Annotated in this window: 104 protein-coding genes, 1 tRNA gene and 3 pseudogenes (1 of these 108 running past the window's edge); 57 read left to right on the forward strand and 51 right to left on the reverse strand. The window is 68.9% G+C overall.

What is annotated here, in order from left to right:
• Positions 1-27 precede the first annotated feature (27 nt).
• Positions 28-103, reverse strand: a tRNA-Phe gene (locus tag C1I89_RS28590).
• A gap of 297 nt (positions 104-400) precedes the next feature.
• Here C1I89_RS28590 and hemA point away from each other — a divergent pair.
• From hemA to C1I89_RS28615, 5 genes are all read left to right on the forward strand, one after another.
• Complete coding sequence (gene hemA, locus C1I89_RS28595; RefSeq protein ID WP_102775665.1) at positions 401-1,675, forward strand: glutamyl-tRNA reductase; 1,275 nt, start codon at positions 401-403, stop codon at positions 1,673-1,675.
• 85 nt (positions 1,676-1,760) lie between these two features.
• A complete protein-coding gene (gene prfA, locus C1I89_RS28600) occupies positions 1,761-2,843 on the forward strand; it encodes a peptide chain release factor 1 (RefSeq protein ID WP_102775666.1) in 1,083 nt (360 codons plus the stop codon).
• A 13-nt stretch (positions 2,844-2,856) separates the two neighbouring features.
• Positions 2,857-3,681, forward strand: a complete 825-nt coding sequence (prmC, locus tag C1I89_RS28605) for a peptide chain release factor N(5)-glutamine methyltransferase (protein ID WP_102775667.1) — start codon at positions 2,857-2,859, stop codon at positions 3,679-3,681.
• Between the two features lie 93 nt (positions 3,682-3,774).
• Positions 3,775-4,101: a Grx4 family monothiol glutaredoxin gene (gene grxD / locus C1I89_RS28610; RefSeq protein ID WP_102775668.1), complete on the forward strand. Its 327-nt coding sequence runs from the start codon at positions 3,775-3,777 to the stop codon at positions 4,099-4,101.
• 8 nt (positions 4,102-4,109) lie between these two features.
• The gene (locus C1I89_RS28615; protein WP_102775669.1) at positions 4,110-4,673 is read left to right on the forward strand and encodes a UbiX family flavin prenyltransferase; all 564 of its coding nucleotides are present in this window, start codon (positions 4,110-4,112) and stop codon (positions 4,671-4,673) included.
• Positions 4,674-4,676: 3 nt separating this feature from the next.
• Here C1I89_RS28615 and C1I89_RS28620 read toward each other — a convergent pair whose 3' ends face one another.
• Positions 4,677-5,750, reverse strand: coding sequence for a DUF6817 domain-containing protein (locus C1I89_RS28620; RefSeq protein WP_102775670.1), 1,074 nt, complete (start codon positions 5,748-5,750; stop codon positions 4,677-4,679).
• Between the two features lie 171 nt (positions 5,751-5,921).
• On the opposite strand from C1I89_RS28620, the gene C1I89_RS28625 reads away from it, so the two are divergent.
• Positions 5,922-6,716 carry a MetQ/NlpA family ABC transporter substrate-binding protein gene (locus tag C1I89_RS28625; protein ID WP_102775671.1) on the forward strand — a complete coding sequence of 265 codons (795 nt, stop codon included), beginning with the start codon at positions 5,922-5,924 and terminating at the stop codon, positions 6,714-6,716.
• A 9-nt stretch (positions 6,717-6,725) separates the two neighbouring features.
• On the opposite strand, the gene C1I89_RS28630 is transcribed toward C1I89_RS28625, so the two are convergent.
• From C1I89_RS28630 to C1I89_RS28645, 4 genes are read right to left on the reverse strand one after another with little or no spacing between them, the layout of a single operon-like run.
• Positions 6,726-7,535, reverse strand: coding sequence for an SDR family NAD(P)-dependent oxidoreductase (locus C1I89_RS28630; RefSeq protein WP_102775672.1), 810 nt, complete (start codon positions 7,533-7,535; stop codon positions 6,726-6,728).
• Complete coding sequence (locus C1I89_RS28635) at positions 7,532-8,320, reverse strand: citryl-CoA lyase (RefSeq protein WP_102775673.1); 789 nt, start codon at positions 8,318-8,320, stop codon at positions 7,532-7,534. Before C1I89_RS28635 ends, C1I89_RS28630 begins: the two co-directional genes overlap by 4 nt.
• Entirely contained in the window at positions 8,317-9,825 is a 1,509-nt protein-coding gene (locus tag C1I89_RS28640; RefSeq protein WP_102775674.1) for a class I adenylate-forming enzyme family protein, read from the reverse strand. The genes C1I89_RS28635 and C1I89_RS28640 overlap by 4 nt, the downstream gene beginning before the upstream one ends.
• A 25-nt stretch (positions 9,826-9,850) precedes the next feature.
• Positions 9,851-10,828: a Bug family tripartite tricarboxylate transporter substrate binding protein gene (locus C1I89_RS28645; protein ID WP_102775675.1), complete on the reverse strand. Its 978-nt coding sequence runs from the start codon at positions 10,826-10,828 to the stop codon at positions 9,851-9,853.
• A 103-nt stretch (positions 10,829-10,931) separates the two neighbouring features.
• Here C1I89_RS28645 and C1I89_RS28650 point away from each other — a divergent pair, with 103 nt between their 5' ends.
• Positions 10,932-11,699: an IclR family transcriptional regulator gene (locus tag C1I89_RS28650; RefSeq protein ID WP_102775676.1), complete on the forward strand. Its 768-nt coding sequence runs from the start codon at positions 10,932-10,934 to the stop codon at positions 11,697-11,699.
• On the opposite strand, the gene C1I89_RS28655 is transcribed toward C1I89_RS28650, so the two are convergent.
• From C1I89_RS28655 to C1I89_RS28665, 3 genes are all read right to left on the reverse strand, one after another.
• On the reverse strand, positions 11,696-12,241 hold the full coding sequence (locus tag C1I89_RS28655; protein ID WP_102775677.1) for a DUF934 domain-containing protein: 546 nt from the start codon (positions 12,239-12,241) through the stop codon (positions 11,696-11,698). The two genes, C1I89_RS28650 and C1I89_RS28655, sit on opposite strands and share 4 nt — an antisense overlap.
• On the reverse strand, positions 12,234-13,976 hold the full coding sequence (locus C1I89_RS28660; RefSeq protein ID WP_102775678.1) for a nitrite/sulfite reductase: 1,743 nt from the start codon (positions 13,974-13,976) through the stop codon (positions 12,234-12,236). The genes C1I89_RS28655 and C1I89_RS28660 overlap by 8 nt, the downstream gene beginning before the upstream one ends.
• A 166-nt stretch (positions 13,977-14,142) precedes the next feature.
• Positions 14,143-15,078, reverse strand: coding sequence for a LysR family transcriptional regulator (locus C1I89_RS28665; RefSeq protein ID WP_102775679.1), 936 nt, complete (start codon positions 15,076-15,078; stop codon positions 14,143-14,145).
• A 246-nt stretch (positions 15,079-15,324) separates the two neighbouring features.
• Here C1I89_RS28665 and C1I89_RS28670 point away from each other — a divergent pair, with 246 nt between their 5' ends.
• Entirely contained in the window at positions 15,325-16,659 is a 1,335-nt protein-coding gene (locus tag C1I89_RS28670; protein ID WP_102775680.1) for a DUF3100 domain-containing protein, read from the forward strand.
• Here C1I89_RS28670 and C1I89_RS28675 read toward each other — a convergent pair.
• The 3 genes from C1I89_RS28675 to C1I89_RS28685 all read right to left on the reverse strand — a co-directional run bounded on the left by C1I89_RS28675 (position 16,656) and on the right by C1I89_RS28685 (position 18,389).
• Complete coding sequence (locus C1I89_RS28675; RefSeq protein WP_102775681.1) at positions 16,656-17,147, reverse strand: hypothetical protein; 492 nt, start codon at positions 17,145-17,147, stop codon at positions 16,656-16,658. The genes C1I89_RS28670 and C1I89_RS28675 overlap by 4 nt on opposite strands.
• Before the next feature lie 97 nt (positions 17,148-17,244).
• Positions 17,245-17,895 carry a carbonic anhydrase gene (locus C1I89_RS28680; protein WP_102775682.1) on the reverse strand — a complete coding sequence of 217 codons (651 nt, stop codon included), beginning with the start codon at positions 17,893-17,895 and terminating at the stop codon, positions 17,245-17,247.
• 155 nt (positions 17,896-18,050) lie between these two features.
• Positions 18,051-18,389: an FxLYD domain-containing protein gene (locus C1I89_RS28685; protein WP_102775683.1), complete on the reverse strand. Its 339-nt coding sequence runs from the start codon at positions 18,387-18,389 to the stop codon at positions 18,051-18,053.
• Positions 18,390-18,617: 228 nt separating this feature from the next.
• On the opposite strand from C1I89_RS28685, the gene C1I89_RS28690 reads away from it, so the two are divergent.
• Positions 18,618-18,950 (forward strand): PsiF family protein, encoded by a 333-nt coding sequence (locus C1I89_RS28690; RefSeq protein WP_102775684.1) that lies wholly within the window; start codon positions 18,618-18,620, stop codon positions 18,948-18,950.
• Between the two features lie 22 nt (positions 18,951-18,972).
• Here the strand turns inward: C1I89_RS28690 and C1I89_RS36040 are convergent.
• From C1I89_RS36040 to C1I89_RS28725, 7 genes and pseudogenes are all read right to left on the reverse strand, one after another.
• Positions 18,973-19,167, reverse strand: a pseudogene (locus tag C1I89_RS36040) (cyclase family protein); the annotation flags it as partial.
• A 136-nt stretch (positions 19,168-19,303) separates the two neighbouring features.
• Positions 19,304-20,149 (reverse strand): annotated as a pseudogene (locus C1I89_RS28700) (cyclase family protein); the annotation flags it as partial.
• 5 nt (positions 20,150-20,154) lie between these two features.
• The gene (pcaD, locus tag C1I89_RS28705) at positions 20,155-20,934 is read right to left on the reverse strand and encodes a 3-oxoadipate enol-lactonase (RefSeq protein WP_102775685.1); all 780 of its coding nucleotides are present in this window, start codon (positions 20,932-20,934) and stop codon (positions 20,155-20,157) included.
• 15 nt (positions 20,935-20,949) lie between these two features.
• Positions 20,950-21,246, reverse strand: a complete 297-nt coding sequence (locus C1I89_RS28710; protein ID WP_102775686.1) for a YciI family protein — start codon at positions 21,244-21,246, stop codon at positions 20,950-20,952.
• A gap of 12 nt (positions 21,247-21,258) precedes the next feature.
• Complete coding sequence (gene catC / locus C1I89_RS28715; RefSeq protein WP_102775687.1) at positions 21,259-21,534, reverse strand: muconolactone Delta-isomerase; 276 nt, start codon at positions 21,532-21,534, stop codon at positions 21,259-21,261.
• A 57-nt stretch (positions 21,535-21,591) separates the two neighbouring features.
• Positions 21,592-22,236, reverse strand: coding sequence for a 3-oxoacid CoA-transferase subunit B (locus tag C1I89_RS28720; protein ID WP_102775688.1), 645 nt, complete (start codon positions 22,234-22,236; stop codon positions 21,592-21,594).
• The gene (locus C1I89_RS28725; RefSeq protein ID WP_102775689.1) at positions 22,233-22,922 is read right to left on the reverse strand and encodes a 3-oxoacid CoA-transferase subunit A; all 690 of its coding nucleotides are present in this window, start codon (positions 22,920-22,922) and stop codon (positions 22,233-22,235) included. Before C1I89_RS28725 ends, C1I89_RS28720 begins: the two co-directional genes overlap by 4 nt.
• A 151-nt stretch (positions 22,923-23,073) precedes the next feature.
• Between C1I89_RS28725 and C1I89_RS28730 the strand changes: the two genes are divergently transcribed.
• Positions 23,074-23,856, forward strand: a complete 783-nt coding sequence (locus C1I89_RS28730) for an IclR family transcriptional regulator (protein WP_102775690.1) — start codon at positions 23,074-23,076, stop codon at positions 23,854-23,856.
• Positions 23,857-23,903: 47 nt separating this feature from the next.
• Here the strand turns inward: C1I89_RS28730 and C1I89_RS28735 are convergent, their stop codons facing one another.
• The 5 genes from C1I89_RS28735 to C1I89_RS28755 all read right to left on the reverse strand — a co-directional run bounded on the left by C1I89_RS28735 (position 23,904) and on the right by C1I89_RS28755 (position 30,633).
• Positions 23,904-24,632, reverse strand: coding sequence for an SDR family NAD(P)-dependent oxidoreductase (locus C1I89_RS28735; protein ID WP_102775691.1), 729 nt, complete (start codon positions 24,630-24,632; stop codon positions 23,904-23,906).
• 165 nt (positions 24,633-24,797) lie between these two features.
• Positions 24,798-26,138 (reverse strand): short-chain fatty acid transporter, encoded by a 1,341-nt coding sequence (locus C1I89_RS28740; protein WP_102775692.1) that lies wholly within the window; start codon positions 26,136-26,138, stop codon positions 24,798-24,800.
• A gap of 130 nt (positions 26,139-26,268) precedes the next feature.
• Positions 26,269-27,204, reverse strand: coding sequence for a 3-hydroxyacyl-CoA dehydrogenase family protein (locus tag C1I89_RS28745; RefSeq protein WP_102775693.1), 936 nt, complete (start codon positions 27,202-27,204; stop codon positions 26,269-26,271).
• 461 nt (positions 27,205-27,665) lie between these two features.
• On the reverse strand, positions 27,666-29,192 hold the full coding sequence (gene glpK, locus C1I89_RS28750; RefSeq protein WP_102775694.1) for a glycerol kinase GlpK: 1,527 nt from the start codon (positions 29,190-29,192) through the stop codon (positions 27,666-27,668).
• Positions 29,179-30,633, reverse strand: a complete 1,455-nt coding sequence (locus tag C1I89_RS28755) for an MFS transporter (protein WP_102775695.1) — start codon at positions 30,631-30,633, stop codon at positions 29,179-29,181. The genes glpK and C1I89_RS28755 overlap by 14 nt, the downstream gene beginning before the upstream one ends.
• 97 nt (positions 30,634-30,730) lie before the next feature.
• On the opposite strand from C1I89_RS28755, the gene C1I89_RS28760 reads away from it, so the two are divergent.
• The 4 genes from C1I89_RS28760 (at position 30,731) to C1I89_RS28775 (ending at position 33,148) form a co-directional block, all read left to right on the forward strand.
• On the forward strand, positions 30,731-30,919 hold the full coding sequence (locus C1I89_RS28760) for a DUF3460 family protein (RefSeq protein ID WP_102775696.1): 189 nt from the start codon (positions 30,731-30,733) through the stop codon (positions 30,917-30,919).
• A gap of 16 nt (positions 30,920-30,935) precedes the next feature.
• Positions 30,936-31,823 (forward strand): segregation and condensation protein A, encoded by an 888-nt coding sequence (locus C1I89_RS28765; protein ID WP_102775697.1) that lies wholly within the window; start codon positions 30,936-30,938, stop codon positions 31,821-31,823.
• Between the two features lie 36 nt (positions 31,824-31,859).
• Positions 31,860-32,714, forward strand: a complete 855-nt coding sequence (gene panC, locus C1I89_RS28770) for a pantoate--beta-alanine ligase (RefSeq protein ID WP_102775698.1) — start codon at positions 31,860-31,862, stop codon at positions 32,712-32,714.
• Between the two features lie 110 nt (positions 32,715-32,824).
• On the forward strand, positions 32,825-33,148 hold the full coding sequence (locus tag C1I89_RS28775; protein WP_102775699.1) for a response regulator transcription factor: 324 nt from the start codon (positions 32,825-32,827) through the stop codon (positions 33,146-33,148).
• 86 nt (positions 33,149-33,234) lie between these two features.
• Here the strand turns inward: C1I89_RS28775 and C1I89_RS28780 are convergent, their stop codons facing one another.
• Positions 33,235-34,017 (reverse strand): copper resistance protein NlpE N-terminal domain-containing protein, encoded by a 783-nt coding sequence (locus C1I89_RS28780; RefSeq protein WP_102775700.1) that lies wholly within the window; start codon positions 34,015-34,017, stop codon positions 33,235-33,237.
• Between the two features lie 193 nt (positions 34,018-34,210).
• On the opposite strand from C1I89_RS28780, the gene C1I89_RS28785 reads away from it, so the two are divergent.
• The 7 genes from C1I89_RS28785 to C1I89_RS36045 all read left to right on the forward strand — a co-directional run bounded on the left by C1I89_RS28785 (position 34,211) and on the right by C1I89_RS36045 (position 46,371).
• Positions 34,211-35,059, forward strand: a complete 849-nt coding sequence (locus tag C1I89_RS28785; protein WP_181391078.1) for a prepilin peptidase — start codon at positions 34,211-34,213, stop codon at positions 35,057-35,059.
• A 25-nt stretch (positions 35,060-35,084) separates the two neighbouring features.
• Positions 35,085-35,732 carry a dephospho-CoA kinase gene (coaE, locus tag C1I89_RS28790; RefSeq protein ID WP_102775702.1) on the forward strand — a complete coding sequence of 216 codons (648 nt, stop codon included), beginning with the start codon at positions 35,085-35,087 and terminating at the stop codon, positions 35,730-35,732.
• 42 nt (positions 35,733-35,774) lie between these two features.
• Positions 35,775-36,527 carry a cell division protein ZapD gene (gene zapD, locus C1I89_RS28795; RefSeq protein ID WP_102775703.1) on the forward strand — a complete coding sequence of 251 codons (753 nt, stop codon included), beginning with the start codon at positions 35,775-35,777 and terminating at the stop codon, positions 36,525-36,527.
• A gap of 335 nt (positions 36,528-36,862) precedes the next feature.
• The gene (locus tag C1I89_RS28800) at positions 36,863-38,113 is read left to right on the forward strand and encodes an MdtA/MuxA family multidrug efflux RND transporter periplasmic adaptor subunit (RefSeq protein WP_102775704.1); all 1,251 of its coding nucleotides are present in this window, start codon (positions 36,863-36,865) and stop codon (positions 38,111-38,113) included.
• A gap of 13 nt (positions 38,114-38,126) precedes the next feature.
• Positions 38,127-41,225 carry an MdtB/MuxB family multidrug efflux RND transporter permease subunit gene (locus tag C1I89_RS28805; RefSeq protein ID WP_102775705.1) on the forward strand — a complete coding sequence of 1,033 codons (3,099 nt, stop codon included), beginning with the start codon at positions 38,127-38,129 and terminating at the stop codon, positions 41,223-41,225.
• The gene (locus C1I89_RS28810) at positions 41,222-44,335 is read left to right on the forward strand and encodes a multidrug efflux RND transporter permease subunit (protein WP_102775706.1); all 3,114 of its coding nucleotides are present in this window, start codon (positions 41,222-41,224) and stop codon (positions 44,333-44,335) included. The genes C1I89_RS28805 and C1I89_RS28810 overlap by 4 nt, the downstream gene beginning before the upstream one ends.
• On the forward strand, positions 44,332-46,371 hold the full coding sequence (locus C1I89_RS36045) for an efflux transporter outer membrane subunit (RefSeq protein ID WP_102775707.1): 2,040 nt from the start codon (positions 44,332-44,334) through the stop codon (positions 46,369-46,371). The genes C1I89_RS28810 and C1I89_RS36045 overlap by 4 nt, the downstream gene beginning before the upstream one ends.
• A 14-nt stretch (positions 46,372-46,385) precedes the next feature.
• Here the strand turns inward: C1I89_RS36045 and C1I89_RS28820 are convergent, their stop codons facing one another.
• A complete protein-coding gene (locus tag C1I89_RS28820) occupies positions 46,386-47,804 on the reverse strand; it encodes an amidase (protein ID WP_102775708.1) in 1,419 nt (472 codons plus the stop codon).
• A gap of 172 nt (positions 47,805-47,976) precedes the next feature.
• On the reverse strand, positions 47,977-49,209 hold the full coding sequence (locus tag C1I89_RS28825; protein ID WP_102775709.1) for an amino acid ABC transporter substrate-binding protein: 1,233 nt from the start codon (positions 49,207-49,209) through the stop codon (positions 47,977-47,979).
• Between the two features lie 119 nt (positions 49,210-49,328).
• Between C1I89_RS28825 and C1I89_RS28830 the strand changes: the two genes are divergently transcribed.
• The 5 genes from C1I89_RS28830 to C1I89_RS28850 all read left to right on the forward strand — a co-directional run bounded on the left by C1I89_RS28830 (position 49,329) and on the right by C1I89_RS28850 (position 53,688).
• Positions 49,329-50,252: a LysR family transcriptional regulator gene (locus tag C1I89_RS28830; protein WP_102775710.1), complete on the forward strand. Its 924-nt coding sequence runs from the start codon at positions 49,329-49,331 to the stop codon at positions 50,250-50,252.
• Positions 50,253-50,340: 88 nt separating this feature from the next.
• Positions 50,341-51,333: a branched-chain amino acid ABC transporter permease gene (locus C1I89_RS28835; RefSeq protein ID WP_102775711.1), complete on the forward strand. Its 993-nt coding sequence runs from the start codon at positions 50,341-50,343 to the stop codon at positions 51,331-51,333.
• Between the two features lie 10 nt (positions 51,334-51,343).
• Complete coding sequence (locus C1I89_RS28840; RefSeq protein ID WP_102775712.1) at positions 51,344-52,225, forward strand: branched-chain amino acid ABC transporter permease; 882 nt, start codon at positions 51,344-51,346, stop codon at positions 52,223-52,225.
• A 13-nt stretch (positions 52,226-52,238) separates the two neighbouring features.
• Positions 52,239-52,946 carry an ABC transporter ATP-binding protein gene (locus C1I89_RS28845; protein ID WP_102775713.1) on the forward strand — a complete coding sequence of 236 codons (708 nt, stop codon included), beginning with the start codon at positions 52,239-52,241 and terminating at the stop codon, positions 52,944-52,946.
• Position 52,947: 1 nt separating this feature from the next.
• Positions 52,948-53,688, forward strand: a complete 741-nt coding sequence (locus tag C1I89_RS28850; protein WP_102775714.1) for a branched-chain amino acid ABC transporter ATP-binding protein — start codon at positions 52,948-52,950, stop codon at positions 53,686-53,688.
• Positions 53,689-53,734: 46 nt separating this feature from the next.
• Here the strand turns inward: C1I89_RS28850 and C1I89_RS28855 are convergent, their stop codons facing one another.
• The 6 genes from C1I89_RS28855 to C1I89_RS28880 form a co-directional block, all read right to left on the reverse strand.
• Positions 53,735-54,697, reverse strand: a complete 963-nt coding sequence (locus tag C1I89_RS28855) for a Nudix family hydrolase (RefSeq protein WP_102775715.1) — start codon at positions 54,695-54,697, stop codon at positions 53,735-53,737.
• A complete protein-coding gene (locus C1I89_RS28860; protein ID WP_102775716.1) occupies positions 54,690-55,556 on the reverse strand; it encodes an ATP-binding protein in 867 nt (288 codons plus the stop codon). Before C1I89_RS28860 ends, C1I89_RS28855 begins: the two co-directional genes overlap by 8 nt.
• Before the next feature lie 25 nt (positions 55,557-55,581).
• Positions 55,582-56,808 (reverse strand): bifunctional glutamate N-acetyltransferase/amino-acid acetyltransferase ArgJ, encoded by a 1,227-nt coding sequence (gene argJ / locus C1I89_RS28865; protein WP_102775717.1) that lies wholly within the window; start codon positions 56,806-56,808, stop codon positions 55,582-55,584.
• Between the two features lie 269 nt (positions 56,809-57,077).
• The gene (locus C1I89_RS28870; protein ID WP_102775718.1) at positions 57,078-58,097 is read right to left on the reverse strand and encodes a hypothetical protein; all 1,020 of its coding nucleotides are present in this window, start codon (positions 58,095-58,097) and stop codon (positions 57,078-57,080) included.
• 38 nt (positions 58,098-58,135) lie between these two features.
• Entirely contained in the window at positions 58,136-58,630 is a 495-nt protein-coding gene (locus C1I89_RS28875) for a MarR family winged helix-turn-helix transcriptional regulator (RefSeq protein WP_102775719.1), read from the reverse strand.
• Positions 58,631-58,636: 6 nt separating this feature from the next.
• On the reverse strand, positions 58,637-59,515 hold the full coding sequence (locus C1I89_RS28880; RefSeq protein ID WP_102775720.1) for an alpha/beta hydrolase: 879 nt from the start codon (positions 59,513-59,515) through the stop codon (positions 58,637-58,639).
• Between the two features lie 224 nt (positions 59,516-59,739).
• Here C1I89_RS28880 and C1I89_RS28885 point away from each other — a divergent pair, with 224 nt between their 5' ends.
• The 18 genes and pseudogenes from C1I89_RS28885 to C1I89_RS28965 all read left to right on the forward strand — a co-directional run bounded on the left by C1I89_RS28885 (position 59,740) and on the right by C1I89_RS28965 (position 79,656).
• Complete coding sequence (locus C1I89_RS28885) at positions 59,740-60,903, forward strand: ABC transporter substrate-binding protein (protein WP_102775721.1); 1,164 nt, start codon at positions 59,740-59,742, stop codon at positions 60,901-60,903.
• 117 nt (positions 60,904-61,020) lie between these two features.
• Positions 61,021-61,941, forward strand: a complete 921-nt coding sequence (locus C1I89_RS28890; protein WP_102775722.1) for a branched-chain amino acid ABC transporter permease — start codon at positions 61,021-61,023, stop codon at positions 61,939-61,941.
• 2 nt (positions 61,942-61,943) lie between these two features.
• The gene (locus tag C1I89_RS28895; protein WP_102775723.1) at positions 61,944-62,906 is read left to right on the forward strand and encodes a branched-chain amino acid ABC transporter permease; all 963 of its coding nucleotides are present in this window, start codon (positions 61,944-61,946) and stop codon (positions 62,904-62,906) included.
• Positions 62,907-62,983: 77 nt separating this feature from the next.
• A pseudogene (locus C1I89_RS36050) lies at positions 62,984-63,433 on the forward strand (ATP-binding cassette domain-containing protein); the annotation flags it as partial.
• Between the two features lie 99 nt (positions 63,434-63,532).
• On the forward strand, positions 63,533-63,670 hold the full coding sequence (locus C1I89_RS36055; RefSeq protein ID WP_440130671.1) for a hypothetical protein: 138 nt from the start codon (positions 63,533-63,535) through the stop codon (positions 63,668-63,670).
• Complete coding sequence (locus tag C1I89_RS28905) at positions 63,670-64,374, forward strand: ABC transporter ATP-binding protein (RefSeq protein ID WP_102775725.1); 705 nt, start codon at positions 63,670-63,672, stop codon at positions 64,372-64,374. Before C1I89_RS36055 ends, C1I89_RS28905 begins: the two co-directional genes overlap by 1 nt.
• A gap of 297 nt (positions 64,375-64,671) precedes the next feature.
• The gene (gene siaA / locus C1I89_RS28910) at positions 64,672-66,660 is read left to right on the forward strand and encodes a biofilm regulation protein phosphatase SiaA (protein WP_219929620.1); all 1,989 of its coding nucleotides are present in this window, start codon (positions 64,672-64,674) and stop codon (positions 66,658-66,660) included.
• A 22-nt stretch (positions 66,661-66,682) separates the two neighbouring features.
• Positions 66,683-67,222 (forward strand): biofilm regulation protein kinase SiaB, encoded by a 540-nt coding sequence (gene siaB / locus C1I89_RS28915; protein ID WP_102775726.1) that lies wholly within the window; start codon positions 66,683-66,685, stop codon positions 67,220-67,222.
• 37 nt (positions 67,223-67,259) lie between these two features.
• Positions 67,260-67,637, forward strand: a complete 378-nt coding sequence (gene siaC, locus C1I89_RS28920; RefSeq protein WP_102775727.1) for a biofilm regulation phosphoprotein SiaC — start codon at positions 67,260-67,262, stop codon at positions 67,635-67,637.
• Entirely contained in the window at positions 67,634-68,431 is a 798-nt protein-coding gene (siaD, locus tag C1I89_RS28925; protein ID WP_102775728.1) for a biofilm regulation diguanylate cyclase SiaD, read from the forward strand. Before siaC ends, siaD begins: the two co-directional genes overlap by 4 nt.
• 39 nt (positions 68,432-68,470) lie before the next feature.
• Positions 68,471-71,047, forward strand: a complete 2,577-nt coding sequence (locus tag C1I89_RS28930) for a sensor domain-containing protein (protein WP_258231550.1) — start codon at positions 68,471-68,473, stop codon at positions 71,045-71,047.
• A gap of 821 nt (positions 71,048-71,868) precedes the next feature.
• A complete protein-coding gene (locus C1I89_RS28935; protein WP_102775730.1) occupies positions 71,869-74,220 on the forward strand; it encodes a bifunctional salicylyl-CoA 5-hydroxylase/oxidoreductase in 2,352 nt (783 codons plus the stop codon).
• Positions 74,217-75,008: an SDR family NAD(P)-dependent oxidoreductase gene (locus tag C1I89_RS28940; protein ID WP_102775731.1), complete on the forward strand. Its 792-nt coding sequence runs from the start codon at positions 74,217-74,219 to the stop codon at positions 75,006-75,008. Before C1I89_RS28935 ends, C1I89_RS28940 begins: the two co-directional genes overlap by 4 nt.
• Before the next feature lie 42 nt (positions 75,009-75,050).
• On the forward strand, positions 75,051-75,908 hold the full coding sequence (locus C1I89_RS28945; protein ID WP_102775732.1) for an enoyl-CoA hydratase family protein: 858 nt from the start codon (positions 75,051-75,053) through the stop codon (positions 75,906-75,908).
• A 2-nt stretch (positions 75,909-75,910) separates the two neighbouring features.
• On the forward strand, positions 75,911-77,080 hold the full coding sequence (locus tag C1I89_RS28950; RefSeq protein ID WP_102775733.1) for an acyl-CoA dehydrogenase family protein: 1,170 nt from the start codon (positions 75,911-75,913) through the stop codon (positions 77,078-77,080).
• Positions 77,081-77,112: 32 nt separating this feature from the next.
• The gene (locus tag C1I89_RS28955; RefSeq protein WP_102775879.1) at positions 77,113-78,756 is read left to right on the forward strand and encodes an AMP-binding protein; all 1,644 of its coding nucleotides are present in this window, start codon (positions 77,113-77,115) and stop codon (positions 78,754-78,756) included.
• 20 nt (positions 78,757-78,776) lie between these two features.
• A complete protein-coding gene (locus C1I89_RS28960; RefSeq protein ID WP_062685296.1) occupies positions 78,777-79,202 on the forward strand; it encodes an acyl-CoA thioesterase in 426 nt (141 codons plus the stop codon).
• A 49-nt stretch (positions 79,203-79,251) separates the two neighbouring features.
• Complete coding sequence (locus C1I89_RS28965) at positions 79,252-79,656, forward strand: RidA family protein (protein ID WP_102775734.1); 405 nt, start codon at positions 79,252-79,254, stop codon at positions 79,654-79,656.
• A 516-nt stretch (positions 79,657-80,172) separates the two neighbouring features.
• Here C1I89_RS28965 and C1I89_RS28970 read toward each other — a convergent pair.
• Positions 80,173-81,153, reverse strand: a complete 981-nt coding sequence (locus tag C1I89_RS28970) for an AraC family transcriptional regulator (protein WP_102775735.1) — start codon at positions 81,151-81,153, stop codon at positions 80,173-80,175.
• A gap of 215 nt (positions 81,154-81,368) precedes the next feature.
• Between C1I89_RS28970 and C1I89_RS28975 the strand changes: the two genes are divergently transcribed.
• Genes C1I89_RS28975 through C1I89_RS29000 form a run of 6 tightly spaced genes read left to right on the forward strand, consistent with a single transcriptional unit; the run spans position 81,369 to position 87,145 of the window.
• Positions 81,369-82,547 carry an ABC transporter substrate-binding protein gene (locus tag C1I89_RS28975; RefSeq protein WP_102775736.1) on the forward strand — a complete coding sequence of 393 codons (1,179 nt, stop codon included), beginning with the start codon at positions 81,369-81,371 and terminating at the stop codon, positions 82,545-82,547.
• Positions 82,548-82,575: 28 nt separating this feature from the next.
• A complete protein-coding gene (locus tag C1I89_RS28980; RefSeq protein WP_102775737.1) occupies positions 82,576-83,820 on the forward strand; it encodes a dienelactone hydrolase family protein in 1,245 nt (414 codons plus the stop codon).
• A 9-nt stretch (positions 83,821-83,829) separates the two neighbouring features.
• The gene (locus C1I89_RS28985) at positions 83,830-85,176 is read left to right on the forward strand and encodes an aromatic ring-hydroxylating dioxygenase subunit alpha (RefSeq protein WP_102775738.1); all 1,347 of its coding nucleotides are present in this window, start codon (positions 83,830-83,832) and stop codon (positions 85,174-85,176) included.
• Entirely contained in the window at positions 85,167-85,700 is a 534-nt protein-coding gene (locus C1I89_RS28990) for an aromatic-ring-hydroxylating dioxygenase subunit beta (RefSeq protein ID WP_102775739.1), read from the forward strand. The genes C1I89_RS28985 and C1I89_RS28990 overlap by 10 nt, the downstream gene beginning before the upstream one ends.
• Entirely contained in the window at positions 85,697-86,311 is a 615-nt protein-coding gene (locus C1I89_RS28995) for a cysteine hydrolase (protein WP_102775740.1), read from the forward strand. The genes C1I89_RS28990 and C1I89_RS28995 overlap by 4 nt, the downstream gene beginning before the upstream one ends.
• Positions 86,312-86,320: 9 nt before the next feature.
• Positions 86,321-87,145 carry an SDR family oxidoreductase gene (locus C1I89_RS29000; RefSeq protein WP_102775741.1) on the forward strand — a complete coding sequence of 275 codons (825 nt, stop codon included), beginning with the start codon at positions 86,321-86,323 and terminating at the stop codon, positions 87,143-87,145.
• On the opposite strand, the gene C1I89_RS29005 is transcribed toward C1I89_RS29000, so the two are convergent.
• Positions 87,135-88,820 carry a DUF342 domain-containing protein gene (locus tag C1I89_RS29005; protein ID WP_102775742.1) on the reverse strand — a complete coding sequence of 562 codons (1,686 nt, stop codon included), beginning with the start codon at positions 88,818-88,820 and terminating at the stop codon, positions 87,135-87,137. The two genes, C1I89_RS29000 and C1I89_RS29005, sit on opposite strands and share 11 nt — an antisense overlap.
• 161 nt (positions 88,821-88,981) lie before the next feature.
• Between C1I89_RS29005 and C1I89_RS29010 the strand changes: the two genes are divergently transcribed.
• Positions 88,982-89,731: a lytic transglycosylase domain-containing protein gene (locus tag C1I89_RS29010; RefSeq protein ID WP_102775743.1), complete on the forward strand. Its 750-nt coding sequence runs from the start codon at positions 88,982-88,984 to the stop codon at positions 89,729-89,731.
• A 13-nt stretch (positions 89,732-89,744) separates the two neighbouring features.
• Here the strand turns inward: C1I89_RS29010 and hemL are convergent, their stop codons facing one another.
• Genes hemL through C1I89_RS29025 form a run of 3 tightly spaced genes read right to left on the reverse strand, consistent with a single transcriptional unit; the run spans position 89,745 to position 92,499 of the window.
• Positions 89,745-91,022, reverse strand: a complete 1,278-nt coding sequence (gene hemL, locus C1I89_RS29015; RefSeq protein ID WP_102775744.1) for a glutamate-1-semialdehyde 2,1-aminomutase — start codon at positions 91,020-91,022, stop codon at positions 89,745-89,747.
• A gap of 5 nt (positions 91,023-91,027) precedes the next feature.
• On the reverse strand, positions 91,028-91,693 hold the full coding sequence (thiE, locus tag C1I89_RS29020) for a thiamine phosphate synthase (protein ID WP_102775745.1): 666 nt from the start codon (positions 91,691-91,693) through the stop codon (positions 91,028-91,030).
• A complete protein-coding gene (locus C1I89_RS29025; protein WP_181391079.1) occupies positions 91,690-92,499 on the reverse strand; it encodes a hydroxymethylpyrimidine/phosphomethylpyrimidine kinase in 810 nt (269 codons plus the stop codon). The genes thiE and C1I89_RS29025 overlap by 4 nt, the downstream gene beginning before the upstream one ends.
• A gap of 155 nt (positions 92,500-92,654) precedes the next feature.
• On the opposite strand from C1I89_RS29025, the gene C1I89_RS29030 reads away from it, so the two are divergent.
• The 6 genes from C1I89_RS29030 (at position 92,655) to C1I89_RS29055 (ending at position 96,877) form a co-directional block, all read left to right on the forward strand.
• Complete coding sequence (locus C1I89_RS29030) at positions 92,655-92,819, forward strand: rubredoxin (protein ID WP_003814980.1); 165 nt, start codon at positions 92,655-92,657, stop codon at positions 92,817-92,819.
• A 135-nt stretch (positions 92,820-92,954) separates the two neighbouring features.
• Positions 92,955-93,542, forward strand: a complete 588-nt coding sequence (locus tag C1I89_RS29035) for a YqgE/AlgH family protein (RefSeq protein ID WP_102775747.1) — start codon at positions 92,955-92,957, stop codon at positions 93,540-93,542.
• A complete protein-coding gene (ruvX, locus tag C1I89_RS29040; protein WP_102775748.1) occupies positions 93,535-93,936 on the forward strand; it encodes a Holliday junction resolvase RuvX in 402 nt (133 codons plus the stop codon). The genes C1I89_RS29035 and ruvX overlap by 8 nt, the downstream gene beginning before the upstream one ends.
• A 21-nt stretch (positions 93,937-93,957) precedes the next feature.
• Positions 93,958-94,854 (forward strand): aspartate carbamoyltransferase, encoded by an 897-nt coding sequence (locus C1I89_RS29045; protein ID WP_102775749.1) that lies wholly within the window; start codon positions 93,958-93,960, stop codon positions 94,852-94,854.
• Complete coding sequence (locus C1I89_RS29050; RefSeq protein ID WP_102775750.1) at positions 94,851-96,140, forward strand: dihydroorotase; 1,290 nt, start codon at positions 94,851-94,853, stop codon at positions 96,138-96,140. Before C1I89_RS29045 ends, C1I89_RS29050 begins: the two co-directional genes overlap by 4 nt.
• A complete protein-coding gene (locus C1I89_RS29055) occupies positions 96,137-96,877 on the forward strand; it encodes a lysophospholipid acyltransferase family protein (protein WP_102775751.1) in 741 nt (246 codons plus the stop codon). The genes C1I89_RS29050 and C1I89_RS29055 overlap by 4 nt, the downstream gene beginning before the upstream one ends.
• Positions 96,878-96,907: 30 nt before the next feature.
• Here the strand turns inward: C1I89_RS29055 and C1I89_RS29060 are convergent, their stop codons facing one another.
• The 13 genes from C1I89_RS29060 to mpl all read right to left on the reverse strand — a co-directional run.
• A complete protein-coding gene (locus C1I89_RS29060) occupies positions 96,908-97,741 on the reverse strand; it encodes a symmetrical bis(5'-nucleosyl)-tetraphosphatase (RefSeq protein WP_102775752.1) in 834 nt (277 codons plus the stop codon).
• On the reverse strand, positions 97,738-98,916 hold the full coding sequence (gene lptG, locus C1I89_RS29065; protein WP_102775753.1) for an LPS export ABC transporter permease LptG: 1,179 nt from the start codon (positions 98,914-98,916) through the stop codon (positions 97,738-97,740). The genes C1I89_RS29060 and lptG overlap by 4 nt, the downstream gene beginning before the upstream one ends.
• Positions 98,917-99,006: 90 nt before the next feature.
• Positions 99,007-99,729, reverse strand: coding sequence for a monofunctional biosynthetic peptidoglycan transglycosylase (gene mtgA / locus C1I89_RS29070; protein ID WP_102775754.1), 723 nt, complete (start codon positions 99,727-99,729; stop codon positions 99,007-99,009).
• A gap of 5 nt (positions 99,730-99,734) precedes the next feature.
• Positions 99,735-100,598 carry a shikimate dehydrogenase gene (aroE, locus tag C1I89_RS29075; RefSeq protein ID WP_102775755.1) on the reverse strand — a complete coding sequence of 288 codons (864 nt, stop codon included), beginning with the start codon at positions 100,596-100,598 and terminating at the stop codon, positions 99,735-99,737.
• The gene (locus C1I89_RS29080; protein WP_102775756.1) at positions 100,595-101,494 is read right to left on the reverse strand and encodes a TonB family protein; all 900 of its coding nucleotides are present in this window, start codon (positions 101,492-101,494) and stop codon (positions 100,595-100,597) included. The genes aroE and C1I89_RS29080 overlap by 4 nt, the downstream gene beginning before the upstream one ends.
• 43 nt (positions 101,495-101,537) lie before the next feature.
• Positions 101,538-102,626: an ABC transporter ATP-binding protein gene (locus tag C1I89_RS29085; protein WP_102775757.1), complete on the reverse strand. Its 1,089-nt coding sequence runs from the start codon at positions 102,624-102,626 to the stop codon at positions 101,538-101,540.
• Positions 102,619-104,397, reverse strand: coding sequence for an ABC transporter permease (locus C1I89_RS29090; protein ID WP_102775758.1), 1,779 nt, complete (start codon positions 104,395-104,397; stop codon positions 102,619-102,621). Before C1I89_RS29090 ends, C1I89_RS29085 begins: the two co-directional genes overlap by 8 nt.
• Before the next feature lie 15 nt (positions 104,398-104,412).
• Positions 104,413-105,516, reverse strand: a complete 1,104-nt coding sequence (locus C1I89_RS29095) for an ABC transporter substrate-binding protein (RefSeq protein ID WP_102775759.1) — start codon at positions 105,514-105,516, stop codon at positions 104,413-104,415.
• Between the two features lie 223 nt (positions 105,517-105,739).
• A complete protein-coding gene (locus C1I89_RS29100; RefSeq protein ID WP_102775760.1) occupies positions 105,740-108,241 on the reverse strand; it encodes a sensor histidine kinase in 2,502 nt (833 codons plus the stop codon).
• A complete protein-coding gene (locus C1I89_RS29105; RefSeq protein WP_102775761.1) occupies positions 108,228-108,899 on the reverse strand; it encodes a response regulator transcription factor in 672 nt (223 codons plus the stop codon). Before C1I89_RS29105 ends, C1I89_RS29100 begins: the two co-directional genes overlap by 14 nt.
• A gap of 129 nt (positions 108,900-109,028) precedes the next feature.
• Complete coding sequence (locus C1I89_RS29110) at positions 109,029-110,933, reverse strand: ribonuclease catalytic domain-containing protein (RefSeq protein ID WP_102775762.1); 1,905 nt, start codon at positions 110,931-110,933, stop codon at positions 109,029-109,031.
• A 77-nt stretch (positions 110,934-111,010) separates the two neighbouring features.
• Positions 111,011-111,613: a YqiA/YcfP family alpha/beta fold hydrolase gene (locus C1I89_RS29115; RefSeq protein ID WP_102775763.1), complete on the reverse strand. Its 603-nt coding sequence runs from the start codon at positions 111,611-111,613 to the stop codon at positions 111,011-111,013.
• A gap of 26 nt (positions 111,614-111,639) precedes the next feature.
• Positions 111,640-111,836: the final stretch of a UDP-N-acetylmuramate:L-alanyl-gamma-D-glutamyl-meso-diaminopimelate ligase gene (mpl, locus tag C1I89_RS29120; RefSeq protein ID WP_102775764.1), read on the reverse strand. Its footprint extends 1,174 nt past the window's final position; 197 of the gene's 1,371 nt are visible here — the last part of the coding sequence; its start codon lies beyond the right edge, outside the window; the stop codon is at positions 111,640-111,642.

Consider the following 111,836-nt stretch of genomic DNA (forward strand, 5'->3'; position numbering starts at 1 on the left):
CAACCGAGAAGGGTTGGGCTTAGAAATTGGTGGCCTGGGGCGGAATCGAACCACCGACACAAGGATTTTCAATCCTCTGCTCTACCGACTGAGCTACCAGGCCAACGAAGTCCGCAACTATACACAATTTTTCGGACTTGTGCCAGCCGGCAGGAAAATCCCTGGATATTGTCCGCCTGGAGGCGCGAATGGCCGGCGGTCCGGGCCGCCGCTGTTGTTTGGCGGAGACGTTGGCCGTTGCTGCGGCCCGCGGAAGCCGCGGGCTGGCCTGGGGATAACCCGCAGGAGTATAATCGCTAGCGGTCTGCCGCAGCGCACGTGCCTGTATCCCCCGCCCGTTGCGACGCTTGCCGGCGGCAGTTCTTAACTTACCCGCGGATGGCCTGGCCGTCCTTCCCTCATGTCGGTAGCAGTCCTTGCCTTCGGTCTGAATCACACGTCCGCGCCGGTTTCGGTCCGCGAACGCGTGTCCATGCCCGTCGATCTGGTGAAGCCCGCGTTGGAAGGGCTGCGTTCGGCGTTCGGCGGTTCGGTGCGCGAAGCCGCGATCCTGTCGACCTGTAACCGGACCGAGATCTATTGCGCGGCCGACGGCCACGTGGCCGATCAACTGCCGGCCTGGCTGGCCGAGCACAACCGCCTGGACGCCGGCACGCTGCGTCCGCACCTGTACCGCCACCACCAGGACGACGCCGTGCGCCATGCTTTCCGCGTGGCCAGCGGGCTGGATTCGATGGTGCTGGGCGAGACCCAGATCGTGGGCCAGATGAAGGACGCGGTGCGCGCCGCCGGCGAGGCCGGCGCCCTGGGCACGCTGCTGCACCAGATGTTCCAGCGCACCTTCTCGGTGGCCAAGGAAGTGCGGTCGCAGACCGCCATCGGCGCGCAGTCGGTGTCCATGGCCGCCGCCGCGGTGCGCCTGGCCGAGCGCGTGTTCGGCAATCTGGACCAGGCCCGCACGCTGTTCATCGGCGCGGGCGAAATGATCGAGCTGTGCGCCACGCACTTCGCCGCGCAGCGTCCGCGCAGCATGGTGGTGGCCAATCGCACCGCCGAGCGCGCCGAAATCCTGGCCAACCGGTTTTCCGCCAGCACGATGAAGCTGTCCGACCTGACGGACCGGCTGTCCGAATTCGACGTCATCGTGTCCTGTACTGCGAGCTCCCTGCCCATCCTCGGCCTGGGGATGGTGGAACGGGCCACCCGGCTGCGCCGCCACCGGCCGATGGTCATGATAGACCTGGCCGTGCCGCGCGATATCGAGCCCGAAGTCGGCCGCCTGGACGACGTCTATCTGTATTCGGTGGATGACCTGGGCCGGCTGGTCCAGACCGGCACGGACGCGCGCCGCGCCGCCGTGGTGCAGGCCGAAGCCATCATCGAAACCCGCGTCCAGGGCTTCATGCACTGGATGCAGTCGCGCGAAGTGGTGCCTGTCATCCGCGACCTGCACCAGGCCGCCGAGGACGTCCGCAGCGCCGAGCTGGAGCGCGCCCGCAAGCTGCTGGCGCGGGGCGAATCGCCCGAGGCCGTGCTCGAGCAGCTGGCCCACGGCCTGACGCAGAAATACCTGCACGGCCCGCTGGCGGCCCTGAACCGCAGCGAAGGCGAGGACCGCAAGCAGCTGCTTGCCTGGATGCCGCGCCTGTTCCCCGGCCGCGACTCGCGCCGTTAGCGACGCTGTCCCACGTCCCGCCCTCTCTGGCGGGCGTTCCGTTTCTGGGCGCCCGCTGTCCTGCTTTTCTTTTTGGTCATTCCCCATGAAATCTTCCATGCGCAGCCGGCTGGAGCATCTGTGCCACCGCCTCATCGAGGTCGACGCCATGCTCGCCGAACCGGAAACCGCCTCCGACATGGAGCGCTTCCGCAAGCTCTCGCGTGAACGCGCCGAACTGGAGCCCGTGGTCGAGGCGTTCACCGCCTTCACGCGCACCGAGGAGGACCTAGCGGCCGCCCAGGAGATGCTGGCGGACCCGGACCTGAAAGCCATGGCCGAGGACGAACTCAAGTCCGGCCGCGCCAGGTTGGAGGAGCTGGAAGCGGCGCTGCAAGTGCTGCTGCTGCCGCGCGACCCCAACGACGGCCGCAGCGTGTTCCTGGAAATCCGCGCGGGCACGGGCGGCGACGAGAGCGCGCTGTTCTCGGGCGACCTGCTGCGCATGTACACGCGCTACGCCGAGCAGCGCGGCTGGCGGGTGGAGCTGATGTCCGAAAGCCCGTCCGAACTGGGCGGCTACAAGGAAGTGATCGCGCGTATCGACGGCGACGGCGCCTACGGCCGCCTGAAGTTCGAATCCGGCGCGCACCGGGTGCAGCGCGTTCCCGCCACGGAGGCGCAAGGCCGCATCCATACGTCGGCCTGCACCGTGGCGATCATGGCGGAAGCCGACGAGATGTCGGACATCGTCATCAACCCGAACGACCTGCGCATCGACACCTTCCGCGCCAGCGGCGCGGGCGGGCAGCACATCAACAAGACCGATTCGGCCGTGCGCATCACCCACCTGCCTACCGGCCTGGTGGTCGAGTGCCAGGACGACCGCTCGCAGCACCGCAACAAGGACAAGGCCATGCAGGTGCTGGCCGCGCGCCTGAAGGACAAGGAAGTCCGCGAGCGGCAGAGCAAGGAGGCGGCCGAGCGCAAGAGCCTGATCGGCTCGGGCGACCGCTCCGAACGCATCCGCACCTATAACTATCCGCAGGGCCGCGTGACCGACCACCGCATCAACCTGACGCTGTACAAGCTGCAGCAGATCATGGAAGGCGATCTGGAGGAACTGACCGGCGCGCTGATCGCCGAACACCAGGCCGAGCAGCTGGCGGCGCTGGGCGACGATCTCTGACCGGAGCCGCGCCATGACGCCGCCGCAGCTCAAGACCCTGCTGCTCGATGCGCGCCTGCCGCGGCTGGAGGTGCGCATGCTGCTCGAGCACGTGCTTGGCAAGCCGCGCGCCTGGCTGCTGGCGCATGACACCGATGCGCTCGCGCCGGAAGTCGCGGCCGCCTACGAGGCGCTGGCGCAACGCCGCCTGGCCGGCGAGCCCATGGCCTATCTGGTGGGTCATCGCGAGTTCATGGGCCACCGCCTGCGGGTCACGCCGGACGTGCTGATTCCGCGCCCGGACACCGAGGTGCTGGTGGAAACCGCGCTGGAATGCCTGGCCGGCCTGTCCGCGCCGGCGGTGCTGGATCTGGGCACGGGCAGCGGCGCGATCGCGATTTCGATCGCGCTGGCGCGCCGCGACGCGCGCGTGATGGCTTCGGACGTCAGCGCGGCCGCGCTGGCGGTGGCGGCGGGCAACGCCTGGGACCTGGCGGCCTCGGTCCGGCTGGTCGAGGGCAGCTGGTACGAGGCGGTGCCGGCGGGCGAGGGTTTCGACCTGATCGTGTCCAACCCGCCGTACGTGGCCAGCAACGATCCGCACCTGGAGCAGGGCGACGTGCGCTTCGAGCCGCGCGGCGCGCTGACCGACGGCGCCGGCGGCCTGCAGGACCTGTCCCGCATCGTGCAGGGCGCGCGGCGCCACCTGAAGCGCGGCGGCTCGCTGTGGCTGGAGCATGGCTGGGACCAGGCGCAGGCGGTGCGCGACATGCTGGCCGCCGCCGGATTCGAGGCCGTGCACAGCCGGCGCGACCTGGCCGGCATCGAGCGCATCTCCGGCGGCCGGCTCCCCGCCTGAACGATACCCCGGGCCGCTCCCGGGGTATCCGGGCGATTTTTCCCGCTGTACCTATAATTGACGTATTCCCCTACGCCTGTCCAAGAGACCACCATGAGCGACGTTCAAGAATTCATCCGCGAAACCGTGACCCAGCACCCCGTCGTGCTGTTCATGAAGGGCACCGCCCAGTTTCCGCAATGCGGCTTTTCCGGCAAGGCCATCCAGATCCTGAAGAGCTGTGGCGTGAAGAAGCTGGTCACGGTCAACGTGCTGGAGGACGAGGAAGTCCGCCAGGGCATCAAGGAATTCTCCAGCTGGCCCACCATTCCGCAGCTGTACGTGGGCGGCGAATTCGTCGGCGGCTCGGACATCATGAATGAGATGAACGAGTCCGGCGAACTGAAGACCCTGCTGGAGCAATCCGGCGCAATGGCCTGAGCAAGCCCGTGCGGCGGCTGGTCATCGGCATCACGGGCGCCACCGGGGCGCTCTACGCGGTGCGCATGCTGCAGGCGCTGCGCGGCGTGGACGACGTGGAGACGCATCTGGTGGTGTCGGCGTCCGGCGTGCTCAACATCAAGCACGAGCTGGACGTCAGCCGCCACGACGTCTACGCCCTGGCCGACCACGTGCACAGCGTGCGCGACGTGGGCGCCACGCTGGCCAGCGGCGCGTTCCAGACCGCCGGCATGGTGATCGTGCCCTGTTCGATGCGCACGCTGGCGGCCGTGGCCCACGGCCTGTCGGACAATCTCATCACGCGCGCCGCCGACGTCACGCTCAAAGAGCGGCGTCGCCTGGTGCTGATGGTGCGTGAAACCCCGTTCAACCTGGCGCACCTGCGCAACATGACGGCCGTCACGGAAATGGGCGGCATCGTCTTTCCGCCGCTGCCGGCCTTCTACCACCGCCCCGCGTCCATCGAGGAAATGGTGGATCACACCGTGGCGCGCGTGCTGGAACTCTTCGATATCGCCGTGCCCGGCCCCCACTGGGAAGGCATGAAGTAGGTCCTACTGGACCAGGCCCAATCCGTTCAGCGCCGCCAGGTTCTCCGGCCATTGCCGGGCCCTGGCATTCTGCAGTTCGATGCGCGCCCAGGCCATCCATCCGGCCCATTCGATGCGCTTGTCCCAGGCCGTGCCCCAGGCCTGCAGGGCCGCGAGGCCGGCGGCGGCATGTGCCTGCGCGGCGTCGAAGTCGCCCGCGGTCAAGGCCAGCTGCGCGAGCAGCAGGCGCGGCTCGCCCACCCAGGGATTGTGGGCCACGGCGGCTTCCAGCAAGTGGCGCGCGCTGTCCATTTCGGTCATCGGGTGCATGCGGGTCACGACCTGCCAGTACAGCGCGCTGGCGGCGGCTTCGTCGCGCGGGCTGAGGGTGGCGCGGCAGCCGTCGAACGCGGGCGGGACCGGAATGCCGGTGTCGGCGGGCATGCGCGACAAGGGCGCCAGCAGGTGCGACAGCATGGACAGGATGTTCGACGGCGGCTTGAGCGGACCGGGCCACATCGAGGCGGTCCAGTTCGTCTTCAGGTCGCGGCGCTGCTGCTGCGGATAGCCGGCGAAGATCTCGTCCTGCCAGCTGTGCCATTGCTCGCCGATGTCGGCGGCCGACACGACGATGAAAGCGGCGACCTGGCGCGGCGTGAGCGCATAGACCTGGCCGTCCGCGCCTTCGAGCTTCAGCCCGTCCGGGCCCGCGCCCTGGCCTTGCAGGATGGCCTGCACGAACTTCGTGCGCGGCATGGCGCAGAACAGGCTCACCCATTCCTCGGCCTCGGCGCCCAGCGCCTCGCGCAGCGTGCTGCGCTCGCGCTCGCGGTCGAACAGGGTGAGGTCCACGTATTCATTGCCGTAGACGCTGTGGAACAGGCCCAGCAGGCGCACTTCGCGCGGCTGGTTCCACAGCGCCAGCGTGCGGTAGACGCCCAGCAGGTGGTGCTTGAAGGTGCCGGCCTTGTGCCAGTCTTCGCCGGCGCTGCGGGCGAACAGCAGGTCCAGCAGGGCGGGCAGGTCGGCGTCCACGGCGGCGTAGTGGTCGGAGAGCAGGGCGCGCGCGTGGGGGTGGAGTTCTGTGGTGGCGGACATGGGATCGCGATGAATGAAAGCAAGCCCGTATTGTGTCCGGATGCCGCCGGCTTGTCATGGCGCGCGGCTTTATATCGTAATTCGCATATCAATATGAATATTCATCGCTTCCGGTTTTGAAGCCCGCTCACTAGAATGCGGGGTCTTTCCTACCGACTTTGCGAGACTCGTATGCGCCTACGCCATTTCCTGGCCGTTTTCACCGCCCTGGCGGGCTTTGCCGGCACCCAGGCCATGGCGCAGGACGCCGAACTGACGGTGGGCGTGACCGTCGGCCCGCACGCGCAGATCGGCGAGGTCGCGCAGCGCGTGGCGGCCAAGGACGGGCTGAAGGTCAAGCTGGTGGAGTTCAGCGATTTCATCCAGCCGAACGCCGCGCTGGACGCCAAGGAGCTGGACCTCAACATCTACCAGCACAAGCCCTTCCTGGATTCGCAGAACAAGGCGCGCGGCTACAAGCTGGTGCCGGTGGCGACCGCCGTGGTGCAGCAGATGGGCATCTATTCCAAGCGCCTGAAGTCGCTGGACGAGCTGCCGCAGGGCGGCAAGGTGGCCATCCCGAACGATCCCACCAACGGCGCGCGCGCCCTGCTGGTGCTGGCCGCCGCCAAGCTGATCACCCTCAAGGACGGCGTGACCGTGACGGCTTCGCTGTTCGACGTGGAGCAGAATCCGAAGAAGCTGAAGTTCATCGAGATCGAGGCCGCGCAACTGCCGCACTCGCTGTCGGACGTGGACGCGGCCGCGGTGAATTCGGCCTACGCGATCCCGGCCGGCCTGTCGCCGGCCAAGGACGCGCTGGCCCTGGAAAGCAAGGACGCGCCCTTCGCCGCGGTGGTGATCGCGGCCCGCGAGGACAACAGGAACGACCCGCGCGTCGCGCGCTTCATCAAGGCCTACCAGTCGGACGAGGTGAAGGCCTTCGTCGCCCGGCAGTTCCCCGGCGCCTATTCGACCTCCTGGTAAGCCCGCCGTTTACGCGTACTTGCCGGTAAGCCCGCCGTCCACGACCAGTTCCGTGCCGGTGATGTAGGACGCTTCATCCGACGCCAGGAACGCGACGGCATTGGCCACTTCCCACGGCGTGCCCATGCGCCCCATCGGGACCTGCTTGTCGCGCGCCGCGCTGGCGGCCTTGGCGTCGGCGTCGAACATGCGCGCCACATTCTTCGCCACGCGCGGCGTGTCGATCAGGCCCGGAATCACGGTGTTCACGCGGATGCGGTCGGCGGCGTATTGCTGCGCGGCCATGCGGGCGAAGTGGATCACGGCCGCCTTGGTCACGCTGTACGCCAGGTGCGGATAGCCCGTGTAGCGGATGCCGGCCACCGACGAGACAGTGACGATGGCGCCGCCGCCTTGCCCGCGCATCAGCGGGGCCAGCAGCCGCGTGGCGATGAGCAGGCTGGTCACGTTGACCTGCTGGATGCGGTCCCAGTCCTGCAGCGAGATGTCCTCGGGGCCGCCGACCTTGCCGATGCCGGCGTTGGCCTGCAGCACGTCGATGCGGCCATAGCGGCGCAGCGCCGCGTCCACCGCGGCCTGCATCGCGTCCGGATCGGCGACGTCGGCCTGCACGGGCAGGGCGCTGCCGCCGGCCAGTTCGACTTCGTGGGCCGCGTCTTCGGCCGCTTCCATGCTGGCGTCCAGCGCGACGATGGAGGCCCCCTGGCGCGCCATGGTCACGCAGCTGGCCTTGCCGATGCTCCAGCCGGCGGCCGAGGCGCCGGCGCCGGCCACCAGCACGATCTTGCCCGCCAGGCGGGTGTCGTTGACGGCGGTCATGACTGTTCCCCGCCCTGCTGGTGCGACTTGCCCGCGCCCACGTACGGAATGGCGTGGTCGATGGTTTCCCAGATATAGCGGCCCGAGGGGCTTTGCTGTTCTTCGGCCACGTGCGACACCAGGCCGGCGGCGCGCGAGATCACGGCGAAGCCGCGCATCAGGTCGGTGGGCACGCCGATCTCGCTCAGCAGCGCGGCCACCGCGCCGGTGGCGTTGATGGTGATGTGCTTGCCGTAGGTGGCGTCGATGGCCGAGGCCAGCAGGCGCAGCGCCTTGAGCGAGTCTCCCGGCAGATCCGGCTCGGCCTCGGCCAGCGCCAGCAGCTTGATCGAGCGCGGATCGTCCGGCTTGTGCAGATGGTGGCCGAAGCCTGGCAGGGGGCGGCGGGATTCGCGGAATTCGCGCGCGATGGCCAGCGCCTCGGCCTCGCCGTCGGCGGCCTGGCGGATGCGGTCCAGCAGGCGCGAGCAGTTCTCCATGGTGCCGACGAACTGGCTGCCCACCGCCATCAGCCCGGAGGCCACGGCGCCCTGCAGGTTTTCCGGCGCGCTCATGTAGATCAGGCGCGTGGTGATGGCGCTGGGCGTCAGGCCGTGTTCCATCAGCGTGACCAGCACCGCGTCGACGATGCGCAGGTCCACCGGGCGCGCCTCGCGGCCCAGGATCTGCATGATCATGACTTCGGTGAAGGTTTTCTTGCCGATCAGGTCCTCGACCAGATCGACGTCGCGGTAGGACATGCCGGTGAGATGATGCGCGCACAGGCGGGTTTCGGGCGTTTTCATGCTGTCTCCTTGAGGGCCGCGTCGCGCACGGCGTTCTTCAATACCTTGCCCACGTTGGAACGCGGCAGGCTGTCATGGATATGGAACTGCTTGGGCGTGGCCACCGGCCCGAGCAGGCCGCGCACGTGCGCCTTGAGCTCGTCGGCGCTGGCCCGCGCCCCGGGATGGAACTGGACGGCGGCGTGCACGGCCTCGCCCCATTTGTCGTCGGGCAGGCCGAAGACCGAGCATTCGTACACGGCGGGATGCGCCGACAGCGCATTCTCGACGTCCACGGGATAGATGTTGAAGCCGCCGGTGATGATCACGTCGCGCAGGCGGTCTTTCAGGAACAGGTAGCCGCGCGCGTCGATCAGGCCGGTGTCGCCGGTATGCAGCCAGCCGTCGACGATGGTCTCGGCGGTCTTTTCCGGCAGGCGCCAGTAGCCGGACATCATCAGGTCGCCCTGCACCACGACTTCGCCGATTTCGCCGCGCGGCAGCAGCGCGCCGTCCGGTCCCATGATGGCCACGTCGCTCAGCCAGGTGACGCGCCCGACCGAGGCGCGGTTCTCCGGCGCTTCGAGGTCGGCGGGGCGCAGCACGGTGACGATCTGCGGCGCTTCGGTCTGGCCGTAGGTGGTGCCCAGCACCGGGCCGAAGAAGGCGCGCGCCTTGTCGATCTTTTCGACGGGCATGGGCGCGCCGCCATAGATCAGGTTGCGCAGGCGCGGAAAGTCCGCGCGCGAGACGCCCGGCTGCGCCATGATCATGTAGATCAGCGTGGGCGGCATGAAGCACAGCGTGCCGCCGCGTTCGCGGAAGGCGGCGGTGATGCTGGCCGGGTTGACGGTGTCGAGCAGCAGATGGGTGCCGCCCTGGGCCAGGACCGGCAGCAGGTAGGTGCCGGTGCCGTGCGTGACGGGGGCGGCCACGACGTAGCGGTCGTCCTCGGTCAGTTCCCAGCTGGCGATCTGGTTGACGATGCCGGCGTTCCAGGCGTGGTACGGCTGCATCACGCCCTTGGGCAGCCCGGTGGTGCCGCCGGTGAACTTGATGGCCTGGGTGGCGTCGCGCGGCAGCGCGTGCCGCACCGGCGTGCGTCCGGCGTTGCTGGCCAGCAGGGCGTCCAGGGCCAGCGGCGCCGAGCCGTCTTCCAGGTGGATGCGATGGCGGCCCTGGGCCTCGGGCGCCAGGGGCGCGCCCACGCCGTCCACGATCACGATGGACGGCTCGGTGGCCTCCAGGATGCGCCCGATCTCGCGCTCGGTGCTGCGGTAGTTCAGCGGCACCCAGACCTTGCCGCTGGCCAGCACGGCCAGCAGCGCCAGAATGTGCCGCGCGGAATTGCCGGCGCAGATCGCCACGCGGGTCTGCGGCGCCGGGTCCAGCTCCTGCAGCGCGGCCGCCAGGGCGCGCACTTCGGCGGCCAGCCGGGCATACGTCGCCTGGCCCTCGGGGCCGTCCAGCGCGATGCGGTCCGGATGGCGTTCGGCGGCGCGGAAGAAGAAATCGATCGGGTACACCTGTGCTCCTTGGTCTTGATGGGGCCTAGTTGGCCTTGATGTCGGCGCTCTTGATGACGGCGCCCCACTTGTCGATTTCGCTGGCGATCTTCTTGCCGAACGATTCGGGCGTATTGGGGGGCTGCGGCGCATAGAAGCCCGACTGCTTGTAAGAGGCCTGCAGCGCCTGGCCGGCCAGCGCCTTGTTCAGCGCCTGGTTGAGGCGGTCGATGACCGGCTTGGGCGTGCCCGCGGGCGCGACCAGGCCGAACCAGGATTCCACGTCGAAGCCGGGCAGGCCGGATTCGGCCAGCGTGGGCGTATCGGGCAGCGAGTCCAGGCGCTGCGGCGACGTCACGCCGATGGGGCGCAGCTTGCCGGCCTGCACGTGGGGCAGCGACGAGGGCAGGTTGTCGAACATGGAGTCCACCTGGCCGCCCAGCAGATCGGCCACCGCCGGGCCGCTGCCGCGGTAGGGCACGTGCAGGATGTCGGCGCCCGTCTTCATCTTGAACAGTTCGCAGGACAGATGGATGGACGAGCCGGTGCCCGAGGACGCGCAGGTCAGCTTGCCGGGATTGGACTTGGCGTAGGCGATGTATTCCTGCACCGTCTTGACCGGCACCTTGGGGTTGACCACCAGGATGTTGGGGATGGTGGCCAACAGGCCGATGGGCTCGAATCCCTTGACGAAATCGTAGTTCAGCTGGCTGTAGAGCGTGCGGTTGATGGTGTTGGCGATGGAGCCCACGTACAGCGTGTAGCCGTCCGGCGCGGCGCGCGAGACGATTTCCGCGCCGATGTTGCTGTTGGCGCCGGTCTTGTTCTCGATCACGAAGGGCTGGCCCAGCTCCTCGGCCAGGGATTTGGCCACCAGGCGCGCGACGATGTCGGTGGCGCCGCCGGCGGCATAGCCGACCACCAGCGTCACCGGGCGTTCGGGATACTGGCCCGCCAGGGCGGGGGCCGCGAACATCGTAGTCAGGGCAGCCGCCGCGGCCCACCGCTTGCTGAAAATCTTCATTGTTGTCTCCGTCCTGTGTTGTCTAGAATTTGGACAGTTCTTTGTCTGTCCCGCCCCATAATGGGCTTTGATAGGGCCCCCATCAACGCAACTTGTCCAAAAATTGAACAAAACGGAACCGGAATCGGAAGGCTCGGGCCCGCGCGTGCTGCGCCGCGGCCTGCGCGTGCTGGGCGTGCTGCGCCAGGCCGGCGCGGCGGGCATGCACGTGGTCGACATCGCGCGCGCCGCCGGCATGCAGCGCTCCACTGTCTATCGCTACCTGGACGTGCTGGTGGAAGAGGGCTATGCGCTGCGCGAATCGGAGGCGCCGCGCTGGCGCGTGGCCGAGCTGGGCGTGATGATGGCGGGCGATCCCCATGCGCAGGCGGTGCGCGGCCTGCGGCCGGTGCTGCGCCAGATCAGCGACGTGAGCGGCGATTCGGTATTCCTGATCTGCCGGGCGGGCAGCGATTCGCTGTGCCTGCACCGCGAGGTCGGGAACTACCCCGTGCAGGTGCTGGCCGTGACGGTGGGGCATCGCCAGCCGCTGGGCGTGGGGGCGGCCGGGCTGGCGCTGCTGGCGGCGCTGCCGCCGGACGAGGCCGAGGAAGTGATGGCGCAGAACGAACGGGCGCTGCGCGCCTACGGTGGCATGACGGTGGCGCAGATGCGCCGCCTGGTGGAGAACACCCGTGGCCGCGGCTGGTCGGTGGTGGGCAACTCGGCGGTGCCCGGCGTGCTGGGCGTGGGCGTGGCGCTATGCGACGCCGGCGGCTATCCGCGCCTGGCGGTCAGCGTGTCCAGCCTCATCGACCGCATGCAGGCGCAGCGCCAGCGCAGCATCGCCGACCTGATCCGCGCGCAGCTGGCGCCCGTGCCGATGTTCTAGGCGAGCGCCGGCTCGGGCACGCGGTAGGTCTTCTGGTAATGCACGGTGAACGTCCGGAAGGCCTCCAGCGCCTTGTGCGGATCGTGGCCGGGCTTGACCAGGAAGCTGTCGAAGCCGACCCGCGCCTGGTAGTGGATGGTGTCGATCATCACGTCGCCGACCGCGCGCAGCTCGCCCTGCCAGCGATAGCGGGTGCGCAGCAATTGCGCCAGCGAATAGCCGCGGCCGTCGGTGTAGACCGGAAAGTCCACCGCAATGAAGGCGATGCCGGCGGGGTCCAGCACGCCGTCGGCATCGGCCAGCTCGCGCAGGTCGGCGTCCGGCTCCAGCAGGATCGCGACCGGGTGGCGGTGGCGGCGCAGCGTGGCGCGCGAGGTCTTCCAGACCGCCAGCGGCACGATCCAGCCCGGCTCGTCGCCGGGCACCTGGCCTTCGGCGGCCACCTCGGGTTCGGGCACGAACGGGCGGGACGTGTCGGCCTCCAGCCGGCCGCCGCGGATCAGGTGCGGGCCGGGAGCGTCGTGGGCGTAGATCTCAGACATGGGCGGGTTGCTCGATGGGCGCGGGTTTGGCGAAGGCGGGGTCCGAATACACGTCCTGCTTGAACGGCTCGATCCCGACGCGGTCGACCACGTCGATGAAGCGTTCCGCCTCGCTGTCGCGCAGGCCCAGGTAGGTGCGGATCAGGCGGTCGACCACGCCGGCGACCTGGTCGCGCGCGAAAGACGGGCCGATGATGCGGCCGATCGCGGCGCCGCCGCCGCGCGTGGATTCGATGTCGGGCAGCGGCTTGGCCGCGCCGTTCTGGCGTCCGCCTATGGTGACCTGGTACCACTCCTCGCCGGCCTTGTCGACGCCGAGGATGCCGATATGCCCCACGTGATGGTGGCCGCAGGAGTTGATGCAGCCCGAAATGTTCAGGTCCACCTCGCCGATCTCGAACAGGTAGTCCAGATCGTCGAAGCGGCGCTGGATCGCTTCGGCCACGGGGATCGACACGGCATTGGCCAGCGCGCAGAAATCCCCGCCCGGACAGGCGATGATGTTGGTCAGCAGGCCGATGTTGGGCGTGGCGAGGTTGAGCGCCTCCAGCGCCTTCCAGAGATCGTGCAGGCGCGCGCGGCGCACGTCGGCCAGGATCAGGTTCTGCTCGTGCGAGACGCGCAGCTCGCCGAAGCCGTAGTCGTCGGCCAGGTCGGCCACCGCGTCCATCTGGTCGGCGGTGACGTCGCCCGGCGGCACGCCGGTGGCCTTCAGCGACACGGTGACGGCGGCGTAGCCGGCCACTTTGTGCGGATGCACGTTGGTGCGCAGCCAGCGGGCGAAGCGCGGGTCGGCGGCCGCCTGCGCGGCGGTGTCGTCGGGTTCCTGCGCGGCCGCGGCGTCGTACTGCGGCCACACGAAACGCGACTTGATGGTGTCGACGAATTCCTGCGTGATGGTGTCCGGCCCGCCCTTGATCAGCTGCCACTGTTCATCGACCTGCTGGGCGTAGACCTCGGGAGTCAGGTCCTTCACCAGGATCTTGATGCGCGCCTTGTACTTGTTGTCGCGGCGGCCGTGCAGGTTGTAGACGCGCAGCGCCGCCTGCAGGTAGGTCAGCAGGTCCTGCCATTCGACGAAGGGATTGATCAGCTTGCCGACGATGGGCGTGCGGCCCAGGCCGCCGCCGATCCAGACGCGAAAGCCCAGCTTGCCGTCGCGCTCGACCGCCTGCAGGCCGATGTCGTGCACGCCGACGGCCGCGCGGTCCTGCACCGCGCCGCTGACCGCGATCTTGAACTTGCGCGGCAGGAAGGCGAATTCGGGATGCAGCGTGGACCACTGGCGGATGATTTCGCACCAGACCAGCGGATCGACCAGCTCGTCGGGCGCGACGCCGGCGAAGTGATCGGTGGTGGTGTTGCGGATGCAGTTGCCGCTGGTCTGGATGGCGTGCATCTGCACCGTGGCCAGTTCGGCCAGGATGTCGGGCACGTGCTCCAGCCTGGGCCAGTTGAACTGGATGTTCTGGCGCGTGCTGAAATGGCCGTAGCCGCGGTCCCACTTGCGCGCGATGTGGGCCAGCGTGCGCAGCTGGCGCGAGGCCAGCATGCCGTACGGGATGGCCACGCGCAGCATGGGCGCGTGGCGCTGGATGTACAGCCCGTTCTGCAGGCGCAGAACGCGGAATTCGTCTTCGGTGAGCTGGCCGTCGAGAAAGCGGCGCGTCTGGTCGGCGAACTGCGCGACGCGCTGCTCGACGAGCTGCTGGTCGACGGGGTCATACACGTACATGTCACTGCCCTTGAAGTCTTCTCGGTCTGGGCCCCTCTGGCCGGTCGGCGCAAAGCGCGAGGGGTTCATAACCGTAGCAGGCAGCCGCCGGGGCCGTCTAAGTCATTGTGGTAATAAGGTAATGTCGCTTGACCCGGCGCAAGAAACCGGATGACGGGGAGCCGGCTTACTCGACCGTATCGGAAGTCGCCGCCGGCGAGGCGCCGATGCCGCGCACGATGTGCTCCAGCAATTCGCGCGCGGCCGGGGAAATGTGGCGGCCGGCGCGGCTCAGCACCTGCAGGCTGCCCTGGTTGAGGATGGGGTTGGCCAGCGGCAGGCTGGCCAGGCGCCGGGCGCGCATGTCGGCCGTGACCGCGATGGGCGGGGTCAGGGCATAGCCGATGCCGGCGGCGGCGAACTGCCACAGCGCCTTGAACGAGGAGGTGGTCAGCACGTTGCGCAGCCGCACCTGCTCGCTGATCTCGGCGGCCTGAATGTGCTGGCGCACGCCGAAGCCTTCCTGCATCGCGGCCCCGGGATACTCGGCCAGGTCGGTCAGCAGCAGGGGGCGGCGCAGGCGGGCCAGCGGATGGTCCTGGCGCACGATGGCGCGGATCGGCTCGGGGCGCGCGTAATGGGCGCGCAGCCGGGCGTCGTTGGGCGGCTGGAACACCAGGCCGATATAGGCGCGGTCGTCGACGATGCGCTGCACGATCTCGGAGGTGCGGGCCACGTCGATGTCCAGCGTGACTTCCGGATGGCTGCGCCAGTAGCCGGGCAGCACTTGGTCGAACATCAGCTCGACGAAGCCTTCGCCCAGCACCAGGTCGATATGGCCGCGCTCGGCGTTGCGCAGGCTGTCGATCTCGGAGAAAAAGCTCTCCTGGATGTTCTGCTGGCGCTTGACGTAGCGCGCCAGGATGTGGCCGGCGTCGGTGGGCACCACGCCGCGGCCGCGGCGTTCGAACAGCGTCATGCCGCAGTCGCGCTCCAGGGCGGCGATGGCGCGGCTGACCGCCGAGGGGTCCATGTCCAGCGCCTCGGCGGCGCCGCGCACGGAACCCCGGCTCATGACCTGCATGAAGTAATGGGTGCGTCGGGCGTCCAGTTTTTCGTCCATGGCGGCGGGAAGTGCGGCGGCAGGTCCACAGGTCGATGCTAGGGTTTACCCTTGCTTTATCCGGGATCATGCAAAATTTTCCCTGGAAAAGCATATGTGTTGCATTTTACGCAACGCTTGGACGCTTGTCCTGTCATGGTTGCATGCCAGCCCCGGGGCGAAAATCGGCCCTGCCGCGCGCAACGCCGGCGCTAGCGGTCCGGCCAACCGTCGCCGCGACCCATTCACGTTCACCAGGGGAATCCGATGTCTCTAGCCAGCGCCAGCCTGGCCGCGCCCACCATGCCGCTTTCCAGCCGCATCCGCATGCTTGCCGCCATCTTGCTAGTGGTGGTGATCGCCGAAGCGATCGGCAGCCTGACGTTCACGGTGGGCCCGGGCAAGATCATCCTGCAGCCGATGCTGTGGGCCATCTTCATCGGCGCGATCGTGGCGGCCCTCGGCCAGCGCCTGCCCGCCGCCGCCGGCGTCGACACCGCCATGCAGACCCGCATCAGCGGCTATCTGCAATATGCGCTGCTGCCGTTCCTGGCCAAGCTGGGCCTGATGGTCGGCGGCGCGCTGCCGCAGGTGCGCGAAGCCGGCTGGGCCCTGGTGTTCCAGGAGTTCGGGCATTTCTTCGGCACCATGGCCGTGGGCCTGCCGCTGGCGCTGCTGCTGGGCATCAAGCGCGAGGCCATCGGCGCCACCTTCTCGGTGGGCCGCGAGCCCAGTCTGGCCATCATCGGCGAGCGCTACGGCATGAACTCGCCCGAAGGGCGCGGCGTGATGGCCGAGTACATCACCGGCACGGTGATCGGCGCGCTGTTCGTGGCGCTGATGGCCGGTTTCATCACCAGCCTGAATATCTTCGACCCGCGTTCGCTCGCCATGGGCGCCGGCGTGGGCTCGGGCAGCATGATGGCCGCGGGCGTGGGCGCGATCGCCTCGCAGCAGACCCCCGAGATGGCGCACCAGGTGGCCGCGCTGGCGGCCGCCGCCAACCTGCTGACCACGGTGGTGGGCGTGTACTTCACGCTGTTCATCTCGCTGCCGACCACCATCTTCCTGTACGGCAAGCTGGAGCCGGTGCTGGGCCGCTTTTCGCGCGGCAAGGCGCCGTCGGCCGTCGAGGACGGCGTGTCCGAAGACGCGCCGGTCCACGGCGCCAAGCTGGGCTTCGGCGACCGCCTGACGGCCTACATCGTGTGCGGCCTGTTCGCGCTGGTGGGCAACCGCCTGGGCTATGGCGTGCCGTTCGCCGACGCCCTGCCGGGCATGGCCATCATCGTGCTGCTGGTCGTCATTACCGACCTGGTGCTGCGCGTGGTGCCCAAGCTGCCGGCCGTGTTCGTGCTGTCGGTGATCGCCATGACGGCGGGCTGTCCCGGCGTGCTGCCGTACTCCGACCAGATCATCGCGATGGTCGGCAAGGTGAATTTCCTGCCCTTCACGACCGTGATCCTGGCGATGGCCGGGCTGTCCATCCTCAAGGACCTGCCGGCCTTCCGCAAGCTGGGCTGGAAGATCGTGGTGGTGTCCCTGGCCGCCAACGCCGGCACCTTCCTGGGCGCGACGATGATCGCCGAGTTCTTCCACTAAGACCAAGGCTGAGGCGCGAAGCCCGGACGGTAGCGCGCCTGGTCGGTGGCGTTTTCCGTGGCGCCGATGCTGGCGACCTTGGGCACGGCCGCGCCCATGGCCTTGGCGGCCGCGGCGGCCTGCCATTCCTGCACTTGCGGGTTGCCCATGGCCAGGCGGTAGGGCTGCAAGGGCGCCAGGCCTTCTATGGTGCCCCAGTCGTTGGCCCGGGCCGCCGCCTCGGCAGGCGCGGCGGCGTAGTCGGCGATGGCGCGGCGCATGCGCGCCTCGGCGTACTGGTCGCGCAGCAGGTCCGGGTCGGGGCGCGGCGCCATGCCGGCGATGGGGGCGGGCGGCGCCTGGTCGCGGCTGCGCGCAGGCAGCGGGGTGGGCGGGCTTTCAGCCGCTCGCGGCGTCGCCCAGGCGGGCCGGGTCTCGTCGATCAGCGGCACGCGCGCCGGGTAGGGCGCGGCGACGCGGGCAATGGCGGGGATCGCTGCAATGTCCATGCGAGGCTCCCTGTCGTGGCCGGTCCGCGGGCGGGCCGGTTCAGCGGGTCACAAGTCCAATGTAGCAGGAAACGCCCCGGCGCTCCGGGGCCGCGGCTTATTCGACGATGCCGGTTTCCAGGCAGGGATTGAATTCGCCCGTCTTGGGATCGCGCAGGAACAGCACGCCGGTGGCCACGCCGAAATAGGTGCCGTGCAGCTCCAGCTCGCCCTTCTGCACGCGGCGGCGGATGGACGGGAACGTCATCAGATTCTCCAGGCTGTGCTCGACCGTGGCCAGCTCCAGGCGCTTGAGGTTGGCCTGGCGGTCGCCGGTGGCCGGGCCGAGGCGTTCGGCCACGGGCTCGATCTGCGACATCCACTTGCCGATGAAATCGCCCTTGGACAGCGGCTTGGCGCCGTCGAAGAAGGAGCGGATGCCGCCACAGGAGGCGTGGCCCAGCACCACGATGTGCTTGACGTTCAGGCCGTTGACGGCGAATTCGATGGCGGCGCTGGTGCCGTGGTAGGAGGATTCGGTGTCGGGGTCGCAGGGCGGCACCAGGTTGGCGACGTTGCGGATCACGAACATTTCGCCGGGGCCGGCGTCGAAGATGACTTCGGGCGAGACGCGGGAGTCGCAACACCCGATGATCAGGATTTCCGGGCTTTGCCCAATTTCGGCCAGTTTCTGGTATCGGCTGCGTTCCGAGTGGAAACGGCCTTTCAGGAATGATTGATAGCCTTCAGAGAGTCTTTTTGGAAACATGATCTTTTCTTCCTCGTTGCGCCGACATACGCGACAAGGGGCTTCGTTGGAAGCCCCTTTTATCGAGTCGACAGCCGTGATTTTCCCACACCTGGACCCGCGCCACGGCCGCTAAACCCTGATGAAATCAGGGTTTTTGGCGGCGGGCTGGCCGGCTAGCGGGCGTCCACGTCCAGCGCCGTGACGCGGGCGAACCGCAGCGGCGTGACCGCCCGGATCGGCTTGATCTGACCGGGCGCAAGCGGCCCCGGCACATCGTTGCGCAGGCGGCCCACTTCGCGGCCCTGCTCGTCGTACAGCACGAAGGTCAGCCAGACGCCGTCGATGGCGCGGTCGGACTGGTTGGCCAGCAGGCCGGTGATGGCCGAGAGGTTCTGGTTGACGTCGCGCACCGCCTGGACGTTGCCCAGCGTGACGCCATAGACGAGATCCTGCGCGCCGGCCGCAAGAGGCAGGCCGGCGAGCAGTGCGCAGGACACGAGTACGGATTTCATGGCGCTCTCCTGTGCGGCCGGGACGGATTGCGCCTATCTCACACCTTTCCGGGCGCGGACACAACAGGGCAAAGGTATGAATCGCCGCCTTGGCGATTCTTGACTTTCCGGGATCTTGCGGCGGCGTCCGGTTTGTTCGATGATGACCGGGCCGGCGATTGGGCCGGCGGATCGAGCGGTCCGCGTCGCGCCTGACCCCGAGGCGTGCGGACGCCCAAGGGAGGAACCATGCTTTCCCGTACCAGCCAGTTTGCTTCTGCCGTCCTGCTGTCGGCCTGTTTCGCCGGCGCGTCCTGGGCCCAGACGCCCGCCGCGACCACGCCCGCCAAGACCCCCACGCCGCAGCAGCAGCGCATGACGGACTGCAACAAGTCCGCCGAAGGCAAGAAGGGCGACGAGCGCAAGGCCTACATGAGCAGCTGCCTGAAGGGCGAGACCGCGCCGGCCAAGCAGCTCACGCCGCAGCAGCAGAAGATGACGGACTGCAATGCGAAAGCCGGCGAGCAGAAGCTCACCGGCGACAAGCGCAAGGCCTTCATGAGCACCTGCCTGAAGGGCTAGCGCCGCGGCTCGGCGCCTCGGCCTACACCGTCGCGACCGGCGTCACCGGCGAACCGATGGCGTGCGGCAGGCGCAGCGGCGGCGCCGTCAGCATGAAGCGGTGGCGGCCGTTGGCGTGCAGCCAGTCGGCCAGCTCCTTCAGGTACCACAGCTCCGCCAGGGGCAGGCCCAGCTTGAACAGGCAGTGGTGGTGCAGCGGCAGCATGGCGCGCGGCCCGCTTTTTTCGCGGGCCGGGTAGGCCTCGACCGCGTAGTTGTCGGCGCAGATGGCGGCGATGCCGCTGTCGGTGATCCATTGCAGCAGCGCCGCGTCGGTGCCGTCCAGCGCGGCGCCGTANCATGGCGCGCGGCCCGCTTTTTTCGCGGGCCGGGTAGGCCTCGACCGCGTAGTTGTCGGCGCAGATGGCGGCGATGCCGCTGTCGGTGATCCATTGCAGCAGCGCCGCGTCGGTGCCGTCCAGCGCGGCGCCGTAGCCGTGCAGCACTTCGGCGTCGGGCTTGCCGTTCATGGCGACGACCGCTTCGGCGTAGCCGGTGCGCAGCACCAGCATGTCGCCGGCCTCGATCTCGATGCCGTCGGCCTCGAGCGCGCGGATCAGTTCCGCGTGGCCGATCAGCGTGCGCCCGGGGCCGTAGTGGCGCAGCAGGTCCACCAGCACGCCGCGGCCCTGCATGCCTTTCTGGGCCAGGTTTTCCACGCCCAGCTTCAGCGCCGCCGAGGGGCCGCCGCTGTTGCAGCCGCAGCCGGTGTGGTCGCCGTCGGCCGGGCCGATCACGTCCACGCCGGCCTGGTAGCCGTTGTAGTAGCGCAGTTCCGGCTTGCCGTCGCCGTCGGCGTCGAACAGCGCGCCGACGTGGGCCAGCGCGTCCCACTGGGTGGAGTACTGCATGGACAGCAGCACCTGGTCGTCGCTCAGCACGTCCACGGCGTCCGGGTTGACGTTGCGCAGCGGAAAATTCAGGTACGGCGTGTCCGCCAGGCGGGTGGGGCTGAGCTGCGGCGGATGGCGCCGCGGGTTGAGCACGTTGCCGCCCGGCAGGTCCAGCGGCAGCGACAGGCAGAAGGTCTTGCCGGCGCGGATTTCGCGCGCGCCCTTGAGGACCTGTTCTTCGGTGATGAGATTCAGGCGGCCGAGTTGGTCGTCGGGCCCGAAGTCGCCCCAGTTGGAGCCTTCGGGCCGCTGTTTCCAGCGCTGCATGCGGGTTACTCCGTCAGGAAGTCGAGCACCGCGCGGGTGAAGGCTTCCGGTTGCTCCCAGTTGGAGATGTGGGAGGTGTTCAATTCGAGATAGCGCGCGCCCGGGATGGCGGCGGCCAGTTCCTGGCCCTGGGCGGGCGTGGCGGCCAGGTCGTGCGTGCTGCTGATGACCAGCGTGGGCGCCGAGATGGAGGCCACCTGTTCGCGGAAGTCCGCGTCGCGCAGGGCGGCGCAGTTGCCGCAATAGCCGGCGTCCGGCGTGCGGCGCAGCATGTCGACCAGCACCTGGGTCAGGCCCGGCTCGGCGGCGCGGTAGCCGTCGGTGAGCCAGCGCTCGACCAGCGTCGGCGCCATGTTCTCCAGCTTCTGTTCGGTGACCGCGGCGATGCGGGCGCTCCAGCCTTCGGCCGAACCGATGCGCGCGGCGGTGTTGCACAGGATCAGCCGGTCCACCAGTTCGGGGCGCGCCAGCGCCAGCCACAGGCCGGTGGGGCCGCCCATCGACAGGCCGCAGAAGTGCGCGCGCTTGATGCCCAGGTGCGCCAGCAGTTCGGCGACGTCGTTGCCCAGTTGCTCGAAGCTGTATTCGCCTTCGGGGACCGAGGATTTGCCGTGGCCGCGGGTGTCGTAGCGCAGCACGCGGAAATGCTTGCTCAGTTCGGGGATCTGGCGGGCCCACATGTCGGCGCAGGTGCCCAGCGAATTGGAGAGCACGAGCACCGGCGCGTCGGCGGGGCCATCGATGACGTAGTACAGCCGGGCCTGGCTGAGATCGGCGTAAGACATGTGGGTTTCCTTCAATTACAGATAGCAGGCGCCGTCGACGTAGGCCTTGCGCCAGCGCGTGATGGTCACGCGTTCGAACAGGTCGGCCTTGGAGAACGGATCGGCGTCGATGAATTGCTGCGCGGCTTCGCGGCTGTCCAGGTCGACCACGTACAGGCCGCCGCCGGCGTCCGTGCCGTCGTCATGCAGCTTGGCGCCGCAGGCCAGCAGCAGCCGCTTGTTGGCGTCCAGGAATTCCAGGTGGGCGGCGCGGTGCTGCTTGCGCACCTCCAGGTGGCCGGGCTTGTCGAAGGTTTCGATGATGTACGGCATGGACGCCTCCGTTCAGATCGCCGAGGGATGGCGCGCCAGCGCCGTCACCTGGATGTCCATGTAGGGGAACAGCGGCAGCGACGACAGCAGCGTGTGCAGCTCGTCATTGCTTTCGACGTCGAAGATGCTGACGTTGGCGTAGCGGCCGGCCACGCGCCAGAGGTTCTTCCACTTGCCGTCGCGCTGCAGCTGTTGCGCCAGCGCCTTTTCGTCGGCCTTGAGCTTGTCGGCGCGCTCGGCCGGCATGTCGACGGGAAGATTGACCTGCATTTGGACCATGAACAGCATGATGATTCTCTCCGTAAAAAAATCCGCCCCGGCGGGACCGAGGCGGCGCTTCGAAACTCAGTTGGAAAACTTCAGCGGCAGGCCGGTCAGGCGCAGCAGCTCGTCGGCGGTGGTGCCGCCGAACATGTCGGTGACGGTCACGCCGTCGGCGCCGATGTCGAACACCGCCACGTCGGTGTAGACGCGCGACACGCAGCGCACGCCGGTCAGCGGATAGGTGCAGGCTTCGACCAGCTTGCTCTGGCCGTCGCGGGTCTGCAGCTCCATCATCACGAACACGTCCTTGGCGCCGATGGCCAGGTCCATCGCGCCGCCCACGGCGGGGATGGCGTCGGGCGCGCCGGTGTGCCAGTTGGCCAGGTCGCCGTGCTGCGACACCTGGAAGGCGCCCAGCACGCAGATGTCCAGGTGGCCGCCGCGCATCATCGCGAACGAGTCGGCGTGGTGGAAGAAGGAGCAGCCGGGCAGCTCGGTCACGGGCTGCTTGCCGGCGTTGATCAGGTCATAGTCTTCCTCGCCCTTGGCCGGCGCGGGGCCCATGCCCAGCATGCCGTTCTCGGTGTGCAGGATGACTTCGCGGTCGGCCGGCAGGTGGTTGGCCACCAGCGTGGGCAGGCCGATGCCGAGGTTGACGTAGGCGCCTTCGGGGATGTCCCGGGCGACGCGGGCGGCGATCTGGTCGCGGGTCAGTTTGGTGCTCATTGCTGCTCCTTGGGGGCGGGGCGGGCATCGATCTGCACGACGCGCTTGACGAAGATGCCGGGGGTCACGACGGTTTCGGGGTCCAGTTCGCCCAGTTCCACCACTTCGCGCACCTGGGCCACGGCCACGCGCGCGGCGCTGGCCATGATGGGGCCGAAGTTGCGGGCCGTCTTGCGGTACACCAGGTTGCCCCAGCGGTCGCCGCGCTCGGCCTTGATGAGCGCGTAGTCGGCATGCAGCGGATATTCCAGCACATACTGGCGGCCGTTGATTTCCCGGGTTTCCTTGCCGTCGGCCAGCGGGGTGCCGTAGCCGGTGGGCGAGAAGAACGCGCCGATGCCGGCGCCGGCGGCGCGGATGCGCTCGGCCAGGTTGCCCTGCGGCACCAGTTCCAGCTCGATCTTGCCGCTGCGGTACAGGCCGTCGAAGATCTGCGAGTCCACCTGGCGCGGGAACGAGCAGATGATTTTGCGCACGCGGTTCGCGCCCAGGAGGGCGGCCAGGCCGGTGGTGCCGTTGCCCGCGTTGTTGTTGATGATGACCAGATCCTTGGCGCCCTGTTCGAGCAGCGCGTCGATCAGTTCCATGGGCTGGCCGGCGGTGCCGAAGCCGCCGATCATGACGGTGGCGCCGTCGGGGACGTCGGCGAGGGCGTCCGCAGCGCTTGCAACGAGTTTAGAGATCATGGTGTTCGCTCATAAGGTGGCGTGTCATAATTTGTTCTCAATTAGAACTTTCGTTCTTCAGAAGAACATTGATTTCGTGGGGGATGGCAATGCTGCGCCGCCCCGGTACAGGGTTGCCGACCAGGGCAACGTTTCTCTTCGCGGTGGACGGATGGCCGAGCAAATCACCCAGCAACCCAGCGACAGCTACGTTCAATCCTTTGCGCGCGGCCTGTCCGTGATCCGGGCCTTCGGCCCCGAGCGTTCGCAGATGACGCTGTCCGAGGTGGCGGCGGTGACCGGCCTGACGCGCGCCGGCGCGCGCCGCATCCTGCTGACGCTGGAGCACCTGGGCTACGTGACCGTGGACGACCGCAAGTTCTCGCTCACCCCGCGCATCCTGGAGCTGGGCTACGCCTACCTGTCCGGCACGCCGCTGTGGAACCTGGCGCTGCCCTACATGGAAGAGGTGGCCGAAGAGACCCGCGAATCCTGCTCCGTGTCGGTGCTGGAGGGCGCGGACATCGTCTATATCCTGCGCCTGTCCACCCACAAGGTGATGACCATCAACCTGGCGGTGGGCAGCCGCCTGCCCGCCTGGGTCACGTCCATGGGCCGCGTGCTGCTGGCCGGCCTGACGGAACCGGAGCTGGACCGGGTGCTGGCGATGAGCCAGATCCGGACCTATACGCCGCACACCATCACCGGCATCGACGCGCTCAAGCGCGTGCTGGCCGGCGTGCGCGCCGACGGCTACGCCTGCGTGGCGCAGGAACTGGAGCCGGGCCTGCAATCGGTGGCCGTGCCCATCATGGACCGCAGCGGCCGCGTGATCGCCGCGATGAACGTCAGCGGCCATGCCAACCGCTATTCGCGCCAGGAAATGCTGGCGGCGTTCCTGCCGCCGCTGCGCCGCGCCGCCGACCAGATCAACCACGCCCTGCTGCGCCGCTAGGCGGCGCAGGCAGGACGGGAGGAAGGACGGCGTGCGCATGGCGGGCCTCAGACGGGCGCGACGCCCAGCGTCGTGCCGCCGCAGACGTACAGCGTCTGGCCGGTGACGAAGCCGTTGTCCGGCGACAGGAAGAACATCGCCGCGCGCGCCACGTCTTCGGGCGTGCCCAGGCGCTTGACCACGATGCTCTTGATGATGCGCTCGGTCTGCGGGGCGCCGACGGGATTGCTCTTGGTGAACAGTTCGGTGGCGATGGGGCCGGGGCCGATGGCGTTGACCGTGATGCCGTCGCCGCCCAGCTCCATGGCCAGCGTGCGCGTCAGGCCCAGCAGGCCCGCCTTGGTGGCCGAATAGACCACGCGGTCGGGCTTGCCCAGCGCCGCGCGCGAGGCCATGTTGACGATGCGCCCGAAGCCGGCCGCGCGCATGGCCGGCAGCACCGCCTGCACCAGGATCAGCGCCGTGCGCAGGTGCAGGTTGACCACATAGTCCAGGTCCGCCAGCGTGGCGGTGTCGGCCGAGCCCGGGCGCGTCGCGCCCGCGTTGTTCACCAGCCCGACGATGTCGTAGGCGTCGGTCACTTCCTTGGCCACCGCCTTGGTGCGCGCTTCGTCGGTCAGGTCGGCCTGGTACGACACCAGCCCGGCGGGCGGATTCTCGGGCAGCTTGTAGTCGATGTTGACGACCTTGTGGCCGGCATCGAGCAGCATGCGGATGATGGCCGCCCCGATCCCGGCGCTGCCGCCGGTCACGAGATACGCGGTAGGTTTGCTCATATCGTTTCCCTATGCCAACTTTAAAACTTCGCTGGAACGTCGTCGTTCCGATGCATTGCAACCTCCCCCGATCGGGGACACCGCCAGATCCGGCTCCGCCGGTCTGCAGGTGTCGCCCCCTGGGGGGCGCGCGTCAGCGCGTACGGGGGGGCTCATCCAGGTGGCTCAATGGGTCAGATAGCCCCAGAGGAGGACGGCGGTGATGTGGATCACGCCGACCCACAGCATCATGATGACGGTATAGCCCATAACATCGCGCAGTTTCAGCTTGGACAGCGCCAGCGCCGGCAGAATCCAGAAGGGCTGCACCAGGTCGTTCCAGGCGTTGCCCAGCATGACGGCCATGGTGGTCTGGTTCAGGGCGCTGCCGATTTCCTTGGCGGCGTCGATCATGAACGGACCCTGGATGACCCAGTGGCCGCCGGCCGACGGCGCGAAGAAGTTGATGACGAAAGAACTGATCAGGCCCCAGAACGGCAGCGTCTCGGGCGTGGCCACGTCGACGAAGACCGCGGAAATCGTGGTGACCAGCCCCGAGGCGGCCATGATGGCCATGATGCCGGCGTAGAACGGGTATTGCAGGATGATGCCGGAAATCGTCTTGATGCCTTCGGTCAGCTTGGCCACGTAGGCGGCCGGCGTGCCCAGCAGGATGATGCCCAGGAACAGGATGATGAAGTTGATCAGGTTCAGGTCCAGCGAGCCGCCGTCCATGAAGTGGAACACCACGTAGGCCACGCCCAGCGCGCCGATCAGCAGGCTCAGCAGGCGGCTGTTGTTCAGGCGCGAGGCCAGCGTGCCCTTTTCCAGCAGGTCTTCGGCGGCGTTGGCGGCGGCGGTGTCGCGGTCGATCGCGGGATCGACCTCGATGACCTTCTCGCCCTTTTTCGGATGCAGCCAGGCGTTGAGCAGCGGCAGCGTGACGATGATGACCAGGCTGGTGATCAGCATGGGCATCGAGAAAATCGTTTCCGACAGCGGGATGGTGCCCATCTGCTTGGCGGTGGGATGGTTGGGCGTGGCCACCAGCACCGGGATGCTGGCCGACAGGCCCAGGCCGTACATGGTGAAGCCGCTGTACGCGGCGGCGATGATCAGCGGGTAGTGCACGCCCTTGACCTTCAAGGCCAGCTTCTTGGCGACGATGCCGCCGATGACCAGGCCGAAGCCCCAGTTCAGGTAGCTGCCGATGCCGCCGACCAGCGTCGCCACGATGATGGCGGTGTGCGGCTTGTGCACGTGGCTGACGATGCGGTTGAGCATGCGGTCGGTCAGCGGGGCGGTGGCCAGCACATAGCCCATCGCCAGGATCACCGCCATCTGGGTGGTGAAGGCCAGCAGGCTCCAGAAGCCGTTGCCCCAGGCGCGGGTGATGTCGCCCAGGCCCTTGCCTTCGACCCCCATGGCCAGCAGTACGGTAAGCAGGGTCAGCGCGATGGCGAAGACAAAGGGATCGGGCAGATACTTGCGCATCAGCTCCGTGAAAAATGAAGCCAGTTTATTCATGGTGCCTCCAACGAACTCCGGTAAGGCTGGTTTTCTGTGATCGGTTTTCTTTGTGTGGCGGGGCCTTGGGGCCCGACGGCGCGGTAGCGGCAGGCTCCGCGCCTTATGTAGTAATGGGTATGCGCCGGCCTCAGGCGTCGTCGGCCCGGGCGTTGAGCCAGGCGGCCAGTTCTCCGAGCGCCGCGCTCTTCTCGCGCAGCACGCGTTCGCGGCGCTCCGGGCTCCAGGTGTAGAAACCCTGGCCGCTCTTGGCGCCGATCTGCCCGCTTTCGACCTTGCTCTTCAAAAGCGCCGAGGGCTCGGTGCGGTTGTCGAGATCCTTGTAGAGGTAGCTGGCGATGGCGTAATGCACGTCGATGCCGTTCATGTCGCGCTGCTCCAGCGGGCCGGACAGCGCAAGCCGGATGCCCAGGCTCCACTTGACCACTTCGTCGATGTCCTCCGCGCTGGCGACGCCTTTTTCCAGCAGCGAAATGGCTTCGCGCGCCAGCGCGTGCTGGATGCGGTTGGCGATGAAGCCGGGAATGTCCTGGCGCACCAGCACCGGCCGCTTGCCGGCGTGGCGCAGCGTGGCCATGACGCGCGCCACCGTCTCGTCGGACGTGGCGTCGTTGCGCACCACCTCCACCAGCGGAATCACGTCGGCGGGGGTGAAGAAGTGCGTGCCCACGAAGCGGTCGCGCCGCAGCACGGCGGTGGCGATGGCGTTGATGGACAGGCCGGAGGTATTGGTGGCGAAAAGGGTGTGCGCCGGGCACAGCGCGTCGAGCCGGGCGAACAGGTCGCGCTTGAGCTCGAGGTTTTCGGGTACGGCCTCGATCACCAGGTCGCTGTTGCAGGCCGCTTCCAGGCCGGGCGACAACTGGATGCGCTGCATGGTTTCCTGGACCCGGCCGGGCGCGTAGACGTTCAGTTGGCGGTCTATCGTCTTGAGCGCGCGCTCCAGCGCGCCTTCGACCGGGTCGATGAGGACGATGTTCGGTCCCTTCGAGGCGAACAGGGCCGCGATGCCGCTGCCCATGGCGCCTGCGCCGACGATGGCGAGATTTTTGAGGGGAGTATCCATGATGGTTCGCTCGGGCTGACTCGCCGGGCTTGCGGCGGGCACGCGCGGAACCAGGGATTGCCGTCTCTTCCGGGTGTGCCTTCCTGTGCGCCTGGCCAGAAAAATCGTTATGTTCTAGATACGAACATTTGTGCGTATATAGAATTAATGAAAACGATAGTACTAAATGTCGCGGGGGGCGGACAAATCAGGGATTTTGGGTGTCCGACTGGTGGACAGGGGGCGTGGGGACGTAGGATGGGTGCAGCGCGGCACCTGCGGGGTAAGAAGCCGGACGCCGAACGCGCGTAACCCATCGGCCGGCGCAAGCCGGCTTTGTCTCTTGCCACGAAGCGAGAGCCGGCTTTGTCTCTTGCCACGAAAAGCGGCGGCTGGCGCCGCCTGATGGGTTACGCGCGTTCGGTATTTGAGTTCTTGCTTAAGGGCTCTCGCGCTGCACCCATCCTACGCCCCGTCCACGATCAGCCTGGCCCGGCGCTGTTGGACCAGCCCTTGGACAGCTCCACCGCCTGCCGCCAGCGCGCCATCCGCGCTTCGCGCACGGACGCGGGCCAGCTCGGTTCGAACGTGCGTTCGGCCTGCCACTTGGACGCGAATTCGTCCTGGCCGGACCAGAAGCCCACGGCCAGGCCGGCCAGGCCGGCCGCGCCCAGCGCGGTGGATTCGGGCACGCGGGGGCGCACGACCGGCACGCCCAGCAGGTCGGCCTGCATCTGCATCAGCAGGTCGTTGCGGGCCGCGCCGCCGTCGACGCGCAGCTCGGTCAGGGCGATGCCGCTGTCGGCGTTCATGCAGGTCAGCAGTTCGGCGCTTTGCAGGGCGATGGATTCGAGGGTGGCGCGCGCGATGTGGGCGCGGGTGGTGCCGCGGGTCAGGCCCACCAGGGTGCCGCGCGCGTAGGGGTCCCAATGCGGCGCGCCCAGGCCGGCGAAGGCCGGCACCATGAAGACGTCGTCCGTGCTGGACACGCTGGCGGCCAGCGCCTCGATCTCCTCGGAGCGCTGGATGATGCCCAGGCCGTCGCGCAGCCACTGCACCGCCGCGCCGGCCACGAACACCCCGCCTTCGAGCATGTAGGTGGGCTGCCAGCCGCCGCCGTCGCGCGGCAGGCCCCAGCCCACGGTCGACAGCAGGTTGTTGCGCGACTGCACGGGCTGCCCGCCCACGTTCATCAGCATGAAGCAGCCGGTGCCGTAGGTGTTCTTGGCCATGCCCGGCCTGTAGCAGGCCTGGCCGAAGGTGGCGGCCTGCTGGTCGCCCGCCACGCCGGCGATGGGGATGGCGCCGCCCAGCCATTCGGGCAGGGTGTCGCCCACCACGGCGCTGCTGGGGGCGATCCGTGGCAGCACGCTGCGCGGGATCTTGAGCAGCGCCAGGATGTCGTCGCTCCAGTCCTGGGTATGCAGGTCGAACAGCATGGTGCGCGAGGCGTTGCTGGGGTCGGTGCTGTGGACCGCGCCGCCGGTCAGCTGCCACACCAGCCAGGTATCGACGGTGCCGAAGGCCAGTTCGCCGCGCTCGGCGAGCTGGCGCGCGCCGGGCACGTGGTCCAGCAGCCAGGCCAGCTTGGTGCCCGAGAAATAGGCGTCCACCACCAGGCCGGTGCGCGATTGCAGGAAATCGGCGTGGCCGTCCTGGCGCAGCTGGTCGCACATCGGCGCGGTGCGGCGGTCCTGCCAGACGATGGCGCGGGCCAGCGGCCGGCCGGTGGCGCGTTCCCAGATCAGCGTGGTTTCGCGCTGGTTGGTGATGCCGAGGGCGGCGATGTCGGCCGCGGCCGCGCCGGCGTTGCGCAAGGCCTCGCGGGCCACGTCCAGCTGGCTCTGCCAGATTTCGCCGGCGTCGTGCTCGACCCAGCCCGGACGGGGATAGTGCTGGCGGAATTCGCGCTGGCCTACGCCGCGCACCACGCCTTCGCGGTCGAACACGATGGCCCGGGAGCTGGTGGTTCCCTGGTCCAGGGCCAGGACAAATTCATTCGTCGTCACGATTCTTTGCGCCGTTCAGGTGAGCCCCGGCCAGCGGGTCGAGGCGTCCAAATGAGAAGACCGAGGCCATGCACAGCACGCCGATGACGATGAAGCCCGCGACCACGTCCCGTATCGCCAGCGTCTCGGCGCCGCGCAGGGCCATGCTGATGTTCAGCGTGACCGCCGCCACGCCCACGCCCAGGCTGATGCCGAGCTGCTGCGCCATGGCGGCGAAACTGCTGGCGCGGCTCATCTGGGTCGGGGGAATGTCGGCATAGGTTAGCGTATTTACCCCCGTGAACTGCAGCGAGCGGAAAAACCCGCCCACCAGCAGCACGGCGATCATCAGCCAGACCGGCGTGGCGGGCGTGAAGGCGCCGCAGACCACGATGAAAATGCCGGTCAGCAGCGCGTTGACGGTCAATACCCGACGAAATCCGAAGTGCTGCACGATGGGGGTGGCGACGAACTTCATCAGCAGCGCGCCGGCGGCGCTGGCGAAGGTGATCAGCCCGGCCGAGAACGGCGACAGGCCGAAGCCCACCTGCAGCAGCATGGCCAGCAGGAACGGCGTGGCGCCCACGGCGAAGCGGCACAGATTGCCGCCCAGGGTGGCGATGGCGAAGGTCGGTATCCGCATCAGGGACAGATCGATGATGGGATGGGGCGCCCGGCGCGCGTGCCAGCCGTAGAGCAGGCCGCAGGCCAGGCCGGTGGCGATCAGGCCCAGCAGCATGGGCAGCGGCATCACGTCGCGGCCGATCGCCTCGAAGCCGCTGACCAGCGTCGCCAGGCAGATGGCGCTGAGCAGAAAGCCCGGCCAGTCCAGGCGCGGTGCGCCTTCCACGCGGATTTCCTCCACGTAGCGCAGCACCAGGAAAATGCCCAGGATGCCGATGGGAATGTTGATCAGGAAGATCCAGTGCCACGACATATAGGTGACCATGAAGCCGCCCAGCGGCGGCCCGATCACCGGCCCCAGCAGGGCGGGGATGGACAGGAAGGACATGGCCTTGAGCAAGTCCTGCTTGGGCACGGTGCGCAGCAGGATGATGCGCCCCACCGGCACCATCATCGCGCCGGCCATGCCCTGGATGACGCGGGCCGCCACCAGCTGCGGCAGGTCCTGCGACAGGGCGCAGGCCACGGAGCTCAGGGTGAACAGGCCGATGGCCGCCACGAACACGCGCCGCGCGCCGTAGCGGTCGGCCGCCCAGCCGCTGACGGGCACGAACACGGCCACCGACAGCAGGTAGGAGGTGATGGCCACGTTCAGCCGCACCGGGGTCGAGCCCAGGGCCCGCGCCATCGCCGGCAGGGCCGTGGCGACCACCGTGGCGTCCAGCATCTGCATGAACAGCGCGCAGCCGACGATGAAGGGAATCATGCGTGCCGCGCGCATCGCTTCCGGGGTGAGTGAGGGAGCGGGATGGGCGGCGGCGGCGGATTCTGCGGACATGGGCGAGGATACGTAGGGGGCCTCCAGATTGTAACGCCGGGGGAGGGGCCGTCGTGAAGTAAACTCCCCTCATCCGAAACCCACTGAAATTGGCGTCATGGCGACCAACTACGAATCCGAGATCACCCGTTTCCTGAAAGACTACAAGCAGTCGCATCCCGGCACCGAAGAGCGCCAGCGCGAGGGCCGCGCCCGTCTTTGGGACAAACCGCAGGACCCGGAGCTGCTGGAGGCCTTCCGCGCCGGCCGCGTGCCGCAGAAGCCGTACGTATACCAGGCCGACTGAGCCCCTTGCGGCAACCATGGCCCAGAACGCTTTCCCGGGCGACGCCCTGGCCGCGCTAGTGGAACCGCCCGTCGACAGCACCCCCGACACGGTAGACAGCGTGGCGTTCGCGCGCCTGTACGGCGAGCCGCTGTTCCAGATGCCGACCGACCTGTACATCCCCCCGGATGCGCTGGAGGTCTTCCTGGAGGCGTTCGAAGGGCCGCTGGACCTGCTGCTCTACCTGATCCGCAAGCAGAACTTCAACGTGCTGGACATCCCGATGGCGGATGTCACCCGGCAATACCTCTCGTACGTCGAGCAGATCCGCATCCACAACCTGGAGCTGGCCGCCGAATACCTGCTGATGGCGGCGATGCTCATCGAGATCAAGTCGCGCATGCTGCTGCCGGTCAAGAAGACCGACACCGGCGAAGAGCCCGAGGACCCGCGCGCCGAACTGGTGCGCCGCCTGCTCGAATACGAGCAGATGAAGCTGGCGGCCCAGAAGCTCGACCGGATGCCGCAGCTCGGCCGCGACTTCGTCAGCAGCCAGGCGGTGGCCGACCTGAGCGTCGAGCGCATGCTGCCCGAAGTCAGCGTGGACGACCTGCGCGCGGCCTGGGCCGACATCATGAAGCGGGCCAAGCTGAACCAGCACCACCACATCACGCGCGAACAGCTGTCGGTGCGCGACCACATGACGCACATCCTGCGGCGCCTGAACGACGTGCGCTTCATGGAGTTCGGCGACCTCTTCATGGAGCGTATCCGCGAAGGCGCGCCCGCGGCGGTGGTCGTGGTGCATTTCATCGCCATGCTGGAACTGGCCCGCGAATCCCTGCTCGAGATCACGCAGGCGGAACCCTACGCGCCCATCTACGTGCGCCTGGCCTATACCAGCGTGGCGGCGGTCGCGGCCTGAGGCCGGGCTGCGCGTTCCTACTTCCGGAGACTCCCCTTGAAAGTCGTACACACCATCCAGGAATTGCGCGACCACCTGCGCGGACAGAACCGCGTATCGTTCGTGCCCACCATGGGCAACCTGCACGAAGGCCACCTGGCGCTGATGAAGCTCGCGCGCCAGCATGGCGATCCGGTGGTGGCCAGCATCTTCGTCAACCGCCTGCAGTTCGGTCCCAACGAAGACTTCGACCAGTATCCGCGCACGCTGGCCGCCGACATCGAGAAGCTCGAACGCGAGCGCGACGTCTACGTGCTGTTCGCGCCCAACGAGCGCGAAATGTATCCCGAGCCGCAGAATTTCCGCGTGCAGCCGCCCGACGACCTGGGCGACATCCTCGAAGGCGAATTCCGTCCCGGCTTCTTCGCGGGCGTGAGCACCGTGGTGCTGAAGCTGTTTTCCTGCGTGCAGCCGCGCGTGGCCGTGTTCGGCAAGAAGGACTACCAGCAGCTCATGGTGGTGCGCAACATGTGCCGCCAGTTCCAGCTGCCGGTGGAAGTGCTGGCGCACGAAACCGTGCGCGCCGAGGACGGCCTGGCGCTGTCCTCGCGCAACCGCTACCTGAGCGAGGCCGACCGCGCCGAGGCGCCGGCCCTGTACGCCGCCCTGCAGCAGCTGGGCCAGCGCCTGGCCCAGGGCGAGCGCGACGCCGCCGCGCTGGAGCGCGAAGCCATCGACGGCCTGACCCGGCGCGGCTGGCAGGTGGACTACGTGGCGCTGCGCCGCCAGCGCGACCTGAAGCGCCCCGAAGCCGCCGACCTGCAGGCCGGCGAGCCGGTGGTGGCGCTGGCCGCCGCCAAACTCGGCGCCACCCGCCTGATCGACAATCTGGAACTGGTCTACACGGCCTGAGGCCCGGGCAGGGGGGGCGTTTATGTCCACCCTGACAGAATTGCCAGCTTCCGGCGGCTGGCGCGGCGGGGCAGACTCGATGCAAATCTACTTTGCAGGAGACAAGCCCCATGCAGCCCCGCCCCGACCTGGACGACGTCCTCGCCACCCTGACGCCGCGCGAACGCCAGATCGTCGCCTACGTGGCGGCGGGCAGCCCGAACAAGGTCATCGCCATCGACCTGGGCATTTCGCTGCGCACCGTCGAAGCCCATCGCGCCCGCATCTTCACCAAGCTCCGCGCCCGCAACGCCATGCAACTGGCCTGCCGGCTGTGCGCCCACCGGCGTTCGGGCGCCTCGCCCGTGCCGCTCATGCCGGAGGGCGATCCGCACGGCGGGGCCGTCACCCTGCATGAACAGCCCTCGCCCCGATACGCGCCGGCCAAGCCATGATGCCTGCGCGCCCAAAAACATCGGGCCCGGCGAACGAGGCGTTCGCCGGGCCCGATGCCAGGCATGGATTCAAGCGCCCGGAGCGCTCAGGGGCACTTGGGCGCGGCGGCCTTGGCCAGCTCGTCGATGGGGTCCAGGTCCGGCTGGCGGGTCAGGTTGTAGTTCAGGTTCGGCGTCTGGCCGGCGATGGAGCGCACGCGCAGCACGTTGTTGGCGGCCACCACGAATTCGACGCGGGCGTTGCCCTGGCCGTCCATCAGGATGACGCGCGGCGGGCGTTCGTCGGTGGCGTCCCAGCAGCCTTGTTCGGCCACCGGCTGGCCCTTCTGCGGATCGTTCTCCAGGTAGGCGGTGCGGCCGCGCCAGCGGCCGTTGGGCGCCAGCGTCAGCGTCACGCGCTGCGCCGTGCACTGCATGACGGGCGAGAAGCACGGCAGCGTGCCCATGTAGGTCTGGGGTTGCGGCACCAGGCTGTGCGCGGCGGCATTGGGCGCCGGCGCGGGCGCGGCCGCGGCGGTCGCTGCGCCGGCGCTACCGCCGCCGCCCTCGGCGTGCTCGGGTACGGTCTGGCCGTCTTCGGTGGTTTCCGCGCCTGCCGCGGCCGCTTGCTGGGCCTGGTTTTGCGGCTTGCGGGCATCCGGCTTGAGCGCGATCTGCACCTGCGAAGGCGCGCGGATCACGGTGCGGTAGCCGGCGCCGGAGCCCTGGTACTGCGCGTCGGTCACGGTGCTTTCCGCGGGCGGGTCGTAATAGCCCTCGGTCTTCTGCTGGGCGCAGCCCGCCGCGCCTATGGCGGTGCCCGCCAGCAGCAGCCCCATGACGCTTAGTTTGCGGGAGCGGGTAACAATGTTGTCGACGCGCGCGGTCATGGCAGCTTATCCGTGAATTGAGTCTGTCTCCGATTTTACGCACTTATGCGAAGATTCGATACGTTGCCCTAGCCGCTCCTGGGTGTATTCCGCACTTTATGCACAAATTACGACATGGCCGCCGCCGGCCGGTTCTACATCGCGTCCCGGGCCCGATCGCGCACGCCGCCGGCGCGCGCTTCGGATGACGGCGATGCGCTACGTCTTCGACCTGCCCCCGGGCCTGTTCATCGTCCTGGCGGCGCTGGCGGGCCTGGCCGTGGGCAACTGGCTGACGCTGCTGACGCACCGGCTGCCGCGCATGATGGAGCAGGAGTGGCAGGCGCACTGCCAGGAGGCGGCCGGCCAGGCGCGCACCGAAAGCCGCTACGGCCTGTGGTCGCCGGCGTCGCACTGCCCGGCCTGCGCCGCGCCGGTGACGGGCTGGCGCCGTGCGCCGCTGCTGGGCTGGCTGCTGCTGCGCGGACGCTGCGCCGCCTGCGGAACCGCGATAGGCTGGCGCTACCCGGCCATCGAACTGCTGACCTGCGCGCTGTTCGCCGCCTGCGCCTGGCGCTTCGGCGCCACGCCGCTGGCGCTGTGCGCGATGGGCCTGTCGGCCACGCTGGTGGCGCTGGCCTGGATCGATTTCGAATCGACGCTGCTGCCCGATGCGCTGACGCAGCCGCTGCTGTGGGCGGGCCTGCTGGCCAATCTGTTCGACGCCTACACCAGCGTGCAGATGGCGGTGGCCGGCGCGGTCGCGGGCTACGTGTTCCTGTGGGTTATCTTTCATATATTCCGCCTGCTGACCGGGCGCGAAGGCATGGGCCACGGCGACTTCAAGCTGCTGGCCGCCCTGGGCGCATGGTTCGGCATCGAGACCCTGCCGATGCTGCTGCTGGGCGCGTCGCTGCTGGGCGTGCTGATCGGCGGCGCGCTGACGCTCGCCGGACGCGCCAGCCGCGGACAGCCGCTGCCCTTCGGCCCTTATCTGGCGCTGGCCGGCATCGTGACGCTGCTGGCGGGCGGGCCGCAGGGGCTGTGGCAATGGCTGGGCTAGTACGCGACACGATGGGACGAGCGGCATGTACAAGATAGGACTGACTGGCGGTATCGGATCGGGCAAGACCCGCGTGGCGGACATGCTTGCGCAGTGGGGCGCGTCGGTGGTCGACACCGACGAGATCGCGCACACGCTGACCGCGCCGCAGGGCGCGGCCATGCCGGCGATCGAACGCGAATTCGGCCCGCGGGCGCTGACGGCCGACGGCGCGCTGGACCGCGCATGGATGCGCGAGCAGGCGTTCTCCGATCCGCAGGTGCGGCTGCGGCTGGAAGCCATCATGCATCCGGCCATCGGCCAGGAGACCGAACGCCAGGCCGCCGCGGCCGCCGGATCGTATCTGGTCTTCGTCGTGCCCTTGCTGGTGGAGTCGCTGCCGCGCTGGCGCGCGCGCCTGGATCGCATCTGCGTGGTGGATTGCGATCCCGAGACGCAGGTGGCCCGCGTGCGCGCGCGCAGCGGGCTGACGGAGCCAGCCATCAGGCGTATCATGGCAGCACAGGCTGCGCGCGCAAGCCGGCTGGAAGCCGCCGACGACGTCATCGTCAACGATGGCGCCACCACGCCCGAGCAACTGCGCGCGCAGGCGAAGACCCTGCACGACCGCTGGCTGGCGCTGGCGGGCACGACAGACCGGCAAGCCCTGGGCCAGGCCGGCACCCCTGAATAACATTGGCCTGCCGGCCAACCACAGATGGGCCTGTAAAAAAGCGTGATTGTTTACGAATATCCCTTCAACGAGCGTATCCGCGCTTATCTGCGGCTGGAATTCCTGTTCGACAGGTTGTTCTTCTTTGCACGCGAAGGGGATTCACGACTGCACCAGGTCGCCGTCACCGCCTTGTTCGATCTGCTCGACGCCTGCGAACGCACCGACGTCAAGGGCGCCTTGCTGCAGGACCTGGAACGCCAGCGCCTGGCGCTGGTCGGCCTGCGCGACCATCCCGGCGTGGCGCAGGACGCGTTGGAATCCATGCTGCGCGAAATGGAAAAGGTCACCGGCGCGCTGGCCGTGCCCGGCAAGACCGGCCAGCCCCTGCGCGAGAACGAATGGCTCACCAGCCTGCGTGGGCGGCTGTCCATGCCCGGCAACGCCACGCAGGTCGACATGCCTTCGTATTTCGCCTGGCAGAACAAGCCCGAGTCGGCCCGCTGCGCCGACCTGCAATCCTGGATCGCGCCCTTCATTCCCCTCTACGACGGCCTGACCCTGGCGCTGCGCCTGCTGCGCGAATCCGGCCGCAAGACCGACATCGTGGCCGAGCAGGGCGCCTACCAGCAGATGCTGGGCGGCAAGCAGTTCCAGCTGCTGCGCGTGTGGGTGGACCCCGCCCACGGCGTATTTCCCGAGATCAGCGCCAATAAGTACATGATCTGGATACGTTTTTCCACGCAGGATGGCGAATTCAAGCCCCAGCAGGTGGCCCGCGACGTGGGGTTCCAGATGACGTTGTGCAACTCGTAGGATGGGTAAAGCGCGAGCGCATCTGAGCAAGAACCCGGCTCTCCAGCGCGCGACACCCATCAGGCGGCGCCAGCCGCCGCTTTTCGTGGCAAGAGACAAACACCCGGCTGCCGCCGGCCGATGGGTGTCGCGCGATGGGCAATTGAGTTCTTGCCCAAGAATTCTCGCGCTACACCCATCCTGCGCAGGACCCACGTAGCCCCCCAGTACGCAGGAGGGACCCACCCACCCCCCCCATTACCTGTTGCGGGGAGTTTCAACCGCCGCTCCCGGTGCTGGACTACGCGATGGTCTAGTAGACAATACGGCTTTCCCTGCCCGCGTCTGCAACGTACATGCCTGAAAGCCGTCCCGTTTCTCCGCCCGCCCATAGGTCCCGCCGCCGCCTGGCCGTGCTGGCGCTGTTGCTGCTTGCCGGGGCCGGCATCGCCTGGCTGCTGCTACGGCCAGCGGCCAAGCCGGCGGGCGGGGGCCGTCCGCCCGGGGCGGCGATGGCGAACATGGCGGTGCCGGTGCGCATCGCCACCGCCGTCCGGCAGGACATCGACATTTTCCTGAAGTCGCTGGGCACGGTGACGGCCTACAACACGGTCACCGTGCGCAGCCGGGTCAGCGGCGAGCTGGTCGAGGTGGCCTTCCAGGAAGGCCAGCGCGTGAAGGCCGGCGACCTGCTGGCGCAGGTGGACCCGCGCGCCTTCCAGGTGGCGCTGGACCAGGCGCGCGGCACGCAGATGCAGAACCTGGCGCAGCTGGAGAACGCGCGCCGCGACCTGCAGCGCTACCAGGCCCTGTACAAGCAGGATTCCATCGCCAAGCAGCAGGTCGACACGCAGGCGGCGCTGGTGCGGCAGTACGAGGGCACGGTCAAGAGCGACCAGGCCAACGTCGACAACGCCCGGCTGCAGCTGGACTACGCGCGCATCACCGCGCCCATCGACGGCCGTCTGGGCCTGCGCCAGGTGGACCGCGGCAATCTGGTGTCCAGCTCGGACACCAACGGGCTGGTGGTGATCACCCAGACCCAGCCGATTTCCGTGGTGTTCACGCTGCCCGAGACCCAGCTGCCCGAGGTGCGCGCCGAACTCGCCGCCGGCCGCAAGCTGGCCGTGGACGCCTACGACCGCGCCGACACCCGCCGCATCGCCACGGGCCAGCTGGAAACCCTGGACAACCAGATCGACGTGACCACCGGCACCCTCAAGCTCAAGGCCCGCTTCGACAACACCGACGACGCGCTGTTTCCCAACCAGTTCGTCAACGTGCGGCTGCACGTGCTGACGCGCAAGGACGTCACCGCCGTGCCCACCGCCGCCATCCAGCAGGGTTCGGCCGGCGCCTTCGTATTCCTGGTGCAGCAGGACAACACGGTGCTGGTGCGCCAGGTGAAGCTGGGCGCGATCAACAACGGCATGGTGGCGGTCAACGAGGGCCTGCAGCCCGGCGACCGGGTGGTGGTCGAAGGCACCGACCGCCTGCGCGCCGGCGCCAAGGTGGAAGTGGTGGGCGACGCCGGCGTGATTCCGGCCCCGCGCGACAAGTCGCTGGGCGCGGGCGCGCCGGCCGGCACCACGCCGCCGTCGAAATAGACCGGGAAACGCCGTGAGTCCGTCGCGCCTGTTCATCCTGCGTCCGGTGGCCACCACGCTGTCGATGGTGGCCATCCTGATCGCCGGCTTCATCGCCTACCGGCTGCTGCCCGTCTCGGCCCTGCCGGAAGTGGACTATCCGACCATACAGGTGGTGACGCTGTACCCCGGCGCCAGCCCCGACGTGATGACCTCGCTGGTCACCTCGCCATTGGAGCGGCAGTTCGGGCAGATGCCGGGCCTGAACCAGATGTCGTCGACCAGTTCGGGCGGCGCCTCGGTCATCACGCTGCAATTCAATCTCACCCTGCCGTTGGACGTGGCCGAGCAGGAAGTGCAGGCGGCCATCAACGCCGCCTCCAACCTGCTGCCCGGCGACCTGCCGGTGCCGCCGACCTACAACAAGGTCAACCCGGCCGACGCGGCGGTGCTGACCCTGGCGATCACCTCGCCCACCATGCCGCTGCCGCAGGTGCGCGACCTGGTCGACACGCGGGTCGCGCAGAAGCTGTCGCAGATCTCCGGCGTGGGCCTGGTCAGCGTGGCGGGCGGGCAGCGGCCCGCGGTGCGGGTGCAGGTCAATCCGCAGGCGCTGGCGGCCAACGGGCTGTCGCTGTCGGACCTGCGCACGGCCATCGTCGGCGCCAACGTGAACCAGCCCAAGGGCAACCTGGACGGCCCGCTGCGCTCGACCACCATCAACGCCAACGACCAGCTCAAGACGCCCACCGACTACAACGACCTGATCATCGCCTACCAGAACAACGCGCCACTGCGCCTGTCGGACGTGGCGCGCGCGGTCGAGGGCGCCGAAGACGTGCGGCAGGCGGCCTGGGCCGGCGACAAGCCCGCCATCCTGCTGAACATCCAGCGCCAGCCGGGCGCCAACGTGATCGAGGTGGTCGACCGCATCCAGGCGCTGCTGCCGCAGCTGCGGGCTGCCCTGCCGGCCACGCTGGACGTGAGCGTGGTGTCCGACCGCACCCAGACCATTCGCGACTCGGTCGCCGACGTGCAGTTCGAAATGCTGCTGGCGGTGGCGCTGGTGGTCATGGTGACCTTCGTGTTCCTGCGCAGCCTCACGGCCACGCTGATTCCCAGCGTGGTGGTGCCGCTGTCGCTGGTCGGCACCTTCGGCGTCATGTACCTGGCCGGATTCTCGGTCAACAACCTGACCCTGATGGCGCTGACCATCGCCACCGGCTTCGTGGTGGACGACGCCATCGTCATGATCGAGAACATCGCCCGCCATCTCGAAGAGGGCGAGACGCCGCTGCAGGCCGCGCTCAAGGGCGCGGCGCAGATCGGCTTCACGCTGATATCGCTGACGTTCTCGCTGATCGCGGTGCTGATCCCGCTGCTCTTCATGACCGAGGTGGTGGGACGGCTGTTCCGCGAGTTCGCGATCACGCTGGCCGTGTCCATCCTGATCTCGCTGGTGGTGTCGCTGAGCCTGACGCCCATGATGTGCGCGCGCCTGCTGCGCGCCGAGTCGGCGCAGAAGCACGGGCGCTTCCATCGCGCCACGGGCGCCTTCATCGACCGCGTCATCGCCGGCTACGACCGCTGGCTGCAGGTCGTGCTGCGGCACCAGCCGCTGACGCTGCTGGTGGCGCTGGCGACCTTCGCGCTGACGGTGCTGCTGTACCTGGCGATCCCCAAGGGCTTTTTCCCGCAGCAGGACACCGGCCTGATCCAGGCCATCACCCAGGCGCCGCAGTCGATTTCGTTCAAGGCCATGGCCGAGCGCCAGCAGGCCGCCGCGCGCCTGGTGCTGGAAGATCCCGACGTGCAGGCCGTGTCCTCCTTCATCGGCGTGGACGGCAGCAACGCCACGCTCAGCGCCGGACGCCTGCAGATCGCGCTCAAGCCGCATGCCGAGCGCGACGGCGACCTGCGCACGGTGATGGCGCGCCTGGACCGGGCGCTGGCCGCGCAGGACGGTCTCACGGTCTATATGCAGCCGGTGCAGGACCTGACCATCGAAGACCGGGTCAGTCGCACGCAGTACCAGATGACGCTGTCCAATCCGGACCTGAAGGTGCTGAGCGAATGGACGCCCAGGCTGGTCGAGCGCCTGCGCCAGGTGCCCGAACTCAAGGACGTGACCGACGACCTGCAGGACGAAGGCCTGCAGGCCTGGGTCGAGATCGACCGCGATGCGGCCTCGCGCCTGGGCATCACGGCCGCCGTGATCGACGAGGCGCTGTACAACGCCTTCGGCCAGCGCCTGATCTCCACGATCTTCACGCAGTCCAACCAGTACCGCGTGGTGCTGGAAGTGCAGCCGCAGTTCCAGACGACGCCGTCCTCGCTGGGGCAGATCCGCGTGCCCACCGCCTCGGGCGGGCAGGTGCCGCTGTCGTCGGTGGCGCGGATCACCGAAGGGCGCACGGTGCTGGCCGTGAACCGGCTGGACCAGTTCCCCATGGTGACGGTGTCGTTCAACTTGGCGCCGGGCGCCTCGCTGTCCGGCGCGGTCGAGGCCATTACCGCGGCCGAGGCCGACATCGGCATGCCCACCGGCGTCGAGACGCGCTTCCAGGGCGCGGCGCTGGCGTTCCAGAATTCGCTGTCGAGCACGCTGTGGCTGATCCTGGCCGCGGTGGTCACCATGTACATCGTGCTGGGCGTGCTGTACGAAAGCTACATCCATCCCATCACCATCCTGTCGACCCTGCCGTCGGCCGGGGTCGGGGCGCTGCTGGCGCTGCTCATCAGCGGCACCGAGCTCGACATGATCGGGATCATCGGCATCATCCTGCTGATCGGCATCGTGAAGAAAAACGCCATCATGATGATCGACTTCGCGCTGGACGCCGAGCGCAAGCGCGGCCTGACCCCGCTGGCGGCCATCCATGAGGCGGCGCTGCTGCGCTTCCGTCCGATCCTGATGACCACGCTGGCCGCGCTGTTCGGCGCGTTGCCGCTGATGCTGTCGTCCGGCACCGGCGCCGAGCTGCGCCAGCCGCTGGGCCTGGTGATGGTGGGCGGGCTGCTGCTGTCGCAGGTGCTGACGCTCTTCACCACGCCGGTGATCTACCTGATGTTCGACCGCATGTCGCGCCGCTGGCGCGGGGCGCGCGCCGCCGCGGCGGAGGATGCGTCGTGATCCTGTCGGCGCCCTTCATCGTCCGGCCGGTGGCGACCACGCTGCTGAGCCTGGCGGTCGTGCTGGCGGGCCTGCTGTGCTACTTCCTGCTGCCGGTGGCGCCGCTGCCGCAGGTGGACATCCCCACCATCTCGGTGTCGGCCAGCCTGCCCGGGGCCAGTCCCGAGACCATGGCCTCCAGCGTGGCCACGCCGCTGGAACGCTCGCTGGGCAGCATCGCCGGCGTCACCGAGATGACCTCCCGCAGCTCGCAGGGCTCCACCCGCATCACGCTGCAGTTCGATCTCTCGCGCGACATCAACGGCGCGGCCCGCGACGTGCAGGCCGCCATCAACGCGGCGCGCTCGCTGCTGCCGACCGGTCTGCGCAGCAATCCCACGTACCACAAGTCCAATCCCTCGGACGCGCCCATCATGACGCTGGCGCTGACCTCGGACACGCTCAGCCAGGGGCAGCTCTACGACATCGCCTCGACCATCGTGGCGCAGAAGCTGTCGCAGGTGGAGGGCGTGGGCGAGGTGACGGTGGGCGGCAGTTCGCTGCCGGCGGTGCGCGTCACGGTGCTGCCGGGGGCGCTGGCCAACCGCGGCGTGTCGCTCGACGAATTGCGCGCGGCCCTGGCCAACGCCAACGCCAACCGGCCCAAGGGCGTGCTGGAGAACGACCGCTACCACTGGCAGATCATGGCCAGCGACCAGCTCAGCCGCGCCGAGCAGTACCGGCCGCTGATCGTGGCCTGGCGCGACGGCGCGCCGGTGCGCGTGTCGGACGTGGCCAAGGTGGAGGACTCGGTCGAGGACCTGTACCAGACCGGCTTCTACAACCACAGCAAGGCCATCCTGATGATCGTGCGGCGCCAGGCCGACGCCAACATCATGGAGACGGTGGACGCGGTGCGCGCCCAGCTGCCGGTGCTGCAGGCCCTGATGCCGGCCGACGCCAACATGTCCGTGGCGCAGGACCGCACGCCCAGCATCCGCGCCTCGCTGCACGAGGCCGAATTGACGCTGATCATCGCGGTGGGCCTGGTGGTGCTGGTGGTGCTGCTGTTCCTGCGGCGCTGGCGCGCGGCCCTGATCCCCAGCGTGGCGGTGCCGGTGTCGCTGATCGGCACCTTCTGCATCATGTATCTCAGCGGCTTCACCCTCAACACGATTTCGCTGATGGCGCTGATCGTGGCCACCGGCTTCGTGGTCGACGACGCCATCGTGGTGCTGGAGAACATCATGCGCCACGTCGAGCGCGGCATGTCGCCCATGCGCGCGGCGCTGCGCGGCTCGCGCGAGGTCGGCTTCACGGTGCTGTCGATGAGCCTGTCGCTGGTGGCGGTGTTCATACCCATCCTGCTGATGGGCGGCGTGGTCGGGCGCTTTTTCCGCGAGTTCGCCGTGACGCTGTCGGCCGCCATCCTGGTGTCGCTGGTGGTGTCGCTGACCCTCACGCCGATGATGTGCGCGCGCCTGCTGCAAAACGAACCGCGCGAGCCGCGTCCGCCCGGCAGGCTGGCGCGCTGGGCCGAGCGCGGCTTCGAGGCCATGCTCGGCGGCTATCGCCGTACGCTCGGCTGGGCGCTGGCGCACGGCCGCCTGATGATGCTGACCCTGGCCATCGCGGTGGGGCTGAACGTCTACCTGTACACGGTGGTGCCCAAGGGCTTCTTCCCGCAGCAGGACACCGGCCAGCTGCTGGGCTTTTTCCGGGTCGACCAGGGCACCTCGTTTCAGGCCACCGTGCCCAAGCTGGAGGCGCTGCGCAAGGTGGTGCTGGCCGATCCGGCGGTGCAGAGCATGACCGGCTACGCCGGCGGGCGCGGCGGCAGCAACAGCAGCTTCATGCAGATCCAGCTCAAGCCGCTGGAGGAGCGCAAGGTCTCGGCCGACTTGGTCATCAACCGGCTGCGCGGCAAGCTGCAGAACATGCCGGGCGCGCGCATGTTCCTGGTGTCGCAGCAGGACATCCGCATCGGCGGACGCCAGAGCCAGGGTTCGTACGACTACACGCTGATGTCGGGCGACCTGCAATTGCTGCGCACCTGGATGCCCAGGGTGCAGCAGGCCATGGCCAAAATTCCCGAAATCACCGACGTGGACGCCGACGTGGAGGACAAGGGCCGCCAGATCGACCTGGTGATAGACCGCGACGCGGCGACCCGGCTGGGCGTCAGCATGTCCGCCATCTCCACGGTGCTGAACAACTCGTTCAGCCAGCGCCAGGTCTCGGTGATGTACGGGCCGCTGAACCAGTACCACGTGGTGCTGGGCGTGGACCCCAAGTTCGCGCAGGACATCGAATCGCTCAGGCAGGTCGAGGTGATCACGGCGGCCGGCGCGCGCGTGCCGCTGTCGGCCTTCACCCGGCTGGAGAACACCAACGCGCCGCTCAGCGTGCAGCACCAGGGGCTGTTCGTGGCCGACACCATTTCGTTCAGCCTGGCGCCGGGCGTTTCGCTGGGCCAGGCGACCGCGGCCATCGACGCGGCGGTCGCGCGCATCGGCCTGCCGTCGGATCAGATCCAGGCGGGCTTCCAGGGCACCGCCGCGGCCCTGCAGCAGACGCTGGCGCAGCAGCCCTGGCTGATCCTGGCGGCGCTGGTCACCATGTACATCGTGCTGGGCATTCTGTACGAGAGCTTCGTGCATCCGCTGACCATTCTGTCCACGCTGCCGTCGGCCGGGCTGGGCGCGCTGCTGGCCCTGCTGCTGCTGCGTTACGACTTCACGCTGATCGCGCTGATCGGGGTCTTCCTGCTGATCGGCATCGTCAAGAAGAACGCCATCATGATGGTGGACTTCGCGCTGGAGGCGGAACGCAGCCAGGGCATGAGCCCGCGCGACGCGATCTTCCAGGCCTGTCTGACGCGCTTTCGCCCCATCATGATGACGACCATGGCCGCCATCTTCGGCGCGCTGCCGCTGGTGCTGGCCACCGGCGCCGGCGTCGAGATGCGCCAGCCGCTGGGCATCACCATCGTCGGCGGCCTGGTGCTGAGCCAGATCCTCACGCTGTACACCACGCCCGTGGTCTATCTTTACCTGGACCGTTTCCGCCTGTGGGCCGCGCGCGGACGCGCCCGCCGCGATGGATCGGCCGCCTCCATAGAACAAACATGATGCGCAACGCCAAGCTGTCCGTGAATCGCCTTCTTCCCCGCGGCGCCGCCGCGGCCGCGCTGTGCGCGCTGCTGGGCGCCTGTGCCGTCGGTCCCGACTACCAGCGTCCGGCGCTGGACGTGGGCGCGGCCTACAAGGAAGGCCAGGTCCAGGTCGACGGCTGGAAGCCCGCCCGTCCGCGCGACGAGGCCGAGCGCGGCCAGTGGTGGCGGGTCTACGACGATCCCGTGCTGGACGATCTGGTCGCGCGCCTGAACGCGTCGAACCAGACCATCGCGCAGGCCGAGGCCAACTACCGGCAGGCGCTGGGGCTGGTGCGCGGCGCGCGCGCCGGCTTCTTCCCGACCGTGGGCGCGGGCGCCGGCATGAGCCGCTCGGGCAGCGGCGGCGGGCAGGGCGGCGCGACCTCCGCCTCCGGCGGCAACGTGTCCAACCAGTATTCGCTGACCGGCAGCGTCAGTTGGGAGGCGGACCTGTGGGGGCGGGTGCGGCGCAGCGTCGAATCCTCGGAAGCCAGCGCCGCGGCCAGCCTGGCCGACCTGGGCGCCACGCGCCTGAGCGCGCAGGCCGCGCTGGTGCAGTCCTACCTGCAGCTGCGGGTGCTGGACGAACAGAAACGCCTGCTCGACGCCACCGTGGCGGCCTACGAGAAATCGCTGCAGCTGACCCAGAACCGCTATGCCGTGGGCGTGGCCGGCCAGGCCGACGTGGCCGTGGCGCGCACGCAGTTGGAAAGCACGCGCGCGCAGTCCATCGACCTGGACTGGCAGCGCGGCCTGCTCGAGCACGCCATCGCCGTGCTCATGGGCCAGGCGCCGTCGCAGTTCAGCCTGGCGCCGGCCGTGTTCACGCTGCGCCTGCCGCAGATCCCGGTGGGCCTGCCGTCCGAACTGCTGGAGCGCCGCCCCGACGTGGCGGCGGCGGAACGCCGCGCCGCGGCCGCCAACGCCCAGATCGGCGTGGCGCAGGCCGCCTGGTTCCCCACGCTGACGCTGTCGGCCGACGGGGGATTTCGCAACGGCCAGTTCGCCGAGCTGCTGACCGCGCCGGCGCGCTTCTGGTCGCTGGGACCGGNGGCCGACCTGGGCGCCACGCGCCTGAGCGCGCAGGCCGCGCTGGTGCAGTCCTACCTGCAGCTGCGGGTGCTGGACGAACAGAAACGCCTGCTCGACGCCACCGTGGCGGCCTACGAGAAATCGCTGCAGCTGACCCAGAACCGCTATGCCGTGGGCGTGGCCGGCCAGGCCGACGTGGCCGTGGCGCGCACGCAGTTGGAAAGCACGCGCGCGCAGTCCATCGACCTGGACTGGCAGCGCGGCCTGCTCGAGCACGCCATCGCCGTGCTCATGGGCCAGGCGCCGTCGCAGTTCAGCCTGGCGCCGGCCGTGTTCACGCTGCGCCTGCCGCAGATCCCGGTGGGCCTGCCGTCCGAACTGCTGGAGCGCCGCCCCGACGTGGCGGCGGCGGAACGCCGCGCCGCGGCCGCCAACGCCCAGATCGGCGTGGCGCAGGCCGCCTGGTTCCCCACGCTGACGCTGTCGGCCGACGGGGGATTTCGCAACGGCCAGTTCGCCGAGCTGCTGACCGCGCCGGCGCGCTTCTGGTCGCTGGGACCGGCGCTGGCGCTGACCATCTTCGACGGCGGCGCGCGCCAGGCGCAGGTCGAACAGGCCCGCGCATCCTACGACGCCCAGGCCGCGGCCTACCGGCAGACGGCGCTGACCGGCCTGCGCGAGGTCGAGGATTATCTGATCCAGCTGCGCGTCATGGAGCAGGAGCAGGCCGTGCAGCGCCGCGCGCTGGAAGCGGCGCGCGAATCGCTGCGGCTGATACAGAATCAATACCAGGCGGGCCTGGTGGATTACCTCAGCGTGGCCGTGGTGGACGCCACCGCGCTGGGCAGCGAGCGCAACGCGCTGAGCCTGCTGGGCAACCGCCTGGCCGCCAGCGTCAACCTGATCGTGGCGCTGGGCGGCGGCTGGGAGCCGCAGCCGGCCGTCGCCCAGGCGCGGGATGCCGCGCCCGCGGCCGACTAGCGCGGCAACGGCGGCTACAGCCCGATCGCGGCGAGGCCGGGCCGGCGCAGGTGCCAGTCGGTCTGCGCCTGGAACGCCATGCCGATGCGGCCCAGCGCGCCTTCCCCGTTGGGCTTGCCCAGCAACTGCACGCCGATGGGCAGGCCGTCCGCGGTGAATCCCGCGGGCAGCGCCAGGCCCGAGGCGTTGACGTAGTTGCCGGGCCGGGTGAAGGCCGCCAGCGGCGTGGCGGCCTCGTCCACTTCCTCCAGCGGGCAGGCGGCGAAGGGCAGGCAGGGCGCCAGCAGCGCGTCGTAATCGCGCATCCAGTTGCGCCAGTCCTCGCAGGCGGCGGCGTGGGCCTGTAGCGCGCAGATGTAGTCGGCGGCGCTCACGTGCTTGCCGGCCAGCACCCGCGAGCGCACGTGAGGGCCCAGGGGCAGGTTCCCGTCCTCGATGTAGTCGCGATGCTGCGCATAGGCTTCGGCGGCGATGATCTGGCCGTTGCGCAGCATCATGTCGTGGAAATCGAAGGGGAAGGGCGCCTCGACCAGGTCCGCGCCCAGGCCCGCCAGCACGCGCCGCATGTCGTCCAGGGCGCCTTGCACGGCCGCGTCCACCGCGATCGGATATTGCGCCGGCGGCATGAGCGCGATGCGCATGCCGCGCAGCGGCTGCGCGCCCGCGGCCGGTTCATGGAAGCGGAAGGCCGGCACGCCCTGCGTCACGGGATCGCGCGGATCGGGGCCGGACAGGGCCTGGGTCAACAGCAGCGCATCGCGCGTGTCACGCGTGAGCGGGCCGATGGAGTCCAGCGTGTGCGACAGCGCCACCGAGCCGTGCAGGCTGATGAGTCCGCGCGTGGTCTTCAGGCCGGTGATGCCATTGAGCGCAGCCGGAATCCGCACCGAGCCGCCGGTGTCGGAGCCCAGCGCGGCCGGCGCCAGGCCCGCGGCCACCGCCACGCCCGAGCCGCTGGACGAGCCGCCGGGTATGCGGGCGCGGGCCAGGTCCCAGGGATTGCGCGGCGTGCCCATCACGGGATTCGTGCCCCAGCCGCCGAAGGCGAACTCCACCATGTGCGTCTTGCCCAGCACCACCATGCCGGCGTCGACCAGCCGCGTCACCGCCGTGGCGGTGACCGCGCTGCGGCGCTGCGTCCACGCCTGCGAGCCGGCCGTGGTGACCTGGCCTTCGATGTCGCACAGGTCTTTCACGGCCACGGGCAGGCCGTCCAGCGGACCGAGCAGCCCGTAGCCCGCGCGGCGCCGCGCGTCGGCGGCCTCGGCCAGCTTGAGCGCGCCTTCGCGGTCGACGCTGACGTAGGCGCCCAGCGCCGGATTGGCGCGGTCGATGCGGTCCAGGTAAAGCCGCGCCAGTTCCACCGAGCTATAGCGGCCCGCGGCCAGCCCGCGCGCCAGTTCGCCCAGCGTGGCAAATGCGATGTCAGACATGTTTTCCTCAGAAGATGGACGAGCGGCACGCACCCGTACCGCCCGCAAAAACGTGCAACGCCAATGTTCAACTGCCCTCGCCCCAAGCGGGGACACCGCCAGATCCGGCTCCGCCGGTCTGCAGGTGTCGCCCCCCTGGGGGGGCGCGCGTAAGCGCGTAGGGGGGGGACCTCTACCTCGCCTTCCAGTCAGGAGCCGGGTAAACCGGCTTCTGCGTGGCGACGTCCGCCGGCCACACCGGCACCATGCCCTTGCCGGGCAGCAGCTGCACCACGGGGAAGGGCATCAGGAGCTGCTTGCCCGTGTCGTCGATGGCGTACGGACCGGCCATGACGGTGAGCTTGCCGGACAGGTCCAGCGAGGCCTTCTTGAGCGCGGCGGCGTCGGTGCCGCCGGCCTTCTTCACGATTTCCTCGGTCAGCGCGCCCGCGCCGTAGGCCAGCGCGGTCTGGAAGTCGGGCGGGAACTCGGCCTTGGGGAACTTGCGGTCATAGGCCGCGGCGAACTGCTCGCGCGTCATGCCAGCGTTGACGTTCCAGTTGATGGCGGGGTGGTAGTTGGTGTGGCTGTAGATGTAGTTGGTGTCCGCGCCGATGGCCTGGAACTGCGGCGTGGATGCATAGACCATGAAGACATACGGGAAGTTGATGTCCAGCTGCTTCATCTGGCGCGTCATGCTGATGAGGTCGCCTTCGTACGAGGTCGGCACCAGCGCCTCGGCGCCGGCCGCGCGGGCCTTCTGCAGGATGGTGCTGAAATCCTTCTGGCCCTTGGGATACTTCTCGAACAGCACCACCTCCATGCCGTTCTTGGTTGCCTGTTCGCGGCCGCCTTCGGCCAGGCCGGCGGGAAACGGTTCGTCCGAATACAGCAGCGCCACCTTCTTCACGCCCTGTCTGGCGGCCAGCTCCATGTTGGCGCGCAGCATGGCCGAGACCGGCATCTGCGTGCCGGACACCATGTTCTTGAAGCCCTGCTTGTAGAGATCGTCGCTGGCGGCCGACCAGACCATCATGTATTTGCCCAGGCGTTCGGTCACGGTGGCGGCCGCGGCCGTCAGCGTGGAGCCGAAGGGCGCGAACACCAGATCCACTTTTTCATCGACAATCAGGCGTTCGTAAACACGGGTCACCATCTGCTTGTCGCTGCGGTCGTCCAGCTTGACCAGTTCTACCGGGTATTTCTTGCCGTTGAGTTCGATGCCGCCACGGCGGTTGACGTCGTCGACCCACAGCTCCACGCCGCGCACGCCGGATTGCGAGGCCAGCGCGAAGCTGCCGGTGGACGACACGGTCATGCCCACCCGGATCTTGTCCGAGGTCTGGGCGGCGGCGAGGGAGGGCGTCAGGGCGGCCAGGGCCAGGGCCACGGCCGGTAAGCGGAACAGCCAGGATTTCGCGAACATGGGTTGTCTCCTATCGTTTTTGGACGTGGGCCCTGTCTCCCGCGCAGCTTGAGCGCCAGGCCCGGTGTTGGGCAATAATTGCCCAACACCCGAGAAAGCGTATAACAAATAGGCATGGAGTGCACGCCTTGAATAAATTGAACTACCGGCAGACCGAAATGCTTTGGGCCATCGTGATGGCCGGGTCGATCAGCGGCGCTGCGCGCCTGTTGAACATTTCGCAGCCGGCGGTCAGCCGGATGCTGGCGCAGACCGAGAAATCCCTGGGGCTCACGCTGTTCGAGCGGGTGCGCGGGCGGCTGCGGCCGACGCCGCAGGTGCACAGCCTGTTCGAGGAGATCGAAAAGACCCAGCGCATGATGCAGCGCGTCAACGATCTGGCCGACGCGCTGTCCGAGCACGGCACCGGCGTGCTGCGGCTGGCTTCCATCCCCAGCCTGGCGCAGTTCCTGGTGCCGCGCGCCGTGGCGCGTTTCCAACAGCGCCATCCCGAGCTGCTGCTGCGGCTGAACACCAGCGCGCTGCCCAGCCTGATCACCGAGGTGCTGCAGGGCGAGGCGGAGCTGGGGCTGGTGGTCATGCAGGCGGATCATCCTTTCCTGACGTCCGAGCTGCTGCACGTGGGGCGCATGGTGGCGGCGATCCCGAAATCGCACCCGCTTGCCGGGCGCAGCCTGGTCAGCCTGGCCGACCTTTCCCCGCATCCGCACATCGTGGTGGGCACGCGCATGCCCTTCGGCATGCTGGTGCTGGGGGCGTTCGAGCAGGCCGGGCTGCCGTGCAATATGTGCGCGGACGTGCCCTGGAGCCAGCTGGCCTGCGCCCTGGTCAATGCCGGCGTGGGCATCGCCATCGTGGACGAATTCACCGTCATGCAGAACACCATGCCCGACGTGGTGATCGTGCCGCTGGCCGAGCGCATCCCGCTGAATATCTCGGCCGTCTACGCCAGCGGCCGCGAGCCCTCGGCGATCGCCGTGGAGTTCATCAAGGGGCTGCGCCAGGTGCTGGCGGAGGCCTTTCCGGCCGAAAATCAGGGTTAATACTTAACCTAAAGTTATGGTTGTGTAGGCCATAATCTCCTCCAAAGAAATCGGCCGTCCAGCCCGGACAGGCCCGGAGGAAGACACCATGAGCAGCAGTCCCGCCCTGGCGGCGGGCGCGGCTTCGCATCGCGCGCAGGATCAGCGCGCGGTGCGATTGCGCACCCGCATCGCAATCACCGTCTTTGTCGCGCTGACCGCCATCCTGGCCGCGATCCCGCTGGCGACCTCGAACATCTCGTTCGCGTTCTACCTGATGCTGTGGATCACCATGGCCAGCGCCATGAACATCTGCGTGGGCTTCACCGGCTACCTGCCTTTTGGCTATGTGGTGTTCTACGGGGTGGGCTCGTACGCCACCGGCATCTGCTACAAGATCCTGGGCTGGCCGATCCTGCCCTCGCTGCTGGCGGCCGGCGGCGTGGGCCTGGCGATCGCGCTGCTGCTGGCGCCCACGCTGCGCCTGCGCGGGGTGTACTTCGGCATCGTCAGCCTGGCGCTGGCCACCATCGTCAAGCTGGTCATCTCCAACCTGCCGCAGTCCTTCACCGGCGGCAGCATGGGCATCATCCTGTCCAACGCCAACAATCCCTCGCACAGCTACTACGCCATGCTGATCGTCATGGGCGCCACGCTGGCCACCGTGACGTGGCTGTCGGCCTCGCGCCTGGGCCGCGCGCTCAAGGCGATCCGCGACGACGACGGCGCCGCCGCCTGCGTCGGCATCCACGTGCCCAATACGCGGCTGAAGGCCTGGCTGCTGGCGGCGCTGTTTCCGGCCCTGGCCGGCGGCATCGAGGCCTGGTACACGAACGTGGTGGACCCGGAGTACGCCTTCCACGTGCTGATCACGGCCAAGAGCATCATCTACGCCATGGCCGGCGGCTTCGGCACCATCCTCGGGCCGGTGGTCGGCACCCTGGCGCTGCTGGGCATCGACCACATGATCTGGCAGAAATTCCCGGTGGTGAACCTGCTGCTGCTGGGCCTGATCATCGTGCTGCTGATGCTGTTCCTGCCGCGCGGCATCGTCGGCAGCCTGATCAAGCGCAAGCCGCAACTGCGCCGCTACATCGCCTGAGGAGGCCGCCATGACCGGACTGATAATCCAGGGCCTAATGAACGGCCTGATCCTGGGGGCCATCTACGGCCTGATCGGCGTGGGCCTGAACGTGGTGTTCGGCGTGCTGCGCGTGGTGAACTTCGCGCACGGCGAATTCCTGGTGCTGGGCGCCTATTTCGCCTACTACCTGATGGAGTACGCCGGCATCAATCCGCTGCTGGCGCTGCCGCTGGCCTTCGCCGCCTTCTTCCTGGCGGGCTACCTGCTGTACTTCGTGCTGATCCCGCGGCTGAACAAGGCGGACGATCCCGAGATCAGCTCGCTGCTGCTGATGTTCGGCGTGTCCATCATGCTGGGCGCGCTGATGCTGCTGGCCTTCGACGCCGACGCGCGTTCGCTGCCGTACGAGATCGATCCGGTGTTCCTGAAGTTCGGGCCGGTGCTGATTCCCACCGTGCGCCTGCTGGCGCTGGTCATCGCGCTGGCCATCATCGGCGGCCTGACCGTGTTCCTGTACCGCAGCCAGGTGGGCAAGGCGCTGCGCGCCATCATCATGAACCGCGACGCGGTGCGCATCGTGGGCATCAACGCCGAGCGCCTGTCCGGCGTGGCCTTCGGCCTGGGCGTGGGCCTGGCCGCGGCCAGCGGCGTGCTGGTGGCGATGGTGTTCCCGGCGTTCTCGCCCTTCATGGGCAACGACTACACGCTGATCGGCTTCATCGTCATCGTGCTGGGCGGCCTGGGCCATCCGGTGGGGGCGCTGGTGGGCGCGCTGCTGTACGGCATCACGGAGCAGGTGTCGGTGGTGTTCTTCAACCCGTCCATCGCGACCATCTGCGGCTTCGCGCTGATGGTGGCGATGATCTTCGTCAAGCCCAGCGGCCTGTTCGGCCGCCAGGCGCTGCGCTGAACGGGAGCCGTACATGTTGAAAGTCACGAATCTGAAGAAGCGCTTCGGCGGTCTGGTGGCCCTGCAAGGGGTGGACCTGCACGTGCCGCGCGGCTCCATCCTGGGCGTCATCGGCATGAACGGGTCGGGCAAGACCACCTTGCTCAACTGTATCAACGGCATCTACACGCCGGACGAAGGCCGTATCGAGCTGGAGGGCCGGGACATCGCCGGCCGCCAGATCCACGAGGTGGCGAGGCTGGGAGTCGGGCGCACCTTCCAGGTGCCGCGCATCTTCCGCCAGCTCAGCCTGCTGGACAACCTGGACGTGGCGCAGCAGCAGGCCGGCCGCAGCGCCGACGAGCGCTATGCGCTGTCGGAGTACTGGCTGCACAAGGTGGAGCTGCACCGGCTGCGGCACAACTATGCCGAGGAGCTGTCCGGCGGGCAGCAGAAGCTGGTGGAGCTGGCGCGCATCATGGTGGCGCGGCCCAAGGTCGTGCTGCTGGACGAGCCGTTCGCGGGCGTGAACCCGGCGCTGGCCGAGCTGCTGATTTCGGTGATCCGCGAGCTGCCGACCGAGCATGACTGCTCGGTGGTGCTGGTGTCGCACGACCTGACGTCGATCTACCAGCTGTCGCACCACATCATCGTGATGAACGAAGGCGCGATCCTGTGCGAGGGCGACGCGGACCGCGTGCGCACCGATCCGCGGGTCGTCGAAGCCTATCTGGGAGCCTGACATGAGCACGCCTATCATCGCGCTGGAGGACGTGACGGTCGCCTATCACGGCGACATCACGATCCTGAACCGCATCAACGTGCAGGCGCGCGCGGGCAAGGTCACGGGCGTGATCGGACCCAACGGCGCGGGCAAGTCCACGGTGCTCAAGACGCTGTTCGGCTTTCTGCCGCCGCGCACGGGCCGCATCGTGCTGCGCGGACAGGACATCAGCGCGCAGCCCTCGCATGAACGCGCCGGCCACGGCGTGGCGTTCGTGCCGCAGCACCGCAGCCTGTTCGGGGACCTGTCGGTGCACGACAACCTGCTGCTGGGTTGCTGGCCGTTCCGGCGCGACAAGGCGCGGGTGCGCCAGCGGATCGATTCGGTCTATGACCGCTTTCCGATCCTGGCGCAGAAGCGCAACGATCCCGTGTCGAGCATGAGCGGCGGTCAGCAGCGTTTCGTGGAATTCGGGCGGGCCCTGCTGATCGAGCCTTCGGTGATCCTGCTGGACGAGCCCACGGCGATGCTGGCGCCCAAGATTTCCAAGGAGATCTACGGCTTGATCCGCGGGTTCGCCGACGAGGGGATGACGGTGGTGCTGGTGGACCAGAACGTGCGGCGCTGCGCGGAGGTGGCCGACTATATGTACATCCTGGAGCTGGGGCGCAACAAGGCCGAGGGCGGGCGCGAGTCTTTCGAGGACGGCGGCGGCCTGCGGGAGATGGTCGCGTCCTGGATGGATTACAGGATCGATTGACGCCGTGCGCGGCGCGGCCGCGCGCACGGCGTTTCTGGAACGCGAATCAGAGCAGGCCGCGTATCCCGGCGATGCCGTGCGCGCCATGGCGCAGCGCCGCCGACAGCGTGGCGGCGGACTGGCCGCCCAGCGCGAAGACCGGGATGCCGGCGTCGCGGTTGCCGGCGACGAAGCCTTCCCAGCCCAGCGTGGGCGCGCCCGGATGCGAGGCGGTTTCCAGGACCGGCCCCAGCACGGCGAAGTCCGCGCCGAGTTCGCGCGCATGCACGACTTCGGCGTTGTCGTGGGCGGATACGCCCACCAGCGCGCCGGCGGGCAGGGCGGGGCGGGCGTGCAGGCGGGCCGCGTCGGCGGCGCGCAGGTGCACGCCGTCGGCTTCCTTCCACCAGGCCGCGGGATGCACGCTGTTGACCAGCACGCGCGCGCCGGCGGCGCGGCAGCGCTTGAGCACGCTTTGCAGCACCTCATGCAGCGAGCTGGCGCCCACGCCGTCCGGCCATTGCGGCTCGCGCAGCTGCACCAGCTTCACGCCGCGCGCCAGCGCCGCCTCCAGGCGGCCGAGAAACGCGGGCACGCCGGCGCGCGAGCCGATGCCGCTGATGGCGTAAGCGGTGGGCAGCTGCAGCCAGCGCAGCGGCGGCAGCGTGGCGGGCAGCAGGTCGCCGACCGCGCCGGCCTCGGCCGGGTCCACCCATTCCAGGCGCTGGTTCTCCAGGCCGCGCGGCTCGCCTTCCCAGCCCGTGACGTGGCAGAAGGCCAGGCGCACGGTCGTATGCGGATAGGCGTGCACGTAGGTGACCCAGGGGCGCGACTGCGTGACGCGGATGCCGATCTCTTCGTGCAGCTCGCGGGCCAGGGCTTCGAGCACGGTCTCGCCGGGTTCGAGCTTGCCGCCCGGCAGTTCCCACCAGCCGGCCCAGGGCTTGCCTTCGGGACGCTGGCCCAGCAGCAGTTTGCCGTCCGGACGCAGGATCAGGCCGGCGGCGACGTCGACGATTTTTTCAGACATGCCGGGCCGCCCAGTCGCGCGCGAATTGATAGGCCACGCGGCCCGAGCGCGAGCCGCGTTCGATGGTCCACTGCAGGGCCTCGGTGCGCGAGGGCTCGATCTGCGCTTCGGGACAGCCGAGTTCGCGCAGCCAGTGGTAGACGATGTCGAGGTAGTCGTCCTGCTTGAAGGGGTAGAACGACAGCCACAGCCCGAAGCGCTCGGACAGCGAGATCTTTTCCTCGACCGTCTCGCCGGGGTGGATCTCGCCGTCGGGCTGGTGCTTGGCCGCCAGGTTCTCGCTCATGTATTCCGGCATCAGGTGGCGCCGGTTGGAGGTGGCGTAGATGAGCACGTTGTCGCCCGAGGCCGAAACCGAGCCGTCCAGCACCGACTTCAGCGCCTTGTAGCCGGCCTCGCCTTCCTCGAAGGACAGGTCGTCGCAGAACACGATGAAGCGTTCGGGCCGGGCGGCCACCAGTTCGACGATGTCGGCCAGGTCGCCCAGGTCGGACTTGTCCACTTCGATCAGGCGCAGGCCGCGTTCGCCGTAGGCGGCCAGCATGGCCTTGACCAGCGAGCTCTTGCCGGTGCCGCGCGCGCCCGTCATGAGCACGTTGTTGGCGGGCTTGCCGGCGATGAACTGCTGGGTGTTGCGGTCGATGATGGCCTTCTGGCGCTCGATGTGCTGCAGGTCTTCCAGGTCGATGCGCGCCACGTGGCGCACGGCGTCCAGCCAGCCGCGCGAGCCGCGCTTGCGCCAGCGGAACGCGTGGGCGGTCCAGTCGATTTCGGGCGGGGCGGGGGGAAGCCAGGCTTCCAGCTGGGCCAGCACGCGCTCGGCGCGCTGGATGAGGGTCGAGAACTCGTTTGCGGTCACGGCTGCGGTCCGGAAAGTGCGGGGTTCAGGAACGGTAGTCGGCGTTGATCGACACGTACTCGTGCGAGAAATCGCAGGTATAGACCGTGTCGCTCACCTGGCCGCGGCCCAGCGCGATGCGCACCTGGATCTCGGCCTGCTTCATGACGCGCTGGCCGTCGGCCTCCTGGTAGTCGGGATTGCGGCCGCCGTCCTTGGCCACCAGCACGTCATCCAGCCACAGGCGGATGCCGGACACGTCCAGGTCGTCGATGCCGGCGTAGCCCACCGCGGCCAGGATGCGGCCCAGGTTGGGGTCCGACGCGAAGAAGGCGGTCTTGACCAGCGGGGAGTGCGCCACCGCGTAGGCCACCTTCAGCGCCTCTTCGGTGCTGCCGGCTTCTTCGACGCGGATGGTCATGAACTTGGTGGCGCCTTCGGCGTCGCGCACGATCTTGGTGGCCAGGTCCAGCGCGGCGGCGGTCAGGGCCTCGCGCACGGCCGCGTAGGCGGCGTCGGACTCGCTGAGGACCTCGACGCCGGACTTGCCGGTGGCGGCGATGATGAAGGAGTCATTGGTGGAGGTGTCGCCGTCGACCGTGATGCGGTTGAACGAGGCGTCGGCGATCTCGCCGGCCAGCCTGGCCAGCAGCGGCTGGGCGATGCCGGCGTCGGTGGCCAGGAAGCTCAGCATGGTGGCCATGTTGGGGCGGATCATGCCGGCGCCCTTGCTGATGCCGGTGAAGGTGACGGTCTTGCCTTCGATCTGCACGCGGGCCGAGTAGATCTTCGGCAGCGTGTCGGTCGTCATGATGCCGTGGGCGGCGCTGGACCAGTGGTCCGGGCCGAGGTCGGCGATGGCGCGGGGCAGGCCGGCGACCAGGCGGTCCAGCGGCAGCGGTTCGAGGATGACGCCGGTGGAGAACGGCAGGATCTGGGCGGCGGGCACGCCCAGCAGCTGGCCCAGGGCGGCGCAGGTGTCCTGCGCTTTCTTGAGGCCTTCGGCGCCGGTGCCGGCGTTGGCGTTGCCGGTGTTGATGACCAGCGCGCTGATGGGGCCGCCGGCGGCCAGGTGGGCCTGGCAGACCTGCACCGGGGCGGCGCAGAAGCGGTTGCGCGTGAACACGCCCGCGACGCTGGTGCCTTCGGCCAGGCGGAACACCGTCAGGTCGCGCCGGTTGGCCTTGCGGATGCCAGCCTCGGCGACGCCGATTTCTACGCCGGCAACAGGGAAAATTTCGGACTCGGAGGGGATCTGCAGGTTAACGGCCATGACTTCGTCTCATGAATGAGCAGGACGGAATCGCCGCCAGGCGAGGCGGCGTACGAGGGAAAGCTTTGTATTATCCCACCGCTTTGGGGCGCCCGATGGGTTTCGCGCGCTCGATGGTCGCGTTCCTGTTTAAAGGATCTCGCGCTGCACCCATCCTACGATCATCGGTCGGTTCGTAGGATGGGTGCAGCGCGAGGCCCCTCGAGCAAGAACCCCGATATCGAGCGCGCGAAACCCATCAGGCGCCGCCAGCCGCCCACACCTCCCCATCAAGGCCCCATCCGCATCGCCGCAACGTCCAGAACGCCCGCTTCCCGGTTGCTGAGCACGCTGCGCACGGCGCCGTCCGGCGCCTGCAGCACCGATTGGCCGGCGGGCACGTCCTCGCCGCCGGCGCGCCGCGCCGAGCGCCCGCGCGAAGGGGAGAACAGCAGGTCGCCCGGCCGCGCGCCGGGCAGGCCGGCGCGCGCGGCCAGCACCCGCGTGCCGGCGGGATAGGTCATGTCGCCCAGCGCGGTTTCGCGCGCCAGCAGGCCCTCGAAATCCAGCATGCGGCGCTGGCCGTCGAGCTGCATGTCGACCTTGAGCAGCGGCAGGGCGGCGACTTCCAGCGCGCCGCTGCCCTCGGTGCGCAGCAGCCAGCGCGGCGAGTTCGGCGCGGCGGCGTCGAGCGCCTTGAGCCAGGCGCCCGGGGGCACGGGCTGCTGGCCGAGGGTGTTGCCGATGGCCAGGTGGCAGCTGGCGAAATGCGGATTGCCGTCGTGCAGCGCGAACTCGACGCGGTGGCCGTGCGCGCACAGCCAGCCGTCCAGCGCCTGGTCCCGGGCGATCTCCGCCGACAGCGTCTCGGGCTGCCTGGCGTTGGCCGGGTAGCGGAACAGGCGCGTGGCGCTGACGCCCAGGATCGAGGCCGGCTGCGTCTCGGGAAAGACGGCGCGGTCGAACGAGCCCAGGTCGCCGGGCGTGGCCAGGCGCAGCTCGGTGCCGGCCGGCATCTCCACGCCGGCCAGCCGCGTGGCCTGGGCCAGCACGGTCTTGCGGCCGGCGTCGGCCTGCGCGTCGCGCTGGGCCGCGAACCAGATACTGAATTGCTGGTAGGGAAAAATCGAGCCGATGACGGCCAGCAGCGCCAGCAGCGTGGCGCCGGTGCGGCGATGGCCGCCCAGCCAGCGGCGCGCGCTGCGCGTGGTCGCCAGCACGGCCAGCCAGGTCAGCAGCGTGGACAGGCAGGCCAGCGAGACCGCCATCAGCACGTAGAAATTACCGCCAGGGAGGGAAACCGGAATCATGGCGGCAATTATGCGCCTATCGGCGGCCCTCCATCGGCTCAGTTCTTGGCCGCCGCCGAGCGGGTGGCGACCACCTGCAACTTGAGTTCGCCCAAGGCCTGAAACAGCGCATTGCGGGTGGACTCGGGCAGATCGCCGAACATGGACTTGACCCAGGATTCATGGGCGCGCGCCATGCGCGCGAAGCTCTTCCTGCCCAGCGGCGTCAGCTTGATGAGCGAGCTGCGGCGGTCGGATTCGACCTTGGTGCGCACCACCAGCCCTTCTTTTTCGAGCTGGTCCGTGATGCCGGTGATATTGCCGTTGGTGACCATCATGTGGCGCGACAGCTCGCCCATCTTCATGCCCTTGGGCGCGCGCTGCAGCTGCGCCATCAGGTCGAAGCGCGGCAGCGTGGTGTCGAACTCGGTGCGCAGGCGGCTGCGGATCTCGCTTTCGACGAGATTGGCGCAGGTCAGCATGCGCAGCCACAGGCGCAGCGCATGGTGGTCGTCCGGCGCGGCGCGGGATTCCAGGTCGGGGGCGTTGATCATGGCGGATTACCGGACGGTTGCCAGACCCATCTGCTCGAAGATGGCGCGGGTCAGCGGGCTGTTGGGATCGTTCAGACTGAGCACGATGTCGTAATGGTTGGTGCCGGGCATCGGCACATAACGGCCGGGAAAACCGCGTTCGCGCCAGGCGGCGAGATAGTCGTCGGACTGGCGCTTGAACTCGTCGGTCTCGGTTTCGCCGTAGCTCACCAGCAGCGGGCAGCCCGTTTGCGGCAGCTGCAGGGCGGGGCTGTTGCGGATGGCGTCGGCCTCGCTCATGCGCATCCACTCATTGATATGGGTGTGCACCAGCGGACGCAGGTCGAACAGGCCCGACAGCGGCGCCGCGCCGCGGATCACGTCGGGCGGGACCTCGTAGCCGGCATGCCAGCCGCCGGCCAGCAGCGCGCCCACCAGATGCCCGCCGGCCGAACTGCCGCAGATGTGGATGCGCGCCGGGTCGCCGCCGTATTCGGCGATATGGCGGTGGACCCAGGCCAGCGCGCGCCGGTTCTGGTCCACGATGCGGTCGAGCGTGACGGCCGGCGCCAGCGAATAGTTCACCGCCACCACCACCGCGCCGGCGCGGGTGAAGGCCGGCGCCATGTTGCTGGAATCGCTCTTGGACAGCAGGCGCCAGTAGCCGCCGTGGATGTATACGAACACCGGCGCGCCGCGCGCGCCGCCGGCGGCCGGGAAGATGTCCAGCGATTCGTCGGCATGCTCGCCATAGGACACGTCCAGCACGCAGTCCAGCGTGCGCCGCGCCAGCGCGCTGTCCTCGGCGTATTGCTTGAGTATGGGCTGGATGTCGGGTACTGTCGCGCGAGCGTTGTACTGGACGTCCAGCGCGGCGCGGTCATAATTGCGGTAGAGGGTGGCCATGGCGGTCGCGGTTCGTGAACCCGTTGGTAAAAACCCTAGACTTGTTTTGGGGGATACTTTAAACCTAAACTATGAACCACGCCAGCTTTCCCCCGTGCAACGACGGGGGATCGGGGTAGCCCCGGAGACGGCGCAAAACGCCGGCAGGCCGGGCACAGAAGTCTTTCGCATCGCACCCTGAAGAAGAACAACCTCTGCGCGGCTCGCGCACGGAGCACACCACCATGCGTTTGATCACTTCCCTTCTGGCCGCCGCGGCCCTGGCGCCGGCGCTGGCCGGCGCCGACACCATCAAGGTCGGCATCGCCAACGACATCTCCGGCCCGTTCTCGGCCCTGGGCGCCGAAGCCCGCGACGGTTTCAACCTGGCCATCAAGCAGCTCGGCGGCAAGCTGGGCGGACAGCCCGCCGAATTCCTGCAGACCGACATGGGCGGCAACCCCGATCAGGCGCGCCAGCTGGTCACGCGCTACATCCAGCGCGAAAAGATCGATTTCTTCACCGGCCCCATCGGCTCGAACGTGGCGCTGGCCGTGGGCCCGGCGCTGTTCGCGGCCAAGGTTCCCTACCTGTCGAACAATCCCGGCCCCAGCCAGTTCGCCGGCTCGCAGTGCAACGCCTACTGGTTCGGCACCTCGTACCAGAACGACGCCTTCCACGAGGCGGCCGGCAAGGTCGCCGCGGACCGCGGCTTCAAGAAGATGTTCATCATGGCCCCCGACTACCCGGCGGGCAAGGACGCGCTGGCCGGCTTCAAGCGCGGCTACAAGACGCCGCCGGGCGACGAGGTCTACACCAAGCTCGGCCAGATCGACTACGCCGCCGAACTGGCGCAGATCCGCGCGGCCAAGCCCGACGCCGTCTACATCTTCCTGCCCGGCGGCATGGGCATCAACTTCGTCAAGCAGTTCGTCTCGACCGGCCTGTCGCAAAGCGTCAAGCTGATCGGCCCGGGCTTTTCCGCCGACGAGGACGTGATCCAGGCGGTGGGCGATCCCATGCTGGGCATGTACAACACCGCGCAATGGGCGCATGACCTCGACGTGCCGCAGAACAAGGCCTTCGTCGAGGCCTTCCGCAAGGAATACAACGGCCGCTATCCCTCGGTCTACGCCGCCCAGTCCTACGACGTGATCATGGCCATGGACGCCGCCGTCAAGCAGGCCGGCGGCAAGGCCTCGGACCGCGCCGCCATCATCAAGGCGCTGGAGAAGGCCGACTATCCCTCGGTGCGCGGCAGCTACACCTACGGCAAGAACCACTACCCGATCCAGGCCTATTACCTGCGCGTCGTCGAGAAGGACGGCAGCGGCCGCGTCACCAACAAGCTGGTGGGCAAGGTGTTCGACAAGTACCAGGACGTGTACGTAGGCGACTGCAAGCTATAGGACGTTGCGGTTGTACGGTGCGGGGTCGCACGGAGCCGGCTTTGCCGGTCCGTCGCGACGCCCCCTTGAGGGGGAAGCGCGCAGCGCTTCGGGGGTGGGCTCTCCAGAGGAAATTTCATGACGTTTACGCTGATCGTCGAGCAATTGCTGAACGGTCTGCAGTTTGGGTTGATGTTGTTTTTGATCGCGGCCGGGCTGACCCTGGTGTTCGGCATCATGGACATCATGAATCTGGCTCACGGCTCGCTCTACATGGCCGGCGCCTACGTGGCGGCCGAGACCATGCAGCGCACGGGTTCATTCACCGCCGCCGTCCTGGTGGCGGCCGTCGCCACCGGCCTGGTCGGCGTGGTGCTGGAACTCGTGCTCATCCGACGCCTGGCGCTGCGCGACCACCTGGCCCAGGTGCTGGGCACCTATGCCGTCATTCTCATCGCCAATGACCTGGTCAAGATGATCTGGGGCCCGGCCCCGGTCATGCTGAACATGCCGGCCGCCCTGTCCGGGCCGGTGCGGCTGCTGCCCGACCTGCTGTATCCGGCCTACCGCCTGATGATCATCGTGTTCGGCGTGGCCGCGGCCGCGGGCCTGTACTGGTTCGTCACGCGCACCCGCGCCGGCGTCCTGGTGCGCGCCGGCGCGTCCAACCGCCAGATGGCCACGCTGATGGGCGTGCGGGTGCCGCTGCTGTTCCTGGGCGTGTTCGCGCTGGGCGCCATGCTGGCCGCCGTGGCCGGCGCGCTGCTGGGTCCGATCACCTCGGTGCAGGTGGGCATGGGCGAGGAAATCCTGATCCTGGTGCTGGTGTGCATCGTCATCGGCGGCATCGGCTCGATCCGTGGCGCCTTCGTCGGCGCGCTGCTGGTGGGCATGGTCGACACGGCGGGGCGCGCCTTTCTGCCCATGCTGCTGCGCCAGGTCTTTTCGCCGGCCGTGGCTTCCAGCGTCGGACCGACGCTGGCGGCCATCGCCATTTACGTATTGATGGCGGCGGTGCTGGTGTTCCGGCCGTCGGGCCTGTTTCCGGCGCGGGGTTGAGCATGAGATCGATCGTCTGGACCGTGGTCCTGCTGGCCGCGCTCGCGGTGTTCCCGCTGGTCGCGCCGGCCCTGGGCCTGGACTTCTACATTTCCTTCGTGCGGCGCGTGCTGATCTACGCCCTGGCCGCCACCAGCCTGAACCTGATCCTGGGCTATGGCGGCATGGTGGCGCTGGGCCACGCGGCGTTCTTCGGCGCCGGCGCCTACGCGGTGGGCATCCTGGCCATGTCGGGCGTGACCTCGGCGCTGGTCGCCTGGCCCGTCGCCATGCTGCTGGCCGCGGTGCTGGCCTGCATCACCGGCGCGATCTCGCTGCGCACGCGCGGCGTGTACTTCATCATGATCACGCTGGCCTTCGCGCAGATGCTGTTCTACATCTTCATCTCGTTGCGCCAGTACGGCGGCGAGGACGGCCTCAACCTGCCGGGCTATTCCAGCCTGCCCGGCATCGACCTGGCCAATGACGTCAGTTTCTATTACCTGGTGCTGGCGCTGTTCGCGCTGATCATGTGGGTGTTCGGGCGCGTGGTGGCCTCGCGCTTCGGCACGGCGCTGCAAGGCATACGCGAGAACGAATCGCGCATGGAGTCCATGGGCTATCCGGTCTACCGTCTCAAGCTGACCGCCTTCACGCTCAGCGGCGCGGTGGCCGGGCTGGCCGGCGCGCTGCTGGCCAACCACAACCTTTTCATCTCGCCCAGCCTGATGCACTGGACCCAGTCCGCCAACCTGCTGATCATGGTGCTGGTCGGCGGCATCGGCCTGCGCTATGGCGGCGTGGCGGGCGCGGTGGTGATGCTGACCCTGGAGGAAGTGCTGCGGCTGTGGACGGAATACTGGCACCTGCCGCTGGGCGTGCTGCTGCTGTGCGTGGTGTTCGGCGCCCCGCGCGGCCTGGTCGGCCTGTTCGGCCCGCTCTTCGGCGGCCGCGCCGCCGCGCAATCCGGCAAGGTGGGATCATGAACGCGTCCGCAACCCCGGCCCTGCAGGCCACGTCGCTGGTGCGCCGCTTCGGCGCGCTGGTGGCCACCGACAACGTCTCGTTGACGCTCCGTCCCGGCGAGATCCACGCCCTGATCGGGCCCAACGGCGCCGGCAAGTCCACGCTGATCCATCTGCTGTCGGGCACGCTGGCGGCCGATTCGGGCACGCTGCTCGTGGGCGGGCGCGACGTCACCGGCATGAACGCGCACCAGCGCGTGTCCGCCGGCCTGTCGCGCTCCTACCAGATCACCAATATCTTCAAGCAGTCCAGCGTGCTGGACAACCTGGTGCTGGCGGTGCAGGCGCACGCGGGCTCCAGCTTCCGCTTCTGGAAGGCGCGCGCGGCCGAGGCCGCGCTGTACGAGCAGGCGCGCGAACTGGCGCGCGAGTGCGCCATCGACGCCAGCCTGCTGGCGCGCCCGGCCGGCACGCTGCCGCATGGCGAACAGCGCAAGGTCGAGTTCGCGCTGGCGCTGGCCGCAAGGCCGAGCGTGCTGCTGCTGGACGAGCCCATGGCCGGCATGGGGCCGGACGAGACCGTGCGCCTGACCGAACTGATCGAATCCCTGCGCGGGCGCGCCGCCATGCTGCTGGTCGAACACGATATGCAGGCGGTGTTCCGCCTGGCCGACCGCCTGTCGGTGCTGGTGTATGGCCGCGTCATCGCGACCGGCGCGCCGGACGAAATCCGCGCCAATCCCGAGGTGCGCCAAGCCTACCTGGGCGACGAGGAGACCGTGTGATGCTGACCATCGAAGCGGCCAAAAGCGGCTACGGCGCCAGCCAGGTGCTGTTCGGCGTGGACCTGCAGATCGGCGCGGGCCAGGTGGTGACGCTGCTGGGCCGCAACGGCATGGGCAAGACCACGCTGCTGCGCACCCTGTTCGGCCAGCTGCCGCTGCGTGGCGGCAGCATCCATTTCGCCGGGCAGGACATCAGCGGCTGGAGCCCGGACCGCATCGCGCGGACCGGCATGGCCATCGTGCCGGAAGGGCGCCAGTGCTTTCCCAACCTGACCGTGCGCGAGCACCTGACCGCCTTCACGGCCGGGCGCAACCCCGACATCGGCGAGCCCTGGACCCCCGAGCGCGTATTCGAGCTGTTTCCGCGCCTGCAGGAGCGCGCGCGCAACATGGGCAACCAGCTCTCCGGCGGCGAGCAGCAGATGCTGGCCATCGGGCGGGCGCTGGTGACCAATCCCCGGCTGCTGATCCTGGACGAGGCCACCGAAGGCCTGGCGCCCAAGATCCGCGAGGAGATCTGGAACTGCCTGGCGCGGCTGCGCCAGGCGGGGCAGACCATCCTGGTCATCGACAAATATGTCGAAAGACTGCTGAGCCTGGCCGACCGCCACGTGATCCTGGAGCGCGGCAAGGTGGTGTGGACCGGCGACTCGCAGGCCCTGGACGCCGACCGCGGGCTGTGGGAGCGCTATCTGGGCGTGTAGCGGGAAAGCTGCAGTGGCATGATGCCCGGCGGATTTGGATTGATATAAATTGCAATAAATCAGTATTTATATTGCAAATTTGAAACTTCCCCCGCCGTGAATGCTTACACTCGTTTTCGACTGTTTCATTTACATCTACTGTTATCTACACTTGTCGCGCCGGGCAAGCCGCGTGGTGCGCCCGCAACCGGAAGGCGGGGCGATCGCGCGGCAAATGGCCGTTTTTTGGCTGCGGCAAAGCTCGCGTCCCCTTTTTACGCACATCGCGTCTTATTCGAGCTGTCAGGAAGACTTCGCATGGCGAAATGGGGTTTGCGCAAAAAATCGTTGATGGCGCTGTTGCTGGCCTGTGTGGTCGCGCTGGCGCCGGCGGCCTTGATCGGCTGGCAGGTGCTGGACGGGGTCCGGGAATACTTCGGACGGGCCTACGCCGATAATTTCACGCAGTTGAGCCGCCAGCGCGTGCTGGCCCCGATCTCGCGCGAGCTGGCGCTGTCGCTGCGGCTGGCCGACAGCGAAGTGACGCGCCGCTGGCTGCGCCACGAAAGCGATCCGGCCGCGCGCGAACTGTTCTTCCGTGAAGCCGACGGCTACCGCCGCGACCTGCTGGGCCGGGCCTATTTCATCGCCAGCGCCGCTTCCGGCAATTACTACTTCAACGACGACCAGCCGCTGTCCGAGACGCCGCGCTACACGCTCAGCCAGACCGCGGCCGACGACGGCTGGTTCTACCTGACGCTGAAGTCGCCAGCCAAATACAACATCAACGTCAACCCGGACCTGAAGCTGCAGACCACCAAAGTGTGGATCAACGTGCAGGTGCGCGACGGCGACCGGGTCATGGGCCTGACCGGCTCGGCGCTGGACGTCGGCGGCTTCCTGCGCGAGTTCGTGCACAGCGGCCAGCCCGGCGTCACGCCCATCATCGTCGATGCCGACGGCGCGATCCAGGCGCACATGGACGCCTCGCTGATCGCCTACAACTCGGGCGCCGGCGGCGCCGACCAGGGCCGCGGCAAGGTGTTCAACCTGATCGACGGCAAGGGCGGGCGCGAGCGGCTGGCCGCGGCCATGCAGGCCGCCCAGGCCGATCCGCAGTCGGTGCAGTCGGCCTGGGTGACGATGGGCGGCGTGCGCCAGCTGGTGTCGGTGGCCTACATGCCGGAACTGCACTGGCACGTGCTGACCATGGTGGACCTGGGCGCGGCGCGCGTGCTGAACACGGACTGGGTATGGCCGGCGGCGATCGGCCTGGTGGTGCTGTTCGCGGCCATGCTGCTGTGCTTCGGCTACGCCATCGAGCGGCTGATGCTGCGCCCGCTGCGCCGCCTGCAGCAGTCGGCGCGGGCCATCGCGGACGGCAGCTACGACGTGCGCCTGCCGCCGGGCGGGCAGGACGAGATCGGCGACCTCAGCCGCGCCTTCGGCGTGATGGCCGACAAGGTGCGCCAGCACACGGCCGAGCTGGAGACCAAGGTGCGCGAACGCACCTCCGAGCTGGAGGACGCCAACCGCGCCATGGCCGCGGCCCACAAGAAGATCGACGACTCCATCGACTACGCCAGCCTGATCCAGCGCGCCATCCTGCCGGACCGCCAGATGACGCAGTCGCTGGGCGCGCACCATTTCGTGCTGTGGAAGCCGCGCGACGTGGTCGGCGGCGACTTCTACGTGTTCCGTTCCGACGGCGCCAACTGCCTGCTGGGCATCATGGACTGCGCCGGCCACGGCGTGCCCGGCGCGCTGATGACCATGCTGGCGCGCGCGGCCATCGACCTGGCCATCACCGAGGCCGGACCGGCCGATCCGGCGGCCATCCTGGGCCGCACCGACGGCGCGATCCGCGCCATGCTTGCGGACGCGCAACTGCCGCGGGCGCTGGCCACCAATACCGATGCCGGGCTGGTATATATTGACCGCCACGCTGGCCGGCTGCGCTACGCGGGCGCCAAGATCAGCCTGTACGCAAGCAACGGCGAGGCGCTGCAGGAAGTGCCCGGCGGCAGGCGCGCGCTGGGCGACAAGCGCAGCGCCGTCTACGAGAACGTCGAATTGAAACTGGAGCCCGGCTGGACTTATTACCTCGCCACGGACGGGTTCCTGGACCAGGCCGGAGGCGAGCATGGCTTCGGTTTCGGCAACACGCGCTTCGCCGCCATGCTCAAGCGGCATGCGCGCCTGCCGTTGAGCGAACAGGCGGCCGCCTTCACCCAGGCGCTGGCCGAGTACCAGGGCGGACTGCCGCAGCGGGACGACATCACCTTGCTGTCGTTCCGTTTCGAATAATCGTAATCAGGGCGTAACCCTCATGAATGCCTCCGATCTCTACGCATTGGGCGAACGATTCAACCAGAATCGCACCTTGCTGTGCTTCAACGGACCGATTTCCCGCAGCCTGATCGAAGAAATCGGCAATGCGCTCAAGAACTACCTGAACGCCGAGCACGCCCGGCCGGCCGAGGCCATGGACGTGTTCTCGGTCTACATCGAGATGATCCAGAACATCCGCCAGTACGCCGCCCTGCGCGGCGACGGCGATGCGTCGGCCACCGTCGTGATCGGCCGGCGCGACGACAGCCGCTACGTGGTGTCGGCCGGCAACCTGGTCAGGGACGAGGACGGCCAGCAGCTGGTCGCGCGCATCCAGGAACTGGCGGCGCTGGACAAGCCGGCGCTGAAGGCCGAATACAAGCAGCAGCTGCACAAGCCGCGCGCCCAGGGCGTCGCCTCGGGCGCGGGGCTGGGACTGATCGACATCGCCCGCCGCGCCGGCGCGCCGCTGCAAGCCAGCCTGACGCCCGCCGCGGACGCGGGGCAGGCCTTCTTCAGCCTGAGCGTCGTGATTTGAAAGCGCGAGCGCCCCAGCCATATTTTCGGAGTAACGCATGAAAGACCTCAACATTCCCGGGACCCAGTCCACGCCCGCCATCGATACGGATGCCGCCGCCGGCGTGCTGTCGATGCGCGGCGACTCCTATCCCGAGAATTCCTTCGAGCTGTTCGGCCCGGTCATCGAATGGGTCGAGGCCTACCTGCAAGGCGGCACGGCGCCGCTGAAGCTGGAGCTGGAACTGCTGTACCTGAACACCAGCAGCATCAAGTCCGTCATGGACATCTTCGACCTGCTGGAGGTGGCGCACGGCAAGGGCCGCGAGGTCAGCGTGACCTGGTACTACGACATGCGCAACGAACGCGTGGGCGAGCTGGCCGAAGAATTCAAGGAAGACTGCACCTTTCCCTTTTCCGTCGTCGGCCGCCAATGAAACCCAACGCCGCCCTGCTGGACCAACATATCGCCGAGCTGCTGGCCGACCCCGCCTACGCGGGCCATCCGCTGCGCGAGGCGTTGGAGGCGCTGTGGCGGCATACGGCCGAGCAGATGGCGCGCATCGAGCGCGTGACGCAGCTGTCCGACGCCTACCAGAGCATGGCGCACGAGCGCGAACTGGGCCTGTGCGACCGCTTCGACCGGCAGTTGCGCAGGCTTACCCGCATCGCGCGGATCTCCGATCACTACCAGAGCATGATGCGCGACCTCAACGTCGCGCTCCTGGAGACCTCCAACCGCGATCCGCTGACGGGCCTGCTGAACCGGCGCGCGCTGATGGACATGATCAAGCAGGAGGTGCAGCGCGCGTCGCGCGGCGGCGAGAGCTTCGTGGTGGCGATGCTGGACGTGGACCACTTCAAGTCGGTCAACGACCGCTACGGCCACGAAACCGGCGACCGCGCGCTGGTCGAGCTGGCCGGGGTGCTGTGCAAGAACCTGCGCGAATACGACCTGTGCGGCCGCTGGGGCGGCGAGGAATTCCTGGTGCTGCTGCCCAACACCCAGGCCGAGGCGGCCCAGCGCGTCATGGACCGGCTGGTCGGCGCGGTGCGGGCCTTGAGCATCGCCGCCGGCGACGGCGTGCTGCGGCTGACCATCAGCATAGGCATGGCCTACCACCAGTTGGGAGAGACTTTTTCGGAGACGTTGAGCCGCGCGGACCAGGCCCTGTACCTGGCCAAGCAGGACGGTCGCGACCGTGTCGCGCTGGGTTTTCCCAAGCGTTGAATGAAACCGGATCAGCCGCTATCCGGCATGGAGCCCCTTATGCTTGAATCCAATCCAGGCGTTTCCCGAGAGCAGCAGCGAGGCGCCGCCTGGAGCACGGACCATTACCTGACTTCGATGGATCGGGCGCTGCTGCTGTTCGATTTCGATCCGGCCGGCGCCTTGCTGAACGCGAACGAAAACTTCCTCGCCGCGGTGGGCCATGACCGCGCCGAAGTCCCCGGCCTGCGCCACGACATGCTGTGCGACAGCATGGACGAGGGCAAGGGCATCGTCGGCGGCGAACAGATCTGGGCGCGCCTGCTGGGCGGCCGGCACTTCTCGGGCACCTGCCGCTACCGCTGCAAGCAGGGCGGTTTCCTGTGGATCGAGGCCACCTACCTGCCGATCCGCGGCCAGGACGGCGAGGTCGCCCGGATTTCCGTCATTTCGCGGCGCTCCATCGCCGACGCCGAGCGCCAGGAAGAGATCCGCCTGCTGCTGCTGGGCATCAACGAGACCGGCAACGCCGTCGCCGTGTCGGGCCGCGACGGCCGCATCGTGTATGTCAACGACGGATTCAAGCGCATGCTGGGGTTCTCCCGCGGCGACGCGGTGGCCCAGGAGCTGGGCGAACTACTGTCGGGCGGACGCCAGGACGGCGGCACGCGCGAAGAGCTGGCGCGCCGCATCGCCTGCCGCGACGGCTACCACAAGGACGTGCTGGTCTACGACCGGGTAGGGCGGCCGATGTGGGTGTCGGTGATGGCCAACTCCGTATTCGACGACCGCGGCGCGCTGGTCAATATCGTCGACGTGCTGACCGACATCACGCCCACCAAGGTGCACGAGGTGCTGCAGCGCCGCGTGCTGCAGGCCATGGTGAACGAGGCCTCCGTGGTCGAGGTCATGAACATGGTGTGCCGCGAGGTCGAGCGCCTGGCCCCCGAGCTGGCGGCCTGCGTGCTGCGCGTGGACGAGGCCGGCCTGCTGCGTCCGCTGGCCGCGCCCAGCCTGCCGGCCGCCTACACCGACGCGCTCGACGGCGCGGCCATCGGCCCGCAGGCCGGCGCCTGCGGCACCGCGGCCTTTCTCGGCCGGCCGGTCATCGTGCCGGACATCTCCACCGATCCGCTGTGGGACGGCTACCGCGACCTGCCGCTGCCCGAGGACATCAAGGCCTGCTGGTCCTCGCCCATCAAGTCCAGCGACGGCCGCGTGATCGGCACCTTCGCCTTCTATTTCCGCGAACGCCGCCTGCCCGACGATTTCCACCACCGGCTGGTGGACGTATGCGTCTACCTGTGCGCGCTCGCGCTGGAACGCGAAGAGGCCCGCGCCCGCATCCGCCAACTGGCGTTCTACGACGAACTGACCGGCCTGCCCAACCGCAACCTGCTGCTGGCGCAGTCCGAACAGGCCATCGCGCGCGCCGAACCGGAACGCAAGCGCGTGGCGGTGCTGTTCCTGGACCTGGACCGCTTCAAACAGGTCAACGACACGCTCGGCCACCCGGTGGGCGACGCGCTGCTGCGCGACGTGGCCCAGCGCCTGCGCCGGCTGGTGCGCCCCAGCGACATCGTCGGCAGGCTGTCCGGCGACGAGTTCGTGATGCTGATGCCCGACTTCGAGCACGGCCGCCTGACCGCCGCCGCCGAACAGGTGCTGGTGACGCTGGCCCAGCCGTTCTCGGTCGGCGGCATCACGCTGAACCCGTCGGTCAGCATCGGCATCAGCGTGTTCCCCGAGAACGGCCGCGACATGGACACGCTGCTGCGCCATGCCGACATGGCGATGTACCAGGCCAAGACGGCCGGACGCAACCGCATCTCCTTCTTCAGCGCCGAAATGAACCGCCAGGCCCAGGAACGCCTGGCGCTGGAAGCGGCCCTGCGCGACGCGCTCGAAGAAAAGGCGCTGCGCCTGCACTACCAGCCCCAGGTCGGCCTGAAAAACGGCGCGCTCTACGGGGTGGAGGCGCTGGCCCGCTGGCGCCACCCGAACCTGGGCGACATCTCCCCCGCGCGCTTCGTGCCCCTGGCCGAGGAATGCGGCCTGATCGGCGACCTGGGCGACTGGGCCCTGCGCGAGGCCTGCTCGCAACTGGCGATCTGGCGCGGCAAGGGCCTGCAGGTCCCGTCCGTGTCGGTGAACCTGTCGGCGACCAACTTCCACAACCTCAACCTGCCGCGCATGATAGAGCTGACCCTGACGGAGTTCGGCCTGGCCCCCGCGGACCTGATGCTGGAAATCACCGAAAGCGTGGTGCTGGACGCCACCGCCGGCACGCTGCGCACCATCGCCGAACTGCACCGCCTGGGCGTGCGCCTGTCCATGGACGACTTCGGCACCGGCTTTTCCAGCCTGGGCCACCTGCGCCGCCTGATCGTGGACGAACTCAAACTGGACCGCAGCTTCGTCCAGGGCCTGGAAAGCGACGACGCCGCCCGCGCCCTGACCAGCGCCGTCATCCGCATCGGCGAAAGCCTGAGCCTGCCCGTGGTGGCCGAAGGCGTGGAAAACGAGGAACAGCGCCGCTTCCTGATCGAACAAGGCTGCGCCGCCGGCCAGGGCTTCCTGTTCTCTCCGCCGCTGCCCGCGGATGATCTGGAAGACTGGCTGCGAAGCCGGTCTTGACTTTGAATTCTTGCGGCGTGTGGGGCTCTTAAGACGCCCGGGTATGACAGTAGATCTTGCGGTGCCCGCCCGAAGAGGCCGCGCGGGCGGCCTCTTCGGGCATACGCGGCGTCTTGCATCCAGCGGTGACACTGCGCGCCAGCGAACACCCGTCACGTTAACTCCAGTGCTGGATGGGCGGCGCGCGGCACAGGCCGGCATGCGCAAACTGCTCTGCGCCGCGCGCCGCCCATCACCACCCCCACAAGAACTGAAGATCCATTAGCAAGCACCTCAGCGCAAGCGCGCAAGCGAACCACCGCCCGCCACAAACATAGGCATATGCCGTTTTCGGGCGCCCGCGCGGCCGAAAACGGCGACCCCGCAAATTTCGTCGCAATCCCAGGCGCAGCAGCGTCACGATCCAAGATGAACGAGCCCGTCGGGGCGGGTGTCGGGGTTGCGAGCAACCTCGATGCGCCCGAGGGAATCCGAAGGAGTCGCCGGAGGCGAGGACGAGGATGACGAGGGGGGAGTCCGGAGCGAAGGCTCCGGACCGCAATCGTGGGCGCGAGCAACCCCGGCGCCCGCCCCGACGGGCGGCCCAAACAAGAAGCAAGAAGCAAGGAACAAGGAACGACAGAACCTCACCCCCCGCCAAAACACAGCGACAAAATGCGTCCCCATTTAATGTCCCTCAGACGAAAGACAATCTAGATACTTTCCCCATTTGCACACCCCCACCATCAGGTATATATTTCAAGCCTAAACTATCAAGGTTTAAATTTCCGCGACCGCGGAACACAGAGACATCCGTCGCACATCACGGAGCGCATACGGCAATGAAGATAGTCTGCATAGGCGGCGGCCCCGCCGGTTTGTATTTCGGTCTGCTCATGAAACTGCAGAACCCCGAGAACGAAGTCACCGTGATCGAACGCAACCGACCGTATGACACCTTCGGCTGGGGCGTGGTGTTCTCCGACGCCACCATGCAGAACCTCCGTGACGCCGACCCGGTTTCCGCCCAGACCATCGGCGACGCCTTCAACCACTGGGACGACATCGACATCCACTTCAAGGGCCGCAGCATGCGCAGCAGCGGCCACGGCTTCATCGGCATCGGCCGCAAGAAACTGCTCAACATCCTGCAGGCCCGCTGCGAAGACGTAGGCGTCAAGCTGGTATTCGAGAGCTTCGTGCAGGACGACCAGGCCATCGCCCGCGAATACGACGCCGACCTCGTCATCGCCTCCGACGGCATCAACAGCAACATCCGCACCCGTTACGCCGACACCTTCCACCCGGACATCGACCAGCGCCGCTGCCGCTTCGTCTGGCTGGGCACCAAGAAAGTGTTCGACGCCTTCACCTTCGCCTTCGTCCAGACCGAGCACGGGTGGTTCCAGGCCCACGCCTACCGCTACGAAAACGGCATGTCCACCTTCATCGTGGAGACGCCCGAGGAGACCTGGCAGGCCGCCGGCATCGAACAGATGAGCCAGGAAGAAGGCATCGCCTACTGCGAAAAACTGTTCGCCCCGTGGCTCGACGGCAACCGGCTGGTCAGCAACGCCACCCACCTGCGCGGCTCGGCCATCTGGATCCGCTTCCCGCGCGTCATCTGCAACACCTGGGTCCACTGGAACAGCCTGCAGACCGCCCGCGGCCAGCGCCGCGTGCCGGTGGTGCTGATGGGCGACGCCGCCCATACCGCCCACTTCTCGATCGGCTCCGGCACCAAGCTGGCGCTGGAAGACGCGATCGAGCTGGCGCGCTGCCTGAGCGGCGCCGAAGGCAGCCTGGAGACCGGCCTGAAGCACTACGAGGAAGTGCGCAGCGTCGAGGTGCTGAAGATCCAGAACGCCGCGCGCAACTCCACCGAATGGTTCGAGAACGTCGCCCGCTACGCCGACCTGGAGCCCGAACAATTCGCCTATTCGCTGCTGACCCGCTCGCAGCGCATCTCGCACGAAAACCTGCGCATGCGCGATCCGGCCTGGCTCGAAGGGTTCGAGCGTTGGATCGCCGAGCACGCGGGCGCCGCCCCGGCCCCGGGGCAGCGTCCGGCCCTGCCCATGCTCACCCCGTACACGGTGCGCGGGGTGCGGCTCAAGAACCGCATCCTGGTCTCGCCCATGGCCATGTATTCCTGCACCGACGGCGTGCCGGGCGACTTCCACCTGGTGCACCTGGGCGCGCGCGCCATGGGCGGCGCCGGCCTGGTGATGGTGGAGATGACCTGCGTCTCGCCCGACGCCCGCATCACCCCGGGCTGCCCCGGCCTGTGGAACGACGCGCAGCGCGACGCGTTCGCCCGCATCGTCGGCTTCGTGCACGCCAACAGCGACGCCCGCATCGGCATGCAGCTGGGCCACGCCGGGCGCAAGGGTTCCACCCAGCTGGGCTGGCAGAAGATCGACCATCCGCTGCCCGAGGGCAACTGGCCGTTGATTTCGGCTTCCGCGCTGCCGTACATCGAAGGCGTGTCGCAGACGCCGCGCGCCATGACCCGCGCCGACATGGACGAGGTGCGCGACAACTTCGTGGCCGCGGCGCGGCGCGCCGAGCAGGCCGGCTTCGACTGGCTGGAGCTGCATTGCGCCCACGGCTACCTGCTGTCGAGCTTCATCTCGCCGCTGACCAACCACCGCGAGGACGAATACGGCGGCAGCCTGGAAAACCGCCTGCGCTTCCCGCTGGAGGTGTTCCACGCCGTGCGCGCCGTCTGGCCCGAGAACAAGCCCATGTCGGTGCGGATCTCCGCCAGCGACTGGGTCGAGGGCGGCATCACGCCCGACGACGCGGTGGAGATCGCGCGCCACTTCAAGGCCGCCGGCGCCGACATGATCGACTGCTCCTCCGGCCAGGTCAGCAAGGAAGAAAAGCCGGTCTACGGCCGCATGTTCCAGACTCCGTTCGCCGACCGCGTGCGCAACGAGGCCGGCATTCCCACCATCGCGGTGGGCGCGATCTTCGAGGCCGACCACGCCAACGCCATCATCGCCTCGGGGCGCGCCGACCTCTGCGCGCTCGCGCGGCCCCATCTGGCCGACGCCTCCTGGACGCTGCGCGAAGCGGCGCGGGTGGGCTACCGTGACGTAGGCTGGCCGAGCCAGTATTTCGCCGGCAAGCGCCAGCTGGAGACCAATTTCGAACGCGCCGCCGCCATGGCGCAACTGGACATCAAATGAACGCAACTCCGCTTCCCCTGGCCGGGCGCCACGCCCTGGTGACGGGCGGGGCCCGCGGCATCGGGCTGGCCTGCGCCCGCGCGCTGCTGGCGCGCGGCGCCCGCGTCACGCTGCTGGGCCGCGACGGCGCGGCGCTGGAGGCCGCGGCCGACGGCCTGGCCCGCATGGGCCAGGTGCAGGCCGTCAGCGCCGACATCGCCGACGAGGCCTCGGTGCGCGCGGCCTTCGCCCAGGCCGAGGCCGAATTCGGGCCGGTCCTGGTGCTGGTGAACAACGCCGGCCAGGCGGTCAGCGAACGCTTCGACCGGACCGACACGGCCTTGTGGAATTCCATGATTGCCGTCAACCTGACCGGCACATTTCACTGTATCCAGGCGGCCCTGCCGGGGATGCTGAAAGAGAAATGGGGGCGGGTCATCAACGTGGCCAGCACCGCCGGCCTGATCGGCTACGGCTACGTCAGCGCGTATTGCGCGGCCAAGCATGGCGTGGTCGGGCTGACCCGCTCGCTGGCGCTGGAAACCGCGCAGAAGGGCGTGACGGTCAACGCGGTCTGCCCCGGCTACACCGAAACCGACATCGTGCGCGGGGCGGTGTCGAACATCGTCGACAAGACCGGCATGAGCCCCGAAGCCGCCCGCGCCAAGCTGGCCGAACGCAACCCGCAGGGCCGCCTGGTGCAGCCCGAGGAAGTGGCCGAGACGGTCGCCTGGCTGGCGCTGCCGGCCTCGGCCTCGATCAATGGCCAGGCCATCGCCGTCGACGGCGGCGAGGTGATGACCGGCTGAGGCCGGCGTCGCGTCCACCGAACAACCCTGAATGGAGACACCATGAGCACCCAGCCCGAAGAGCACACCATGAAGCACCACAAGCGTCCGATGGCCGGCTACCAGGCCAGGACGTTCCTGTGGCAGGTGTCGGCCGACGGCAAGATCGGCTCGATCACCCTCAACCGCCCGGAGCGCAAGAACCCGCTGACGTTCGACTCCTACGCCGAGCTGCGCGACCTGTTCCGTTCGCTGGTGTACGCCACCGACATCAAGGTGGTCGTGGTGACGGGCGCGGGCGGCAACTTCTGCTCGGGCGGCGACGTGCATGAAATCATCGGCCCGCTGACCAGAATGTCCATGCCCGAGCTGCTGGACTTCACGCGCATGACGGGCGATCTGGTCAAGGCCATGCGCGCCTGCCCGCAGCCCATCGTGGCCGCGGTCGACGGCGTCTGCGCCGGCGCCGGGGCGATGGTCGCGCTGGCCGCCGACATGCGCCTGGGCACGCCGGCGGCGCGCACCGCCTTCCTGTTCACGCGGGTCGGCCTGGCCGGCGCCGACATGGGCGCCTGCACGCTGCTGCCGCGCATGATCGGCCAGGGCCGCGCGTCGGAACTGCTGTACACCGGCCGCGCCATGACCGCGGAAGAGGGCGCCAGCTGGGGATTTTTCAACGCGCTGCACGAGCCCGGCGCGCTGGCCGAGGCCGCGCAGGCGCTGGCCGCGCAGCTGGCCGCGGGCCCGACCTTCGCCCACGGCGTGACCAAGAAGCTGCTGCACCAGGAATGGAACATGGGCGTGGACGAGGCGATCGAGGCCGAAGCCGAGGCCCAGGCCATCTGCATGCAGACGCGCGATTTCCACCGCGCCTACGAGGCTTTCGTGGCCAAGCAGAAGCCGGTATTCGAAGGGAATTGATCATGCGCGACGCAAGCTGGCTGGACTGGCCGTTTTTCGACGATGCGCACCGCAAGCTGGCGCGCGAGGCCGACGCCTGGTGCGAGGCCTCCCTGGGGGACGTGGATCACCATGACGCCGACGGCGCATGCAAAAAGCTGGTGCGGGCCATGGGCCAGGCCGGCTGGCTGCGCTACGCCGTGGCGGCCGGTCCCGGCGGGGCCTGGGGCGGGGCGCTGCCCGAGGTGGATTCACGCGCGGTCTGCATCCTGCGCGAGACCTTCGCCCGCCACGAAGGGCTGGCGGACTTCGCCTTCGCCATGCAGGGCCTGGGCAGCGGCGCGATTTCGCTGATGGGCTCCGAGGAAGTGCGCCAGCGCTACCTGCCGCGCGTGGCGCGCGGCGAGGCCATCGCCGCCTTCGCGCTGTCGGAGCCCGAGGCCGGCTCGGACGTGGCCGCGCTGGCCTGCGAGGCCCGCCAGGACGGCGACCACTACGTGCTCAACGGCGCCAAGACCTGGATCTCCAACGGCGGCATCGCCGATTTCTATTGCGTGTTCGCGCGCACCGGCGAAGCGCCCGGGGCGCGCGGCATCAGCGCCTTCGTGGTGGACGCCGGCACGCCCGGCTTCGAGATCAGCGAGCGCATCGAGCTGATCGCCCCGCATCCGCTGGCCACCATCACGTTCGACAACTGCCGCATCCCGGCCTCGCAGCGCCTGGGCGACGCGGGCCAGGGCTTCAAGCTGGCCATGATGACGCTGGACATCTTCCGCGCCTCGGTGGCCGCGGCCGCGCTGGGTTTTGCGCGCCGGGCGCTGGACGAGGCCCTGACGCGGGCGCGCTCGCGCCGCATGTTCGGCCAGACCCTGGCCGACCTGCAGCTGACCCAGGCGGCGCTGGGCGACATGGCGGCCGCCATCGACGCCTCGGCGTTGCTGACGTACCGCGCGGCCTGGATGCGCGACGTGCAGAAGCAGCGCACCACGCGCGAAGCGGCCATGGCCAAGATGACCGCCACCGAATCGGCCCAGACCGTCATCGACCGCGCGCTGCAGATGTTCGGCGGCGCCGGCGTGGTGTCGGGCATGCCGGTGGAGAAGTTGTATCGGGAAATCAGAGCGCTGCGCATCTACGAAGGCGCCACCGAAGTGCAGAAGTTGATCATCGCCCGCGAACTGCTGAAAACCTAAAAATGCCGACCGGCTCCGCCAAGGGGAATTCCATGGAAGCATCCGCCCACATCGACACTTTCGCCCGGGACAACCTGCCCCCGGCCGAACAATGGCCCGAGTTCCTGCTCGACGGTCCCGACGTGGCCTATCCCAAACGCTTCAATTGCGCCGTCGAGCTGGTGGACGCGATGGTGGGCCGCGGGCATGGCGAACGCGTGGCGCTGCGCTGGCGCCAGGACGGCAAGCCGGCCGCCATGACCTACCGCGAGCTGGCCGCGCTGAGCAACCGCATCGCCCGCGTGCTGGTCGAGGACATGGCGCTGGTGCCCGGCAACCGCGTGCTGCTGCGCGGCCCGAACAACCCCATGATGGCGGCGTCCTGGCTGGCCGCGATCAAGGCGGGCCTGGTCACCGTGCCGACGATGCCGCTGCTGCGCGCCAAGGAGCTCAAGCAGATCATCGACAAGGCGCAGGTGCAGGCGGTGCTGTGCGACGTGCGCCTGAAGGACGAGGCCGAATTCTGCGTGCAGCCCGGCCACGAGCACCATTGCCCGGCGCTGTCGCGGGTCATGTATTTCAACGATGCCGCGCCCGACGCGCTGGACGCGCTGGCCGCGGGCAAGCCGGACGACGCCTTCCAGGCCTGCGACACGGCCGCCGACGACGTCTGCCTGATCGCCTTCACCAGCGGCACCACGGGCGCGCCCAAGGGCTGCATGCACTTTCACCGCGACGTGCTGGCGATGTGCGACCTGTTTCCCAAGCACGTCATCAAGCCGGGCCCGGACGACATTTTCTGCGGCACGCCGCCCCTGGCCTTCACCTTCGGCCTGGGCGGGCTGCTGTGCTTCCCGCTGCGGGCAGGCGCCAGCGCAGTGCTGGCCGAGAAGCTGACGCCGGAAAGCCTGCTGCAATTGATTCAGGATTTCCGCGCCACCATCGTGTTCACCGCGCCGACCTTCTACCGGCAGATGTCCGCGCTGGCGGGCAAGTTCGATATTTCCTCGCTGAAGAAGAGCGTGTCGGCCGGCGAGGCGTTGCCCGACGCCACCCGCCAGCTGTGGAAAGAGGCCACCGGCATCGAGATGATCGACGGCATCGGCGGCACGGAAATGATCCACGTGTTCGTGTCCAGCCCGCCCGAGTCGGTGCGCCGCGGCGCCATCGGCCGCGTGGTGCCGGGTTATGTGGCGCGCATCGTGGACGACAAGATGCAGCCGGTGCCCAATGGCACGGTGGGCCGGCTGGCGATCAAGGGCCCCACCGGTTGTCGCTACCTGGCCGACGAGCGCCAGCTGCGCTTCGTGCAGGACGGCTGGAACCTGCCGGGCGATACCTTCGTGCAGGATGACGACGGCTATCTGTTCTATCAGGCGCGCAATGACGACATGATCGTCTCGGCGGGCTACAACATCGCCGGCCCCGAGGTGGAGGACGCGCTGCTGCGCCACGAGGCCGTGGCCGAGTGCGGGGTGGTGGGCGCGCCGGACGACGAACGCGGCCAGGTGGTCAAGGCTTTCGTGGTGCTCAAGCCGGGCTACGAGGCCGGCGGCGAGCTCACCACGGCGCTGCAGCAGTTCGTCAAGGCCACCATCGCGCCTTACAAGTATCCGCGCGCCATCGAGTACGTGGATGCGCTGCCGCGCACCGAGACCGGCAAGCTGCAGCGTTTCGCGCTGCGCAAGATGGCTTGAACAGGCCGGAAGGAAACATCATGGCAGCTCCGTTCATCAGCCAGGTAGAGGTGCGTTTCCGCCACTGCGATCCGGCGGGCATCGTGTTCTATCCGCGCTATTTCGAGATGATCAACGATTTCGTCGAGGAGTGGTTCGACAAGGGGATGGGGCTGCCGTTTCATGCGCTGCACGTGGAGCGCCACATCGGCACGCCGACGGCGTCGGTGCAGTGCGATTTCAGCGCGCCGAGCCGCTGGCACGAGCGTCTGCGCCAGGTGCTGGAGGTGCAGCGCATCGGGGGGGCGTCGTTCAAGGTGCTGGTGAAGTTCGAAGGCCCGGACGGCCAGCTGCGGCTGGCGGCGACGCTGACGATCGTGACGGTGGATTTGCGGACGATGAAGTCCATGCCGCTGCCTGCGGACTTGCGCGAGCGGATGCAGGCCTACCTGGTTCCCGCCGCCTGAGCGGCGGGGACCGCCCTGTAGTTTGTTTTTTTGATAATAGGATGACGTTATGAAGATTCTGCAACCGCCGGATTGGATGGCGCCCCGGGGCTATTCGAATGGTGTGCTCACCGAGATGCAGGTGGGCAGCAAGCTCGTTTTCGTGGGCGGACAGGTGGGGTGGAATGGCCAGCAGCAGTTCGAGTCGGACGACCTGGCGGAGCAGGTGCGCCAGACGCTGGCGAACATCGTCGCGATCCTGGCCGAGGGCGGCGCGAAGCCCGAGCATATCGTCCGCATGACGTGGTACGTGACGGACAAGGACGAGTATGTGGCGGCCTATCCCGCCATCGGCAAGCATTACCGGGAGTACATCGGCCGGCACTTTCCGGCGATGACGGCGGTGGAGGTGGCCGATCTGGTCGAGGACCGGGCCAAGGTCGAGATCGAGGTGACGGCGGTGGTGCCGGCTTGATGGGCGCTTCTATAAACTAAACGCCCGTCGCGCGGGGCTGGCCTCCGGTTCTTGAGACGCCCGTCGCGGCGGGGCCCCGGGGTGCGCGGGGCCACGATTGCGGTCCGGAGCCTTCGCTCCGGACTACCCCTTCGTCATCTTCGTCACCGCCTTCGGCGGTTCCTTCAGATTCCCTAGGGCTTATCGACGCCCCGCGCACCCCGGGGCCCCACCACGCCGTGCTGCATCGGGCCTAATGTGGCGTTCGCCGGGAACGGGTGGTGTGCTTGGCATTCTGTTCGCGGGCGGCTGTGTTGCGAAGATCTTGCGGGGTCCGCCCCATGTCGGCCGCGCGGGCGGCCTCATGGGGCTTGCAGGCGTCTTGCGGCGCGGATTCGTTGAACCGGTGGTGTACGGAACGTTGGGCCGTAGGATGGGTGCAGCGCGCCAAGGACTAGGCAAGAATTCAATCGCCAAGCGCGCGTAACCCATCGGCCGGCGAAGCCGGCATCCAGCCCCGGCATCCGACCCTGGCATTCAAACCCGCCGCGTCTCCCGCGGCAATTCCCCGAACCGCTCCCGGTAATACTCCGAAAACCGGCCCAGGTGCCCGAAGCCCACGCCCAGCGCCACTTCGGTGACGCTGGCGCCGGCGTCGGACTTCAGTTTCTGCCTGGCCGTGTCCAGCCGCAGCGCGCGCAGCGCGTTCATGGGGGTGGTGTCGCGGTGTTCCTGGAACAGCCGCGTCAGCGCGCTGGCGCTGGCGCCGGCGTGGCGGGCGATGTCCATCAGGGTCAGGGGGGCGGACAGGTGCTCGCGCATGTAGGACTCGGCCAGGGCCAGGCGGCGGGGGACCGCCGAAGCCAGGCCGGCGCGCGCCTGCCAGCTGTTGGGCTGGTTGTAGAGCAGGTGCAGCATCAGGGTGTCTTCCAGGTGTTCCAGCCACGCCGCGGGCGGGCGCGGCGCGCCGTCGTCCAGCGTGGGCAGCAGATGGATCAGGCTTGCGACCATGCTGCACCAGGCGGCCCCTACGGGCGTGTCCAGGCGCAGCGCGGGGGCGAAGTCCAGCGGGCCGGCGGCGGCTTCGCCGAAGGCGCGCAGGCCGATGGCTTCGAGCTTGCCGCGCGGAATCTTGAGCAGCAGCTGTTCGCAGCCGGCTTCCCAGTGCAGGCGCAGCGGGCGGTTGGGGGCGATGACGGCGGCGCAGTCGGGGCCGGCGTCGACGCGGTCGGCGCCGCATTCGATGCAGGCGCGGCCGCGCAGCGGCACCTGCACCAGCATGAAGTCCTGGAGGCGGTCGGGTTCGATGTGGACTTCGGCGCCGTAGCGCAGCGTACAGACGGTCAGCGAGCCGAAGCGGGCGCGGTTGAGCTGCGCGTCCACGCGTCCGCCTTTCCAGGTCAGGCGGTGCTCCTTCAGCGCTTCGGACACGAGCGTGCGCGTCTCGTCCTGCTGCGTGGAGCTGAAGACGCGCCGCTGCAACAGGGGCGCCAGCGTGGATCGGGACCAGCCATGCATGCATGCCTCCGGCACGGGAACCCTCCCGTATCTGCGGCCAGGGTAATGTAAAGCGCGCGCGCGTGGAATTAAGTGAATCCCGGATAAGGCTGACAGGAATCGGATAGAGCCGCCCGGCCCGCCGGCCTAAGCTGGCAGGACGGCAGGGTGGACCGTGGCAGACGGCTTCTGTCAGCGTTGCGCCGGCGCGGCCGGCGGGGAAAACGGGGTGGCTCATGAATCGAAACCTATGGCGCCGGCATGCGCTGGCGGCGCTGGCCTGTATGGCCGCCGCGGCGCATGCGTCGGCGGCCGACCAGATCAAGATCGGCCTGCTGACCACGCTGTCCGGGCCGGGCGCGGCGCTGGGCAACGAGATCCGCGACGGCTTCAATCTGGCGCTGCAGCATACGGGCGGCAAGCTGGGCGGGCTGCAGGCGGAAGTGGTGGTGGCCGACGACCAGCAGAAGGCCGACACCGGGCGCCAGGCGGTGGAGCGCCTGCTCAAGCGTGACCGCGTCGACGTGATGACCGGCATCGTGTTCTCGAACGTGCTGCTGCCGGTGATGCCCGCCATCCTGCAGTCGGGCACGATCTACCTGAGCACCAACACCGGTCCGGAAAACTACGCCGGCGCAGGCTGCAACCCCAACTTCTTCGCCGTGGCCTGGCAGAACGAGGACATCCCGGCCGCGATGGGCAAATACGCCGCCGACCAGGGCTACAAGCGCGTGGCGCTGATCGCGCCGGACTATCCCGGCGGGCGCGAGTCGCTCAACGGCTTCAAGCGGCTGTACAAGGGCGGCCTGTCCGAAGAGATCTACACCCAGCTCGGCCAGCTGGACTACGGCGTGGAAATCACTCGGCTGCGCGCCAGCAAGCCGGACGCGGTGTTCTTCTTCCTGCCCGGCGGCATGGGCGTGAATTTCATCAAGCAGTTCAACGGCGCGGGCCTGGGCAAGGAGATCGCGCTGCTGGCGCCGGGCTTCTCGGGCGACGAGGACACCATCGCCGCGGTCGGCGCGCCCATCGAGGGCCTGCGCAACACGGCCCAGTGGGCCGCCGAACTGGACAACCCCGCCAACCGCAAGTTCGTCGAGGATTTCACCAAGACCTACAAGCGCAGCCCCACGCTCTACGCCTCGCAGGGTTATGACGCGGCCATGCTGCTCGACAGCGCGGTGCGCCAGACCGGCGGCAAGCTCGGCGCCGACGCGCTGCGCCCGGCCTTGCGGCGCGCGGACTTCAAGTCGGTGCGCGGCGATTTCAAGTTCAACACCAACCACTATCCGATACAGAACTACTACCTGCGCATCGTCGAGGCGGGCGCGGGCGGCAAGCTGTCCAACAAACTGTCGGGCACGGTGCTGACCCAGTACCACGACCCGTTCGCCGCTTCCTGCCGGATGAAGTAGGGCGGATGCCCGCAACCAGGAGACACGCATGACCCCCAGCATTACCACGCGCGACGTGACGGTCGCCTCGCACGACGGCAAATCCTTCGGCGCCTATCTGGCGGTGCCGGCCTGCGGGCACGGCCCGGGCCTGGTGCTGTGCCAGGAGATCTTCGGGGTGAACGACTTCATGCGCCGCGCCGCGCAGCTGCTGGCCGAGGAAGGCTACGTGGTGCTGGTGCCCGACCTGTTCTGGCGCCAGCAGCCCGGCATCCAGCTGACCGACGGCCCGGCCGACATGCCGCGCGCCTTCGAGCTGTACCAGGGCTTCGACGTGGAACTGGGCCTGCGCGACATCGGTTCGTCCGTCGCCGCGCTGCGCGATCTGCCCGAGCAGCGGGGCGGCGTGGGCGTGCTGGGCTACTGCCTGGGCGGCAAGCTGGCCTATCTGGCCGCGTGCAGGCTCGACGTGGACGTGGCGGTGGGCTATTACGGCGTGGGCATCGAACAGAGCCTGGACGAGGCCGCCGGGCTGCGCGGCCGGCTGGTGCTGCACATCGCCGAGCAGGACGGCTATTGCCCGCCGCCGGCGCGCCAGCGCATCCTGGAGGCGCTGGGCGGCAAGCCCGGCGTGGAGCTGTACGTCTACCCGGGCGTGGACCACGCCTTCGCGCGCACCGGCGGCGAGCACTACGACAAGCCCTCGGCGCTGATGGCGCACCAGCGCAGCATGGCCGCGCTGCAGCGCGCCATCGGGCCGGAGTTCGATTATTCGCACCTGTGGGACAAGCATTGCGAATACGAATTCGGCACGCGCGACGTGGCGGCCACCATGGCCACGATGGTGGCCGAGCCCTATGTGAACCATATCCCCACCATGACCGGCGGCGTGGGCTACAAGGAGCTGAGCCGCTTCTACCAGCATCACTTCGTCAACAACAACCCGCCCGACACCCGCCTGGTGCCGCTGTCGCGCACGGTGGGCGCCACGCAGATCGTGGACGAGCTGCTGTTCTGCTTCACCCACACCACCGAGATCGACTGGCTGCTGCCGGGCGTGAAGCCCACGGGCAAGTACGTGGAGATCCCGCTGGTGGCCATCGTCAAGTTCCGCGGCGACAAGCTCTACCACGAGCACATCTATTGGGACCAGGCCAGCGTGATGGTGCAGGTGGGGCTGCTGGACCCCAAGGGCCTGCCCACCGCCGGCCGCGAGACGGCGGCCAAGCTGCTCGACGAGACGCTGCCGTCGAACACGCTGATGGCGCGCTGGCAGGAAAGCGCGGGCAAATAGGAGGAAGGCATGTCATACACCGAAGCGCAACTGGCCGCCCTGGTGCGCGGCGACAGCGTGCATCGCGCGGTCTACACCGACCCGGCCATTTTCGACCTGGAGATGCAGCGCATCTACGGCCGCGCCTGGATCTACGTGGGCCATGAAAGCCAGGTGCCCAGGACCGGCGACTATCACACCACCCGCGTGGGCGACCAGGACGTGCTGATGGTGCGCGCCGCCGACGGCCGCGTGCACGTGCTGTACAACCGCTGCCCGCACAAGGGCGCCAAGGTGGTGGCGGACGGCGACGGCTGCGCCGGCAAGTTCTTCCGCTGTCCCTACCATGCCTGGACCTTCAAGCTGGACGGCAGCCACCTGGGCGTGCCGCTCAAGCAGGGCCTGGAGGGAACGGCCTACGACCCGGCCGATCCCGCGTTCTCGATGCGCCGGCTGGCGCGGGTGGAAAGCTACCGCGGCTTCGTGTTCGCCAGCCAGTCGGCCGAGGGGCCGGGGCTGGAGGAATTCCTGGGCGGCGTGCGCTCGTCCATCGACAACCTCTGCGACCGCTCGCCGGTGGGCGAGGTGGAGGTCGCCGGCGGCATTTTCCGCGTCATGCAGCGCTCGAACTGGAAGGTGTTCTACGAGAACCTGCACGACACCATGCACGCCCGCGTCACGCACGAGTCGTCCTATGCCGCCGCGCGCGACGAGGCCAAGGAGCTGGGCGAGATGCCGCTGGAGCTGCACATCATGGACGGCAACGGCGAGCCTTATGAATTCTGGGAAAAGCTGGAGCTGCGCGCCTACGCCAACGGCCACGGCTACATGGAAGGCATCTTCAACCCCGGCGCGGCCGAGCGCGATCCGGTGTCGCGCGCGCATTTCGAAACCCTGACGGCCGCCTATGGCGAGGCGCGGGCGCGCGAGATCCTGGGCATGAACCGCCACAACACCGTGATCTACGGCAGCGGCTCGCCCCATACCGTGTTCCAGCAGTTCCGCGTGATCCGGCCCATCGCGGTGGACCGGACCATGATCGAGATCCAGACCTTCCGCTGCAAGGGCGCGCCGGACGGCGTGTTCAAGCGCGCCATGCTGTACGCCAACGTCATCAACTCGCCCTCGTCGAACGTGATGCCGGACGACATCGAGCTGTACAACCGCTGCCAGGAAGGCAACGCCACGCGCGGTGGCGAGTGGGTCAGCATGCACCGCTACCACGGCACCGACCGCAGCGACCCCGACGGCATGGTGTCGGTCAATGGCACCAGCGAGCTGCCGATGCGCAATCAGTTCCACGCCTGGAAGACTTATATGCAAGCCGGCGCCACCACCACCGCCGCGGCCGCCGAGGGAGACCGAGCATGTTGCTAGACCTGGATTTCGACGTCGCCACCGACGGCCTGGCGCCGGCCGAGGTCCCGGCCGACGCCTATCACCGGATCGCGCAGTTCCTGTACCGCGAGGCGCGCCTGCTGGACGAGCGCCGCTACGCCGAATGGCAGGCGCTGTGGACGGACGACGGCATGTACTGGATGCCGCGCGTGCCCGGCCAGCAAAGCCCCTACGACCACATTTCGCTGTTCTGGGAGGACCGCATGCTGCGCGACGTGCGCGTGCGCCGGCTGGAGCATCCGCGCAACTGGTCGCAGCAGCCGCCCACGCGCAGCGTGCGGCTGGTGGGCGGGGTGCAGGTCGAGGGCGTGGACGCCGGCGGCAATCTGGTGGTGCATTCCGTTTTCCAGATGACCGAATGGCGCAAGCGCCAGCCGCGCCAGCTGGCCGGACGCTACACCCATAAGCTGGCCGCCGAGGGCGACAGCTGGCGCATCCGCATGAAGCGCGTGGACCTGGTCAATTGCGAGGACGTGCACGACGTGTTCGAGGGCTTCGTGTGACGGCGGCCGATACCGCGGTGCTGGCGCTGCACTACCAGAACGACGTGCTGCATCCGGCCGGCAAGATCCGCGTCGGGCTGGACGCCGACGGCGATACGCGGCGGCGCGTGCTGGAAGGCGCGGCGGCGCTGCTCGCCGGCGCGCGGGCCGCCGGCCTGCCCATCGTGCACGTGCGCATCGCGTTCCGGCCCGACTACGCCGACCTGCTGCCCAATTGCGCCATCTTCCGCAACGTGGCGGCGATCGGCGCGGTGCCCGACGGACAATGGGGCAGCGAGTTCTACGAGGGCCTGCAGCCGCTGGCCGGCAGCGCGCGCGAATTCGTGGTCAAGCACACCCGCATCAGCGCCTTCTACGGCACGCCGCTGGAAGAAACGCTGCGGCTGCTGGGCGCGCGCCGGCTGGTGGTGGCGGGCGTGGCCACGCATTCGGTGGTCGAGGGCACGGTGCGGCATGCGGCCGACATCGGTTTCGACGTCATGGTCGCGCAGGACGCTTGCGCCGCGGCCGACCCGGCGGCGCACCAGGCCTCGCTGGCCAGCATGCGCCTGATCGCGCGGATCGGCACGGTGGCGGACGCGCTGCGCTGGGCGGCCGCGCCGCCTGGATAAGGAAGAATCATGGACTACACGGGTTTTCCAGGCGTGGCGGGCAGGACCGCCATTGTGACCGGCAGCACCCAGGGGCTGGGCGCGGACATCGCGCGCGGCCTGGCCGCGGCCGGCGCCAACGTGGTGCTGGTCGGGCGCAATGCCGAGGCCGGCCGGGCGCTGGAGCGCGAGCTGGGCGAACGGGCGCTGTACTGCGAGACCGACATCGGCCAGGACAGCCAGATACGGCGCTGCATAGACGCCGCGCTGGCGCGCTTCGGGCGGCTGGACATCCTGGTCAACAACGCCTGCCAGTATGCGGACCGCGGGCTGGCCTCCAGCCGCGAGGAGTGGCACCGCACGCTGGACACCAACCTGGTGTCGGCGGCCATCTTCACGCAGCTGGCCGCGCCGCTGCTGCCGCGCGGCGGCGTGGTGGTGAACCTGGGCAGCACGGGCGGCAAGTTCGGCGCGGCCGGGCGCGCGCTGTATCCGGCCTCCAAGGCGGCGCTGCTGCAGATCACCAAGAATTTCGCGGTGGAACTGGCGCCGGCCGGCGTGCGGGTGCTGGCGGTGTCGCCGGCCTGGACCTGGTCGCCGTCGGTGCAGCAGTTGTCGGGCGGCTCGCGCGAGACGGCCGACGCCGTGGGCGCGCATTTCCATCCGCTGGGCCGGGTCGGTTCGGGCGAGGAGGTCGCGGCGGCGGTCTGTTTCGCCTGTTCCGACGCGGCGTCATGGATGACGGGCGTAGACCTGCCGGTGGACGGGGGATTCTCCATCCTGGGGCCGGACCGCGGCATTTCGCCGCGCGCCTGGTTCCAGGAACTGGCGCCGCAGGACGGCGTCAGCGGATGACGATCTGGCCTTCCTCCAGGCCGGCCTTGCCGCCGATCTGGTCTTCCAGGAATTCCTGCATCTTGTTGCCCAGCTGAATCGTCACGCCGCTGCAAAAGCGCCGCGCCGCGACGATGGTGGCGGTCTGCAGCGGCTGCAATTCACGCGCCAGCTGGGCCTCTTCGGCTTCCAGTTCGGTCAGGTCCTGGCCGAGCTTGAGGTGCGTGTTGCGCGCGCGCTCGGCCACGTCGGCCGGGGCGCGCTGCGGATTGGCCTGCAGAAAGGTCAGCAGCTTTTCGAGCTTGGCCTTTTCCTCGTTCATCTGCTGGCGCTTGCGGTTCAGCGCCGAACGCTTGATGTCGGCGTGCGGGTCCAGGCCGGCCTGCACCAGCGTCGGAATGCCCGAAGGCGCGCCGATGGTGCCGGCGCGCACGCCGGTCAGCGCGCGTGTCTGGCCGCCCACGATGGCGGTCTGCTGCGTGTTGGGCGGGCCGACGTTGATGCTGCCGCCGGCGGCGATGCTGCTTTGGCGGATCTCGCGCTCCACCTCCACGTTGCGGCCGGCGCTGACGATGGCGTTGGTGATGAAGCGGGCGCGCACCTCGCCGCCGCAGATGATGCGGGCGGTGCGCGCCGCGGCGGCGGCGTTCTGCAGCGCCTCGGCCGTGCCGATGATGCCGCCCTTGACCGTGACGCTGCCGCCGGCTTCCACCAGCGCGGCCTCCATCGTGCCGTTGACGACCACGTCGCCGGTCACGCGCACCTCCATGGTGGCGCTGATGTCGCCGCGCACCTGCAGCGAGCCCTCGAAATTGATGTTGCCGGTGGACAGGTCGACGGCGTCGACTTCCACCACCGGATTGACCTGCACGCCGTGGCTGACCAGGGTGGGCGTGCCCGAGACGGTGGCGCGCAGCAGCAGCGGGTCCTCGGGATCGACCTCGACGCCGGCCAGCTCCTTGGCGAAGGGCGTGTCGGGCATTTCGTCGGGCAGCACCGGCTGGCCCAGCACGTCGGTGCCGTCCACGCCGGGCAGGGGCGGCACGCGCCGCATCAGCGGCGTGCCCGGGGTGACCAGCAGCAGATTGCCCAGGTCGCGGTAATCGACCTGGGCCAGTTCGTCGATGTCCTCGCCGCGCGGTTTCAGGCGGTCCAGCAGGCTTTCGAAGCGGGTGGGCGTGCCGCGCACGGGCGGGGTGCCGCGCGCGACCTCCACGGTTCCGGGGGCGCCGCGCTCCAGCGCCGCGGCCAGTTCCTCTTCCAGCACGCCATGGACGATGCCCTGGTCGGCCAGCGCCTGGCGCACGTCGGCCAGCGCCACGGGCTTGCCGCCCTTGGGGGCGTGCAGGGTGAGCAGCGCCGACATGCGGGCGGGGTCGAGTTCGAGTTCGAAACTGCCGTCCACGACCATGCCGACCGCGCCCTCGACGCCGTCCTGGGCCTGGCGGCATTGCTCGATGAAGGCCTGGACGGCGTGGGCGTCGAGCGCTTCGGCGTTCCAGCCCTGCGCCGTGACGGCGGCGCTCAGCGTGTCCCAGGTGGGCAGATCGGCGGGGAAGCGGGGCGCATCGGCGGCCGGAAGATCGGGCGTCTCCGGGACGTCGGCCGGCTCCGGACGAGTCGGCGGCATGTAGCTTGCCGTCAGGACCCGGGTACTGGCGTCCAGCGCCAGCCGGAGCGTGTTTGTTGCGTCCATTTCAGCCTCTCCGCTTGGCACTGGCGGCCAAGTTCTTCATTTGGTAATGATGCGAAATATTAAGACATATTCTAGCGCAGGATTAGGACGTAGGTAGGAGCGACAAAACCGGCGGTCCGCAGCAGCATATGAGCTCGCCCACGCATCCGGAGCCCGACCCTATGCGCAGCCCCCTCCGCCCCTTTCTACCGGCCCTGCGCGCCCGCCTGGCGCGCGCCGGCGGCATCGCGGCGCTGGCGTGCGTCATCGGCGGGCCGCTGGCGTTGGCGCCCGCCGCCCCGGTCCAGGCGGCCGAGGTCTATCGTTACAAAGATCCCTATGGCGTCTGGCGGGCCATGAAGGTGCCCAACGGCTACGCCAAGCACTACAAGCGGGCCCAGGTCCGCGCCGGCTGGCGCAGCGCCGGCAAGCCGCTGTGCGTGACCTGCGAACCCCAGCCCGGCGACGGCGCGCGCCAGGCGCCGCTGGCGCCGGCTTCGCGCGCGGCGTACTGGGAAGGCAAGGGGGCCAGCGCGCACGACACACTGATCGCGCGCGCGGCCCAGGATTCGGGAGTGGACCGGGCGCTGCTGACGGCGGTCATCGCCATCGAATCGGGTTTCCGCAGCGACGCGCGTTCGCCCAAGGGCGCGCTCGGCCTGATGCAGCTGATGCCGGCGACGGCGGCCACGCTGCTGACGGTGGACGACGTGGAGACGGCGCTGGTGGACCCCGCCACCAACGTGAAGGCGGGCTCGCGCCACCTGCGCCGCCTGCTGGACCAGTATCCGGGCCGGCTGGACCTGGCGCTGGCGGCCTACAACGCGGGCGAGGGCGCGGTGCGCCGCTACGACGCTGTGCCGCCCTATGCCGAGACCCAGGCCTACGTGCGCGACGTCACGGCCCTGTACGAGCACTACAAGGCGCCCTGAGCGGGCGCCCGGCTCACAGCGAGGCGAAGACCTTTTCCGCGATGTCCAGCGTGGACTGGATCACGGCGTCGTCGTGCGTGGCCGAGACGAAACCGGCCTCGAACGCCGAGGGCGCGAAATGCACGCCCTGCTCCAGCATGGCGTGGAAGAAGCGGTTGAACGCCGCCGTGTCGCAGGCCGAGACCTGGGCGAACGAGGCGGGCACCTGGTCGCTGAAGTAGAGGCCGAACATGCCGCCCACCGAATCCGCCGAAAACGGCACGCCGGCGGCGCGCGCGCGTTCCTGCAGGCCCTGGGCCAGCTTGGCGGTCTGGGCCGACAGCTGCTCGTAGAAGCCCGGCGCCGCGATCAGGCGCAGCGTGGCCAGGCCGGCGGCCACGGCCACCGGGTTGCCCGACAGCGTGCCGGCCTGGTAGACGCCGCCCAGCGGGGCGATGTGCTTCATGATCTCGGCGCGCCCGCCGAAGGCGCCCACCGGCATGCCGCCGCCGATCACCTTGGCCAGCGTGGTGAGGTCGGGCTGCACGCCGGTCAGGCCCTGCACGCCCTGCGGGCCCACGCGGAAACCGGTCATCACCTCGTCGAAGATCAGCAGCGCGCCGTGCTGCGTGCAGACTTCGCGCAGGCCTTCCAGGAAGCCCGGGGCCGGCTTGATCAGGTTCATGTTGCCGGCGACCGGCTCGACGATGATGCAGGCGATGTCGGCGCCATGCTTTGCGAAGGCCTCGCGCACCGCGTCCAGGTTGTTGTATTCCAGGGTCAGCGTGTGCGAGACGAATTCGGGCGGCACGCCGGCCGAGCTGGGGTTGCCGAAGGTCAGCAGACCCGAGCCGGCCTTGACCAGCAGGCTGTCCGAGTGGCCGTGGTAGCAGCCTTCGAATTTCACGATCTTGGCGCGGCCGGTGGCGCCGCGCGCCAGCCGGATGGCGGTCATGGTGGCCTCGGTGCCCGAGCTGACCAGGCGCACCTGCTCCAGCGAGGGCAGGCGCGAGATCAAAACTTCGGCCAGCTCGATTTCCGCTTCGGTGGGTGCGCCGAACGACAGGCCGTCGACGGCCGCTTCCTGCACCGCGCGCACCACCTCGGGATGCGAATGGCCCAGGATGGCCGGGCCCCACGAGCCCACGTAGTCGATGTACTGGCGGTCTTCGGCGTCCCACACGTACGGGCCTTGCGCGCGCTTGATGAAGCGCGGCGTGCCGCCCACGGAACGGAAGGCGCGCACGGGCGAGTTGACGCCGCCGGGGATGCTGCGGCAGGCGCGTTCGAAAAGCTGGGCGTTACTGGACATGGCGTTCAAGGCTTGCGAGTGGGGTTGGCGGAATAGGGCGCGGCGCAGGCCGCGGCGGCGGCGCGGATGCTGGGCGCTTCGAAAAGGCCGGTGATGACGGCGATGGCATCGGCGCCGGACTGCGCCACCAGCGCGGCGTTGTCGGGCGTGATGCCGCCGATGGCGACGACCGCGGGGCGGGGCGCGTCGCGCTGGTCGGCCAGCTGGCGCGCCGCGGCCAGCACCGAGAGCGGCGCGCGCACCGTGTCCGGCTTGACGGTGGAGGGGAACATGGCGCCGAAGGCGATGTAGTCGGCGCCGGCGTCGAGCAGGGCCTGGGCGCGGTCCAGGTCGTCGTAGCTGGAGCCGCCCAGGATCAGGTCGGGACCGGCCTCGGCGCGGATGCGCGCCAGGCTGTCGTCGTCGCGGCCCACGTGGGCGCCATCGGCGCCGACTTCCAGCGCCAGACGCCAGTCGTCATTGATGAGGAACACCAGGCCCAGCTCGCGGCACAGCGGCGCCAGCGCGCGCGCCTGTTCGGCGCGCACCGCGTCGGGCACGTTCTTGCGGCGCAGCTGCAGCGAGCGCATGCCGCCTTCGGCGGCCTGGCGCACCGCCCGCAGCAGGCGGTCGGTGTCGTCCCATTCGGGGGTCACGCCGTACAGGCCGGCGGGGAAACGCAGCGCTTTCATTGGGGAGGAATCCGGTTGGGTATGCGCCGGCCCATGCCGGGCAGGAAACTGGCGGCGATCGCGCTGTCGGCGTGCGCCAGGCCCTGGCGTACGGCCTCCGGCATGTCCAGGCCGCGGGCCAGCATGGCCGCGATCGCGGTGGCGGCCACGCCGCCGGCGTCGCCGTTGCGGTCGGGCGGCGCCTGCCAGGGCAGGGTGGCGGTCTGGCCGTTGGGGCCCAGCAGCATGTTGGCGTAATGGCCGGGACGCTGCGGGCTGCCCAGCACCAGCACCCATTGGGCGCCGGCGGCCACCAGGGCGTGCATGGGCGAAGGTGCGTCCCCGATATCTATGTCGCCGTCGGCGTGCCATTGCGCCAGGCGCAGGTGCTCGATGACCAGCAGGTCGGTCTGCGGCAGCACCAGCTCCAGCGTGGCGGCCAGCAGATCGTCGGCCTCGTCCTCGTCGGCGGCGTTGGCCGGCGGCTGGGCGCGCTGGCCCAGGTGCAGCACCAGCGGCACCTGGCTGTAGTCGGCCGCGACCTGCGCGGCTACGCTGGCCGTTTCGGCAGTGTATAGTCCGCCCACCTTGATGGCCTGCACCGGCATGTCTTCGAGCAGGCAGCGCGCCTGGTCGTCGAGCAGGTCGGGCGAAACGGGATGGATTTCTTCGATACCGGCGGTATCCCGCACGGTGAGGGCGGTCACGGCCGCCAGGCCGTGGCAGCCGAGGGCGGCGCAGGTGACGGCGTCTGCCGGCAAACCATCGGAGCCCGAGGGATCGAGCGGACCGAAGACCAGAACGAGAGGGGGAGTAACGGGGGCCACGTGCACAGCGCTTGAGTATGGCTATCCGGACTCATTTACGATGAATCAGGGGAAGCCCTATTGGGTTTCGGTAAGATTGTCCCCATTCTAATGGAAGCCCCTCACCTTTGCCCCGCCGCCGGGGCGCGGGCCGGGATTTGATGTAAGAGAGAACTATGCGTACATGGATGTGTTTGATTTGCGGCTGGGTCTACGATGAAGAAGCCGGCCTGCCCGACGAGGGTATTGCTCCCGGCACCCGCTGGGAAGACGTGCCGCCGAACTGGGTCTGTCCCGAATGCGGCGCGCGCAAAGAGGACTTCGAACTGATGGAAATCTGACGCGGCACTGCCGACAACTTCCGCCAAGGCTCGTAAGATGGGATCAAGCCCCATCCCTCGCGACCACGGGACGGCCAGGATGCGTTTGCGCGGCCGGTCCCTCGGTTCTCTCAGACTACCCACGAAGGGGTTGCCATGACGGAAAAGCACCAAGACGACACTACGACGCAGGCGGCCAATTTCGCCAACCAGTTCCTGATCGCCATGCCGGGCATGGTCGAAGGCAGCCTGGCGGGCTCGGTCATCTATGTCTGCGAACACACGGAACGTGGCGCGCTGGGCCTGGTCATCAACCGGCCCACCGACCTGACGCTGGGCACCCTGTTCGAGCGCATCGACCTGACGCTCGAAATCGGCCCCGTGAAGGACTCGCTGGTTTACTTCGGCGGGCCGGTGCAGACCGACCGCGGCTTCGTGCTGCACGCGCCGGCCGGCGACTACAGCTCCAGCATCAAGCTGGGCGGCATGGCGCTGACCACCTCGCGCGACGTGCTGCAGGCGGTGGCCGAGGGCAACGGGCCGGCGCGCATGCTGGTCACGCTCGGCTATGCCGGCTGGGGCGCGGGCCAGCTCGAAAGCGAGATGGCCCAGAACGCCTGGCTCAGCGTGGGCGCCGACGACAGCATCATCTTCGACGTGCCGCCCGAGGACCGCTACCCGGCCGCGCTGAAGCTGCGGGGCATCGATCCGGTGATGCTGGCGGGCGACGCGGGCCATGCCTGAAGAGACCCTGCTTGCCTTCGATTTCGGCGAGAAGAAAATCGGCATCGCCATCGGCAACACGCTGACGCGCCACGCGCGGCCGCTGGAAATCATCTTCAGCGAAGTCCGCGAGGCGCGCTTCGGCCGCATCGCGGCGCTGCTGCAGGAATGGCAGCCGCGCCGCGTGATCGTCGGGCTGGCGCTGGACGCCGACGGCGGCGAACAGCCGGCCACCGCGCGCTGCCGCCGCTTCGCCAACCAGTTGCATGGCCGCTTCGGCGTGGCCGTCGAACTGGTCGACGAACGCGGCTCCAGCATGGAGGCGCAGCGCCTGCTGGGCACCAACGCCGCCGATGACGCGATGGCGGCGGCTGTTATCCTGCAACGCTACCTGGATGCCTTGCCGGCGGCCTGAGGCCCGCGAACCGCCCCGCCTATGCTCAATCCGCAACTCGATCGCCGCGGCGAACCGATACACCTGCTGACCACGGAAGGCCTGCCCCGCCGCCACGTCGAGCGCCTGCTCGACATGGCGCTCGCGGCTCCACCCGCCGTGCGCGCGCAGCCGGCCTATCTGTGCCTGCCGGACGACGCCGCGACCGAGCGCGACGCGTACTCGGCCGCGGCCGCAAGCCTGGGCCTGCGCCCGGTGGCGCTGGCCGCCGACGCCGGCGAGACGCTGGCGGACGTGGCCGCCGCCCTGGAGCCGGGCCTGCTGGTGCTGCGCCACGCCGCCAGCGGCGCGGCGCATTGCGCCGCTGCCCATGCCGCGCCCGGCGTGCGCGTCATCAACGCCGGCGACGGCGGCCACGCCGATCCGCTGCCGGCGCTGGCGCTGCTGCAGGCGATGCGCGAAGCCCGCCAGGACCTGGCGAATCTTTCCGTGACGCTGGTGGGCGACCTGCGTCACTCGCGCGTGGCGCGTTCGGCCATCCACGCCATGACCACGCTGGGCGTGGCGCAGGTAAGCGCGGCAGGCCCGGGCACCCTGCAGCCCGAAGGCCTGGCGCAACTGGGCGTGCGCGCCTGCGCCTCGCTGCGCGAGGGCCTGGACGCCGACGTCATCGTCATCCTGCCGCTGGACGTGGAACGGATCAGCGGCGCGCTGCTGCCCTCGGCCCGCGAATACGAACACTCCTTTGGCCTGACGCCCGCCATCCTGGCCGGGGCCCGCGCCGACGCCTTGCTGCTGCCCGCGGGCGCGCTGACGCCGGGCGTCGAGGTCGACGCCGACGTCGCGGCCAGCCTGGCTCCCACGCAGGCGCGCTTGGCCGCACTCACGCAGCAGTTGCGCGTGGCGGCCCTGGCCATGCTGGCCGGAGACGCGCCATGAGGCTGCACATCGCCAACGGCCGCCTGATCGACCCGGCCAACGGCGTCGACGGATTGCACGATCTCTACCTCGCGGACGGCCGCGTCGCGGCGGTGGGCCGCGCGCCCGACGGCTTCCAGGCCGACCGCCGGCTGGACGCGGCGGGGCTGGCGGTGCTGCCGGGCCTGGTCGATCTGTGCGCGCGGGTCGCGCAGCCCGGCGCGGCGGCCTTCGCGCCGACCGAACTGCGCGCGGCCCTGGCCGGCGGCGTCACCACGCTGGTGCTGCCGCCCGACGCCGCGGCGCCGCTGGACGAGCCGGGCAAGGCCGAGGCGCTGCTGCGGCAGGCGCAGCCCGGCCAGTGCCGGGTGCGCCCGCTGGGCGCGATGACGGTGGGACTGGCCGGCGAAACACTGGCCGAAATGGATCTGCTGGGCCGGGCGGGCTGCCTGGCCTGCGCCCAGGGCGAGCATGGCATCGCCGACACCCGCGTGCTGTGGGGCGCGATGCGCTATGCCAGCGCCCTGGGCCTGGCCTTGTGGCTGCGGCCGCAAGACCCGTGGCTGTCCCGCGGCGCGGTGGCCGCCGCCGGCGCCTATGCCGAACGCCTGGGCCTGCACGGCCTGCCGCCGCAGGCCGAGACACTGGCCCTGCACACCATCTTCGAATTGCAGCGCGCCACCGGCGCGCGCGTGCACCTGACGCGCCTGTCCACCGCGGCCGGCATCGAACTGCTGCGCGCCGCGAAGCGCGAAGGCCTGCCGGTCACGGCCGACGTGTCGGCCAACAGCCTGCATCTGTGCGACGTCGACATCGGCTTTTTCGACACCCGCTTCCACCTGTCGCCGCCGCTGCGCGGCCAGCGCGACCGCCAGGCGATCCAGGCCGCGCTGGCCGAAGGCCTGGTCGATGCGCTGTGTTCGGACCATGCGCCGGTCGAGGCGCGCGCCAAGGCCATGCCCTTTCCGCTGTCCGAGCCCGGCGCCACCGCGCTGGAGCTGCTGCTGTCGCTGGCCCTGAAGTGGGCGCGCGACGCCCGCCGGCCCGTGGCCGACGCGCTGGCGCGCGTCACCAGCGGCCCGGCCGCCGTGCTGGCCGCGATCGCGCCGCAGGCGGCGCCCGTCGGCCAGCTGGGCGTGGGCGCGCAGGCCGACCTGTGCCTGGCCGACCTGGAAGCCGAATGGATGGTCGCGCCCGGCGCGCTGCACAGCCGCAGCGGCCAGACCCCGTTCGCGGGTATGATGCTGCCCGGCCGAGTACGCGCCACCGTCGTGGGTGGCAGCCTGGCCTGGGAGACTCCGGTTTGAAGCTGTTGCGCTTTGTCCTAAGGCTGGTCCTCGTGCTGCCCTGGATCGTTCTCGGCCTGCTCTGCGTGGGCCTGGCGTATCCGCTGCTCGGAATCCGCTCGCGCGCCTGGCTCAACCGCCACTGGTCGCGCTGCCTGATGGCGTTCTGCGGCCTGCAGGTCATCATCAAGGGCGAGCCGCGCCTGACCGGGCCGGTGCTGCTGGTGGCCAACCATGTGTCCTGGATCGACATCTTCGTGCTGAATTCGGCGCGCGCCACGTCCTTCGTCGCCAAGAGCGAGATCCGCAGCTGGCCCGTCATAGGCTGGCTGGTGGCCGGCGCCGGCACCCTGTTCATCGAGCGCGGCCAGCGCCACGCGGTGCACGCGATGGGTGAGGCCATGCAGGCGCGCTTCAAGCAGGGCGACGCGGTCGGCCTGTTCCCGGAAGGCACCACCAGCGAAGGCTTCGAGCTGCTGCCGTTCCACGCCAGCCTGTTCGAGCCGGCGCGCGCCGCCGCCGTGGAAATCCAGCCGGTCGCGCTGCGTTTCCTGCAGCATGGCAAGCGCAGCGGCTACGCCGCCTTCGTCGGCGAGGAATCGCTGGTGGCCAATCTGTGGCGGGTGCTGGGGGTTACCGGACTGGCCGTGGAAGTGGTGTTCCTGCCGCCGCTGCCGGCGCGGCATCCGGACGGCAGCCTGCCGACGCGGCTGGAGCTGTCGCACCAGGCCAGGGACGCGATTTCGCGGGTGTTGTAGCGGGGCGGGCCGGCCGGCGCCGGCAAGCCCTCATTCAGACAACGGGTCCTGGAACTGCGAGCATTTCACCTGCACCAGCTTGCGGTCCTGCAGGCGCAGCGCCGTCAGCGACCCGCCCCACACGCATCCGGTATCCAGGCAGATCGCGTCCGGCCGCAGCAGCAGCCCCAGCGTCGACCAGTGGCCGAACACCGTCGTGACGTCGCGGGTGGCGCGGTTGGGCACGTCGAACCACGGCACCAGCCCCGCGGGCCAGGCGCCCGGCGTCACCTTGGTGGCGAATTCCATGTGGCCGTTGGGCGTGCACAGGCGGATGCGCGTGAGCGCATTGATGATGACGCGCATGCGCTTGCCGCCCTTGTGGTCTTCCTTCCAGGTGGCCGGCTCGTTGCCGTACATCTTCTGCAGCGCCTTCTGCCAGTTCGGCCCGCGCAGCGCGTCCTGGACCTCGCCGGCCAGGGCCAGGGTCTTGGCGACGTCCCATTTGGCCAGGGTGCCCGCGTGCACCAGCAGATGGTTCTGCTCGAAATGCGCCAGCGGACGGAAGCGCAGCCAGTTGATCAGGTCGTCGGCGTCCGGCGCCCGCAGTATCGCTTCGAGCGTGTCCGACTTCGAGGGCTTGCGCACGCCGGCCGCGGTGGCCAGCAGGTGCAGGTCGTGATTGCCCAGCACCGAGGTGGCGCGGTCGCCCAGGTCGATGATGCGCCGTAGCGTCTCCAGCGACTGGGGGCCGCGGTTGACCAGGTCTCCGGCGAACCAGAAGCGCGATTGCGGATCGCCGACCACGTCGGGATGGGACAGCAAGCGATCCAGCGGCGAGCAGCAACCTTGCACGTCGCCGATCATCCAGATACTGCCGTTCATGCGGGACTTTTACTCCAGGGCCAGCGTTGTTGGATGACGCGAGTGATGGTGTGGCGGTATTCCATGTAGCTCATGGCTCCCAGCGCCAGGATCACCGCGCCCAGGTTCGGCCCCAGCGCGGTGAGCCAGGGCGGCCATTTGCCCAGCATGCCCACGTTCAACGCCAGCTGGTTGACCATGAAGAAGGCGACGCCGAGCAGAATGCCCACGAACACCTTGGCCCCCACGCCGCCGCGGCGGGTCTGCATCAGGCCGATGGGCGCCGCGATCGTGATCATGACGAGCAAGGTGAACGGATATGCCAGTTTGCGCCATAGGGCGACGACCTGGCGACCATATTGCAATTGGTTGTTGCGGAGATACTCCACATAGTCCAGCAGCGTCACGATGGACATGCGTTCCGGCGTCAGCACGCGCGCGATCAGGCGTTCGGCGCTGAGCGTGGTGTCCACCGTGCGCTCGGGCACCTTCATCACGGTGGCCGGCGGCTGCTTGGGCGGGCGCGCGTCGGCCAGCGCTTCGGCGGCGTTGTCGTCCAGCCGAGTTTCGGACACATCCTTGAGCACCAGGTCGCCGTGCGAGAACACGCCGGTGGGCGCGGTCGACAGGGCCGACAGCGTCAGGTCCTTCTTGAACTCGTAGAGCGTCACGGCGTTGACCTGGCCGTCGCCGCGCAGTTCGCCGATATTGATGATGCGGGTGCCGCCGTTGGCGGTGGGTTCCTTGAACCAGTAGCCGCTCTTGAGGCGGTCGCCGCCGGCCTTGCCGCGGAACATCAGGTTGGCCTCGCCGGACTTGATTTCGGCCCAGGGGGTGACGTATTCGGACAGCAGGGTGGCGCCTATCATCAGCGGGATCGTGACGATCCACAGCATGCGCAGCAGCTTCATGCCGCTGACGCCCGAGACCCGCAGGATCACCAGCTCGTTGCGCTGCGCCAGCCCCGCCAGCGCCAGGATGGCGCCGATCAGCAGGCCGATGGGCAGCAGGTCGTACAAGCGGGTGGGAATGGCCAGCGCCTGCATGTAGAGCAGGGCCATCATGGAGAACTTGTCGCCCACGTTGTCCAGGTCGTCCACCAGCGCGAAGAACGTGAAAAGGCCCAGCAGGGCCATAAGGACCACTGCGCAAGAGCGATAGATCTCGCGGGCCAGGTAGCGACGTGCGGTACGCATGTAGGAAAGAGGGAGCGCGTAAACGTGAAAGCTTAACAAATCCTGCCGTCCCGGTCCGGGCCCGGAGGGTCCCGGCCGACGGCGCCTGTATCAGGGAATGTCGACCATGCGCATGCGGCGGGTCAGGACGCCGACCCGGGAGTTCAGGTAGCGGGAATTGCGGTGGCTGTCATAGAAGCGGGGGTTGGGCAGCATGGCCGCCAGCCGGGCCGACTGGCTGGCGCCCAGGCCGGCGGCCGAGGTGTTGAAATAGTGCCGGGCGGCGGCCTCGGCGCCGAACACGCCCACGCCCCATTCCGCCACGTTCAGATACAGTTCCAGTATCCGCTCCTTGCTCATGACGTGTTCGATCATGTAGGTCAGGACCAGTTCCTGGCCCTTGCGGATATAGCTGCGCGAACTCGACAGGAACAGGTTCTTGGCCAGCTGCTGGGTGATGGTGGAGCCGCCGCGCATCTTGCTGCGCCCGGCTTCCTGCTGCTTCTGGTTGTATTCCCAGGCCTTGCGGATGGCGTCCCATTCGACGCCGTCGTGCTCGGTGAAATTTGAGTCCTCGGAGGCCACCACCGCGCGCTTGAGGTTGCGGTTGATCTTGTCGTAGGGCACCCACTCGTACTTCAGCTCCAGGGCCGGATTGGTCTCGCGCAGGCGCGACAGTTCTTCGCGCATGATGGCGCTGCTGCCCGGGTCGCGGTAGTTGTACCAGACAACCTGGGCGAACAGCCAGAACTGGTAGAGCAGGATGGCGCACACCAGCGCCATCAGCGCGCCGGTGACGATGCGGAACCAGGAGCGGCCCTTGCGCGTCGCCATGCCGCTCACTGGCCGGCCGCGAGGTCCGCGCGCAACGCCGCGAGGACCGGCGCGGGATCGGGCCGCAGGCCGTGCCAGATGAAGTAGCTCTCGGCCGCCTGGCCGACCAGCATGCCCAGGCCGTCGGCCGTGAGCGCGGCGCCGTCGGCCTCGGCCTGGCGCATGAAGGCCGTGGGCTGCGCGCCGTACATCATGTCGTAGGCGGCCGCGCCGGGGGCGTACAGGCCCGCGGGCAGGTCGGGGGCGGCGTCCTGCAGGCCGCTGGCGGTGGCGTTGATGACCAGGTTCCAGCCGCCGGGGGCGGCGGCGTCGGCCAGGCCGACGGCGCTGACCCGGGTCTCGGGCGATACCCCGCTTTCGCGCCAGGCGTCGGCCAGCGCCTGGGCGCGCGCGGCGGTGCGGTTGACGATGTGGATGCGGGCGCAGCCGGCCTGCGCCAGCGGCTGCAGCACGCCGCGGGCCGCGCCGCCGGCGCCTACCAGCAGCACGCCGGCGCCATTCAGGCGCACGCCCAGGCGCATCAGGTCGGCGACCAGGCCGACCCCATCGGTGTTACAGCCGTGCCAGGCGCCGTCGCGCCAGGACAGGGTGTTGACCGCCCCGGCCAGCCGGGCGCGGGCCGACAGCCGGCCCGCGGCCAGGGCGTAGGCGTCCAGCTTGAAGGGCACCGTGACGTTCAGGCCGACCCCGCCGTCGGCCACGAAGGCCGCCACCGCCTCGGCGAAACCGTCCACCGGCGCCAGCAGCCGGTCATAGCGCAGCGGCTTGCCGGTCTGGCGGGCAAACATGGCGTGGATCTGAGGCGAGCGGCTGTGCGCAATGGGGTTGCCGATGACGGCATATCGGGCAAGAGGGGGCGCCTCGGTCATGGGGCTTCGGTTTCCAGGGTGTCGTTGACGAAATGCCAGGTCCGGGTGATGACCAGCACGTCGGTGTCGCGGGCGACGTCGGGCGGGAAGGGCGGGAAGGGCGCGGCCAGCTGCACGATGCGGCGGGCGGCCTGGTTCAGCACGGCGTGCGGCGAGGGCTGGTCGATCTCGACGTCGGCGATGCTGCCGTCGGCGCGCACCGACACCGTGATCCGCAGCGAGCCGTAGATGCGGCCGCGCGCCTCGTCCGGGTAGTGCTGGGTGCCGACGGTTTCGATCCGGGTGCGCCAGGCGTCCAGGTAGGCGGCGTAGCGCGAGGCCTCGGCCGACGGCGCCACGAACTGCTTGCGCGGTTCGGCGCTGTACTGCTGGACGCGGGCCGCCAGGGCCGCCACCTGGGCGTTCTGCACCAGGCTGGCCTGGTCCTCGGCGTCGCGGCCGAGGTCGGCGCCGTCCGGCCAGGGATTGACGGCCTGGCGCTCTGCGCCGGCCTTGTCGGCCGAGCGCAACTGGGTCATCAGGCGGGTCTGCTCGGCTTCGAGCTGCACCTGGCGGCGGCGCATGGCCTCCAGCACGATGGTCTCGGCCGACTCGCCGGTACGCGGCAGCGGCGTGGTGGACATGCCGCGCTCGGCGTTGCCGCCGCCGCTCATCTGCTGCGGGGCCTGCGCGCGCGGCGTGTCCGGCGGGGTTTCGCTGCGGGCATTGAGCAGCACGATCTCCAGGCTGGTGACCGGCGGGCGCGAGGGCGCCGGCGCGCCGAAGCGCCACGCCAGCGCGCCGGCGTGCAGCAGCAGCGAGATCGCGATGCCGATGCGCAGGTGCTGCTGGGCAGGCGCGCCCAGCCACCGCAGGTAACGGCTCAGCGGAGAGGGGTGGTCAGCAAGACGTTGCACGCACGCATTGTAGAGCGACTCCCGCTCCCGCGGGCGCTGCGCCTCAGGCCGCCGCGCGCGGGAACACCCAGACCTTGGCCGCCGGCAGCGCCAGGCGGCAGGGGCCGGGCTCACGGCCCTCGGGCCCGTAGGCGCGCAGGGCCAGCGCGCGGGCGGGGTCGTCGTCCGGCGTGCGGAACAGGTACTCCCAGCGGTCGCCCAGGTACATGCTGGTCAGCAGCGGCATGTCCAGGTGGTTGCCGTCGGGGTCGTCGGCCAGGCGCACCTGTTCCACCCGGATGACCGCGGTGGCGTCCTGGCCCGCCGCCAGGCCGGCGCCGGCCTGGCCCCACAGCGCCCAGCCCGTGCCCTCGATGCGGGCGCGGCCGTCGCGCAGTTCGGACACTTTGCCGCCGAGCCGGTTGTTGCTGCCCATGAATTCGGCGGTGAACAGCGTGGCCGGCGCGCCGTACATCTCCTGGGGCGTGCCCTGCTGTTCGATCCTGCCGTTGTTCAGCAGCAGGATGCGGTCGGAGATGGCCATGGCTTCGCTCTGGTCATGCGTCACCATCAACGCCGACAGGCCCAGCCGGATGATCAGCTCGCGCAGGAAGGCGCGGGCCTCCTCGCGCAGCTTGGCGTCCAGGTTCGACAGCGGTTCGTCCAGCAGGATGACCGGCGGACTGTACACCAGGGCCCGGCCGATGGCCACGCGCTGCTGCTGGCCGCCGGACAGCGCATGCGGATGGCGCTGGCCCAGCTTGCCCAGGCCCAGCTGGTCCAGCACCGCCTGCACCCGTTCGCGCACTTCGGCGCCGGGCGTGTTGCGCAGCTTGAGCGGGTAGGCGACGTTCTCGAACACGGTCTTGTGCGGCCATAGCGCGTAGGACTGGAACACCAGCCCCAGATTGCGTTCCTCGGCCGGGGTCTCGCGTCCGGCCGCGCCGTCGTAGACCACCCGATCGCCGATGGCGATGCGGCCGCGCTTGGGGCCTTCCAGGCCGGCCACCGCGCGCAGCAGCGTGGTCTTGCCGCTGCCGGACGGCCCCAGCAAGGACACCACCTCGCCCTGGCGCAACTGCATCGACACGCCCTTGAGCACCGGGTTGTCGCCGTAGTCCAGGTGCAGGTCTTCCACAGCAAGCTCAATCATGTAGTTTGACTCCGAATCGCAGGGCGATGCCCAGGCCGACCACGACCAGCACGATATTGATGAAGGAAAGCGCGGCCACGATGTCGATGGCGCCGGAGGCCCACAGCGACACCAGCATGGAGCCGATGGTCTCGGTGCCCGGCGACAGCAGGTAGACGCCGGTGGAGTATTCGCGCTCGAAGATCAGGAACATCAGCAGCCACGAGCCGATCAGGCCGTACTTGGCCAGCGGCACGGTGACGTGCCGGGTGACCTGCCCGCGCCGTGCGCCGGCGCTGCGGGCGGCCTCTTCGAGTTCGGGGCCGACCTGCAGCAGGGTCGAGGAGATCAGCCGCAGGCCATAGGCCATCCAGACCACGGTGTAGGCCAGCCACACGCTGAAGATGGTGCTGCGCAGCGCGCGCAGCCATTCGATGAAGTTCTCGCGCAGCCATTCGGCGAACGGCAGCGCCGCCAGCCAGCCGCCTTCGTCGGGGTCCAGCGCGTTGTCCAGCCACATCGGCACGAACAGGAAGACCCACAGGAAGGCCAGGCCGGCCAGCAGGCCCGGCACCGCGCGCGGCACCAGCACGCTGTAGTCCATGAAGCGGGTGACGTTGTCGGGCTTGCGGTGCATGGACAGGCCCACGAACAGGTAGCAGGCCACCGCCAGCGCGCCGCCGATCACGCCGATGGCCACCGAGTTGACGATGGCGCGCAGCAGGTTGGGCTGCGCGAACACCGTGCGGAAGGCGTCCACCGAAAGCACGTCGAACAGCGAGACGCCCATGCCCCAGTTGGACACGAAGGCGCGCAGCAGCACGCCCAAGAGCGGCACCACGACGGCCACCAGCAGCCACAGCGCCACCACCGCGCCGGCCGCCCAGCGCCACTTGCCCAGCGGCAGCGGCCGGGCGCGCGCGGCCTTGCCCTTGACCGTGACGAAGCGGTTGGCGCTGCGCATCAGGCGGCGCTGCAGCATCACCAGCGGGATCGTCATACAGATCAGCGCCACGGCCACCGCCGCCATCAGGTGGTAGGACGGGATGCCCAGCTTGTTGGTGAGCTTGTACAGATAGGTGGCCAGCACCAGGTTGCCTTCGGGGTCGCCCAGCACCAGCACCAGGCCGAACACTTCCAGGCCCAGGAAGAACAGCAGCACGGTGGCGTACAGCATGGCGGGGCGCACCATCGGCAGGCTCACCGACACCATCACCCGCAAGGGCGTGGCGCCGGCCACGCGGGCGGCTTCCTCCACGTCCGAGCCCATGCTGCGCAGCGCCGACGAGATGTACAGGTAGGCGTGCGGCACGTGCGTCAGGCCGGCGATGACCACGATGCTGGTCAGCGAATAGACGTTCCAGGGCACGAAGCCCAGCAGGTTCTGCGCCCAGATCGAGAAAAAACCCACGGGGCCGGCGGCCACCACGTAGCCGAAGCCCAGCACCATGGGCGAGACGAACACCGGCACCAGGATCAGCGGCTCGATCCAGCGCCGCCCCGGCAGGTCCGTGCGGATCATCAGGAAGGCCAGCATGCCGCCCAGCGGAATGGCGATGGCGGCCAGGCCGAAGGCCAGGATGAAGCCGCTTTTCAGGGCCTTGTAGAAGTCGCGGTCCGCGAAGATGAAGCGGAACGCGTCCAGGCTGAAGGTCTTGGACGGGGAAAAGAACGGCGCGGAGAGAAAACTCTGGACGATGATGAACGACAGCGGCACATAGATGGCCAGGGCCGTTATCAGCACCACCGCGCCGCGCGGCAGCGACTGCCATTTTCTGCGCAATGACGGCATGGGGGAGTCCTGGGTTTATTTGCCCGTCGCGGCGCGCCAGTCCTTGATGAATTGCAGGCGCTTGTTCTGTTCCAGGTAGTCCAGCAGGGTCTCGTCCACCGGGATCGGCTTGAGCGAGACGCCCAGCTTCTTGGTCATGCCGTCGACGTCGTTGTCGCCGTCGATGTCGTCGCGCACCGAGGCCAGGTCGGCCTGGTTGGCCATGATTTCCTGGCCCTTGCGCGACAGGAGGTAGTCCATCCACAGCTTGGCGGCGTTCTTGTGCTTGGCCTTCTTGCTGATGAAGGCCACGCGCGACAGCACCAGGGCATAGTCGGTCGGGTACGCCACGCCCAGCGAGGGATCGTTCTTGGCGCGCGTTTCGGCGTAGGAGCCGAGGATGTTGTAGCCGATCAGGTTTTCACCCGACGACACGCGTTCCATCATGGTGCCGGTGGACGACTGCACGATCAGGCCGCCGGCGCCGATGCCCTTGAGCGTTTCGAAATACTTGGGATCGTTGACCTTGTCCTGCACCGCCAGCATGAAGCCGACCGCGGATTTTTCGATGTCGTAGGTGGTGACCTTGTTCTTGAACTTGTCCGGCTGGCTGGAGACCAGCTTGGCCAGCGCCGCGTGCGTGGTGGGCACTTCGTCGGCCGGCACCAGGCGCTTGTTGTAGATGAACACGGCCGGCTCGTAGGTGGTGCCGTAGGCCGAGTCCTTCCAGTTCGCCCAGGCCGGCAGCTTGCCGGCTTCGGGCGACCTGTACTTCAGCGCGTAGTCGGTGGCCAGCTTCAGCGCCGAGTCCATCGACGAGCTCCAGACCACGTCGCCGCTGCCGCCGCCGGCAGCCTGTTCGCTGATGTAGCGGTTGTACAGCTCGGTGCTGTTCATATCGTTGTATTCGACCTTGACGTCGGGATACAGCGCCTCGAAGCCCTTGACGATGGGGGCGGCGGCCTTGGTGTCGGTGGTCGAATAGATGACGACCTTGCCTTCCTTCTTGGCGCCGTCGAGGATCTTCTGGTAGTCGGCCGGGTACCCCGCCGGCGCCTGCTGCGCGCGGGCGCCGCCGGTGGCGAAGGCAAGGGCGAATGCTGCGGCGCAGGCGGCCGCCAGTCGGGACTTGGCAAGCATGATCGTCTCTCTCCGTTGATTGTGCGAAAGCCGGATCTGGGTCCAGCCTGCGGTCATCTTAGGAGCTGGCATCTGTCGTCGTCCTGTCATGCCGGACGAAGGGTGTTAGGGGTAATCCCTGCGCATTGCCCATGCCACGAAAAGCGGCGGCTGGCGCCGCCTGATGGGTGTCGCGCGCTGCACAGCCGGATGCTTGCGGCCGTGGCCTCGCGCTATACCCATCCTACGGCCCGGATACCCCGTCCACCGCCGGCGTATCCGTCACCAGCCGGATCCAGTTCTGCACGAAGCGCGAATGCCTGCGCTGGTCCAGGCCGACCAGCAGGGCGGGGCTCAGCACCACCGGCTGCACGATGCCCTGGGAGCGCGCCAGGACCGCCTCGGAGGTCCAGCGGCCGGGCGTGTCTTCCATGATGGAGCCGAGCGCGGCATGGCTGGAAGCCGCCTGCTGGCCGGCGGGCGACAGCAGCCAGTCCACCAGCGCGCGGCCCAGGTCGGGGTTGGGCGCGGTCCGGGCGATCAGCACCGAGCGCGCCAGCACCAGCACGTAGTCCTGCGGGAACACCACGCCTATCGGGCTGCCCGCCGCCTGCCGCGACAGCGCGTACGAGCCGAGGATGTTGTAGCCGATGTCGATGTCGTCGCGCTCGATCGCGTCCAGGATCTCCGCGCTGGTAGCCGCCAGGCGCACGCCGGCCTGCCCCATTGCGTTGGCCAGCCCCCAGAAGTTGGACGAGACCAGCTCGTCCTGCTCGGCCAGCAGGTAGCCCACGCTGCTGGCCGCGATGTCGTAGGTGCCGACGCGTCCGCGCAGCCGCGCGGGTTCGCGCTCCAGCAGCCGCAGCAGGTCCTGGCGCGAGCGCGGCACGGTGGCCTCGTTGTAGCGCTTGGGGTTGTAGACGATGACGGCCGGCTCGAAGGTGAAGCCGAAGACCTCGTGGCGCCAGACCGCCCAGGACGGCAGCCGCGCGGCGTAGGGCGAGGCGTGGCTGAGCGCGTAGCCGTCGTTGGCCAGGCGGATCTGCAGGTCCGAGGCCGAGCTCATCAGCACGTCCACGTCGGGCAGCCGGCCGCCGACGGCGGCTTCGTACAGTTCGCGGCTGCCCATTTCGCGGTACACCACGGTGACGTCCGGGCGCTGCGACTGGAAGCCCTGGATCAGCGGCGCGACCACCGGCGTGTCGGTGGGGCCGGCGATGGTCAGGACGCGGGAAGAGGGCTGCGGCGCCGGGTAGCGGGTGACGATGTCGGCGATGCCGGCGGCGCGCAGCCCGGCGGGCGCGGAGGCCAGCAGCAGGCCGGCCACGCACAGCGCGGCCAGTCCGGCCGCGGCAGCGCGCCAGGACGCCGACGGCGCCAGCGGCAGGATGATGCGCGCCGTCAGGCCGCCGCCGGGGCGGTCCTGCAGCCACAGCGAGCCGCCGTGGGCGGCGGCCACCGAGCGCACGATGGCCAGGCCCAGCCCGGAGCCGGGCCGCGACTCGCCGGCCCGCCCGCGCACGAAGCGCTGCTGCACGGCTTCCTTTTCGTCGTCGGCCACGCCGGGGCCGCGGTCGGACACGGTCAGCGCCACGCGGAACCCCGCCACCGGCGTGGCGTGGATGTCGACCGGGCCATCCGGCGCGTAGCGCAAGGCGTTGTCCACCAGGTTGCGCAGCATTTCGCGCAGCGCCACGCGGTCTCCGGCGATGCGGGCGCGGCGCACCTCGGGCGCGATCTCGATGCGCAGCCGCTGCGCGTCCAGCGGGCCGATGCGCCGCCGCGTTTCGTTGACGGTTTCCGCCACGCCGACCAGCGTGCGCGCGCCCTTGCCGAGGCGATGGGTGATGGTGGCGTCCATCAGCAGCTGGTTGATGAGCTGGCTGGCGTGCGTGGCGTTCTGGTGGATGCGCTGCAGCCGCGCATGCAGGCGCTGCGGATCGGTCTCGTCCAGCGCCACCTCGGCCTGGGCGCGCAGCGACGCCAGCGGCGTGCGGACCTGGTGGGCCGCGTCGGCCACCAGCGTGTTGAGCGTTTCCATGGTGCCGGCCAGGCGCTGCATGAAGGCGTTCAAGGCCTCGGCCAGCCGCTTGACCTCGCGCGGCGCCGGCGTGGCCAGCGGCGTCAGGTCATCCGGCGCGCGGCCGCGCAATTCGCGCTCGACCACGCCCAGCGGCGCGAACGCCCGCTGCACGCCGAACCAGAGCAGGCCCAGCGCGACCAGCGACACCACCACCAGCGGCAGCACGCTGCGCCCAAGGATCTCGTCGGCCAGCGCCGCGCGCGAACCCAGCGTTTCGGCCACGCGCACCGTGACCCAGCCCGCGTGCCGGCCCGCGGCCACCAGCCGCCCGACGGTGGTCACGCGCACCGGCTCGCCGTGGTAGCTGAGGTAGACGAACACCGGCGTGGCGGACTGCGCCAGCGGCAGCCCGGGAGCCAGGTCTTCATAGCCGGTGATCAGCCCGCCGTTGGAGGCGCGGGCCTGGTAGAACACGCGCTCGCCGCCCGAAAGCATGGCCAGCGAGGAAACCGGCGGCTCCACGGTGACGTTGTTGTCTTCGATCTGCACCGAGCCCGCGATGGTCAGTGCCGAAGCCGCCAGCAGCCGGTCGAAGGCCTGCTCGGCGGCGCGCTGTGCATACCCGCGCAGGAAGAACACCAGCGCCACCAGCGCACAGGCCAGCAGCAGCACGCCCGCCATGAACACCCGGCGGCGGATGGAAAAGCCTTCAGCGCGGCTCATGGTTGCGGGCCAGATAGCCGACGCCGCGCACGGTGACGATATCGAGCGAGGCGCCCGCCAGCTTCTTGCGCAGCCGCGAAATGAGCAGCTCCAGCGCATTGAGCGAGCCGTCGTCCAGGTCGAAGAGCTGGTTCATTAGGCGCTCCTTGGCCACGGTCTGCCCCAGCCGGCTGACCAGGATCTCCAGCAGCCGGAACTCGCGCCGCCCCAGTTCCAGCGGCGCGCCCGCCAGGCTGACATGGCGGTTGGCCAGGTCCAGGCTGAGATTGCCGTAGACCGCGACACTGCTGGTCTGGCCCGCCGGCCGCCGCATCAACGCCCGCAGCCGCGCTTCCAGCTCGCGCAGATCGAAAGGCTTGACGAGATAGTCGTCCGCGCCCAGATCCAGCATGTCGATCTTGTCTTCGATTTCGGCGCGCGCCGTCATGACCAGCACGGGCGCTTCCAGCCCCGCGGCCCGCAACTCGCGGATCACGCTGAAACCGTCTTTGCCCGGCAGATTGATGTCCAGCACCAGCGCGTCCCAGGCCTCGTCCAGCCCCCAGCGCAAGGCCGCCATGCCATCGCGCACCCACTGCACGCTATGCCCGGCCGAACGCAGCTTGCTTTCCACCGCATCGCCCAGATCGAGATTGTCCTCGACCAGCAAAATGCGCATGCCGCTCCTCCGTTCTCGTAGTTTCCAAGGAGTGTACGAGCTAACAGAGTAAAACGGGCCTGTCCGGTGTCTTGCATCCCGGCGCCGGACGGGCGGCGCTCGCGTCGGCGAGCGACCTATGAAGCCAGCCTACCCTTCACCGCCGACAGCAGGACTGACAACCCCCACATACCGGCAATCCAGCTCCAGCGACAACTCATCCATCCCCAGGATATCCAGCTCCACGGCAGTCCCCCGTTCCAGCTCCGGCATCCCGCCGACCCGCGTCACCAGCGGCGCATTGGCGAAGCGCACCAGGTCCTCCCGCAGCACGTGGGCCACCGTGCGCGTCACGTTGTGCTGCTTCAGCCAGCGCAGGCACCAGTAGCGCTCCATCGCGCTCTGGAATTCCGCCCACGCGGCGTATTGCGCGTCGAACGCGCCGATGATGGCGAACAGATCGGCGTCGCGCGGCTTGAACGGCGCCACCAGGCGCGCCGACACGCCATGCTCCACCGCCGCGATCAGCTGCCATTGGTTCACCAGGTCCACGTAGCGGCGCAGCGGCGAGGTGCTCCAGGCGTATTGCGGCACCCCGATGGCTTCGTGCGGCAGCGCCTGCGTGCTCATGCGCACGCGCCCGGCCTGCTGCGAGCGGTAGATGCCCGGCACGCCGTGCTGGTGCAGCAGCCCGCCCCACAGGTTGTTCGCCAGAATCATGTACTCGGCCACCATCCGGTCCAGCGGCGCGTTGCGCTGGCGCGGCACCAGCCGCACCGGGGTGTCGGGATCGTCGGGATCGCCGTCCAGGTAGAAGCTGTATTCCACGCGCGAATTGTTCTCGGGCTTGCCGCGCACGTTCTCGCGCTGCGCGCACAGCGCCTGCGCCAGCTTCCACAGCGGGCGCAGCCAGTCGCCGTAGGGCAGTTCGGCCGAGGGATCGGCCAGGCTGGCCTCCGTGACGTGGGCGTCGAGCATGTTGTGGCGCAGGTTCTCGCGCACCACCAGGCGCTCCAGGCGCGTCTCCGACTCGATGATCTCGCCGGTCTCGGGGTTGGCCACCACGTACAGCGACAGCACCGGCGCCTCGCGCCCGGCGTCCAGCGAAAACGCCTGGATCACGTTGTCCGGCTGCATCGGGATCTTGTCGCCCGGCATGTAGACCGTGGACAGGCGCGCCCGCGCCAGCTTGTCGAAGTCGCTGTCGCGCGTCACGCTCAGGCCGGGGGCGGCCACGTGCACGCCGACGCGCACGCGGCCGTCGGGCAGGGTGCTGACCGACAGCGCGTCGTCGATTTCGGTGGTGGTGACGTCGTCCACCGAATAGGCCACGGCGTCGGACAGCGGCAGATCGCGGTCGATCGGCGGCAGTTCCAGCTCCGGAAAGCCCACGCCGCGCGGGAAGTTGGTGGCCAGGAAGCGGCGCTTGTGCAGCGCCAGCGCATGCGGCCAGGCGCCCAGCTCCAGCAGCAGGCGGTCGGGGCTCTTGCCCAGCTTGGCGCAGGCGGCGTCCAGGGCCTTCCATTGCTGGGAGTTCTTGTCGGGGCGGATCAGCAGGGACTCGGCGGCCTGTGCGATCGGTTCGGGCAGGCGCCCGGCGGCCATTTCGTCCACCCATTGCTGCTGCTGTTCGGCCTGGCGCTGCTTTTTCTCCAGCGCGGCCAGCGCGGCGGCGAGGATGTCGGGCGGGGCGGGGCGGTAGCGGCCCTTGCCGCGGCGGTGGAAATAGGCCGGCGCGCCGTGCAGGCGCATCAGCAGGGCGGCCTGTTCGACCGGCGTGGGCGCGTGGCCGAAGTAGTCGGCGGCCAGGGCCGGGGCGTCGAATTCTTCCTGCGGCGCGCATTCCCACAGGAACTGCAGGTCCAGCGCCTCGGCGGCCGCGGCCGCCTGGCTCATCAGCGCGGCCGGTTCCGGCGCGGCGAAGGTGAACAGCGTGTTGGCGCGCTTGATCTTGCTGCGCTTGCCGGATTCCGACTCCACCTGCAGGCTGGCGTCGGTCTCCGACAGGATATTGCCGGCCTTGAAGCTGCCGTCGTCTTCGTAAAACACATACATGGTGGGAATCGTCCTGGGCGGCGCGCACGCGCCGCCTTGCGCAGCTATATAGATAGGGTGTTGATGTTTGAAACTGATTATTGGGGGCGAACCTGCTCGTCGCCAAGGGCGAATTCAAGCACCTCCGGCATCCAGCGCTCGAAATCGGACAGCCCGTGGTCGCTGCCTTGCACGATGCGCTGGCGGCAGCCCGCGTACCGGTCGCGCATTTCGCGCCAGTCCAGCACCTCGTCGCCGGTGGCCGCGACCAGGAAGTAGCGGTCGGGCCGGGTGACGCGGGCGACGCGGATCGCAGCGAGCTCGTCCACGTAGCCGGGCAGGAAGGTGAACGGCGCGTCGGAATGATACATGCGGTGTTCGCCGACCTGAGTGGCCAGGTCGCGCGCGGCCTCGACGGCGGGGTTGAGCAGCACGGCCTTGCAGCCCAGCTGCTCGGCCAGCCAGGTGGCGTAGTAGCCGCCCAGCGACGAGCCGATCACGGTCAGCGCCCGCGCGCACGCCGCGCCTTCGAGCTGGCGCCGGGCGATGTCCAGCGCCAGTTCCACGGCCTCTTTGGGGCTGGGCGGCAGCTGCGGGCAGGCCCAGGCCGCCGACAGGCCGCGCGCGGCCATGGCGTCGGCCATCATCCGGGCCTTGAATGAGGTCGGCGAGGAACGGAAACCGTGCAGATAGAGAATCATGTCTCGCCTTTGCCTTGGGGTCTGGGTCAGGGGCGCGCCTGCAGGGCGTCCAGCAGCTTGCCGTGCACGCCGCCGAAGCCGCCGTTGCTCATCACCAGCACCTGGTCGCCCGGACGGGCGGCGGCGGCCACCGCGGCCACCAGCGCTCCGAGGTCATCGTAGCTCGAAGCCCGCTCGCCCAGGGGCGCCAATACTTCCGCGGGATTCCAGCCCAGCGCGTGCT

The organism is Achromobacter pulmonis (assembly GCF_002885955.2).
GTDB lineage: Bacteria > Pseudomonadota > Gammaproteobacteria > Burkholderiales > Burkholderiaceae_B > Achromobacter > Achromobacter pulmonis_A.

What these genes read in the sequence shown, in the direction of transcription:
- C1I89_RS28875 (WP_102775719.1), bottom strand. Translation starts at nt 58,630, where the DNA reads ATGATCAACGCCCCCGACCTGGAATCCCGCGCCGCGCCGGACGACCAC.
- coaE (WP_102775702.1), top strand. Translation starts at nt 35,085, where the DNA reads ATGTACAAGATAGGACTGACTGGCGGTATCGGATCGGGCAAGACCCGC.
- C1I89_RS28960 (WP_062685296.1), top strand. Translation starts at nt 78,777, where the DNA reads ATGGCAGCTCCGTTCATCAGCCAGGTAGAGGTGCGTTTCCGCCACTGC.
- mtgA (WP_102775754.1), bottom strand. Translation starts at nt 99,729, where the DNA reads ATGGCGACGCGCAAGGGCCGCTCCTGGTTCCGCATCGTCACCGGCGCG.
- ruvX (WP_102775748.1), top strand. Translation starts at nt 93,535, where the DNA reads ATGCCTGAAGAGACCCTGCTTGCCTTCGATTTCGGCGAGAAGAAAATC.
- C1I89_RS28885 (WP_102775721.1), top strand. Translation starts at nt 59,740, where the DNA reads ATGCGTTTGATCACTTCCCTTCTGGCCGCCGCGGCCCTGGCGCCGGCG.
- C1I89_RS28945 (WP_102775732.1), top strand. Translation starts at nt 75,051, where the DNA reads ATGAGCACCCAGCCCGAAGAGCACACCATGAAGCACCACAAGCGTCCG.
- C1I89_RS28845 (WP_102775713.1), top strand. Translation starts at nt 52,239, where the DNA reads ATGTTGAAAGTCACGAATCTGAAGAAGCGCTTCGGCGGTCTGGTGGCC.
- C1I89_RS28800 (WP_102775704.1), top strand. Translation starts at nt 36,863, where the DNA reads ATGCCTGAAAGCCGTCCCGTTTCTCCGCCCGCCCATAGGTCCCGCCGC.
- aroE (WP_102775755.1), bottom strand. Translation starts at nt 100,598, where the DNA reads ATGACCGAGGCGCCCCCTCTTGCCCGATATGCCGTCATCGGCAACCCC.
- argJ (WP_102775717.1), bottom strand. Translation starts at nt 56,808, where the DNA reads ATGGCCGTTAACCTGCAGATCCCCTCCGAGTCCGAAATTTTCCCTGTT.
- lptG (WP_102775753.1), bottom strand. Translation starts at nt 98,916, where the DNA reads ATGCGTACCGCACGTCGCTACCTGGCCCGCGAGATCTATCGCTCTTGC.
- C1I89_RS28735 (WP_102775691.1), bottom strand. Translation starts at nt 24,632, where the DNA reads ATGAGCAAACCTACCGCGTATCTCGTGACCGGCGGCAGCGCCGGGATC.
- C1I89_RS28840 (WP_102775712.1), top strand. Translation starts at nt 51,344, where the DNA reads ATGACCGGACTGATAATCCAGGGCCTAATGAACGGCCTGATCCTGGGG.
- C1I89_RS28975 (WP_102775736.1), top strand. Translation starts at nt 81,369, where the DNA reads ATGAATCGAAACCTATGGCGCCGGCATGCGCTGGCGGCGCTGGCCTGT.
- C1I89_RS28940 (WP_102775731.1), top strand. Translation starts at nt 74,217, where the DNA reads ATGAACGCAACTCCGCTTCCCCTGGCCGGGCGCCACGCCCTGGTGACG.
- C1I89_RS29115 (WP_102775763.1), bottom strand. Translation starts at nt 111,613, where the DNA reads ATGATTCTCTATCTGCACGGTTTCCGTTCCTCGCCGACCTCATTCAAG.
- C1I89_RS28670 (WP_102775680.1), top strand. Translation starts at nt 15,325, where the DNA reads ATGTCTCTAGCCAGCGCCAGCCTGGCCGCGCCCACCATGCCGCTTTCC.
- grxD (WP_102775668.1), top strand. Translation starts at nt 3,775, where the DNA reads ATGAGCGACGTTCAAGAATTCATCCGCGAAACCGTGACCCAGCACCCC.
- C1I89_RS29035 (WP_102775747.1), top strand. Translation starts at nt 92,955, where the DNA reads ATGACGGAAAAGCACCAAGACGACACTACGACGCAGGCGGCCAATTTC.
- C1I89_RS28725 (WP_102775689.1), bottom strand. Translation starts at nt 22,922, where the DNA reads ATGATCTCTAAACTCGTTGCAAGCGCTGCGGACGCCCTCGCCGACGTC.
- C1I89_RS28730 (WP_102775690.1), top strand. Translation starts at nt 23,074, where the DNA reads ATGGCCGAGCAAATCACCCAGCAACCCAGCGACAGCTACGTTCAATCC.
- hemA (WP_102775665.1), top strand. Translation starts at nt 401, where the DNA reads ATGTCGGTAGCAGTCCTTGCCTTCGGTCTGAATCACACGTCCGCGCCG.
- C1I89_RS28825 (WP_102775709.1), bottom strand. Translation starts at nt 49,209, where the DNA reads ATGTTCGCGAAATCCTGGCTGTTCCGCTTACCGGCCGTGGCCCTGGCC.
- C1I89_RS28970 (WP_102775735.1), bottom strand. Translation starts at nt 81,153, where the DNA reads ATGCATGGCTGGTCCCGATCCACGCTGGCGCCCCTGTTGCAGCGGCGC.
- C1I89_RS28890 (WP_102775722.1), top strand. Translation starts at nt 61,021, where the DNA reads ATGACGTTTACGCTGATCGTCGAGCAATTGCTGAACGGTCTGCAGTTT.
- siaC (WP_102775727.1), top strand. Translation starts at nt 67,260, where the DNA reads ATGAAAGACCTCAACATTCCCGGGACCCAGTCCACGCCCGCCATCGAT.
- C1I89_RS28665 (WP_102775679.1), bottom strand. Translation starts at nt 15,078, where the DNA reads ATGGACGAAAAACTGGACGCCCGACGCACCCATTACTTCATGCAGGTC.
- C1I89_RS28660 (WP_102775678.1), bottom strand. Translation starts at nt 13,976, where the DNA reads ATGTACGTGTATGACCCCGTCGACCAGCAGCTCGTCGAGCAGCGCGTC.
- C1I89_RS28955 (WP_102775879.1), top strand. Translation starts at nt 77,113, where the DNA reads ATGGAAGCATCCGCCCACATCGACACTTTCGCCCGGGACAACCTGCCC.
- C1I89_RS29110 (WP_102775762.1), bottom strand. Translation starts at nt 110,933, where the DNA reads ATGTATGTGTTTTACGAAGACGACGGCAGCTTCAAGGCCGGCAATATC.
- pcaD (WP_102775685.1), bottom strand. Translation starts at nt 20,934, where the DNA reads ATGTCTTACGCCGATCTCAGCCAGGCCCGGCTGTACTACGTCATCGAT.
- C1I89_RS28785 (WP_181391078.1), top strand. Translation starts at nt 34,211, where the DNA reads ATGCGCTACGTCTTCGACCTGCCCCCGGGCCTGTTCATCGTCCTGGCG.
- C1I89_RS28780 (WP_102775700.1), bottom strand. Translation starts at nt 34,017, where the DNA reads ATGACCGCGCGCGTCGACAACATTGTTACCCGCTCCCGCAAACTAAGC.
- C1I89_RS28740 (WP_102775692.1), bottom strand. Translation starts at nt 26,138, where the DNA reads ATGAATAAACTGGCTTCATTTTTCACGGAGCTGATGCGCAAGTATCTG.
- C1I89_RS28880 (WP_102775720.1), bottom strand. Translation starts at nt 59,515, where the DNA reads ATGGCCACCCTCTACCGCAATTATGACCGCGCCGCGCTGGACGTCCAG.
- C1I89_RS28625 (WP_102775671.1), top strand. Translation starts at nt 5,922, where the DNA reads ATGCGCCTACGCCATTTCCTGGCCGTTTTCACCGCCCTGGCGGGCTTT.
- C1I89_RS28980 (WP_102775737.1), top strand. Translation starts at nt 82,576, where the DNA reads ATGACCCCCAGCATTACCACGCGCGACGTGACGGTCGCCTCGCACGAC.
- C1I89_RS29085 (WP_102775757.1), bottom strand. Translation starts at nt 102,626, where the DNA reads ATGATTGAGCTTGCTGTGGAAGACCTGCACCTGGACTACGGCGACAAC.
- C1I89_RS28905 (WP_102775725.1), top strand. Translation starts at nt 63,670, where the DNA reads ATGCTGACCATCGAAGCGGCCAAAAGCGGCTACGGCGCCAGCCAGGTG.
- C1I89_RS28985 (WP_102775738.1), top strand. Translation starts at nt 83,830, where the DNA reads ATGTCATACACCGAAGCGCAACTGGCCGCCCTGGTGCGCGGCGACAGC.
- siaD (WP_102775728.1), top strand. Translation starts at nt 67,634, where the DNA reads ATGAAACCCAACGCCGCCCTGCTGGACCAACATATCGCCGAGCTGCTG.
- C1I89_RS29050 (WP_102775750.1), top strand. Translation starts at nt 94,851, where the DNA reads ATGAGGCTGCACATCGCCAACGGCCGCCTGATCGACCCGGCCAACGGC.
- C1I89_RS28710 (WP_102775686.1), bottom strand. Translation starts at nt 21,246, where the DNA reads ATGCCGTACATCATCGAAACCTTCGACAAGCCCGGCCACCTGGAGGTG.
- C1I89_RS29045 (WP_102775749.1), top strand. Translation starts at nt 93,958, where the DNA reads ATGCTCAATCCGCAACTCGATCGCCGCGGCGAACCGATACACCTGCTG.
- C1I89_RS28655 (WP_102775677.1), bottom strand. Translation starts at nt 12,241, where the DNA reads ATGTCTGAGATCTACGCCCACGACGCTCCCGGCCCGCACCTGATCCGC.
- catC (WP_102775687.1), bottom strand. Translation starts at nt 21,534, where the DNA reads ATGCTGTTCATGGTCCAAATGCAGGTCAATCTTCCCGTCGACATGCCG.
- C1I89_RS29000 (WP_102775741.1), top strand. Translation starts at nt 86,321, where the DNA reads ATGGACTACACGGGTTTTCCAGGCGTGGCGGGCAGGACCGCCATTGTG.
- C1I89_RS28745 (WP_102775693.1), bottom strand. Translation starts at nt 27,204, where the DNA reads ATGGATACTCCCCTCAAAAATCTCGCCATCGTCGGCGCAGGCGCCATG.
- C1I89_RS28775 (WP_102775699.1), top strand. Translation starts at nt 32,825, where the DNA reads ATGCAGCCCCGCCCCGACCTGGACGACGTCCTCGCCACCCTGACGCCG.
- C1I89_RS28935 (WP_102775730.1), top strand. Translation starts at nt 71,869, where the DNA reads ATGAAGATAGTCTGCATAGGCGGCGGCCCCGCCGGTTTGTATTTCGGT.
- C1I89_RS28895 (WP_102775723.1), top strand. Translation starts at nt 61,944, where the DNA reads ATGAGATCGATCGTCTGGACCGTGGTCCTGCTGGCCGCGCTCGCGGTG.
- C1I89_RS28765 (WP_102775697.1), top strand. Translation starts at nt 30,936, where the DNA reads ATGGCCCAGAACGCTTTCCCGGGCGACGCCCTGGCCGCGCTAGTGGAA.
- siaB (WP_102775726.1), top strand. Translation starts at nt 66,683, where the DNA reads ATGAATGCCTCCGATCTCTACGCATTGGGCGAACGATTCAACCAGAAT.
- C1I89_RS28870 (WP_102775718.1), bottom strand. Translation starts at nt 58,097, where the DNA reads ATGATTCCGGTTTCCCTCCCTGGCGGTAATTTCTACGTGCTGATGGCG.
- C1I89_RS28635 (WP_102775673.1), bottom strand. Translation starts at nt 8,320, where the DNA reads ATGAAAACGCCCGAAACCCGCCTGTGCGCGCATCATCTCACCGGCATG.
- C1I89_RS29090 (WP_102775758.1), bottom strand. Translation starts at nt 104,397, where the DNA reads ATGCCGTCATTGCGCAGAAAATGGCAGTCGCTGCCGCGCGGCGCGGTG.
- thiE (WP_102775745.1), bottom strand. Translation starts at nt 91,693, where the DNA reads ATGAAAGCGCTGCGTTTCCCCGCCGGCCTGTACGGCGTGACCCCCGAA.
- C1I89_RS29010 (WP_102775743.1), top strand. Translation starts at nt 88,982, where the DNA reads ATGCGCAGCCCCCTCCGCCCCTTTCTACCGGCCCTGCGCGCCCGCCTG.
- hemL (WP_102775744.1), bottom strand. Translation starts at nt 91,022, where the DNA reads ATGTCCAGTAACGCCCAGCTTTTCGAACGCGCCTGCCGCAGCATCCCC.
- C1I89_RS28930 (WP_258231550.1), top strand. Translation starts at nt 68,471, where the DNA reads ATGCTTGAATCCAATCCAGGCGTTTCCCGAGAGCAGCAGCGAGGCGCC.
- C1I89_RS28755 (WP_102775695.1), bottom strand. Translation starts at nt 30,633, where the DNA reads ATGTCCGCAGAATCCGCCGCCGCCGCCCATCCCGCTCCCTCACTCACC.
- prfA (WP_102775666.1), top strand. Translation starts at nt 1,761, where the DNA reads ATGAAATCTTCCATGCGCAGCCGGCTGGAGCATCTGTGCCACCGCCTC.
- C1I89_RS29105 (WP_102775761.1), bottom strand. Translation starts at nt 108,899, where the DNA reads ATGCGCATTTTGCTGGTCGAGGACAATCTCGATCTGGGCGATGCGGTG.
- C1I89_RS29095 (WP_102775759.1), bottom strand. Translation starts at nt 105,516, where the DNA reads ATGCTTGCCAAGTCCCGACTGGCGGCCGCCTGCGCCGCAGCATTCGCC.
- siaA (WP_219929620.1), top strand. Translation starts at nt 64,672, where the DNA reads ATGGCGAAATGGGGTTTGCGCAAAAAATCGTTGATGGCGCTGTTGCTG.
- C1I89_RS28680 (WP_102775682.1), bottom strand. Translation starts at nt 17,895, where the DNA reads ATGTTTCCAAAAAGACTCTCTGAAGGCTATCAATCATTCCTGAAAGGC.
- C1I89_RS28685 (WP_102775683.1), bottom strand. Translation starts at nt 18,389, where the DNA reads ATGAAATCCGTACTCGTGTCCTGCGCACTGCTCGCCGGCCTGCCTCTT.
- C1I89_RS28645 (WP_102775675.1), bottom strand. Translation starts at nt 10,828, where the DNA reads ATGAAGATTTTCAGCAAGCGGTGGGCCGCGGCGGCTGCCCTGACTACG.
- C1I89_RS36055 (WP_440130671.1), top strand. Translation starts at nt 63,533, where the DNA reads ATGCAGGCGGTGTTCCGCCTGGCCGACCGCCTGTCGGTGCTGGTGTAT.
- C1I89_RS28965 (WP_102775734.1), top strand. Translation starts at nt 79,252, where the DNA reads ATGAAGATTCTGCAACCGCCGGATTGGATGGCGCCCCGGGGCTATTCG.
- C1I89_RS29005 (WP_102775742.1), bottom strand. Translation starts at nt 88,820, where the DNA reads ATGGACGCAACAAACACGCTCCGGCTGGCGCTGGACGCCAGTACCCGG.
- C1I89_RS28850 (WP_102775714.1), top strand. Translation starts at nt 52,948, where the DNA reads ATGAGCACGCCTATCATCGCGCTGGAGGACGTGACGGTCGCCTATCAC.
- prmC (WP_102775667.1), top strand. Translation starts at nt 2,857, where the DNA reads ATGACGCCGCCGCAGCTCAAGACCCTGCTGCTCGATGCGCGCCTGCCG.
- C1I89_RS28620 (WP_102775670.1), bottom strand. Translation starts at nt 5,750, where the DNA reads ATGTCCGCCACCACAGAACTCCACCCCCACGCGCGCGCCCTGCTCTCC.
- C1I89_RS28630 (WP_102775672.1), bottom strand. Translation starts at nt 7,535, where the DNA reads ATGACCGCCGTCAACGACACCCGCCTGGCGGGCAAGATCGTGCTGGTG.
- C1I89_RS28690 (WP_102775684.1), top strand. Translation starts at nt 18,618, where the DNA reads ATGCTTTCCCGTACCAGCCAGTTTGCTTCTGCCGTCCTGCTGTCGGCC.
- C1I89_RS28990 (WP_102775739.1), top strand. Translation starts at nt 85,167, where the DNA reads ATGTTGCTAGACCTGGATTTCGACGTCGCCACCGACGGCCTGGCGCCG.
- C1I89_RS28760 (WP_102775696.1), top strand. Translation starts at nt 30,731, where the DNA reads ATGGCGACCAACTACGAATCCGAGATCACCCGTTTCCTGAAAGACTAC.
- C1I89_RS28675 (WP_102775681.1), bottom strand. Translation starts at nt 17,147, where the DNA reads ATGGACATTGCAGCGATCCCCGCCATTGCCCGCGTCGCCGCGCCCTAC.
- C1I89_RS29060 (WP_102775752.1), bottom strand. Translation starts at nt 97,741, where the DNA reads ATGAACGGCAGTATCTGGATGATCGGCGACGTGCAAGGTTGCTGCTCG.
- C1I89_RS29100 (WP_102775760.1), bottom strand. Translation starts at nt 108,241, where the DNA reads ATGAGCCGCGCTGAAGGCTTTTCCATCCGCCGCCGGGTGTTCATGGCG.
- C1I89_RS28720 (WP_102775688.1), bottom strand. Translation starts at nt 22,236, where the DNA reads ATGAGCACCAAACTGACCCGCGACCAGATCGCCGCCCGCGTCGCCCGG.
- C1I89_RS28950 (WP_102775733.1), top strand. Translation starts at nt 75,911, where the DNA reads ATGCGCGACGCAAGCTGGCTGGACTGGCCGTTTTTCGACGATGCGCAC.
- C1I89_RS28855 (WP_102775715.1), bottom strand. Translation starts at nt 54,697, where the DNA reads ATGTCTGAAAAAATCGTCGACGTCGCCGCCGGCCTGATCCTGCGTCCG.
- C1I89_RS28835 (WP_102775711.1), top strand. Translation starts at nt 50,341, where the DNA reads ATGAGCAGCAGTCCCGCCCTGGCGGCGGGCGCGGCTTCGCATCGCGCG.
- C1I89_RS29030 (WP_003814980.1), top strand. Translation starts at nt 92,655, where the DNA reads ATGCGTACATGGATGTGTTTGATTTGCGGCTGGGTCTACGATGAAGAA.
- C1I89_RS28820 (WP_102775708.1), bottom strand. Translation starts at nt 47,804, where the DNA reads ATGTCTGACATCGCATTTGCCACGCTGGGCGAACTGGCGCGCGGGCTG.